This window comes from Streptomyces sp. NPDC091272 (assembly GCF_044757485.1).
In the GTDB taxonomy this organism is placed as follows: Bacteria; Actinomycetota; Actinomycetes; order Streptomycetales; family Streptomycetaceae; genus Streptomyces.
On sequence record NZ_JBIVVC010000008.1, the window covers coordinates 56,569 to 167,933 of the forward strand.

Below are 111,365 nucleotides of genomic sequence, written 5' to 3' on the forward strand. Positions count from 1 at the left end.
CCTGGTCACCGGATGCGGTGACGGGACGACGAAACCCGACCCGATGCGCGACCAGCAGTACGCGCTGACCTCGCTGAAGCTGCCCGACGCCTGGGACAGGGCCAAGGGGGACGACACCGTCATCGCGGTCGTCGACACGGGCGTGGACCGCGGGCACCCCGACCTCAAGGGCCGGCTGGTCGACGGCTACGACTTCGTCGACAACGACAACGACCCCACCGACAAGAACGGCCACGGCACGCATGTCAGCGGCATCGCCGCCGCGGCGACCGACAACGGCGTCGGCATCGCGGGGGGCGCCCCCGACGCGAAGATCATGCCGGTACGGGTGCTGGGCGCGGACGGCAGCGGCAAGGACGCCGACATCGCCAAGGGCATCACCTGGGCCGCCGACCACGGTGCCCACGTCATCAACCTCTCGCTCGGTGAGTCCGGCCTGATGGCCCGCCTGCTCAAGGGCGGTGTCCTCAACTCGGCGATCGCGGCGGCGCACTCGAAGGGTGCGGTGGTGGTCGCGGCGGCCGGGAACGACGGCACGGCCCTCCAGCCGTACAAGCCGCGGACCCCCGTCCTGGTGGTCGGCGCGAGCGGCCCTGCGAACAGGCCCGCGGACTTCTCGAACTTCGGTGCCCAGGACGCGGTGAGCGCACCCGGCGTGAAGATCCTCTCGACGCTGCCGACGTACGCGACGAAGGAGTCGGCCAAGAACCGGACCGGGTACGGGACGCTGGACGGGACGTCGATGGCGGCGCCGTACGTATCGGCGGTGGCGGCCCTCCTGCACTCCCAGGACCGCAACCCCGACCAGATCATGGCGGCGATCAGGACGACCGCCAAGAACCCGCAGAAACTGCCGAAACTGGGGCTCGGGATCGTCGACGCGGCGGCGGCGGTGGGAACGGCGAAGTAGTGACGCGGACGGGGCGCCCGAGGCGGCCCTGGCGGGCCGCGGCTCGCTTCTCCGCCGCGGTCCCTGGGCGTGCCGCTCAGCTTCCGTGCGTCCCTCACGGGGGTGCTGCTCAGCGTCCGTCCGCCCCTCCCGGGCGTACCGCCCAGCTTCCGTGCGTCCCTCCCGTACCGCTCAGCTTCCCGCCGACTCGCCGGCGTGCGGGCTCAGGACGTCCGTGCCGACCAGGACGAACAGCAGGATGCCGAGGGCGATGCGGTAGTACACGAACGGCATGAAGCTCCGGGAGGAGATGAACCGCATGAACCACGCGATCACCGCGTACCCCACCCCGAAGGCGATCAGCGTGGCGAAGGCCGTCGGTCCCCACGAGACATGGCCCTCGCCCACGTCCTTCAGCTCGTACGCCCCCGAAGCCAGCACCGCGGGAATCGCCAGCAGGAACGAGTACCGCGCCGCCGACTCACGCGTGTAGCCCATCAGCAGACCGCCGCTGATGGTCGCGCCGGAGCGGGAGACGCCCGGGATCAGCGCCAACGCCTGACAGAACCCGTAGATCAGGCCGTCCTTGACGCCGAGGTCCTTGAGGGTCTTGCGGTGGTTGCCCGCCTGGTGGCGGGCCGAGCCCGCGTTCGCCTCCGCGCGCGCCGCGAGCCGGTCGGCGACGCCGAGCACGACACCCATCACGATCAGGGTGGTGGCGATCAGCCGCAGGTCGCGGAACGGGCCCTCGATCTGGTCCTTGAGCGTGACGCCGAGCACGCCGATCGGGATCGAGCCGACGATCACCAGCCAGCCGAGCTGCGCGTCGTGGTCACCGCGCATCGACTTGTCCCGCAGCGAGCGGAACCACGCGGAGACGATGGTCGCGATGTCCTTGCGGAAGTAGATGAGGACCGCGGCCTCAGTGCCGATCTGCGTGATCGCGGTGAACGCCGCCCCCGGGTCGTGCCAGCCGGCGAAGGCTGCCGTCAGGCGCAGATGTGCGCTCGACGAGACGGGCAGGAACTCGGTCAGCCCCTGGACCAGACCAAGAACAAAGGATTCGAACCAGCTCATATGGGGTGGCGCCGTCCCGGGTGTGCGCGCAGCACTGCGCCGCGCGGAGGGTGGGGTGAGTGGTGCGCAGCGTACCCGCGGGAGGTGTCCTGGGGGTGTTCAGCGGGCGACGGGCGTGGCTCGGTGTCGTGACCGGATGTTCATCTGCCCAGGCGAGGGCGGGTGTTCACTTGTTCGGCAGGGGGAAGGCCGAGGCCTTCACCAGTGAGTGCACCTTGCCGGCCGGACATGCTGCGCCCGCGCCCGGCGCCTCTCCGGGCGCCGGATCCTGCGCGCCCGGCCGCGTCCGTGCTGCCGTCCGCGGCCCGTCCGCCGCCGCGGACCGCTGCCCCGCGGAACGGCCGATCGAGTGGCGCTTGCGCCAAGCCACCACGACTCCCGCCACGCTCGACACCACGATGAAACCCGTGGAGATCAGGAACGCGGGGGACCGCGGCGACGAGGCCTCGCTGCCGGCTATGACGTACGCGAGGGTGTTGGGGATCGAACCGAGCCCGGTCGCCGACAGGAACGAGAGGTACCGCATCCGCGAAACGGCGGCGCAGTAGTTCGCGGCAGCGAAAGGCACCCCGGGGAACAGCCGGATCGCCAGCATCGACCGGAAGCCGTGCCGGCTCAGCACACCGTCGGCCGCCAGCAGCACCCGCCCCCGCAGCATCGGCCGCAGCGCGTCCTGGCCCAGCAGCCGGCCAAGACCGAAGGAGATGCCGGCGCCCAGTACCGTGCCGCCGATCGACGTGGTGAGGCCGAGGGCGGTGCCGAACAGCGCGCCCGCCGCCAGGTTGAGAATCGGCCGCGGGACGAAGGCCACCGTGCACAGTCCGTACGCCACCCCGAACAGCACGGCGGCCGTGACGCCGCCCAACTGTGGTGGCCAGCCGTCGGCCAGCATCTTCTGCGGTTCGTACAGCAGGACCGCCGTGGCCGCCGACGCCAGCACGACCGCGAGCAGCGCGAGCCGCGACCAGGGCGACATCAGCGCCCTCGCGCAGCGCACCGTGCGCGGTGTTTCCGTGCGGGCTGCCGTGGCCCGGGTGGCTTGGTCGAACATCCCGGGAGACTAACCGACATACGTGTGTGATCGCCGTAATGTGCCTCGCACCACCCCCTTGACCCGAACGGCTGAGGAGGACGGCGCCGGGCGCCTCTCCCGCTGGTTCGCGCCCGAGGCGGCGCGCCGGGCCCCGCGGAAAACCATTCGACCGATACGGGCGCACAGGGCAGGATCAGCCGCATGTTCCGGTACGCCTTCCTCACAGCGCAGCCCGCAGTCGCGGGCGCGCCGAAGGCTGCCGTCATCGAACTCCTCCCCGCGGCACACGCCGCGTTCCCCGCGGCAGCAGCTGCCGCAGCGCCCTTCGGCGGCGCCCGAAGCTGACCCTTCCCGCAGCGCGTCCGGCGGACCCCACACGGGGAGGGTCGGCCGGCCCAGGGGGTCCCGCACGCTTCGCAGTACTCCGCAGAGGAACGAAAAAGCCATGCCCAAGACGGCATACGTCCGCACCAAGCCGCACCTCAACATCGGCACCATGGGGCACGTCGACCACGGCAAGACCACCCTGACCGCCGCCATCACCAAGGTCCTCGCCGAGCGCGGCACCGGAAGCGGCACCAGCTACGTGCCCTTCGACCGGATCGACCGGGCGCCGGAGGAGGCCGCGCGCGGCATCACCATCAACATCGCCCACGTCGAGTACGAGACCGACACCCGCCACTACGCCCACGTGGACATGCCGGGCCACGCCGACTACGTCAAGAACATGGTCACCGGAGCGGCCCAGCTGGACGGCGCGATCCTCGTCGTGTCGGCGCTCGACGGCATCATGCCGCAGACCGCCGAGCACGTCCTGCTGGCCCGTCAGGTCGGCGTCGACCACATCGTCGTCGCCCTCAACAAGGCCGACGCCGGTGACGACGAGCTGACCGACCTGGTCGAGCTGGAGGTCCGCGAACTGCTGACCGCCAACGGCTACGGCGGCGACGCGGCGCCGGTGGTGCGGGTCTCCGGCCTCAAGGCGCTGGAGGGTGACCCCCGCTGGGTCGCGGCGATCGAGGCCCTGCTCGACGCGGTCGACACCTACGTGCCGATGCCCGAGCGGTACGTCGACGCGCCGTTCCTGCTGCCGGTGGAGAACGTCCTCACCATCACCGGGCGCGGCACCGTCGTCACCGGCGCGGTCGAGCGCGGCACGGTGCGGGTCGGCGACCGGGTGGAGGTGCTCGGCGCCGGGGTGGAGAGCGTGGTCTCCGGGCTGGAGACCTTCGGCAAGCCGATGGAGTCCGCCGAGGCCGGGGACAACGTGGCTCTGCTGCTGCGTGGCGTGCCGCGGGACGCCGTGCGCCGCGGGCACGTGGTCGTGGCGCCCGGCAGCGTGACGCCGGGCCGGAAGTTCCGCGCGCAGGTGTACGTGCTGTCCGCGCGCGAAGGAGGTCGCAGTACGGCGGTGGCCACCGGTTACCGGCCGCAGTTCTACATCCGTACCGGCGACGTCGTCGGTGACGTCGACCTCGGCGAGGCGGGTGTGGCCAGGCCGGGCGACACCGTCACCATGACGGTCGAGCTCGGCCGTCCCACCCCGCTGGAGCCGGGCCTCGGCTTCGCGATCCGCGAGGGTGGGCGCACCGTGGGCGCGGGCACGGTGACCGAGGTCGTCGGCTGACCCGTCCCGCGGCCGTCCCGATGTCCGGACGACCGGACGTCGGGACGGCGCTTTCCTAGGCCTCCTGCTGCCAGAGGTCCGAGCGGCGCAGCGAGTTGGAGCAGTGCAGGAAGATCTCGTCGATGTCCACGACCAGCGCCAGCTGCGGGCGCCGGCCCTTGACGGTGAGCAGGTCGAAGAACGGGGCGTCCGTCAGGATCCGGGCCCGGCCGTTGATACGCAGGATCTCGGAGCTGCCGGGCACCAGATGGAGGAGGCCCACGTGCGGGTTGCTCAGGACGTTGCGGAGGCTGTCGCTGCGCCGGTTTCCGGGACGGTCGGGCAGGACCACGGTCCGCGCGTCGAGCACGTGGACGAACCCGGGCGCGTCGCCGCGGGGGGAGGCGTCGCAATTGCCCTCGGCGTCCGAGGTGGAGAGCATGCAGAACGGGGAGCGGGCCAGTATCCCCAGGTCGTCCTCGTCAAGTTCGCCGTGCACCTTGTCGATGACGATGGGGTGCGGCGCGCCGAGCAGCTCGGTCAGCTCCTCACCGGACCCGAGCTCCCGCCAGAGGTGGGTCCGAGGCGAGTACTCGGAAGGCGGGGGCACGGGTGCGGATATCGCGGCATCAGGCACGGAGAACCTCAAAGTCGGCAGAATCAAGTGGCCAAAAGCAGATGTTAGGCTCACCTTACCGAAGTCGAAATGGGCAGCTGAGAGGCGCTCCCGGCGGAGCAAGGAGCGGTTGAAACCATGGCTGGGACCAGCCGAGCGGGCCAGGGCCCCGAAGGGCGAGGGCATTGAAGGGCCGAGCCCTGACGAAGTCCCCGGGCGGCGCACCCTCCACCGGTTCGACTCTCTCGGGGCCCGCGCGTGGCAGCCACGGAGCCCCGGCGCTGACGGCCGGACTTCTCGTACTGGCGGCGCTGCTGTTCGTCGCACTGTGGGCCAGCCTCATGGTCGGCGCCGGTGACGTGTCCCTCACCGACCTGCTGCCGGGAATCACCGATCCCGACCTGGCCGACAAGGGACAGCTGATCCTGCGCGAGGTACGGATTCCGCGCACGGTGTCCGGCCTGCTGGCGGGCGTCGCACTGGGCCTGGCAGGCACGGTCATGCAGGGAGTCGCCCGCAACCCGCTCGCCGACCCCGGAATCCTCGGAGTCAACTCAGGCGCCTCGGCCGCCGTGGTGTTCGCGCTCAGCATCCTGGGCCTCTCCGACCCCGGCCGGTACATCTGGTTCGGCTTCGCCGGAGCTCTGGTCGCCTCCCTGGTCGTGTACGGCATCGGCTCGATGGGCCGCGAGGGCGCCACCCCCGTCAAACTGGCCCTGGCCGGGGCCGCCACCAGCGCGGCGCTGCTCTCCCTGACCACCGCGATGCTGCTCACCGACTCGAAGTCGTTCGACCAGTACCGCTTCTGGCAGGTCGGCTCGCTCACCGGGCGCGACCCCGCCGTGCTCTGGCAGGCACTGCCCTTCCTCGTGGTGGGCACCGCCTTCGCGCTGCTCCTCGGCCCCCGGCTGAACGCCCTCTCGCTCGGCGACGACCTCGCCCGCGGCCTCGGCCAGCGGGTCGGGGCGGCCCGCGCGGCGTCGGCGCTCGCGGTGGTCCTCCTCTGCGGGGCGGCGACCGTCATCGTCGGCCCCATCGCGTTCGTCGGGCTCGTCGTGCCGCACGCCGCACGCATGTTCACCGGCCCCGACTACCGGTGGATCCTGCCCTACAGCGCCCTGCTCGCCCCGGTCCTGCTGCTCGCGGCGGACATCGTGGGGCGGGTGATCGCCCGGCCCGGAGAGGTCCAGGCGGGCATCCTGACCGCCGTGATCGGGGCGGTGCCCTTCGTCCTGCTGGTACGCCGCAGAAAGCTGGCCGAGCTGTGAGCGGGACGAACACGGACATGCGCGCCGTGGCCGTGCAGCGCCTGCACGCGGTGCGCCGGCGCGGACGGGCCCGCGTGGTCCTGGTGCAACTGGTGCTGCTCGTCGCCGTCGTCGCGGTGTTCTGCGCCGCGCTGAGCTTCGGCGACATGAACGTGCCGCTCGGCGACGTCGTCAAGGCACTGTTCGGCGGCGGCGACCGCAGCGCGCACTTCATCGTGGTGGAGCTGCGGCTGCCGCGCGTGGTGCTGGGGCTCCTCGTCGGCCTGGCCTTCGGACTCGCGGGCGCGCTGTTCCAGGCCCTGCTGCGCAACCCGCTGGCCAGCCCCGACGTGATCGGCATCAGCCAGGGAGCGAGTGCGGCGGCCGTGCTGGCCTCCCTCGGTTTCGCCGTCAGCGGTATCGGCCTGTCCGCAGCCGCGCTCGCGGGCGCGCTGGTCAGTGCCGCCCTCATCTACTCCGTCTCGCGGCGTGGCGGAGTGTCGGGACAGCGGTTCGTGCTGGTCGGCATCGGCATCGGGGCCGGGCTCTCCAGCATCACCTCGTACCTGCTGACGAACGCCCAGGTCGCCGATGCGCAGAAGGCGCTCGTGTGGCTGACCGGCAGTCTCAACGGCAGCTCCCTGGAGCAGGTGTGGCCGCTGCTCGGCGCCCTGGCGCTGCTGCTCCCGCTGACGGCGCTCGCCGCCCGCGACCTCGGGGCGATGCAGCTCGGCGACGACACCGCCGCGGGCCTTGGCACCCATGTGGGACGCAGCCGTCTCGCGCTGCTCGGCTGTGCGGTCGCCCTGGCGGGGGTTGCGACGGCGGCGGCGGGCCCTGTCGCGTTCGTGGCGTTCGTCTCCGCGCCGGTGGCCAGGCGGCTGGTGCCCGGCTCGGGAGCGGCGCTGGTACCCGCGGCCCTCACCGGCGCCCTCCTGGTGACCGCCGCCGACTTCGCCGCGCAGCACCTGCTGTGGTCCAGCCAGTTCCCGGTCGGCGTGGTGACCAGCCTGATCGGCGCCCCCTACCTGCTGTGGCTGCTGGCACGGGCCAACCGCACGGGGAGGGCCGGATGACCACGCCGCACGACCGGGACCTGACGGACGAGACCCGCGCACAGGCCCGCCCGGCCATGACTCACGAGCAGAAGGACACGCGCATGGGCGCCGGATCCACCCTCGGCACACGGGACATCCGCCTCGGCTACGACGGCCGCGAAGTGGTACGGGGACTGAGTCTGGACATCCCGCCCGGCCGCATCACCATGATCGTGGGTCCGAACGCCTGCGGGAAGTCGACGCTGCTGCGTGCCATGGCCCGGCTGCTGAACCCGGTCTCCGGCCAGGCACTGCTGGACGGCAGGGACATCCACTCGATGCCGACCCGCGAGGTGGCCGCCCGGCTGGGCATCCTGCCGCAGGCCCCCGTCGCACCGGACGGCATCACCGTGAGCGACCTCGTCGGCCGGGGCCGCTATCCGCACCAGGGCTGGTTCCGCCGTTGGACCCCCGAGGACGACGCGGCCGTCGCTGACGCGCTACTCGCCACGGACGTGCTCGAACTGGCCGGACGGCCGGTGGACGAACTCTCCGGCGGCCAGCGCCAGCGGGTCTGGATCGCCATGGCGCTGGCCCAGCGCACCGACATCCTGCTGCTCGACGAGCCGACCACCTACCTGGACGTGAGCCACCAGCTGGACGTGCTGGACCTCCTCGTCGACCTCAACGAGGAGCACGGCACCACCATCGCCGTCGTCCTGCACGACCTGAACCTGGCCTGCCGCTACGCCGACCACCTCGTCGCGATGCGGGACGGCCGGGTGATCGCCGAGGGGGTGCCGAAGGACGTCGTCACCGAAGAACTGGTGAACGAGGCCTTCGGGATGCGCTCGTCCCTGGTGCCCGACCCGGTGTCGGGCACCCCAATGATCGTTCCGATCGGCCGCCACCGCGTGGGCTGACCGGCACCGGGGGGAAGCACACGGAATATCCACCTCACACCTAGGCTGGCTGCACTTCATGGCTCATTCGCGTATGTCCTCCCTCGCCCGGCGTTCGGCCCGGTCCTCGCGGCGCAACTCCGTCGCCGCCGTGGTGGCCGCGCTCGCGCTCACCGGCTCCCTGGCCGCCTGCTCCTCGTCGTCGGACGACGGCGGTCCGGCCGCCTCCTCCGGGGACAAGGGCTTCCCCGTCAAGGTCGCCACCAAGTTCGGCGAGATCGAGGTCGACAAGAAGCCGCAGCGCGTCGTGGCGCTCGGCTGGGGCGACGCGGAGACCGCGCTCGCCCTCGGTGTCCAGCCGGTCGGCGCCAGTGACTGGCTCGCTTTCGGGGGCGAGGGCGTGGGCCCGTGGGCGAAGGGCCTCTACAACAAGAGCCCGGAGAAGATCGGCACGCTGGAGCCGGAGTTCGAGAAGATCGCCTCCCTCAAGCCGGACCTGATCCTGGACACCAAGTCCAGCGGCGACCAGAAGCGCTACGACACCCTGAGCAAGATCGCGCCCACCGTCGGCGTGCCCAAGGGCGGCGACCAGTACCTCACCAACTGGGAGACCCAGACCAAGATGGTCGCGGACGCTCTCGGTCTGCACGAGAAGGGCGCGGAGCTGATCGCGAAGACCGGGAAGAAGTTCAAGGACGCCACCGCGAAGCACCCCGAGTTCAAGGGGAAGACCGTCACCGCGGGCTCGCTCACCAGCGTCGGGTACGGCGCCTACGTCAAGGGCAGCGGCCGGGTGGACTTCCTGGAGCGCCTCGGCCTCAAGAACAACCCCGCCGTCGACGCCAAGGCGGGCAAGTCCTTCTCCGTCGAGGTCTCCCGGGAGAGCCTCGACATGCTCGACGCGGACCTGATGGTCATGGCGCCCATCGGTGTCGAGGCGTCGAAGATCAAGAACGACCCGCTGTACAAGGAGATCCCCGCGGTCAAGGCGGGCCACGACATCGTCTTCGACCCGAAGTCGGACCTCAGCACGGCCTTCGCCACCGACTCGGTCCTGTCCGTCTCGTACGCGCTGGACAAGGTGGTCCCGGAGTTCGCCGCGACCCTGAAGTGACGCACCGGGGGCGGGGCCGGTCCGCCTGCGGGAGAACACACCCCGCGCCCGACCGGCCGCTCAACTGCTCCTCCGTGCAAGGCGGTTGAAGCCGTTCTCACCCCGCCGCAGCTTGCGGCGGGGTGAACCCGCGGGGTGTGCCGGCCCCGGTTCGTAGAGGTTCCCCGCAGGCACGGTGATGCTTTCGGGTAACCCTTCTCCACAGTTGACGGTTACTCACAGTCTGTAGCCCGCCGCACCGGTATCCGTCCGGTGCCCCGCAGACTGGAGAACCTCCATGCGCCGTCTTCTCGCCGCCGGGCTCGCCACCGCCGCCGCCGTACTCGCGCTCGCCACTCCGGCCTCCGCGGCTCCGGCCGACAAGCCGCAGGTGCTGAGCGGCTGGACGCAGACCAGCGCGTCCAGCTACCAGTCCTGGGTCTCGGCGCGCGCCAACCAGGGCAACTGGTCGGCGTACGGCTTCGACTGGACGACCGACTACTGTTCCACGTCGCCCGACAACCCGTTCGGCTTCCCGTTCCAGACCTCGTGCGCCCGGCACGACTTCGGCTACCGCAACTACAAGGCGGCCGGCACGTTCAGCGCCAACAAGGCACGGATCGACGACGCCTTCTACGCGGACCTCAAGCGGGTCTGCTCCCAGTACTCGGGAGCGAAGAAGACCTCGTGCGACTCCACGGCCTGGACCTACTACCAGGCCGTGAAGATCCTCGGCCTCGGCGCCACCGAGAGATCCCTGGTCGGCTGACCCCGGCCGTGGCCCGGCTCCGCCCCCGCGCCAGGGGCGGGACCGGGCCGCCCCGGGCAGCGACCACCGGACGGGGGACGGGCCTGTCCGCCCGGTGCCGGGTCGAAGGGCGGCCGGCGGCCGGGGGACAATCGGCGGATGAACGATTCCGTACCGGTCGTCCGGGACGTCGACGGCGGCACCGCCCGCCTGATGCCCGACATCGACCGCGCGCACGCCTGGGTGCTCACGGTGGACGGTGCGCCCCAGTCGTACGTGGACCTGGACGACCCCGCGTACCTGGAGTTCGAGTACGCGCGCAGGCTCGCTCACGTCGTCGACGGCGCCGCGGGGCCCGGCGAGCCCCTGGACGTCGTCCATCTCGGCGGCGGCGGGCTCTCACTGCCCCGGTACGTCGCCGCGACCCGGCCCGGCTCGCAGCAGGAAGTCGTCGAGGCCGACCGGGGGCTGCTCGCACTCGTCGCCGAGCACCTGCCGCTGCCGGACGGCGGGGCCGGGATCACGGTGCACGGCCAGGACGGGCGGGGCTGGCTGGAGAAAGCCCCTGCCGACTGCGCCGACGTCCTGATCGCGGACGTCTTCGGCGGCTCCCGGGTGCCTGCCGCCTTCACGTCGGTCGGCTACGCGCGCGAGGCGGCCCGGGTGCTGCGCGACGGCGGGATCTACGCGGCGAACCTCGCCGACGGGGCGCCCTTCGACTTCCTCCGCTCCCAACTCGCCACGTTCCGCACGGAGTTCACCGAGCTCGCGCTGATCGCGGAGCCAGGGGTGCTGCGCGGCCGCCGGTTCGGCAACGCGGTGCTCGTCGCCTCCCGCCGGCCGATCGACACCGTCTCCCTGGCCCGTCGTACGGCGGCTGACGCCTTTCCCGCGCGGGTCGAGCACGGCGCCGCGCTGGACCGGTTCGTCAGAGGAGCGGCAGCGGTCCCCGACGCGGACGCGGTCGCGTCACCCGAGCCGCCCGCCGGTGCCTTCGGCATCGGGTGAGGACAGCTGGGCGGACGGCAGGGGCGAGGGAGCGGGCGCAGGCGTGAGGTGCGGCTCCGGGGGCGGTCCCGGCGTGGCGGGTTCCGCCGCGAGCACCGGATCGGGGGAGCGGCGGCGGAGGTTGCGTACGTCGGGGATCATCAGCATCGCCACCGTCAGCACGACGATCAGGGCGGCCGAACCCCAGAGGGCGTTGGAGCGGCCGAAGGCGTTCTCGGCGGGCCCCGCGAGCGATGTCGCGATCGGCACCATGGCGAGCGAGCCCAGCCAGTCGTACGAGGAGACGCGGGAGAACTTCTCCTCGGGGATCTCCTGGTGCAGCGCGGTCATCCAGGAGACACCGAACATCTCCAGCGAGACACCGGTGACGAACATGACGGCGACGAGCGTCCACGCGGGCAGCGGGACCGCCAGGCCGGCGGAGGGCAGGGCGAGCGGGAAGACACAGAGCAGACCGGAGAACAGCAGCCGTCGGGGCTTCCAACGCATCATCACCACGGCTCCCAGGACGGTGCCCGCGCCGAACCCGGCCAGTGCGAAGCCCCACGGGGCGGCGCCGCCCAGGTGCTCCTCGGCGACCAGCGGCCCGTACACCGCCTCGGCCGCCGCGACCACCGCGTTGATCGCGGAGAACGCCCCCACGATGCCCCACAGCCACGGCCGGGAAGCGACCTCCTGCCAGCCCTCCCGGAGGTCGGAGAGCATTCCGCTGCTCCGCACCCGTTCCGGGATGTGCTTGACGTCGAGGAACGCACGCATCGCGCCCGCGACGGCGAACGCGGCCGCGTCGATGGCGAGCACCCAGCCGGGCCCGACTGCCGCGATCATCGCGCCGCCGAGCGCGGTGCCGCCGATCGCGGCGCCCTGGGTCGCCATCCGGAACACCGCGAAGGCCCGCCCGGCCTGTTCACCGGTCACGGTCGACAGCAGCATCCCCTCGGCGGCCGGGTTGAAGAACGCCTGCGCCGCGCCGCCGAGCCCGGCCAGCAGCATCATCTGCCACAGACCGGGGCTGCCGGTGAGCACCAGGAACGCGAAGAGGCCCTGCGAGACGCAGTTGAGGGCGTTGGCTGCGACCATCACCCGGTGCCGGGGCAGCCGGTCGGCCACCGCGCCGCCGATCAGGAGGAAGAGGATCAGCGGTACGGTCCTGGCCGCCGCGACCAGTCCCACGTCGCCCGCCGTGCCGCCGGCGGCCAGGACCGCGAAGGACGCCGCGATGAGCGCCCCGTTCGAGCCGAGGTTGGTGACCACGGCGGACGCCGTGAGCAGCGAGTAGTTGCGGCTCGCCCAGGACGGGCGGCGGCGTGCGGCCGCGGACGGCGGCGGGTCGGCGGGAGAGGTCACTGAGGGACTATCGCCCCCGCCGCCCCCAGTTGCCAAACCGAACGGGCGTACCACTGCTCGGACACGGGAGCGCGCCCGCTCCGTACCCCGCCCACCTGCGGGAACAAGACCGGTGCGTACCCCGCCCACCTGCGGGAGTACGCCCGGTGCGGGGGGCTCAGCCAGTCAGGCGGACGGTGTTGAGGATCTTGGTGACCAGGGCCTCGGGAACCTCGTCCTTGACGCCCTTGGCGCTGTGCAGGACCCAGGTCTTGAAGTCGCCCTGCGCGTTCTTGAAGCCGAAGGCGTACGCCTTGCCGTCGGTGACGCAGCGGGAGGTCTTCTTCACGCCGACCACGGTGGCGGTCGAGAGGCTGCCGGTGAGGCCGGAGGTCGTGGTCCAGGGCTTGGCCTTGCCCACCTTGACCTTGTCCTTGTCGTTCAGACCGTAGCCGCCGTACGCCCAGTTTCCCGCCTGGCCCTCGGCCACGTCGGCGGTGGTCTTCGAGCCCGTGATGGTGCCGGTGGTGCCTGTCTGGGAGAGAGAGGTGTCGTCCACCTCCCCGTCCTTGTCGGTCTCCGAGCACCACTTCGCCTTCAGCGTCGCGGGGGCGGACATGATGGCGATGGTCTTGCCCGCGTCGTCCTCGAAGCCGATGAGCCTGTCGGACGAGGCCGCCACCCAGTCCGGCGGGACGTCGAACATCGACCCGTGCTTGGGGTTGACGACGACCTTCCAGCCGGGAACGGTCGGCTTGGTGTCGATGCCCGCACGCGGGTTGCTCGCGCTGCCGCCGGGGGCGGGCGCCGCCGGGTCGGACGCGGGCGGGGCGGTCGGCTGCTTCGTGGCGGGCGCCTGGGAGTTCTTGTCCCCGCCCGCCTGCGGCGTGCCGCCCTTGCCGTCCTTGTCGTCCTTGAGGACGAAGACGCCGGTGCCCACGAGCGCGGCGATGACCACCACGCCCGCGACGACAGCGGTAATGACCGTCTTCTTGCGCTCGTTCCGCGGACCGTCGGGACCACCGGGACCGCCGGGCACGGGTGGTCCTGGCGGCGCGGGCGTTCCGTACTGGTGCTGGTAGCCGCTCGCCCCGGTCTGCTCCTGGTACGGGTTCGCCCCGGGCGACGTCGGTACGGGGCCGGGCGCCGGGTATCCGTAACCCGGTGCCGGAGCGGGCTGCTGGTGGCCGCCGGGCGGCGGGGTCACGGGCGGGCCACCGGCCGGCGGCATCCCGGGCGGCGGTGTGTTCGGGTACCCCGGCTGCTGGTACGGGTTCTTGTCCTGCGGATTCTGCTCGCCCCCGGGCGGCTGCTGTCCTGGCCACATGACGCGTAACCATAGAGGGGCGCCGACGGCAGGGCCACCGCCGCCCCTGGAGGGAAGGTGAAGGGTTGCGGGAAGGGATGGCCAAACAAGGCTACCCATGGGTAACATAACTGGGTATGAGCGCAGATCAGATGTCCGTCGGCGAGATGCTCGCCGCAACGGTTCCCATGGCCCGCACGCTGGGCCTGGAGTTCCTGGAGACCACCCCTGAGCGGGCCGTCGTCCGCCTGCCGGACCGCGGCGAGTACCACAACCACGTCGGCGGACCGCACGCCGGAGCGATGTTCACCCTGGCCGAGTCGGCGAGCGGTGCGATCGTGATCGCCGCCTTCGGCGACCAGCTGACCCGCGCCGTGCCGCTCGCCGTCAAGGCCGAGATCGGCTACAAGAAGCTCGCCATGGGCGTGGTCACCGCGACCGCCACCCTGGGCCGCCCGATCGCCGACGTGGTGGCGGAGCTGGACGCCGGTGAGCGCCCGGAGTTCCCCGTCGAGATCGCGATCACCCGGGAGGACGGGGCGGTGACAGGGGAGATGACCGTCGTCTGGACACTGCGCCCGAACGCTCCGAACAAGTAGGCCCGCCGGGGCTGTTGCGCAGACGTCAACGGGGCGGCGCCTCCTCCGTGTGAATGGGGCAGGGGCCGCCCTCCCGTACGTCCGGTGCCGCGGCAGGCGGCCCGGCGCACCCGCCGCCACGGTGTGACCAGCCAGGTAGGCTGCCCGGCGTGCGCCGCTCGGGCGCCGGCCGGGCGGCTCTGCCCGTGCGCATCCAGGTACGACGGAGGAACCGGCTTTGGACGTCCAGCACTGGCTCGAAACCGTGCCGGCGGTGAGCATCTACATCCTGGTGGGGGTGGTCATCGGGGTGGAGAGCCTCGGCATCCCGCTGCCCGGTGAGATCGTCCTCGTCAGTTCGGCGCTGCTCGCCTCCCAGCACGGTGAGATCAACCCGTACATCCTGGGTGCGTGCGCCACGGCGGGTGCGATCATCGGCGACTCGATCGGGTACGCGATCGGGCGCAAGGGCGGACGGCCGCTGCTCGCCTGGATGGGCAACAGGTTCCCCAAGCACTTCGGCGAGGCGCAGATCGCCATGGCGGAGCGCTCGTTCCAGAAGTGGGGCATGTGGGCGGTCTTCTTCGGCCGCTTCGTTGCCCTGCTCCGGATCTTCGCCGGACCGCTCGCGGGCGTACTGCGGATGCCGTACTGGAAGTTCCTCATCGCCAACGTGCTGGGCGGCATCGTCTGGGCGGGCGGCACGACGGCCGTCATCTACTCGGTGGGTGTGGTCGCCGAGGCGTGGCTGAAGCGCTTCTCCTGGCTGGGCCTGCTTGCCGCGGTGCTCTTCGGGGTCGCCTCGATGCTGGTGCTGAAGAACCGGGCGAAGAAGGCCGCCGCGAAGGCGGAGGCCGACTCAGCGCGGCAGCCCGAGGCCGGTGCGGACCAGGCAGGGGCGCAGTCGGTCGCGGTGGGGACGGACCGGTCGACGACGGCTTCGGGGACCGTGGCGGCCAACGCCACGGGGACCGCAGACTGATCATTCGTCCGCCACGTTCCAAGGAGAGCACCTCATGACAGAAGCAGCAGCTCAGCCGGGCGGCCCCGGCCAGTGCCTGGTGATGGGCGTCAACGGCAGTCAGCCGCGGCTCTCCCCGGCGGCCTTCGCCGCCCCGACCTCCGTCGTCGTCGGTGAGGTCACCATGGCCGAGGGCGCGAGCCTCTGGTACCACGCCGTGCTGCGTGCCGACTGCGGGCCCATCGTCATCGGCGCGGACTCCAATGTCCAGGACAACTGCACCGTTCACGTCGACCCCGGGTTCCCCGTCACCGTCGGGGAGCGCGTCTCGATAGGCCACAACGCCGTGCTGCACGGCTGCACCGTGGAGGACGACGTCCTCGTCGGCATGGGGGCCACCGTCCTCAACGGCGCGGTCATCGGCGCCGGTTCGCTGATCGCCGCCCAGGCGCTGGTTCCGCAGGGCATGACGGTGCCGCCGGGTTCGCTCGTCGCCGGTGTTCCGGCGAAGGTGCGGCGGGAGCTCACGCCGGAGGAGCGCGAGGGCATCAAGCTCAACGCCCTCATGTACCGCGACCTGGCCAAGCAGCACGGCGACGCGGTGGCGCAGGCCCGCTCGTCGGCAGGTGTGCAGTCCGACGGGGCGTGAGGCACACTTCGGCCGGTCCCGCGAGCCGGACTGCTGCGACCGGCCGCACCGCGGGTCCGAACGGAGGTAAGCGGGTCGGCCCCGTAATAGGGCGGAGGGTGCACGGTATGCCTAAGTGCGTCCCAATTCCTCCCCCTAGGAGTCCCAGATGCGCACCATAGCTGGGCGGGCGGTGGCGGCTTCGGCCCTGGCCGTCACCGCCGTCGCACCCCTCGCAGGCATCGCTACGGCGAGCACGGTCGAGCGGACGGCCGCGCCGGCGGCCGCGGCCGCCCGCTGCTGAAGGCACCAGGGGCACGTGTTCTGCGACGAAGGACCGTGGCACCACCACGGCCTCGTTCTGGTTCTGGGCCTGGGCGTTCTGCTCTGACCCGGGCGACACCAGAATCAGCGGAGCCACCAGAACGACTTGCACCATCGGCAGTACGGCACCACCGGCAGTACCAGCAGGGCCGGAAACAGCGGAGGGCCGTGCGGCGCATCGTCCCAGTGCGCCGCGCGGCCCTCTTCGTCCACGGCCCGGTGCGCCGCACCGGCCCACTTCGTTCACGACCCAATACCCGCGCGGCCCTCTTCGTCCACGCCGGCGTTGGGGCGCAGATCACAGGCGGCCTTTTCCAACAGCCGGGCCCCTGACGACTACCGTGTGCGGGTGCCGAAGAACAGAAACACGTTCTCCTTCTCCGCCCTGACGGGATCCGCGTCGCAGGCCCTCTCCGCCGCCGCGCTCTGGCGGCGCCGAGCCACGACCAGGGCCGTGCACAGTGGCTGGCGGCTGGTCCAGCAGGCGGGTGCGGTCAGTGCACAGCGTCCAGGGCGGCTGCGCTTCGGTTCCCTGGGCCACGGCAGCAAACTCGCCTTCCCGCAGGGCACCGTCTTCGGCGAGCCCTGGATCCACCTCGGCGACTACTGCATCATCGGCGAACACGTCACGCTCACCGCGGGGATGATGCCCGACCTCGACCTCGGTCCCGACCCGATACTCACCCTCGGGAACGGCGTCGTCCTCGGCCGGGGCAGCCACATCATCGCCGACACCACGGTCACCGTCGGCGACGACTGCTACTTCGGCCCGCACGTCTACGTCACCTCGACGAACCACAGTTACGACGACCCCGAGCAGCCCGTCGGCAAGCAGTGGCCCCGCACCGAACCGGTGGAGATCGGGCCCGGCTGCTGGGTCGGTACCAACGCCGTGATCCTGCCGGGCGCGAAGCTCGGCCGCAACGTCGTCGTCGCGGCGGGAGCCGTCGTGCGAGGTGAGGTCCCCGACCACGCGGTGGTGGCGGGCGCGCCCGCGCGGATCGTACGCCGCTGGGACAAGGAGGACGGGTGGCAGCCGCCGATGCGCACCCCCGCGCCCGTCCCGATACCGCACGACATCACTCCGCAACAGCTGGTCGCACTGGCCGAGTTGGAGCAGGAGGCCTCGTAGCCCGGCCGGCGCTCGTCCGCACTCCGGGCGGCAGGCCCGCAGCTCTGCCGGACATTCCAGTAAAGTGGACCGTCCGTCCAAAATAGTGGACGGCCTGGCCACCTCCTGAGACGGACGGAACGTGTCGGACCTCGACCAGCTCACGCAGTCGCTCGCCCGCAACCTCAAACGCTGGCGCGGCGAGAGGGGATTCACCCTCGACGCGCTGGCCACCCGGGCGGGCGTCAGCCGCGGCATGATCATCCAGATCGAGCAGGCGCGCACCAACCCCAGTGTGGGCATCACCGTGAAGCTCGCCGACGCGCTCGGCGTCAGCATCAGCACGCTCCTCGACCACGAACAGGACGTGCCCGTACGTCTGGTGGCGGCCGAGCAGGCCGTCCGCATGTGGTCCACCGGGGCGGGCAGCCACGCCTCGCTCCTCGTCGGGACCGAGAGCCGCGGTCCGCTCGAACTGTGGGCCTGGCACCTGACGCCGGGTGACGCACACAGCTCCGACCCGCACCCGCCCGGGAGCACCGAACTCCTGCGCGTCACCGCGGGCGAACTCACCCTGGTGGTGGGCGCCATCTCGCACGCGGTCCCGGCCGGCACCTCGGCCACCTTCCGGGCCGACGCCCCGCACGCGTACCGCAACGACGGCACGACGGCGGTGGAGATGACGATGGCGGTGTCGATTCCGCCCGTGAGGTGACCGACCGGAGGCGGATCCCTACCATGGCTGTGAACGATCCAGGCTGTCGGACGGGGGACCCGTGGACGAGAACACCTTTCCGGTGCGGATGCAGACAGGGCAGACGCAGCCGGGCCATCCGCAGCCGGGCCGGCCAGGCCCGATCCAGCCGCACCCGGGCGCCCAAGGGGGGCCGCCCTGGGGAACGATGGACGATCACCTGCTCTACACCTGCGGCGTCGTCCACGACCTGACCCAGGGCCGCCTGGCGCACCGGCCGCCGCTGCCCACCACCGCCCGGCTCGCCCCCGGCGAGCTGTCGCTCGCCGCAGGTCCCGCCGCCCGGTCCACCTGGCGGGCCGTCGGCGACGGCTCGTACACGCAGACCAGCACCATGGCGATGGGCTCGACCGGGTTCGTCGTCGGCGCCCTCGCGGTGAACGCCATGGGCAACAACGCCCGCAGACAGCAGGCGCAGGCGGCGGCCCAGCCCCGCTGGGTCCTGGAAGGACAGGGCGAGGTCACCGTCACCGACCGCCGCGCGATCTTCTCGCACCCGCAGACCTGGCTCGACCTCGGCTGGGACGGGCTGTCCACCATGGACCTGGTCGCCACCGACACCTTCGAGTGCGCCTTCCACGACATCAACGGCAAGGGCTACACCACGGTGCGCCTGCACAGCCTCTGGGCGTCGCTGATCTTTGTGCTGGCGGCTTACGCGGCGTTCCCCGCGCACCCGCGGCTGCTCTCGCACGGCTGGCTGCCGCCGGGCTTCGAGGCACGCGCGGCAGCGTACGGCCGACCTTGCCCGTCCGTACGCTGACGAAGCATGCCGACGAGGCGAGGCGAGGCGAGGCGAGGCGAGGCGCGGCGCGGGTGCCGGCCGTGAGGTGTCGTCTCTCTCAGCCCAGGCGCGGGATCTCGATGGCCGGGCAGCGGTCCATGACCATGTCCAGGCCCGCGTCCGTGGTCCTGGCGTAGGCCGCCTCGTCCACCACGCCCAGCTGGAACCACACCGCCTTCGCCCCGATCGAGACCGCCTCGTCGGCCACCTGGCCCGCCAGGTCGCTGTTGACGAACACGTCCACCACGTCGACGGGGAAGGGGATTTCGGCCAGCGACGCATACCCCTGCTCGCCGTGCACCGCCTGTGCCTTCGGGTGCACCGGCACGACGCGCTTGCCGAAGCGCCGGAGGACCGCGGCCACCCCGTACGCGGCACGCGACTCGTTCGTGGACAGGCCGACCACCGCCCAGGTGTCGCCGCTCTCGGTCAGGATCCTGCGGATGGTCGCCGGGTCGCCGTACATGCCGTGCCTCCAAGGAGAGTGGGTCTGGGGACAGAACGTACGGGCGGGCCGACGGATTCCCCGGCAGCGACGTTTCGCCAGGTCCGCATAGGGTGGGTGGATGCAGGAGCAGTACCGGACCGTCCCCCACGAGGGCGTGCACGAGACGGAGATCAACCGATCCCGGTTCCTCTGCGTGCTCGCACCCGCCGCGACCGAGCAGGAGGCACAGGACTTCGTCGCGCGCGTCCGCAAGGAGCACCCGACCGCCTCCCACAACTGCTACGCGTACGTGGTCGGCGCCGACGCGGGGATCCAGAAGGCCAGCGACGACGGAGAGCCGGGCGGCACCGCCGGTGTCCCGATGCTCCAGATGCTGATGCGCCGCGAGGTGCGCTACGCCGTCGCGGTCGTCACCCGTTACTACGGCGGTGTGAAACTCGGCGCGGGTGGCCTGATCAGGGCGTACGGAGGCGTGGTCGGCGAGGCACTGGACGAGCTCGGCACCGTCACGCGCCGCCGCTTCCGGCTCGCCACCGTCACGATTGACCACCAGCGCGCGGGAAAGCTGGAGAACGACCTGCGGACCACCGGGCGTTCCGTGCGCGAGGTGTCGTACGGGGAGGCGGTGACCATCGGCATCGGACTGCCCGACTCCGACGTGGAGTCCTTCCGCAGCTGGCTCGCGGACGCGACGGCGGGGACCGCCGGGTTCGAGCTGGGCGGCGAGGCGTACGGCGACGGCTGAGGCGGGTCGCGCGGGGGACGGCTCGAAGGCGCGGGGGACGGCTCGAAGCACACCCTCCGCGGGTCGTTCCGGGTGCCCACGGGCGGCTTGGCGGGTTCGGCCCGAAGCATTCGAGGGTCGTACCTCCGCGGGGCCCCTCCGGGCGGATCCCGGCAGGTCCGGCCGGTGACGCGTGAGGCCGGTGGTGAGGCGGATTCCACCGTTGCCGTCTTGATTGTCGGACCCTCCCTTTACTCTCGTGAACCATGAGGCTTCTGCACACGTCCGACTGGCACCTCGGGCGGTCCTTCCACCGGGTGGGACTGCTCGACGCCCAGGCCGCGTACCTCGACCACCTGGTCGAGACGGTTCGCGCGCACGAGGTGGACGTGGTGCTGGTCGCGGGGGACGTGTACGACCGCGCCGTGCCCCCGCTCGCCGCGGTGGAGATCTTCGACATGGCCCTGCACCGGCTCGCCGCCGAGGAGGTGCCGACGGTGATGATCTCCGGCAACCACGACTCGGCCCGCCGGCTCGGCGTCGGGGCGGGCCTCATCGAGCGGGCCGGCATCCACCTGCGGACCGACCCGGCGGGCTGCGCCACCCCGGTGATGCTGTCAGACGACCACGGCGACGTGGCCTTCTACGGACTGCCCTACCTGGAGCCCGCGCTCGTGAAGGACCAGCTCGGCGCGGCCAAGGCACGGCACGAACAGGTCCTGACCGCCGCCATGGACCAGGTCCGCGCCGACCTCGCCTCCCGGCCCGCCGGCACCCGCTCGGTCGTCCTGGCGCACGCCTTCGTCGCGGGCGGCGAACCGTCCGACAGCGAGCGGGACATCACCGTCGGCGGGGTGGCCGCCGTCCCCGCCGGGGTCTTCGACGGCGTCGACTACGTCGCGCTCGGTCATCTGCACGGCGCGCAGCGGGTCACCGAGCGGGTCCGCTACTCCGGATCGCCGCTCGCCTACTCCTTCTCCGAGGCCGACCACCGCAAGACGATGTGGCTGATCGACCTCGGCCCCGGCGGGGAGATCGCCGGGGCCGACCGGCTCGACTGCCCCGCGCCCCGCCCGCTCGCCCGGCTGCGCGGCCGGCTGGAGGACCTGCTCGAAGACCCCGCCCTGGACGGGCACGAGGGCTCCTGGGTCGAGGCGACGCTGACCGACCCGGTCCGCCCGGACGACCCGATGGCCAGGCTCTGCGCGCGCTTCCCGCACACCGTCAGCCTGGTCTTCGCCCCCGACCGGGGCCCCGAGGACGATCACGTCTCGTACGCCCAGCGGCTCAAGGGGCGCGACGACCAGCAGATCGCGGAGGACTTCGTGGCGCACGTACGCGGCGGCAGCGGCCCCGACGGGCGGGAACGGGCCGTGCTGCGGGGCGTCTTCGACGACGTCCGGGTCGACGAGACGGTGCGCGAGGTCGCCCGATGAGACTGCACTCCCTGCGCATCACCGCCTTCGGCCCCTTCGGCTCCACCCAGCAGGTCGACTTCGACGCGCTGTCCGGCGCGGGACTGTTCCTGCTGCACGGGCCGACGGGTGCGGGCAAGACCTCCGTCCTGGACGCCGTCTGCTTCGCGCTGTACGGATCGGTGCCCGGTGCACGCGAAGGGCGCGGGCCCACCCTGCGCAGCGACCACGCCGCCCCCGGCCTCCCCACCGAGGTCGCCCTCGAACTGACCGTCGGCGGACGCCGGCTGGCGGTCACCCGCAGGCCGGCCCAGCAACGTCCCAAGAAGGGCCGCCGCACCGGATTCGTCACCGACAAGGCACAGAGCTGGCTGAGCGAGTACGACGCGGACTCGGGGCAGTGGCAGGCCCTGAGCCGCTCCCACCAGGAGATCGGCGAGGAGATCGGCCAGCTCGTCGGGATGAACCGCGAGCAGTTCTGCCAGGTCGTGCTGCTCCCGCAGGGCGACTTCGCCCGGTTCCTGCGTGCCGACGCGGAAGCCCGCGGCAAACTCCTCGGCAAGCTCTTCGACACCCGCAGGTTCGCCGCCGTCGAGGAGCGTCTCGCCGAACTGCGGCGCACCGCCGAGCAGCAGGTCAAGGCAGGCGACGACCGGCTCCTCGCGCTCGCCGAACGGACGGCGGAGGCGGCGGGCCCGGCCGCGGCCGACCTGCCGCGGCCCGAGGAGCGCCCCGGTGACCCGGGGCTCGCCGCGTCGGTCCTTGGGTGGGCCGCGGTGATCCGCAGCGGCGCCACCGAACGCCGCGACCTCGCGGACCTCGCCGTCGCGGCCACCGGGAGCAGGCAGGCAGCGGCCCGCCGCGTCCTGGAGGAGCAGCGCGAACTGCTCCGGCTCCAGGAGCGCTTCGCCGACACCCGGCGGCGCGCCGACGCCCTGGACGCCCGCCGCGAGGAGTACGAGCGGCTGTGCGCCCGCCAGGACCTGGCCAGGGCCGCCGACCGGGTGGCACCCGCACTGGCCCTGCGGGACGCAGCCGACCGGGAGCACCGGATCGCGAGCCGCGACTGTGAGCAGGCCCGCGGCCGGCTCCCCGCGTCCCTCGCGGACGCCGGCGTCGACCAGCTCGCCGAGCGCGAACGCCGGATGCGGCAGGAACTGGGCGGCCTCGACGCCGCCCGCCGGGCCGAGCGCCGCACCGCCGAACTCGGCGCCGAACGCGCCGCGCTCGACCGGGAGGCCCGCGCGGACGACGAACTGCGCCAGGACGCCGACGAGTGGCTGGCCGGGTGGGAGGGCGTACGGCGCGCTCACCAGGAGCGCATCGAGGCCGCGCAGGAGGCGGCCACCCGCGCCGGCCACCTGGAGTCGCAGGTGGAACCGGCCCACGCCCGGCTCGACGCCGCCCGCCGCCGTGACGAACTCGGCCGGCAGGTGGGCACGGCGGAGGACGAGGTGCGGGCCGCCCGCGACAGTTCGGGCAGTGCCCGCGAGAGCTGGCTCGACCTGCGCGAGCGCAGGCTCAGCGGGATCGCCGCCGAGCTGGCCGCCGGCCTGAGCGAAGGCGAGGCCTGCAAGGTCTGTGGCGCCACCGAGCACCCGGCCCCCGCCCGCGCCGGGGCGCGGCACGTCGACCGGGCCGCCGAGCAGCAGGCCGAGGAGGCGTACGGCAGGGCAGAGGCCGCCAGGACGCAGGCCGAGAGCGCACTGTCACGGCTGCGCGAAACCCTCGCCGCCGCGCAGGCCGAGGCAGGCGGTGCGAGCGTCGCGGAACTCGCCGCGCACGCCCACCAGGTGCAGCGCGAGTACACCGCGGCGCGCACCGGTGCGGGCGACATGCACGCCGCGAGGGAGGCCCTCGACCGGGCCGAGCGCGAGTACACCCGCCGCGTCGAGGCGCGGGAGCAGGCCGCACGGCGTGGCGCCGCCCGCACCTCCCACCGCGAGGCCCTCGACCGGGAACTCACCTCCCTGGAGGAGGAGCTGGCCCGCTCACGCGGAGAAGCGGGCAGTGTGGAGGAACAGTTCGCGCTGTTGCGGCACCGGGTCGAGCTGCTCGCCGGAGCGGCGGAGACGGTCCGCGCCCACGAGGTGACGGCGGAGCGGCTCAAGGAGGCCGACGGCGCGCTGGCCGACGCCGCGTTCAAGGCCGGGTTCGCGACGCCGCAGGACGCGGGCGCGGCCTTCCTGGACGACCCTCGCCGGCGCGAGCTCCAGCACCGCATCGACGCCTGGCAGTCCGAACGGGCGGCGGTCGCCGAGCGGCTGCGGGAGGCCGACGCGGCGGACGCGGCGCAGCAGCCCGGCGCCGACCCGCGGACGGCGCAGGACGCACTCGCCGCCGCCGAACGCGCACAGCGGGACGCCACCTCGGCGTACGACGCGGCCAGGAGCCGGTGCGCGGCACTGGCCCGCCTCGCGCGGCAGGCCGAGGCCGAAGCACGCCAACTCGGCCCGCTGCGCACGGAGTACGAACGGGTGGCCCGCCTCGCCGGACTGACCGCGGGGACCTCCGCCGACAACGAACGCAAGATGCGCCTTGAGTCGTACGTGCTCGCGGCCCGGCTCGAACAGGTCGCCGCCGCCGCGACCGCACGGCTGCACCGGATGTCCGACGGCCGGTACACGCTCGTCCACTCCGACGAGCGGAGCGCCGGGACGGGCAGCCGGCGGGCCGGCCTCGGCCTGCACGTCGTCGACTCCTGGACGGGCCGCGAACGCGACACCTCGACCCTGTCGGGCGGTGAGACCTTCTTCGCCTCCCTGGCCCTCGCGCTCGGCCTCGCGGACGTGGTCACCGACGAGGCGGGCGGGGTGCGCCTGGACACCCTCTTCATCGACGAGGGCTTCGGCAGCCTCGACGAGCAGACCCTCGACGAGGTCATCGACGTCCTGGACGCGCTGCGCGAACGCAACCGCAACGTCGGCATCGTGAGCCACGTCGGCGACCTGCGCCAGCGCATCGGAACCCGGCTCGAAGTGGTCAAACAACGCAACGGCTCGGCGGTCCGCCACCACCTCTAGGCAGGGACGGACCGGCTGACCGCACGGCGTGCCAGCGGTGAGGAGTAGACGACGCTGGTCGTCACGGAGCCGAGCGCCCCGATCCGCCCCGACACCTCCTCCAGGTGCCGCATGGACCGCGCGGCGACCTTGAGCACGAAGCAGTCGTCGCCCGTGACGTGGTGCGCCTCCAGCACCTCGGGCGTCGCGTCCAGCAGGTCGTGGAACGGCTTGTAGTTGCCGTGCGGATAGCGCAGCCGTACGAACGCCAGGATCGGTATCCCGAGCCGTTCGGGCTCGACCACGGCGGAGTACCCGGAGATCACGCCCGCCTCCTCCAGCCTGCGGACCCGCTCGGTCACCGCGCTCGACGACATCGAGACGGCCCGCGCCAGCTCCGCGAACGTGGCCCGGCCGTCCCGCTGCAGGGCTTCCAGAATGCGCCAGTCGGTGGCGTCCGGTGAATATCCGGTCATGGGCCCAGACAACAGGGGAATCCCCGGCAGATCAAGAGAAGTGCAGGGGGAGGCTACTTCAAGCCAATGATCTTCACCCGTAGATTTCGAGCCATGACGAACACCACCACAGACCTCGCCCAGCCGGTCAATGCCCAGTCGGTCAACGCCTGGTCGGTCGACGCTCAGCCGGCCGACGCTCAGCCGGTCGACGCCCGGCCGCTCAGCCCCCGGCCCGTGAACTCCGTGCTGCGGGTCCCGCCCGCCGCGCCCGCGGCAGCCGCGGCGTACTTCGGTGCGGCCCTCGCGTTCCACGCGGACGTCTCCGACGTCGCCGGCGCGCTCGCCTCGGGAGAGGACCCCGGGTTCGTGGTGATCGACTCCCGGTCCACCGAGTCCTGGGACCAGGGGCACGTGCCCGGCGCCCTCCACCTGCCGACCGCCCTCATCCCCGAGCAGGCGGGCCGTCTCCTCGACCCCGGGGTCCCCGTCGTCACGTACTGCTGGGGCCCCGGCTGCAACGGTGCGACCCGCGCGGCCCTCGCCCTCGCCCAACTCGGCTACCAGGTCAAGGAGATGCTGGGCGGCATGGAGTACTGGATCAGGGAGGGCTTCGAGTACGAGACCTGGGAGGGCCGGCAGACCCGTGACGCGGATCCCCTGACGGCCCCGATCGGCGCGGCGGACTGCGGCTGCTGAAGCACCCCCCGGGGGCGGGCGGGCGCCGTGGCACCTGCCCCGCCCGGGGCAGCCGAACAGCTGCCCCGGGTGGGACCGGGCGCGGTGGCCCGGCCCCGTGCGGGCGCCGATCAGAGCTTCGACAGCTCGTCCACCAGGTCGTCGAGGCCCAGCGAGCCCTGCGAGAGCGCCGCCATGTGCCACGCCTTCAGGTCGAAGGACTCCCCGTGCGCCTTGCGCGCGTTCTCCCGGCCCAGCAGCCACGCCCGCTCGCCCAGCTTGTAGCCGATCGCCTGGGCCGGCATCGACAGGTAGCGGGTGAGCTCGCTCTCCACGAAGTCCGCGGGCCGGCCGCTGTGCAGACCGAAGAACTCCTGGGCCAGCTCGGTGGTCCAGCGCTCGCCCGGGTGGAACGGGGAGTCGGCCGGGATCTCCAGGCCCAGGTGCATCCCGATATCCACGATGATCCGGGTCGAGCGCATCATCTGGGCGTCCAGGTAGCCGAGCCGCCGTTCGGCGTCGGGCAGGAAGCCCAGTTCGTCCATCAGGCGCTCCGCGTACAGCGCCCAGCCCTCCGCGTTGGCGCTGACCATGCCCGCCGACGCCTGGTAGCGGGAGAGCTGCCCGGCGACGTGCGTCCACTGGGCGAGCTGGAGGTGATGGCCGGGCACACCCTCGTGGTACCAGGTCGACACCAGGTCGTACACCGGGAAGCGGGTCTCGCCCATCGTCGGCAGCCAGGTGATGCCGGGGCGGGAGAAGTCCTCGGAGGGGGTCGTGTAGTACGGGGCCGCCGCGCCGCCCGCGGGGGCGATGCGGGACTCCACCGCGCGGACCCGCTCGGCGAGTTCGAAGTGCGTGCCGTCCAGGGCCTCGATCGCCTCGTCCATCACGGACTGGAGCCAGACGCGGACCTCTTCGACGCCCTCGATGTGGGTGCCGTTCTCGTCCAGCCAGGCGAGCGCCTCCCAGGGGGTCGCGGCCCCCGGCAGGACCTTCTCGGCCTCCGTCCGCATCTCGGCGAGCAGCCGGTGGTACTCCGCCCAGCCGTACGCGTACGCCTCGTCGAGGTCGAGGTCCGTGCCGTTGAAGGCGCGCGACCACAGCGCGTAGCGCTCTCGCCCCACGGCGTCGGGCGCGTCCTTGACGGCGGGGGCGTACACGTCACGCATCCAGTCCCGCAGCGCCACGACCGCCTCGGTGGCCGTACGGCCCGCCGCGTCCAGCTCCGCGCGCAGCGCGACCGGGCCGCCGGACGCGAACTCCTCGAACCAGCCCCGCTTCCCGCCCGCCCACTCGGTGAGCTGCTGGACGAACGTCGCGGTCGGCCGCGGCCCGCCCAGCAGACCGTTCTCCAGGCCGAGCGCCAGCGACCGCCGGTAGCCGTCGAGGGCGGCGGAGACGCCCCGCAGCCGCTCGGCGACGTCCACCCAGTCCTCGTCGGTGTCGGTCGGCGCGAGCGTGAACACCTCGCGGATGCTGTGTGCGGGGGAGTGGATGTTGCTGACCAGCCGCAACTCCTCCTGCGCCGCGTGCACCGCGAGTTCGGCGGTCAGCCGCTCACGCAGCAGCCGTCCGCAGCGCCGTTCGGCATCGGCGTCCGCGCCCGGCTGCCGCTCCGACTCGTCCAGTACGGCGAGGGTGTGCCGGGCGAGCTCGGCCACGGCCTGACGGCCCTCGGGGGAGTAGTCGGGCAGGGCGCGGGCGCTCTCCCGTACCCCGAGGGACGTGCCGAGGATGGGGTCGAGGGCGACGAGGGCGTCGAGGTACGCGTCGGCGACCTGGCGGGGTAGGGGGGTGCTGATGTCTGCCATGCGGACCATCCTCGTACGAAGAGGGGGCCCGCGTCATCAGCGTTCCGGCTCGACGGCCTGACGGCCGCCGCCGCTCACCGCGGCGGCGGGCAGCAACGGTCCGCAGTCCCACTGCTGGAAGACCAGCCGGGTCTCCACCCGGGCCACCTCCCGCCGGGACGTGAACTCGTCGAGCACGAGCCGCTGGAGGTCGGCGGTGTCCGCCACCGCCACCTGCACCAGATAGTCGTCGGGGCCGGTCAGATGGAACAGTGCCCGCGACTCCGGCAGCGCCCGGATCCGCTCGACGAACGGTCCCATCAGCTCCCGCCGGTGCGGCCGCACCTGTACGGACAGCAGCGCCTCGATCCCGCGCCCGAGCTTCGCCGGGTCGAGCCGCAGCTGGTGGCCGAGGATCACCCCGGAGCGGCGCAGCCTGCCCACCCGGTCCAGACAGGTGGAAGGCGCGACGCCCACCTCGGCGGCCAGCTCGCGGTACGTCGTCCGGGCGTCGTTCTGCAACAGCCGCAATATGTGCAGGTCGACCGGGTCCAGTGCGATGGAATCAGCCATCTGCCGAACGTAGCACGGCAGTTCACCCAGGCGGCCCGGCGGATGTTCAGACTCCTGCCATGACCGCCGAATCCGCGCCCGCACCCCGGGCCCTCGCCACCCACGCCGTGCACGCAGGCCGCGAAGACCTCGCCGCGCTGGGCGTGCACGCCGTACCGCTCGACATGTCGACCACGTACCCCTGCTACGACAGCCGGGCCGAGGCCGCGCGCATCGACGACTTCGCGGGCACCGGTGCGCGCCCGGAGGGGCCGCCCGTCTACGCCCGCCTGGACAACCCGACCACCGCCCGGTTCGAGGACGCCCTCGCCCGGCTCGAAGGCACCGACAGCGCGGTCGCGTTCGCCAGTGGCATGGCGGCGCTGACCGCGGTCCTGCTCGTACGGTCGTCGATGGGCCTGCGGCACGTGGTGGCGGTGCGACCGCTCTACGGGTGCAGCGACCACCTGTTGGGCGCCGGGCTGCTCGGCACCGAGGTCACCTGGGTCGACAGGGGCGACCCGGCGGGCGTCGCGGCGGCGATCCGCCCCGACACCGGGCTGGTGATGGTCGAGACCCCGGCCAACCCCACTCTCGCGGAGATCGACATCGCCGCCGTCGCCGAGGCCTGCGGACGAGTGCCGCTGCTCGTCGACTCCACCTTCGCGACCCCGGTGCTCCAGCGTCCGGCCGAGCACGGGGCGCGGCTGGTGCTGCACAGCGCGACCAAGTACCTGGGCGGGCACGGCGACGTGCTGGCCGGTGTGGTGGCCTGCGACGAGGAGTTCGCCCGGGGGCTGCGCCAGGTGCGCTTCGCGACCGGCGGCGTTCTCCACCCGCTGGCCGGCTACCTGCTGCTGCGGGGGCTCGCCACGCTGCCGGTACGGATGCGGGCCGCCTCGGCCAACGCGGCGGAACTCGCCAGGCGGTTGACCGCGGACCCGCGGGTGGCCCGCGTGCACTACCCGGGGCTGGGCGGCGCGATGGTCGCCTTCGAGGTGTACGGGGACCCGCACGCGGTGATCGGCGGCGTGCGGCTCATCACCCCGGCCGTCAGTCTCGGCAGCGTCGACACCCTGATCCAGCACCCGGCGTCCATCAGCCACCGCATCGTGGCGGAGGCGGACCGCAGGGCGGCCGGGGTCAGCGACCGGCTGCTGAGGATGTCGGTCGGCCTTGAGGACGTCGAGGACCTGTGGCGCGACCTGTGCGAGGCGCTGGCGGCGGCAGGGCGGTCCGGCCTCCCGGGTGACCGGACCGCCGGACCGCTCAGTTCGGCTCGCTCTGCTGCCCGTGTGCGGTCATCCCGTACCGCGGCGCCGTCGGACGTACCGGAGCCTGCGGTGCGCCGAGCCGGGCCGTGACCACGAGCGTCCCCTCCTCGATCTGGTAGTCGAGGGGCAGTTCGAGGCCGCGCATCGCGGCCACCATGCCGGTGTTGGACGCCTGGGTGACGGCGTACACGCTGTCGCAGTCGGCCTCGCGCGCCATCGACACCAGCCGGGACAGCAGCTCGGAGCCGATGCCGCGCCGCTGCCAGGCGTCCTCCACGAGCAGCGCGACCTCGGTCTCGTCACCGTCCCACAGCAGGTGGCCGAGGGCGACGAGCCGGCCGGAGGCCGTCTGCACGGCGAGGGTGCGGCCGTAGCGCGGGCTCAGCAGGTGGCCCAGGTAACGGTCGGCGTCACCGACCGGCCCGTGGTAGCGGAGGTTGAGGGTCCGCTCGGAGCACCGCTCGTGCATGGCGAGCGCCGCCTCGATGTCGTCGGGCCCCGCCCTGCGTACGGTGATCGCATTGCCCTCGGGCAGCGTGAGCACGTCCTGGCTGCGCGGCAGCCGGGGCCCGAGCCGGGCGTCCAGCTCCACCAGCGCCCGCACCCGCGCGAACTCGGTCGGTGTGAACGGCAGATACGGCCGCTCCACGGTGAGCGTCCCGCCGGACGGGTCCCGCAGCCGCATCACCGTCTCCTCCAGCACGCCTTCGACGGGCGCGCCCTGGCCGGTCGGCCGCCCGGTCAAGGTGGTGGCGGGGATCGAGTGGATGGTGCACCGGCCGAGCAACTGGCGCAACGCGAGCGGCAGTTCGGCGGCGTCCAGGGCCGTACGGGTGGCCAGTCCCAGCACCCGGGTGGGCGCGTCCACCAGATCGTGCGCGTCGGCACGCTCCAGCCAGGTGTCCCGAGCGCCGACCGAGGCGACCTCCCGGGTGAGGTCCCGTGCCTCAAGGGCGGCGGGGCTGCGCAGCAGCAGCTCGTCCACCGTCCCGTCGCCGAGCGGGTGTGTCTGGAGGGTCAGGATGTCGACGTGCAGCCGGGCCAGTACGGTGCACAGCGCGGCCAGCGACCCCGGCTCGTCCTTGACGGTGGTCCGCATTCGCCACAGCGAGGTCTCCCGCTCCCCCTCGTCCCCTGCCACCGGGGCCGGGCCGAGCTCGGCGGCAGGGGCGGGCAGGGGTGGCGGTGGTGCGTGACTGTGCTTGCGCGCCCACCAGGTGTGGAAGCCCGCGGTGGCCGCGAGTGCCACCGCGGAGGCGATGAGCAGCACGGGGCCGTCGGGGCCGTGCACGATCATGTTCGCGATCGAGTCGGCGACCGCCACCGCCGTGAAGAGCGCGGCGAGCTCGACGAGGTCGCGCCGCCAGTGGTGGCGGTGGCGGGCAAGCTTGTGGGACGCCGTGGCGCGGGAGGTCTCGGTGCGGTTCGTGTCCGTCATGGCAGCACTCTCGCCGAACGGTGTTGCCTGATCACGAACGCTCTGTGACTGATGGGTTAAGTGTGCTTCTGGCCGTTTCGCTGCCTTTTCCCACCTCGGACGACGGGAGATGTCCGTCCGAGTGACGCCCTGCGATCCCGCGGTCGCCCGCGGCGCCCCACCTTCTCCGCTTCTCCGCCTGTTCCCCGTCCGCAGGCCGGGAGTCAGCGGCTCGTGTCCAGGATGACCCTCGCCACCGCCGCCGGGTCGTCGTTCATCGGGACGTGACCGCAGCCGGGCAGCCGGACCAGCCGGGCCCCCGGGATGACGTCCCTCGCCCGCAGCCCCTGCCGGCGCAGCAGCAGCCGGTCCTTCGTCCCCCAGGCCACCGTCACCGGCACGTCCGGCACGTCGTCGAGGAACCGGACGGTGAGTCCGGCGCTCAGGGTGGGTTCGAAGCCGGTGGCCCCGCGCAGGGCGAGGGTTTCCGCGACGACGGATTCCGGGGTGCGGCGGCCGGGCTTCGCGTAGATGGTGCTGGTGAGCACGGAGCGGCCGGCCTCGCTCCGGGAGAGCCGCTCGATCAGCGGCAGCGGCATCGCCCTCGCCGCCACCCGCATCCCGCGCAGCGTGCCGAACGCGTACCTGCGCTCGGCCTGCGTCCAGAAGCCGGCCGGGGACAGTGCGGTCACCGAGCGCACGAGCTTCTCGCGGCCCAGCTCCAGGGCGAGCAGTCCGCCGAGCGAGTTGCCCGCCACGTGCGGGTGGTCCACGCCGAGCTTCCCGCACAGCGCGGCCAGTACGGGCACCACGGAGCCCAGGTCGTACGCCATACCGTCGGGCAGGGCGGGGGACGCGCCGAAGCCGGGCAGATCGACGGCTATCACGTCGCGCTCCGCCGACAGCGCGGACAGCACCGGCTCCCAGGCCTGCCAGTGGTGCCCGATGCCGTGCAGGAGCAGCAGCGGCTCGCCCTGCCCCCTGCGCTCGTACGTGACGGTCGCGGTGCGCGGCCCGCCGGGGGACTCGACGGTGAACTCGACAGTGGCGGTCATGGTGGGCAGCTCCCTGGTCCCTGGAATCCCTGGACTCCGGACTTAGACGGTCTGTCAGTAACAACTACCCTTCGGTAGCTTGGAGTTCAAGGGGCGGGCGCGGGTGGACGGGGGCGGTGCCCGGGGCGCTCCGGGACCGTGGGGCGAATGAGGTGGACAGCGCCCGGTCCATCGGCTGGGATGGGCCGGTGACCGCCGACACCGTGAGCGACCCGATGGATCCGACCGCGCTCTTCGAGGAGCACCGCCCCGTCCTGGCCGGCGTCGCCTACCGGATGCTCGGCCGGGTGGCCGACGCCGAGGACGTCGTGCAGGAGGCCTGGCTGCGCTGGTCCGCCGAGGACCGCGAAGACGTCCGCAGCCCGCGTGCGTATCTCGTACGAGTCACCACCCGGCTGGCCATCGACCGGCTGCGGCACGTGCAGTCGCGCCGCGAGGCGTACGTCGGTCCGTGGCTGCCCGAGCCGTACGGAACGGACTTCGGCGAACGCGCCCCCGACACCGCCGAACGGGCCGTCCTCGCCGACTCGGTGTCCCTGGCCGTCCTTGTCGTACTGGAGTCGCTCTCCCCCCTGGAGCGTGCCGTGTTCGTCCTGCGCGAGGCATTCGGTTTCCCGTACGGGGAGATCGCCACGGCGCTCGACAGGTCGGAGGCGGCGGTACGCCAGCTCGCGGGCCGGGCGCGCAAGCACGTCGAGGAGCGCAAGCCTCGCTACGACGTGGACCCCGTCGAACGGCGCGACCTCACCGAACGGTTCCTCGCCGCGGCCACCGGCGGTGACCTCGGTGAACTGCTGTCGCTGCTGGCGCCCGACGCCAGGCTGGTCGGCGACAGCGGCGGGAAGTCCAAGGCGCCGCTGCGGATCGTGGAGAGCGCGGACAAGGTCGCGCGGTTCCTGCTGGCGGTGGCCGTGCAGCCGCTGCCGGACATGGAGATCCGGCTCGTCGAGCTCAACGGGGGGCCCGCGCTGCTGGTCCTGTCCGGGGGAGCCCCGGACACCGTGTTCCAGCTGGACGTCGCCGACGGTGTCATCCAATGCGTCTACATCGTGCGCAATCCCGACAAACTCACCACGCTCGTGGCGGGGTAGCTCGCCCCGGAACGGGGCCGGCCGGCCCGCTGTGTGTCGAGCCCTGCCCCGCACCGCTCTCGGTGCGGGGCAGTTTGCGGTTTCATGAACGCATCGTGACCTACGCCCCTTTCGAGCCGTACCTTCCCTAACCTCCGTAACGGAACGCGCATTGGTCTTGACCAAGTAGATGTGCCGCCCTATGGTCGACGGGTTAGTACAAGGACCTTTAATAAACAAAGGCACGGAACACGGAATGCCGCGGGGGACGCGGCGATTGCGGAGGATCAGGGTGGGGACCACGCAGCTCGAAACGGTGCCGGAGCCGAAGTACTGGCACCTCAGGACCGTGCTCAGCGAGGCACTCGACTCCGACTTCTCGGTCGGCGAGATCCTCCCCAACGAGCGTGAACTGGCAGCCCGCTTCGGCGTCGCCCGTGCCACGCTGAGGCAGGCGCTCGAACAGCTGGAGCTGGAGGGCAGGCTGCACCGCCGCCGAGGCGTGGGCACCACGGTAGCCCCACCCCGGATGGGCGTCGACGTCTCCACCTCGCAGCACACCTGGCCCGGCACGGCCGGTGACGTCTGGCAGCCGGGCGACTGCACCACCGGCACCCTCGCGCAGGCCCCGGCGGCAGTGAGCCGGATGTTCGCGACCGCGGCCCCCGACTCCGCCGCCACCCCCGCTCCCACCGCGGACGACGTGCTGCACACCGTGCGCCGCACCCGTATGACGCACGGCCAGCCGGTCGCGGCCGAGCTGCTGTACGTACCGTCGGCCTCGGTCCCCGAACTCCCCGCAATAGAGGCCCCGTCCGGCCCGGTCCGCGCCCGCAGCGTGCTGCGCGAGCTGCAGCGCCTCGGCCTGGACGGCCAGGACCGCGCCGTCGAACTGGGCTCCGCCCGCGCCGACGACGCCAAGGAACTGGACCGGCTGCCCGGCGCGCCCGTCCTGGTCGTCACCACCCGGTACCTCGCCGCGGGCCGCACCGCGGCGGTCTCCGTCGCGACGTACCGCGCGGACACCTGCCGGCTGACCTTCGGCGCCTTCGGCGACCTGGAGATCAGCCACCACGAGCCGACCGCCCAAGCCTCCTGACCTGCCGCTCGCCGGCGGGCCGCCTCCTGGCCCGCCCCCCTGGCCTCACGCCTTCTGACCTGCCGCACGACTCACGAGCGAGGGCCGTCAGCGGCGGGCCGTCACCGTCGTCTCGACCGCGAACAACTGCTCCTCCACGTGGTCCAGCGCGAGGCGCAGTGCGCCCGTCGCCACCGAGGCCTCGCCGAGCAGCGACAGCGCGACCCGCGGCGGACGCAGACAGAACCGCTCCAGCTCGCCGCGCAGCGGCTCCAGCACGCCGTCGAGGCCGGCCGCCCAGCCGCCCACCACGACCAGTTCGGGGTCGAGCGCCAGGACCAGGGCCGCCACGTCGTGCACCAGCCGCTGGAGGAATCGTTCCACCGCGGCCTGCGCCTGGGCGTCACCGCGTTTGGCCTCGGCGAACACCTCCGCCACCGCATGCTCGTCCAACGGGTGCAGCGGCTCGCCGGTGGTGGAGAGAAGCTTCTCGGGGCGGGCCTCGCGCCCCAGCAGATGCAGTGCGCCGATCTCGCCCGCGGCCCCGCCGTAACCACGGTGCAGCCGTCCGCCGATCAGTGACCCCGCGCCGGGACTCAGCCCCGCGAGGACGAACACGAGGTCGTCGGTGTCCTGCCCGACGCCCTTCCAGTGCTCCGCCACGGCCGCGGTGTTGGCGTCGTTCTCCACCAGCACCGGGCACCTGAACGACCGGCGCAGCCGCTCGCCCAGTGGCAGCCCGGTCCACCCGGGCAGCGCGGTGCCGAGCCGTACCGTGCCGTCTGCCTCGACGATGCCCGGACTGCCGACGCCGACCGCCCGCAGCGAACTGCGCGGCACCCCGGTCCTGCGGAGCACGTCGGCGACCACCTGGCGCACCCGCTCCAGACGGTCGTCCGCCCCTGCCGACTCGTCGACCTCCCTGGCCCCGGCGCCGACGATCCGGCCGTCCAGTCCCGAGAGCAGTGCGGAGACGCGGTGCGGCCCGATCTCGATGCCCAGCAGATGACCCGCCTCGGCGCGGAACCGGAACCGTCGCGCGGGCCGTCCCTGGCGCTTCGCGCCACCCTCCTCGGCCACCGACTCGACGACCAGCCCCGCCTCGATCAGCCCCTCGACCACACCCTCGACGGTGGGCCGAGAGAGGCCGGTCGTGCGGGTCAGGTCGGTGAAGGTCGGGGAGTCCGCGAAACCCGCGCCACGCAGGGCGTGCAGGACCACGGCGGAATTGATCCGCCGCAACAGAGAGGGGTCCCCGCCGGTCAGCCGCCCCAACGTGTCCTCCCAGCTCGTACGCGTGTCTGCCGGATCGTACTAGCTGGCGACACGCCGATGCGAGCCACGCCGCAGAATGCCCGAAGCGGAACCGGATCGTTGCCGACGGGTCCGCTACTTTGCCGCCGCGTGCCGCAGGCGCCCGTACTCCTCGGCCATGGCCCCCACGCTCCAGTGCGCATTCAGTCCACTGGGGTTGGGCAGCACCCAGACCCGGGCGCCGCCGATGGTCCGCTCCTGCGGGCCGATCTGTGCCTTCTTCTCCTCGAAGGCCGTGCGGTACGCGGTCACACCGACCACCGCCAGCCACCGAGGGCGCAGCCGTGCCACCTTCTCCGCCAGCAACCGGCCGCCCTCGCGGTACTCCTCGGCACTCAGCTCGTCGGCGCGGGCACTGGCCCGCTCGACCACGTTGGTGATGCCGAGACCGTACGGGAGCAGTTCGTCCTGCTCCTGCGGGCGCAGCTGGCGCGGGGTGAACCCCGACCGGTGCAGCACGGGCCAGAAGCGGTTGCCGGGGCGGGCGAAGTGGAGCCCGGTGGCCGCCGACGTCAGACCCGGGTTGATGCCGCAGAACAGGACCCGCAGGCCGTCCGCGACGACGTCGGGTACGAGACGGTCGCGGGCGGCCTGGAGTTCTTCCGGTGTCAGCAAGGCAGCGGACCGCCCGTCAGAGGATGGAGCCGGGGGTGTAACCGGCCGCCTCGGGGTGCTGCTTGGTGATCTCCTCGATACGGGCGACCAGCGCGGCCACCTGCTGGCCCGCGGCCCCCGTGAAGGAGAGCTTGTCCGCCATCAGCTCGTCGAGCCGCGCGCGGTCCAGCGGCATCCGGTCGTCCGCGGCGAGCCTGTCGAGCAGCTCGTTGCGCTCGGCGCCCTGCTCGCGCATGGCCAGGGCGGACGCCACGGCGTGCTCCTTGATGACCTCGTGCGCCGTCTCCCGGCCGACCCCGGCCCGTACCGCCGCCATCAGGACCTTCGTCGTGGCGAGGAAGGGCAGGTAGCGGTCCAGCTCACGGGCGACGACCGCAGGGAACGCCCCGAACTCGTCCAGCACCGTCAGGAAGGTTTCGAGCAGCCCGTCGAACGCGAAGAACGCGTCAGGCAGCGCCACCCGGCGGACCACGGAGCAGGACACGTCGCCCTCGTTCCACTGGTCGCCGGCCAGCTCACCGGTCATCGACGCGTAGCCGCGCAGGATGACCATCAGGCCGTTCACGCGCTCGCACGAGCGGGTGTTCATCTTGTGCGGCATCGCCGAGGAGCCGACCTGGCCGGGCTTGAAGCCCTCGGTGACCAGCTCGTGGCCCGCCATCAGCCGGATCGTCTTGGCGACCGAGGACGGGGCACCGGCCAGCTGCACCAGCGCGGTCACCACCTCGTAGTCCAGCGAGCGCGGGTAGACCTGGCCCACCGAGGTGAAGGCGTGCGCGAAGCCCAGGTGGCCCGCGATGCGCTGCTCCAGGTCGGCCAGCTTGCCGGCGTCGCCGCCGAACAGGTCCAGCATGTCCTGCGCGGTGCCGACCGGGCCCTTGATGCCGCGCAGCGGATAACGGCCGAGCAGCTCCTCCAGACGGCCGTACGCGACGAGCAGCTCGTCGGCCGCGGTCGCGAAGCGCTTGCCGAGGGTGGTGGCCTGCGCGGCCACGTTGTGCGAGCGGCCCGCCAGGACCAGCTCGGCGTACTCGCCCGACAGCCTGCCCAGCCGCGCCAGCACGGAGACCGTACGGTCGCGCATCAGCTCCAGCGAGAGCCGGATCTGCAGCTGCTCGACGTTCTCGGTGAGGTCGCGGGAGGTCATGCCCTTGTGGACCTGCTCGTGCCCGGCGAGGGCGTTGAACTCCTCGATCCGCGCCTTCACGTCGTGGCGCGTGACCTTCTCGCGCTCGGCGATCGAGGCCAGGTCGACCTGGTCGACGACCCGCTCGTAGTCGGCGAGCGCCGCGTCCGGAACCTCGATCCCGAGGTCCTTCTGCGCACGCAGCACGGCCAGCCACAGCCGGCGCTCCAGCTTGACCTTCTGCTCGGGGGACCACAGGACGGCGAGCTCCGCGGAGGCGTAGCGGCCGGCCAGGACGTTGGGGATGCGAGGCTTCGCACTAACAGCAGTCACATGACCGGATTCTACTGGTGGTTTCTGCAGGCCAGGGCCACGGGTACGTTCGTACGTTGCTACGAGAGCGGTTCGTCGTACGGCAGCAGCTCGGGCCGTTTCGCGGGCCGTCCGTCGCCCGAGGAACGGCCGGTGAGGCGGCGGCCGATCCACGGCACCAGGTGCTCGCGCGCGAACCGCAGGTCACTGGTCCTGCGGGCGCCCCAGCCCGGCGGCATCGAGGTCGGCAGCGGGGACAGCCAGTCGTCCTGCGCGTCCAGACCGAGCGCCTGCCAGACCGCCTCGGCGACACGGCGGTGCCCCTCCGCGGTCAGGTGCAGCCGGTCGACGTCCCACATCCGCTGGTCGCCCAGGACGGGGGCCCCGTACAGGTCGACCACCACCGCGTCGTGCTTCGCCGCCAGCTCCCCGACGACGTCGAAGAGCTCCTCCACCCGGGGCCGGAACCGTTGGAAGACCGGACCTTGGCGGCCGGGGCTGCGCATCAGCACCAACTGCTTGCAGGACGGGGCGAGCATCTCGACCGCCTCGGTGAGCTTGGCGCGCACCCGGCCCATGTCGACCTTGGGCCGCAGGGTGTCGTTGAGGCCGCCCACGAGCGTCACCACGTCCGCCCTCATCGCGGCGGCGAGGGGCGCCTGCTCGTCGGCGATCTGGCCGATGAGCTTGCCGCGCACGGCGAGGTTGGCGTACCGGAATCCGGGCGTACGGGCGGCCAGCCGGGCGGCGAGCAGATCGGCCCAGCCGCGGTACGAACCGTCGGGCAGGGCGTCGGACATTCCCTCGGTGAAGGAGTCGCCGACCGCGACAAAGCTGGTGTAGGTGGCATTCATCTCCATGGCGGGAGCGATCCTACTCGGTCGGGTCCGGAGCCGGACGGCCGGGAAACGCCAACTGCCGGGCCCCTCGTGGGAGAGGGGCCCGGCAGCGCGCGGCACCGAGGGTCAGACCTGCTGCGGAGGTCCCACCAGTTCGCGCAGCACGTCCTCCATGGTGACGAGACCGGCCGGGCGGCCGTCCTCGTCGGCGACGGCCGCCAGGTGCGTACGGCTGCGGCGCATCGCGGTGAGCACGTCGTCGAGCGGGGTCTCGGCCCGCACCCGGGCGATCGGCCGCATCGCGGACACCGGGAACGGCAGATCGCGCGGCGTCGCGTCCAGGGCGTCCTTCACATGCAGGTAGCCCAGGATGCGCCGGGCCGAGTCGAGGACCGGGAAGCGCGAGAAACCGGACTCGGCCGCGAGGCGCTCCAGCTCCTCCGGAGTGGTCCCGACCGCCGCGTACACCACGCGCTCGACCGGCATCACGACGTCCCGCACCGGGCGGCGGCCCAGCTCCAGGGCGTCCCGCAGCCGCTCGGCGGCCCGGTCGTCCAGCAGTCCCGCGTCCCCGGCGTCCTTCACCAGCCGGGCCAGCTCGTCGTCCGAGAAGGTCGCCGACACCTCGTCCTTGGCCTCCACCCGCAGCAGCTTCAGCAGCAGGTTGGCGAAGGAGTTGATCGCGAAGATCACCGGGCGCAGCGCACGGGCCAGCCCCACCAGCGGCGGGCCGAGCAGCAGGGCGGTCTTCGTCGGCTCGGCCAGCGCGATGTTCTTCGGCACCATCTCGCCCAGCAGCATGTGCAGGTAGGTGGCCAGTGCCAGCGCGATGACGAACGAGATCGGGTGGGTCAGCGCGTCGGGCACACCCACCGCGTGGAACACGGGCTCCAGCAGGTGCGCGATGGCGGGTTCGGCGACCACACCCAGCACCAGGGTGCAGAGCGTGATGCCCAGCTGGGCGGCGGCCAGCAGCGCCGAGACGTGCTCCAGGCCCCAGATGACGCTGCGCGCCCTGCGGTTCCCGGCCTCGGCCTCCGGCTCGATCTGCGAACGGCGCACCGAGATCAGTGCGAACTCCGCGCCGACGAAGAAGGCGTTGACGACCAGCGTGAGCAGGCCGATGAGGAGCTGTATCGCGATCATCGTCCGGCCTCCGCCTTCTCGGAGTGCGCGGCCTCGGCAGCCGGCGGTACGTGCAGCAGCACCCTCGCCGCCCGTCGTCCGCCCGCGTCCACCACGTCCAGCTTCCAGCCCGCCAGCTCCACGCAGTCACCCACCTCGGGGATCCGTCCCAGCTCGTTGGCGACCAGGCCGGCCAGTGTCTCGTACGGGCCGTCCGGCACCCGCAGCCCGATCCGCTCCAGCTGGTCGGTGCGCGCGGCGCCGTCCGCCGACCAGAGGTCCCGGCCGTCGGTGTCCTCGCCCGCGCGGGCGAGGTCGGGGGTCTCGTGCGGGTCGTGCTCGTCGCGGACCTCGCCCACGACCTCCTCGACGATGTCCTCCAGGGTGACCACGCCGGCCGTGCCGCCGTACTCGTCGATGACGACCGCCATCGTCCGCTTGCCGGACAGCCGGTCCAGGAGCTTGTCCACGGTCAGCGTCTCGGGCACCAGCAGCGGCTCGCGGACCAGCTCGGTGACCGGGTGGCGGGGCCTGCGCTCGGCGGGCACGGCGAGCACGTCCTTGATGTGGACGATGCCGACGACCGAGTCCAGGCTGCTGCGGTACACGGGGAAGCGGGACAGGCCGGTTGCCCGGGTGGCGTTCGCGACGTCCTCGGCGGTGGCCTGCACGTCCAGTGCGGTGACCTGTACCCGGGGCGTCATCACGTTCTCCGCGGTGAGTTCGGCCAGGGCGAGCGTACGGACGAACAGCTCGGCGGTGTCGGCCTCCAGCGCGCCCTCCTTGGCGGAGTGGCGCGCCAGCGCGACCAGCTCCTGCGGGCTGCGCGCGGAGGCCAGCTCCTCGGTCGGCTCCATGCCGAAGCGGCGCAGGATGCGGTTGGCCGTGTTGTTGAGGTGGCTGATCAGCGGCTTGAACGCGGCCGTGAACATTCGCTGCGGGGTGGCCACGACCTTGGCGACGGCCAGCGGTGAGGAGATCGCCCAGTTCTTGGGGACCAGCTCACCGACGACCATCAGGACGACTGTGGACAGGGCCGTACCGATGACGAGGGCCACCGACGAGGCCACCGAGGGGGACAGGCCGACCGCCTCCACCGGGCCCTGGAGCAGCTTGGAGATCGACGGCTCGGAGAGCATGCCGACGAGGAGGTTGGTGACCGTGATGCCGAGCTGTGCGCCCGAGAGCTGGAAGGTGAGGCCACGCACGGCCTTCAGGGCGCTGTCCGCGCCCCGCTCACCGCGCTCGACGGCCCGTTCGAGATCGCCGCGCTCAATGGTCGTGAGGGAGAACTCGGCCGCGACGAAGGCGCCGCAGATCAGCGCGAGCAGCACGGCCACGAGAAGCAGAAGCACTTCAATCATCGGTTCACCTCCGTCCCATGGTCGATCAGGGTCGGGAGGATCGCGCGATGTCGGCTACTGGGAGGCTCGCCCATGGGCGGACGCTCACACCTTTCGAATGGGGAGGTCGGAAAATCCTGGAAGTCCCAGAATGAAGCACCCATGGTAAAGGACGAGCAAAGAAGGTGTCGATCACTGCCCGAGAGGCTTCACCCATCGACTCCACTGCGGCTCCGGCGCGTACCCCGCCGACCGCCAGGCGGGGTGCGCGCCGGCGTTCGCGTCCAGCACCATGGCGTCCCCGCGCCGCCCTCCGAGCCGTACGAAGCGGTCCTCGGCGGCCGCGAGCAGTGCGCCGGAGATCCCCCGGCGCCGGTGGTCAGGACAGACCGCCAGCCGGTAGAGCGAGCAGCGCCAGCCGTCGAACCCGGCGATGACGGTGCCCACCAGCGTCCGGTCCCGCTCCGCGAGGATCAGCGCGTCGGGGTCGCGGGCGACGAGGCGCTCGATCCCTTCGCGGTCGTCGCTGATGCTGGTGCCCTCGGCGGCCACCTTCCAGAAGGCCAGCACGGCGTCGAGGTCGGCGGCGGACGCGCTCCTGAGGTGGATGCCCGCACTCGTGAGGTGGGTGTGCCCAAGATCAGTCATGGGCGCATCCCAGCACCGGCCCTGCGGCGGTGTCGAGAGGATTCCAGGATGCGGTCAGCTGCCCCGCAGCTCCTCGATCACCGGGCCGAACTCCTCCAGGTGCGGGTGCAGGACGGTGAGGTACGAGAAGCCGTAGCGCTCCCGGTTCGCCCGGAGCTGCTCGGCGATCTGCTGGACGGTGCCGATCGCCAGCACGGGAAGCTCCAGCACTTGATCCTCCGTCAGGTAGGGCGAGTGGCGGACGAATTCCCGGGCGGCCGCATGTCGGTCGTCGGTCACCACGACCTGGTGGATCAGCAGGTTCAGCTCGGCCTCCGCAGCCCGTTCCGCGGCGAACCGGCGGTAGGTGCGCACCCGTTCCTCCAGGGCCTCGGCAGTGATCAGCCTCGACCCGTCCTTGCCGCTGGTGGCTCCGGCGAATGCCACCACGTCCGCGTGCTGCGCCGCCAGCCTCAGCACCCGGTCGCCGTTCCCGGCGATCAACAACGGTGTCCGGGGGTCCTGCACGGGCGAGGGGCGGTGCGTCTCGTCCCGCAGGATGCGGTCCAACTCCCGTACCGTGTACGCCAGGTGGTCGACCCGGCCGCCGGGGGAGAGGAACGGGATCCCGGCGAGGTCGTGCTCCTCCTCGATGTACCCGGCGCCGAGGCCGAGCTCCAGCCGTCCGCCGGTCAGGGCGTCGGTGGTGGCGACCTCACGGGCGAGCAGCGTCGGATTCCAGAAACCCGCGTTGAGCACGAACGTGCCCAGCCGGGGGCGTTCGGTGACGGCCGCTGCGGCCACCAGGGCCGGGAAGGGCGCCACCATGCCGAGATGGTCAGGCACCTGGATCACGTCGTAGCCGAGCTCCTCGGCGCGGCGGCACTGCTGCGCCCACTCCTCGCCGCCGGTCGGTGTCAGCATGTTCACCGCAAAACGGAACGGCCTGACCATGTGCAACTCCCCCTGTCAGCACGGCATGCGCGAGTCAGGCACGGGTCGCGCGGCCCGCTCGCTGCGTGCTGTGCATGCTATGCTAAGGGTGGGCGGGGCTCCGTGCTCAGCCGGCGTCCGGCCGTCGCGCCGTCCCCAGCACGCACGGCGACGACGGCAGCCGCATCCCGGTCTCCGGCACGTTCAGCCGTCGGCAGGTCACCGGCTCGAACCCGGCGGCCGAGATGGCGGCGAGCGGGTCCCGGGAGGTGTGGCAGTTGCCGAACAGCAGCGGCCACACCGTGCGGTCCAGCGCACGCTGGGTCCGCGCCAGCCACCGCCCCTCGGCCGCCCCGTGCTCGAAGAACCGCAGCTCACCGCCGGGGCGCAGTACCCGCATCGCCTCCGAGAGGGCCCGCGGCACGCTCCGTACGCTGCACAGCACCAGGGAGAACACGACGGCGTCGTACGCCTCGCTCTTGACCGGCAGGGCCTCTGCCGCCCCCGGCACCACGTCCACCGGCACCTCGGCCCGCACCGCGGCCCGCAGGGCCAACTCCCGCAGGGAACGCTCCGGTTCGATGGCGACGACCTCGGCGACGGCGGACGGGTAGTGGGCGAAGTTCAGCCCGTTGCCCGCGCCGATCTCCAGCACCCGGCCGGACAGCCCGGCCAGCAGCTCCGCCCGGTGCGCGGCGATCCCGGCGCCGCTGTCGGCCGAGACGCTGAGCCGCGCGTACACCCGGGCGAACAGCGGATGGTGCACGGCGTCGTGCGGGCTCCTGCCGCGCTGCGACCGGCTACGGACCATCACGAGCCTCCTCCGTGGGACGGGCGGGTACCGCGAGTGTGCCCGCCGCGCGGAGGAGTCAGCCAGTCACACGCCCGAAACGAAGCAGAACTCGTTGTCCTCCGGGTCGAGAAGCACCTGGAAGGACCCGGGCTCCTGCGTCACGATGCCGCCGCTGAGCCTCGCTCCCAGCGTCACCGCCTCCGCGCTGAAGGCCGGGATGTCCTCGGCGACCAGGTCGATGTGCAACCGGTTCTTGGCCGCCTTGCCCTCCGGCACGCGCTGGAACGCCAGCCGCGTGAAGTCCGGCACGTCGATGTAGGACCAGTCGGGGCTCCGGTCCACCGGTTCGCCGCCCACCAGGCTTGCCCAGAAACGCACCAGGGCCGCCGGGTCCGCACAGTCGAAAACAATCTCGTCGATTCGCGCTCGCATGCCTGCCACCCTACGGACCCGCGCACGGACACCGCGACCACGACCTTGGCGAGACCCGCGTCGCCGGACATGGCCGACCGGACGGTCAGCCCGCGACCGCGGTCGCGGTGTCCGGCCCGGAGGGTCCGGCCACGGCATCGGGCGCGCTCTCCGCCTCGAAGCGGGCGGCGTCCCATTCCCCGCCCAGCACCGGAGCGAGCCACCGCCCCGCCAGCTCCCGGAACCGTGGGGCGGCCAGCCCGCCGGAACCCTCGGGAACCGCTCCCAGCAGCGGCGCCCCCGCCATCTCGGCCAGCTCGCCGACATTGCACCGCTCGGCGAGCCCCGGCCGGTCCGGCCAGCAGCCGATGACCACGCCCAGCGCCTCAAGACCCCTGGCCCGCAGGGCCTCCGCGGTCAGTTGAACGCTGTTGAGCGTGCCGAGGGCCGGGGCGGCGACGACCAGCACGGGAGCGGTGAGCAGCCGGGCGGCGTCGGCGAGGGTGCCGCCCGCGCCGTCCAGCCGTACGAGAAGCCCGCCCGCCCCCTCGACCAGGACGAGGTCGTACTCGGTCGCCAGCTTGCGTGCCGCGTCGGCCACGTCCCGCGGCCCCACCGGAGCCAGGCCGGCGCGGCGGGCGGCCGTCGCGGGGGCCAGCGGCTCCGGGTAGCGGGCGAGCTCGACGGCGTCGGCACCGGCCAGGGCGGCAGCCACCTGCGCGTCGCCGTCCTCCCCGGGGCCGACGCCCGTCTGCGCGGGTTTCAGCACGACGACGCGCCGGCCCTGGGCCCGGGCGAGGGCGGCGACGGCAGCCGTGACGACGGTCTTGCCGATGTCGGTGTTGGTGCCGGTGACGACGATGATGCTCATGAGTGCTGGTCCCCTTCAGGTGTGGCCACGGTGACGGCGGTGTTCGGCCTCAGGTGTGGCCGCGGTGACGGCGGTGACGGCGGTCTCGGAAGGCCTCGGAGGTGTCCCCCCCCCCGGGCGCCGCGCCCGCGGTGTTCCCCGGGGCGCCGCGCCGCTCAGCCCACTGCCGCTGCCGCCGCCACGGCCCGGCAGATCCGAGCCAGGTCCTCGTCCCCGGTGACGTACGGCGGCATCGTGTAGACGAGGTCCCTGAACGGCCGCAGCCACACCCCTTCCCGTACCGCCGCCCGGGTCGCCGCGTCCATGTCGACCTCGTGGTCGAGCTGTACGACGCCGATGCCACCGAGGACCCGCACCTCCCGGACGCCGGGCAGCCCGGCGGCCTGGGCGAGACCGTCCTGCAGCCCGGTCTCCAGCCGCTTGACCTCCTGCTGCCAGTCCTGGCCGAGCAGCAGGTCGATCGACGCGCAGGCGACGGCCGCGGCCAGCGGGTTGGCCATGAAGGTCGGGCCGTGGGCGAGCACCGGGACCTCGCCCCGTGAGATGCCGTCCGCGACCCGCGAGGTGCACAAGGTGGCCGCCATCGTCAGATAGCCGCCCGTCAGGGCCTTGCCCAGACACATCACATCGGGGGACACATGCGCCTGGTCCGCCGCGAAGAGCGTCCCCGTCCTGCCGAAGCCGGTTGCGATCTCGTCGAACACCAGCAGCACGTCGTGCGCGTCGCAGGCCTCCCGGAGCACCCGCAGATAGGCGGGGGAGTGGAAGCGCATGCCGCCCGCGCCCTGCACGACCGGCTCGACGATCACCGCTGCCAGCTCGTCCGCGTGCCGGGCCACCGCGGCCCGCAGCTCGTCCGCGTACCCCTCGTCGTACTCCACCGGCGGTTCGCGCACGAAGTGCTGGCGGGGCAGGATCCCCTGCCACAGCTCGTGCATGCCGCCCTCGGGGTCGCACACGGACATCGGCTGCCAGGTGTCCCCGTGGTAGCCACCGCGCCAGGTCAGCAGCCGCTGCTTGGCCGGGCGGCCCAGCGAGCGCCAGTACTGGAGGCACATCTTCACCGCGACCTCGACGGACACCGAACCGGAGTCGGCGAGGAACACGTGCCGAAGCGGCTCCGGAGTGATCTCCACGAGCTTGGCGGCCAGCCGCACCGCCGGCTCGTGGGTGAGACCGCCGAACATCACATGGCTCATCCGGCCCAGCTGTTCGGCCGCCGCCTCGTTCAGGGCGGGGTGGTTGTAGCCGTGCACCGCCGACCACCACGACGACATGCCGTCGATCAACTCGCTCTGCCCGTGCGCCGGTCGGGCGAGGCGCAGCCGTACCCCCGAGGCGGACTCCACGACGAGCGGCTCGGCGCGCCCCGGCATCGGACCGTACGGGTGCCACACGTGCTCCCGGTCCAGGCGCAGCAGTTCGTCGGCGGAGAGACGCTCAGGCATTGGGCGCCACGTCGGTGCCCGCGCCCCGGCGGCGCACCGACACGAGATCGGCCCTGGCCCCGGCAACCTCACGCGCGGCCGGAACCGGAGCGCTCCCGTCACCGCACACGGATCCGCAGCCGTCCTGCGCCCGGTGCGCGGGCAGGGTCGTGGTGTCGGTGCCCTCCACCTCGAAGCCCGCGTCCGCGATCATCTCCAGGTCGGCCTGGCCCGCCTGGCCCTCGCTGGTCAGGTAGTCGCCCAGGAAGATGGAGTTGACCAGGTGCAGGGCGAGCGGCTGCATGGTGCGCAGATGGACCTCGCGGCCGCCCGCGAGCCGTACCTCCACGTCGGGGCAGACGAACCGCACCATGGCCAGGACGCGCAGCGCCCGCTGCGGCGTGAGGTTCCACTCCTTGGCCAGCGGCGTCCCCTCGAACGGGATGAGGAAGTTGACCGGCACCGAGTCCGGGTCAAGCTCGCGCAGCGAGAAGACCACGTCGACCAGGTCCGCGTCGGACTCGCCCATGCCGGCGATCAGACCCGAGCACGCGGAGAGGCCCGCGGCCTGCGCCTGCTGGACGGTCTCCACGCGGTCCGCGTAGGTGTGCGTGGTGGTGATGTCGCCGTACGTCGCCTCTGAGGTGTTGAGGTTGTGGTTGTACGCGTCGGCCCCCGCGGAGCGCAGCCGCTCCGCCTGGCCGTCCGACAGCAGACCGAGGCAGGCACAGACCTCGACGCCCTCGTTGGCGTCCTTGATCGCCTCGATGGTCTTCGAGACCCGGTCCACGTCCTTGTCGGTGGGGCCGCGCCCGCTCGCCACCAGACAGACCCGCTTGGCGCCGCCCGCCACACCGGCGGCCGCCGCCTTCGATGCCTCGTCGGCCTTCAGCCAGGTGTACTTGAGGATCTCGGCCTTGGAGCCGAGCCGCTGCGAACAGTACGAGCAGTCCTCGGGGCAGAGCCCCGACTTCAGGTTGACCAGGTAGTTGAGCTTCACCCGCCGCCCGAACCACTTGCGGCGCACCTTGCCGGCCGCGGCCACCACGTCGAGCAGTTCGTCGTCGGTCGTCGCCAGGACGGCGAGCGCTTCTTCGCGGGTCGGCAGCTCGCGCCGAAGCCCCTTCTCCACCAGTGTGTTCAGCAGGTCCATGAGCTTGATCCTGACCTAAGGCACTGCCCCGGGCCAAGGAGGATTCGGACAACAGCTGTGGTTCGAGGTGTGGGTATTGCCACACCCTGACAGGGGTTCGGTCCGGCTAGTGTCTGTGGGCTGCCTACAAAGTGCCGCCCGAAAGCGTTGCCCCACCGGAGGGTTCCACCATGCCCGATCGTCCACCGCCTTCGAACCCCTTCGGCTGGATCGGGGAGGAGACGGCCCACCGTGCGCGCGCCGGCCTGCTCAGGACGCTGCGCCCGCGCCCCGCGGACAGCCCCCTCCTCGATCTCGCGAGCAACGACTACCTGGGGCTGACCCGCCACCCGGAGACGGTAGGCGCCGCGGTCGCCGCGGCCCGGCGCTGGGGAGCGGGCGCGACCGGTTCGCGGCTCGTCACCGGAAGCACCGCACTGCACGCCGAACTGGAGCGGGAAATCGCCGAGTTCACCGGCTTCGAGGCCGCCCTCGTGCTCTCCTCCGGCTACGCCGCCAACCTGGCCGCGCTGACCGCCCTGACCGCGCGGGGCTCCCTGATCGTCTCCGACGCGGGCAACCACGCCTCGATCGTCGACGGCTGCCGACTGTCCCGCGCCGACACCGCGGTGGTACCGCACGCCGATCCCGAGGCGGTACGCAAGGCCATCGACGGGCACGACGGACGGGCGCTGGTGGTCACGGACTCCGTCTTCTCGGTGGACGGCGACGCCGCCCCGCTCCTGGAACACGCGGCCGTGGCAAGGGAGTTCGGTGCGGCACTGGTCATCGACGACGCACACGGCCTCGGTGTGCTCGGCGACGGCGGACGCGGCGCCCCGCACGCGGCGGGACTGGCGGGCGCTCCGGACGTCGTCACCACCGTCACGCTGTCGAAGTCACTCGGCAGCCAGGGCGGCGCGGTGCTCGGCCCGGCACATGTCATCGACCACCTGGTGAACGCGGCCCGGACGTTCATCTTCGACACCGGCCTCGCCCCGGCGGCAGCCGGAGCGGCCCTCGCAAGCCTGCGCCTGCTGCGCCGCGAGCCAGGCCTGGCGGAGCGCGCCCGCGAGGTGTCCGCCTCGCTGTACACGCGGCTGACCTCGGCGGGGCTCGCCGCGGTACGCCCGGACGCGGCGGTGGTCTCGGTGCGCGCACCGTCCGCCGCGGCGGCCCTGCGCTGGGCGGCCGACTGCCGCGCCGAAGGTCTCGGCGTCGGCTGCTTCCGCCCGCCGTCCGTACCCGACGGTGTCTCCCGGCTGCGGCTGACCGCCAGGGCCGACCTCACTGACGAACAGATCGAGGGCGCGGTGGACGTCATTGTCCGTACCGCGCCCCCGATGTGACGGGGCATCAGGTCACAGAGTGGCGGTGCGCACCGCGCCGACGAAGCGGGACCAGGCGTCGGTCCCGAAGAGAAGTGCGGGGCGGCTCACGCGCTTCGAGTCACGGACGGCCAACAGGCCGCCGTTGACCTGCGCCGTCTCGACGCAGTTGTTCATGCCCGTACTGCGGCTGCCGCGGCGCCACGCTGCGCCGTGCAGTTGCAGGCTGGAAGATACGTTCGCTGGGTGTGGAGACATGTTTCCTCCCTGCGCGTCGTCACCGGTGGGGGTGGTGGGTGCGGAAGGTGGTGCGGGCGGAGCCGGTCGCGCCGAACCGCGGTCAGCGGATCAACGGATTTGGTGGCGCCGAACCTCGGGTCAGCGGATCGGTGTATCCGGTCGCGCCGAACCTCGGGTCAGCGGATGCCGGCGATCAGATCCAGTGAGTCCTCGTGACCAAGAGCCTGGGTCTGCAGCCGCCGGAAGGCCGCCGTGTACTGAGCGAGGTCTTCTCTCCGTTCCAGATAGAGGCTACTCGCCAAGTGGTCAATAACAACCACATCCAGATCAGCCATGTCCGGAAAGGAGAAGATTACGAAAGCGCCGGTGAGTCCCGTGTGCGCGCCCGCCGCAAAGGGCAGCACCTGCAACCGCACATGGGGAAGCTCCGCCATCTCCAGCAGATGCCGCGCCTGGTCCCTCATCACCCGCTCACCGCCCACGGCCCTGCGCAGTACCGCTTCGTCCAGTACGGCACTCAGAGTCAGCGGCGAGGCCGTCCGCAACACCTTCTGACGGGCGAGCCGCACCTCCACCAGGGAGTCGACCTTCCGGGCGGGTAGCCCGGACAGTGTCGCCCTGGTCACCGCGCGCGCGTAGTCCGCGGTCTGCAAGAGCCCCGGAACGACCGAGGTTTCGAGGCTGCGTGCCGTACAGGCCTGGGACTCAAGACTGATGAAGTCCCGGTACTGCGGCGGCAGCAGACTTCGATAGGCCTGCCACCACTGGGAGCCGGCCTCCCCGGGGGTCTCCACCAGTGCTTCGAGCAGGGAGCGCAGATGGGGTTCCGTGACGTCGTAGACCGAGAGCAGCAGGGCCACGTCCTCCGGCTTCACGCCGCTGTGCCCGGTCTCGATCCGGCTGACCTTCGACTGGTGCCAGCCGGCCAATCGCGCCGCCTGCGGGCTGGTGAGTCCTGCCCGGTCGCGCAGCCTGCGCAGCTCCTCCCCGAGCTTGCGCCGGCGCACCGCGGGGCCGTGTCGCATTCCCGACTCCTTGTCACACGCCGCAGGGCCTTCCCGCCGCCAGTCAGTGTGCCGGGCAATTCCCGTTCCGAGGAGCAGAGTTCACTACATTGAGTGGCAGATATATGCATTTCTTGGAGTAGGGGCGCCGATGACCGCACCATTGGTGACACTCTGGCACGGAACGTGTCCGGGGCCGGCCCGCACAGATCCGCGTGCGAGTCCGAGTCCGAGTCCGAGTCCGGCCCCGGTGGGAAAGGGACAACGTCGCCATGGCTGACCACCAGGAAGTATCCGTCACCCTGCCGAGCGATCCCGCTTCGGTGCCCAAGGCCCGCAGGTTCGTCACCCAAGTGCTCGCCGAATGGGGCCTGCTGACGGACTCCGAGGCCGCCGACACCATCCGGCTGATCGTCTCGGAACTGGCGACCAACGCCGTGCAGCACACCTTCGGCCAGTCGCCCACCTTCACGGTGGACGTCCAGCTGGAACGCGACGAACATCTGCGCATCGGCGTCACCGACAGTCACCCGCGCTGGCCGCAGCGGCTACCCGCCGCGGTCCAGCAGGACAACGGGCGCGGCATGGTCATCATCCGCTCCCTCGCGGCGGAGTGCGGTGGACGGCTGTCCGTCACACCCACCGCGGAGGGCGGCAAGACGGTGTGGATCGCGCTGCCCTGGACCGTACCGGTACAGAGGTAACTGGCAACAGTCGTGGAGCAGGACGCAGTTGAAGGGGGGCGGGGCGCAGTTGAAGGGTGACTACCGCACCCGGCCGTACCACACGCCCTTCGACCAGATCCGTTCCAGGCGCACCACCGTGCCCCGCCTCGGCGAGTGCCAGATCTTGTTGCCGCCCGCGTAGATCCCGACGTGGTAGACCCTGCGCCCCTGGTGGAAGAAGACCAGGTCCCCGCGCTGGCGTTGGGAGCGGGAGATGTGCCGGGTCCTGTTGTACTGCGACTGTGCCGAGCGCGGCAGGCTCTTGCCCACCCTCTTGAACGAGTACAGCGTCAGCCCCGAGCAGTCGAAACGGTACGGGCCGGCGGCCCCGTACTTGTACGGCGATCCGCGCTTCGACGCGGCGATCTGGAGTGCTTTCGTCGCCGGCGTCGCGGCCTCCGCCTCGGGGGCGGCCCCGGGGATCACGAGTGGCGCGCCAAGCACGGCGAGGGTGAGGGCCGAAGCGACACAGGCCCTGGCGATCAGCGTCGGGACAGCGGCGTGCATGTGCGCAGTCATGCGCAACCCTTCGTCGACCAGAGGTCCTGGCGGGGCCCGTGGTGCGGCGCCCGCCAGGACCGCCCCGCCACGACGGCGGGGTCTTGTCGTTGCACGGATCCTGACCCGGCCGACGGCCGGTTTCCGTGCGAGAAGGGGTGTTTGTGAGGCTCGTCACCACTCGTCCGTTCGGGTGGACAGAGCGGGTTCCGATCACCGGCGTCGGTCCGTGCGGAGGCCCGCACCTGCACCGGAGCCCGCCGAACGGTGCTGCCTGCGGCCGACCTGTGCAACTCGATCAGTACGGGCGGGGTAGACGTGACTGCGCCGAACGGGGGAGGCGTTCTGGTGCGGCTGCGCCTCCTGCGGTCCGCTCCGACCGGGTGCCCGGGCGGGTTCCGGTGATCAACTCACCTGCTCCGGGGGCACGGTGAGCCGCCCGGCCCGCCGCTCCCCGTCCAGGACGCGTAGTGCCCGGCCGAACGTCGCCGGGTGGATCCCACTCTCACCCCGCTCGTACATCAGGGTGAGGGCGTCGCGTAGAGCCGTGGCCCGGCCGACGAGCGCCTGTGCGGCGCGCAGGGCGCCGTAAGTGTCCGTGCTGCGGGACGGGTTGATCCGGCCCAGGGAGTCGACGACCGCCAGATAGCTGTCCAGGAAGTCGCACTCGGCGCGGGTCAGCGCCGGGAGCGGCGGCAGTTCCGGCAGCATGCGACCGCTCATCGGGGGCCGGTCGCGACGACGTGCTTGCGGCTCCCGGTGGTCCGGTCCACCAGCCCGTACGCGAGGGCCGCTTCTGCGTCGAGGATCCGGGTGCGGTCGAAGTCGGCCTCGACCTGTGCGGCGGACCTGCCCGTGTGCCGGGCCAGCAACCCCGCCGTCATCGAGCGCAGCCGCACCAGTTCCTTCGCCTGGATCTCCAGGTCGGTCGGCCGGCCCTGCACGGGCTCGTCCAGGGAGGGCTGGCTGAGCGCGATCCGGGCACCCGGCAGCGAGAGCCGCTTGCCGGGGCTGCCGGCCGCGAGCAGGACGGCGGCCGCGTCGAGAGCCTGGCCGAGGCAGATCGTCTCCACGTCGCAGCTGACGAACTGGAGCGTGTCGTAGATCGCCGACATCGCTGTGTACGAACCGCCGGGGGAGTTGATGTAGAGCGAGATGTCCTGGTCGGGCGCGTCGTGTTCCAGGTACATGAACTGTGCGGCGATGTCGTTCGCCGCCGCGTCGTCGACGGGGGTGCCGAGAAAGACGATCCGCTCGCCGAGCATCTTCGAGTACGGGTCGAGGGTGCGGATTCCGGTGCTGGTGCGCTCCTGGAACTGCGGAAGTACGTAACGGGCGGACGGCTGGATCATGGCGCGCTCCCTTTCGGCTGACGTTCTCCGGGCTGACGTTCCACGTGCGCCTGTCTCTGTAAAAAATGTACAGGACGTACGTTCAGTACGATGGTGAGCATGACCTACGAGATTCCGGTGACGCAAGCCCGCGCAGAGCTCGCCGACCTGATCAACCGCGTCGTGTACGGCGGCGAGAGGGTGGTTGTGACCCGGCACGGGAAGCCGCTCGTGGCCCTGGTGTCCGCCGCTGACCTGGAACGTCTTGAGGGCGAGCCGGAGGCGGTCGAGGAGCAGGTGATCAGTTCCGTCTCGTCGGTCGGGTCGCTCACGTCCGCCGAGGGCGAACGGCGCCGCTTCGGCATCGCCGCCGAGCACCGAGGCGAGCAGCGAGGTGAGGGCCGCCACTGACCGGGCGGCAAAATGTTTCGAAAAACCCCGTCGATCATGGGCTGGCAAAGCCCCAGTTAACGCATTGGAAAAAATTCGGCTCTAACGTGCAATTCCTGGCCGGGTGACAGGGATTGAAGCCTCAACAGAGTGTTGAAATCGGATATGGTCCCGCTGCGTCGAGGCGGGTGCCCCTTGCATCTTTCTGGTCACTCAGCCCCGTTCATGCGCAGGGTGCTTGACAATCCAGGAGGTGGGAAGCGTGCAGCTGTCCCCGCACGAGCAGGAGCGCCTGCTCATCCATGTGGCCGCGGACGTGGCCGAGAAGCGCAGGGCGCGCGGGGTGAGGCTCAATCACCCCGAGGCGGTCGCTCTCATCACCTCGCACATTCTCGAAGGCGCGCGGGACGGTCACACCGTCGCGCAGTTGATGTCGTCGGGGCGCAAGGTGCTGCACCGCGAAGAAGTCATGGACGGCATCCCAGAGATGATCCACGACGTCCAGGTCGAGGCGACCTTCCCGGACGGCACCAAGCTCGTCACCGTGCACGAGCCGATCCAGTGACCGGCGGACCAGTGACCGGCGGACCAGTGAGCGGCGGACCAGTGACCGGTGGGCCGGCGACCGAGAACAGCGACCGTGTGATTCCCGGCGAGATCCTCTTCGCGGAAGGCTCGGTGCTCCTCAACGAGGGCCGTCCCGTGAGCCGCCTGACCGTGCTCAACGCCGCCGACCGGCCCGTTCAGGTCGGCTCCCACTACCACTTCGCCGAGGCCAACCCCGGCCTCGACTTCGACCGCACCGCCGCCCGCGGACTGCGGCTGAACATCGCCGCCGGGACGGCCGTGCGCTTCGAGCCCGGCATACCCGTCGACGTCGAACTCGTTCCCATCGGTGGCAGGCGCGTCGTCGCCGGTCTGCGCGGGGAGATTGGCGGTCCCCTCGATGTCTGAGTCCCTGCGCACGGAAGCCTCCTCGCACCCCGGGATCTCCCGCGCGGTGTACACCGACCTGTTCGGCCCCACCACCGGCGACCGCATCCGGCTCGCCGACACCGATCTGCTCGTCGAGATCGAGGAGGACCGCTCGGGCGGGCCGGGACTCGCGGGCGACGAGGCGGTGTTCGGCGGCGGCAAGGTCATCCGTGAGTCGATGGGCCAGGCCCGTACGACCCGCGCCGAGGGCGCCCCCGACACCGTCATCACCGGGGTCGTCATCCTCGACCACTGGGGAATCGTCAAGGCCGACGTCGGCATCCGCGACGGCCGCATCACCGGCATCGGCAAGGCCGGCAACCCGGACACCATGGACGGCGTCCACCCCGACCTCGTGATCGGCCCCGAGACCGAGATCATCGCGGGCAACGGCCGCATCGTCACCGCCGGAGCCATCGACGCACACGTCCACTTCATCTCGCCGACCGTCGTCGAGGCGGCCCTGAGCTCCGGCATCACCACGCTTGTCGGTGGCGGCACCGGCCCCGCGGAGGGCTCGAAGGCGACCACCGTCACCCCTGGCGGCTGGCACCTGGGGCGGATGTTCGCCGCGCTGGAGCAGTACCCGGTCAACATCGGGCTGCTCGGCAAGGGCAACACCATGTCCCGCGAGGCCATGCACGCCCAGCTGCGCGGCGGCGCACTCGGTTTCAAGATCCACGAGGACTGGGGCGCCACCCCCGCCGTGATCGACGCCTGCCTTAGTGTGTGCGAGGAGACCGGCGCCCAACTCGCCATTCACACCGACACGTTGAACGAGGCGGGTTTCGTCGGCGACACCCTCGCCGCCATCGCCGGCCGCACCATCCACGCGTACCACACAGAAGGTGCGGGCGGCGGGCACGCACCGGACATCATCACGGTCGTCTCCGAGCCGTACGTCCTGCCCAGTTCGACCAACCCGACCCGTCCGCACACCCTCAACACGCTCGACGAACACCTCGACATGCTGATGGTCTGCCACCACCTCAACCCGGCGGTGCCGGAGGACCTGGCGTTCGCGGAGTCCCGCATCCGCCCCTCCACCATCGCGGCCGAGGACATCCTGCACGACCTCGGCGCCATCTCGATCATCTCCTCGGACTCGCAGGCGATGGGCCGGGTCGGCGAGGTCATCCTGCGGACCTGGCAGACCGCGCACGTGATGAAGAAGCGGCGCGGGGCCCTGGCGGGGGACGGGCGCGCGGACAACCACCGAGCACGTCGCTATGTCGCCAAATACACGATCAACCCGGCCGTCGCCCAGGGCCTCGCCCACGAGATCGGCTCGGTCGAGACCGGCAAGCTCGCCGACCTCGTGCTGTGGGAGCCCGCCTTCTTCGGCGTCAAGCCGCTGCTCGTCATCAAGGGCGGCCAGATCGCGTACGCGCAGATGGGCGACGCCAACGCGTCCATCCCCACCCCGCAGCCGATCCTGCCCCGGCCGATGTACGGGGCGATCGGCCGCGCCCCGGCCGCGAACTCCTTCAACTTCGTCGCGGAGGCCGCGATCGAGGACGGCCTCGCAGCCCGCCTCGGGGAGCGCCTGGGCGTGCGCAAGGCCTTCGTGCCGATCACCAGCACGCGAGGCGTCACCAAGGCGGACATGAGGGAGAACGACGCGATGCCGAGGGTTGAGGTCGACGCGGACACCTTCACGGTGACCATCGACGGCGACCCGGTGGACCCGGCGCCCGCGGCGGAACTGCCGATGGCCCAGCGCTACTTCCTCTTCTGAGCGGGACGCACGACATGGAACGCCACCCGGTGCCCCTCACCGCACCTCTCTCCGAACGGCTCTCGGCCCTCCCGTCCGAGCGGTTCTCCGTGCGTACGGGCCCGGGGGCCGCAGTGGCCTCCGGACCCGGACCGGCCCGCCCGGCCACCGGCAGGCCCCAGCCGGGCGGCCCGCCGACCGGCCGCCCGGTCGGCGGGCACGGACCGGACCCGGGGCCGCAGGACCGCGCCCCGGCCGCGCCCGGCATCCAGGAGTCCGGTACTCCAGAGTCCGGCACTCCCGCGCCCGGCACCCCGGCGCCTGGCGTTCCCGCGCCTGGCACCCCTGCCCCCATCACTCCCGCGCCCACCACTCCGGCCCCCGGCACACCCGCCCCCGGCGCCCGTGCCGCGCTTCTCGTGCTTGCCGACGGGCGCTTTCCCGCCGGAGGGCACGCACACTCCGGCGGGGCGGAGGCCGCGGTCAAGGCGGGACGGATCCGCGACCACCGGGACCTCGCGGTGTTCTGCCAAGGGCGGCTGCACACCGCCGGGCTCACCGCCGCAGCCCTGGCGGCGGCCGCCGCGCTCGGACTCGATCCGCTCGCCCTCGACGAGGCCGCGGACGCGCGCACCCCGTCACCCGCACTGCGGGCCACCGCCCGCAAGCTCGGCCGGCAGATGATGCGGGCGGCCCGCGCGACCTGGCCCTGCGCCGAACTGGACGCGCTCGCCGCGGCCCGGCCGCGCGGCGCGCACCAGCCCGTCGTACTCGGGCTCGCCGCCCGCTCGGCGGGGCTGGGCCCGGCCGACGCCGCGCACTGTGCGGCGTACGAAAGCGTCAGCGGGGCCGCGACCGCGGTCGTGCGGCTGCTGAGCCTGGACCCGTTCGAGGCAACGGGGGTGCTGGCGCGGCTCGCGCCGGAACTCGACCGGGTCGCCGAACGGGCGGTGCAGGCGGCGCACGAGGGCATCGACGCCCTGCCCGCGGCCTCGGCCCCGCTGCTCGACATCACGGCACAGGCGCACGCGGCCTGGTCCGTACGCCTCTTCGCCTCGTAGCACCACGACACAAGGAGCCGCACCATGCACCTCGACCACGACCACTCCGCCGCCTCCGCGGTCAGCGCCGACGCCCACCGCCCCGACGGCACCCGGCGGGCACTGCGCATCGGGCTCGGCGGGCCCGTGGGCTCCGGCAAGACGGCGACCGTCGCGGCGCTCTGCCGGGAACTGCGCGACAAACTGTCCCTGGCCGTCGTCACCAACGACATCTATACCCGTGAGGACGCCGAATTCCTCCTGCGCAACGCGGTGTTGCCGCCCGAGCGCATCCAGGCGGTCGAGACCGGCGCCTGCCCGCACACCGCGATCCGCGACGACATCTCCGCCAACCTCGAAGCGGTGGAGGACCTGGAGGACGCGGTCGGCCCGCTCGACCTGATCCTCGTGGAATCCGGCGGCGACAACCTCACCGCCACCTTCTCCAAGGGGCTCGTCGACGCACAGGTCTTCGTCATCGACGTGGCGGGCGGCGACGACATCCCCCGCAAGGGCGGACCCGGCGTGACCACCGCCGACCTCCTCGTCATCAACAAGACGGACCTGGCGCCCTACGTCGGCTCCGACCTGGGGCGGATGGCACGGGACGCCAAGGAGCAGCGCGGTGAACTCCCGGTCGCGTTCACCTCGTTGACCTCCGGCGAGGGCGTCACGCCGATCGCGGACTGGGTGCGGGCGCAGCTCGCCGCATGGCACGCGAAAGCCGAAGCGTGAGCATCCGCGCCACTGCCCGCATCGTCGCCGCCCCCGGCGGCCGGCTTCCGCTGCTGGAGAGCGACGGACCGCTCGCCCTGCGCCGTACGAGGGCTGCCGATGGCCCCGACAGCAGCAGGGTCACCGTCGTCGGCGCGATGAGCGCGCCGCTCGGCGGCGACCGGCTGGCCATCGAGGCCGAGGTGCTGGACGGCGCCCGGCTGACCGTGGACGCGGCGGCCGCGACGGTCGCCCTGCCGGGTCGCACCGGTGAAACCGCCCGCTACGACGTCCGGTTGAGGGTCGGGGCGGACGCCGAACTGCACTGGCTCCCCGAGCAGCTGATCTCGGCGGGCGGCAGCGACCTGCGGATGAACACCCGCGTCGAACTCGCCCCGGACGCACGGCTCGTGCTGCGGGAGGAGCAGGTGCTGGGGCGGCACGGAGAGGAACCGGGAACCCTGTTCTCCCGGCTCACCGTGCACCGCGCGGGCCGCCCGCTGCTCGATCAGGAACTGGCGTACGGTCCGGGCGCGCCCGGCGGCTGGGACGGCGGCGCGGTACTGGGCGGCCATCGCGCGGTCGGTCAACTCCTGGTCGTGGATGAAAGGTTCGCGGACACACCACCGCGGCCCCGCCTGTTCGGCGAGACCGCGGTGCTCACCCCGCTGGGGGATGGGGCCGTACTGGTGACGGCGGTGGCGACGGACGCGAGGGCGCTGCGTGGGGTGCTGGACCGTGCGCTGCACGACCTTCGCGCCGGAGCGCCGGTCGGCTGACGTGTGGGGTGCGCCGCCCCCGCCGCGCGGTTGAATTAACCGCCCACGTACCAGCTGAAGCCGCCCGACGAGGCCACGGCGAGCAGGATGCCGAAGACCACCAGGTCGACGATGCCCAGGGCGATCGCGGCCTTCGACATGCCCGAACCACCGGTCTGCTTGTAGGCGATGATTCCGAAGATGAGCGCCAGCGGGCCGAGAATGATGTTGAAGAGGAACAGCCCGATGATGCCGCAGACGAGGCCGGCGACGGCCAGCCCGTTGGTGCCCGAACGTGTGCTCCTGCTCGCGCCGATGCCGGACATCTGAACTCCCGTTGTTTTGAAGAGGTGTTGGAGACATCCGCATATCCCGTGATGACAGGTCCATGCATGTGGATGTTCGGGAGCACCGCTGAGCGGAACCCCTGCACCGGTTATTGGTTCGGCAAAGAAACACCAGTACGGTCTGGTCGCGGCATCCGTTCGAACGAAAGGATGCCGCCCAGACCCGTTTCCGGGGACTGAACAGAACTCACAGGGGGAGGTCCACTTGCGACGCACCGCAGCGCTCGGCTCGGCCGGCACACTGCTCGCGGGCACGCTCATAGCGGGCGCGATGGCCGCACCGGCCGCGACCGCCGATGCCGCACAGGGAAGGCAGGACTCCAGCAGCCGTCAGCACGGCGGGAGTTCCGAGGCGTACGGCGTGCAGGTGGCCGCGGACCGGGCCGCCAGGCACGGCATCGCCTGGAAGGACTGCCCGGCCGACTGGGGCCTGGAGAAGCCCATCAAGTGCGGCTACGTCTCGGTCCCGCTGGACTACCGCAAGCCGTACGGCAGGCAGATCCAGATCGCCGTCGACAAGATCGCCAACACCGGCACCCCGCAGGACCGGCAGGGTTCCCTGGTCTACAACCCGGGCGGCCCCGGCGGCTCGGGGCTCAAGTTCCCGCGCCGGGTCGTCACCAAGAGCGAGATCTGGGCGGGCGCGGCCAAGGCGTACGACCTGGTCGGCTTCGACCCGCGCGGAGTCGGCAAGTCGACTCCGATCTCCTGCGTCGACCCGCAGGAGTACGTCAAGGCGCCGAAGGCCGACCCGGTGCCCGACAGCGAGGCCGACAAGCGCGCCCAGCGCAAGCTCGCCGCCGAGTACGCGGCGGGTTGCAAGGAGCGCAGCGGCTGGATGCTGCCGCACATGACCACCCCGAACACGGCACGTGACCTGGACGTCGTCCGGGCCGCGCTCGGTGACAAGAAGCTCAACTACCTGGGCGTCTCGTACGGCACCTACCTGGGCGCCGTCTACGGCACCCTCTTCCCGTCGCACGTGCGCCGCATGGTTCTCGACAGCGTCGTCAACCCGTCCACGGACAAGATCTGGTACGAGGTCAACCTCGACCAGGACGTCGCCTTCGAGACCCGCTGGAACGACTGGATGCAGTGGGTCGCCAAGAACGACGCGACCTACCACATCGGCAACACCGTCGCGAAGGTCCGCCAGCAGTGGGACAAGCTGCGCGCCACCGCCAAGAAGGACCCCATCGGCGGCCTCGTCGGCCCGCAGGAACTGACCAACTTCTTCCAGAGCGCGCCGTACTACGACTCCAGCTGGGCGCCGGTCGCCGACGTCTGGAGCAAGTACCTCAAGGGTGACTCCGCGACCCTCGTCGACGCGGCGGGCCCGCACCCGGAGGACACCGCCGGCAACATCGCATCGGAGAACGGCAACGCCGTCTACACGGCGGTCGAGTGCGCGGACGCCAAGTGGCCGACCAGCTGGAACAAGTGGAACCGGGACAACACCCGGCTGCACGAGAAGTACCCGTTCCTCACCTGGTCCAACGCCTGGATGAACCTGCCCTGTGCCACCTGGGGCGCTCCGCAGCAGCACGCCACGGAGGTACGGACCGGCAAGGGTCTGCCGCCGGTGCTGATCGCCCAGTCCACCCGGGACGCGGCCACGCCGTACGCGGGTGCGGTCGAGCTGCACAAGCGCTTCAAGGGCTCGCGCCTGATCACCGAGCGCGACGCGGGTTCGCACGGCATCACCAACCTGGTGAACCCGTGCCTCAACGGCAAGGTCGAGTCGTACCTGCTCACGGGCAAGCTCGACGCCCGCGACGTGACGTGCGCCCCGCACGCCACGCCGCAGCCGTAACGCCCCGAGGGGCGACCGACCCCGGGCCGCCGTCCGCCGGGCCGTGACGCCCGGCGGCGGCGCCGCCAGGACCAGGGGGCGGCCGGTGCTCTCCCACCGGCCGCCCCCTTTCGGCTGCCCCGCCCGCTTCGCTGCGCCCGCCCACTCCGCTGCGCGCATTTTCTTGCTGCGCCCGCCTTTTCGCTGCGCCCCGCGCGTCCTCAGCGTCGCAGTCGCGGGAACTTCCGTCCCTGCTCGGCCTGTTCGGCCTTGACGTCGGCGGCGTACCGGTCGACGTACTCCTGCCCGGACAGGGCCAGGATCGCGTACATGATCTCGTCGGTGACGGCCCGCAGCGCGGCCTTCTCGTTCTCCATGCCCGCGAACCGCGAGAAGTCCAGCGGCTCCCCGAACCGGATCGTCACCCGCTTGACCTTGGGGATCTTCCGTCCAGGCGGCTGGATCTCGAACGTCCCCACCATCGCGCACGGCACCACCGGCACCCCGGCCCTGATCGCCATCACCGCGACCCCGACCTTCCCCTTGTACAGCCGGCCGTCGTGCGAGCGGGTGCCTTCGGGGTAGATCCCGAGCAACTCGTCCTTCGCGAGCACCCCGAGCCCCTCCCGCACGGCCGCCTTCCCGGCCTCCTTGCCCGAGCGGTCCACCGGAATCTGGCCCGCGCTGCGGAAGAAGGCCGCGGTCAGCTTCCCCTTCACCCCGGGGCCGGTGAAGTACTCCGCCTTGGCCAGGAAGGTGATCCGCCGCTTCAGCACGGCAGGCATCAGGAAGTGGTCGGAGAACGACAGGTGATTGCCCGCGACGATCGCCGCCCCGGCGCCGGGCACATGCCCCAGCCCCTCGATCCGGGGCCGGAACAGAAGTCTCAACACCGGCCCGATGACGACGTACTTGAGCACGTAATAGAACACCCGGCTGCTCCCTACTGTGACTGACCGCCTTGTGGGCCGCTGTTTACCTGCCCGTTGCCGCACCCGGGACACCCGGGTACCGCCACCACGTCGACCGCCCCGGCGGCGACCGGTGCGGAAAAGTGGGGCCGGGAAGCTCAGAGCACACCCGTGAGTGCGCCCGCGAGGGCCAGCAGGGCGCACATGCCGAAGTTGATCAGCTTGTGGTCCATGAAGACCGCGACGAACTCCCTGATGACCGCGCTCGGCCAGAAGTAGCGGGCGGTGGGGGAGCCGATCACCTGGCCGTTGATGCCGGTCCTGCGGGCCGTGACGGCGGCCCGGAACGCGTGGTAGTTGTTGGTGACGACCACACACCGGTAGCCGGGATCCACCTCCCGCATCAAGGCACCGCTGAAGGCCAGGTTCTCCTCGGTGGTACCGGACTTGCTCTCCTGGAGGATCCGGTCCTGAGGCACGCCCGCCTCGATCAGGAACTCCGCCATGGCCTGTGCCTCCGGGCGGTCCTCGTCCGGGCCCTGCCCGCCAGAGGTGACCATCGTCGGGTCCCCGCCGGCCGCGACCTGGGCCTCGTACACCGCACGGCCCTTCGACAGGCGGCTCGCGAGCAGCGGCGGCACCTTGTCGCGGACCAGGCCCGAGCCCAGCACGACGACGAAGTCCAGGCGGCCCCGGGGTCTGAACCAGCCGTACAGCAGCGAGTACAGCAGGAAACAGCTGAAGAGGAAGGAGACGTACCCGACGACCAGCACCGCGACCACGGTCACCGTGCCCAGGGCGCGCGAACCGGTCACGAGCGTCGTGACCAGCATCGCGGAGAGCCCCATGATCCCCAGACCTGCCAGCAGGGAGAGCAGGTTGGCGGGGCTCCGACCCTCCTTGCGGACCATGGTCAGCCCGTTCCTGATCAGGAACACGGCCAGGGTCAGCGCGGACAGGACGGCGAGCACCAGGAGCGCCACGGCGAGGGCGCCCGCGAGGCGGGGGTGCGTCTGCCCCGCCCACAGCAGCAGACCGAGGCTTGCGGCGAAGAGGGCGAGGACCAGGTACACGCCGTTGCGCAGCCGCCGCCGGTCACGCAACATGCTGACGCCCAGGGCCAGGAGGAAGATTCCGGCGGGCGCGAATACGATCATGTGGGTACGTTACGTCACTCCCGTGCGCCCCCAGGACGCCCGGTGGGCGGCGGAGCAGCGGCCGGGCGGGGCAACTCCGCTGCTCCGGACGGGCGGTGCCGGGCCGGGCGGCGGCGTGGCCGGTTGCCGGGACGGGCCACGGGGGGTGCGCTCTACCCGACAGCCCCCCTGCCGCCCTGGAGGACCCCCGTGCGCTCCCGTCCCGCCGCTGTCGCGGCAGCCGCCCTGCTCTGCCTCGTCCCCGCCGCCACCGCTGCCGCCGAGAGCCATCCGGCCGAACAGCGAGGGCTGCTGCTCTCGGTCAGCGGTGCGCAGAACACCTGGATCCGCGGGGTGCACCTCCGGTGCTCGCCCGCGGGCGGCAGCCACCCGGACCCGCTTGCCGCCTGCAACGCCCTGGCCTGGGCGCGCGGCGACTTCGACGCACTGCCCGGCGAGCCGAGGGCGTGCACCAAGCAGCACGACCCGGTGACCGCGACGGCGCGCGGCAGCCGGCACGGGCAGACCGTCCGGTGGACGAGGACCTTCGCCAACGCGTGCATGCTCGACGCGCAGACCGGAGCCGTATTCCGCTTCTGAGCCGGAAGCCGGGTCCCTCCCTCCCGAGACGGCTGGGAAGGGCCCGGAACCCGCGGCAGCGCTCTCCGGGGTCCCAGCGGCGCTCTGCCGGGGCCTCCGGCGCCCCCTGCGCGGCCTCTCAGTGCCCCCGCGACGTCGCTGCCGTCCCTACGGTCGCCATCAGCAGCACCACCCAGCCGAACCACAGCCAGCCGTTGCTGCCCAGTGCCGCCGAGTACGCGGTGACGACCACCAGCGTCCCGACGGTGAGCACTCCCATGGACTTCGGTGAACTGGACACGCGCGCCCCCTCACTCCGAGTGGAGGAACATCGTCACCCGAGGGGGTGTGCCACCGCTACCGCTGCGCGCCCGTCACTTCGCCAGGTCAGGACCGTCGGGGCGGTCAGGACTGTCCGCCGCGCGCCTGCAACGACGCCAGATACGCGTTGTAGTCCGCCAGCTCCTGGTCGCCGTCCCGGTCCGCCGCCCGGTCGGAGCGCCGCGCCACGCGCTGTTCGGACCGGTACCACTGGAAGACCAGTGCGATCAGCACCAGCACGGACGGGATCTCGCTGAACGCCCAGGCGATGCCGCCCGCCGCGTTCTGATCGGCGAGGGCGTCGATGCCCAGCGAGGCGGGCGGGTTCTCGTACGCCTTCACCATCGGCTGCGTCGCCATCATCAGCGCGATGCCGAAGAACGCGTGGAAGGGCATTCCCGCGAAGAGCTCCAGCATCCGCATCACGTAACCCGGCCGGTGCGGGCCCGGGTCGACGCCCATGATCGGCCAGAAGAAGACCAGACCGACGGCGAGGAAGTGCACCATCATCGCGACATGCCCGACCGGGTGGCCCATGAGAAGGTCGAAGAGCGGGGTGAAGTAGAAGCCGTACAGACTCGCGATGAACAGCGGAATGGTGAACGCCGGATGCGTGATGATCTTCATGTACCGGCTGTGCAGCAGTGCCAGGAGCAGTTCCCGAGGCCCCTTCCGGCCCTTGCGCCCCCGCCCGGACACCGGCAGCGCCCGCAGCGCCAGGGTCACCGGGGCGCCGAGCAGCAGCAGGATCGGCGACAGCATGCTGACGATCATGTGCTGCACCATGTGCACGCTGAACATGACCATGCCGTAGTCGTTGAGCTTGGTGCACATCACCAGCAGCACGGTCAGCACACCGATCACGAAGAAGACCGTCCGGCCCGCCGGCCAGTCGTCGCCGCGCCGACGCAGCCGCACCACACCCCACCCGTACAGGGCGAGAGCCGCCAGGCAGGCGATCAGGAAGAAGGGATCGGGGGAGAGCTCAAGGCCCCGTCCCAGCGTGAACGGCGGCAGATCCATGTTCATGCCGTGCCCGCTGTGGTCCATCCGCTGACTCCTGATTAGTGCCGGTTGTCCGGTCCAGAGTAGAACTGCCCCCGGCCGCGTCAGCGACCGGGGGCAGTTCGTCAGGCACGCGGCAAGATCGTCAGAGTACGCATTCCACTTCCGCGTAGCGCTCCGGCGGGACCGTCTTGAGCTGGGCGACCGCGCTGGCGAGGGGCACCATCTCGATGTCCGTGCCGTGCAGCGCCGTCATCATGCCGAACTCGCCGCGGTGCGCAGCCTCCACCGCGTGCCACCCGAAGCGGGTCGCCAGCACCCGGTCGTACGCCGTCGGCGTGCCGCCGCGCTGGACGTGGCCGAGGATCACCGGGCGGGCCTCCTTGGAGAGGCGCTCCTCCAGCTCGATCGCGAGCTGGTTGGCGACGCCCGCGAAGCGCTCGTGCCCGTACTGGTCCTTCTTGCCGATGTCGAACTCCATCGACCCCTCGCGCGGCTTGGCGCCCTCGGCGACGACCACGATGGCGAACTTCTTGCCCGCCGAGAACCGCTTGCCGACCAGCTCGGTCAGTTCCCCGATGTCGAAGGGCCGCTCGGGGACGACGATCGCGTGCGCGCCCGCCGCCATCCCGGAGTGCAGTGCGATCCAGCCGGTGTGCCGGCCCATCACCTCGACGATCAGTACACGCTGGTGGGACTCGGCGGTCGTCTTCAGCCGGTCAAGCGCCTCGGTGGCGACGCCCACCGCGGTGTCGAAACCGAAGGTGACGTCCGTCGAGGCGATGTCGTTGTCGATGGTCTTCGGCACGCCGACGATGGGCAGCCCCGCCTCGGAGAGGAGGTGCGCCGCCTTCAGGGTGCCCTCACCGCCGATCGGGATGATCGCGTCGAGGCCGAGGTCGGCGACGTGTCCGCGCGCCGTCTCGACGCCTCCGCGCAGGTGCGCGGGCTGGACCCGGGAGGAACCGAGGATGGTGCCGCCGCGGGCCAGGATGCCGTTGACGGCCTCCAGGTCCAGCGGGCGGTAGTCGCATTCGAGGAGGCCGCGCCAGCCGTCGTGGAAGCCGATGACCTCGTCACCGTGGTCGACGACGGCACGGTGGACGACGGAGCGGATGACGGCGTTGAGGCCGGGGCAGTCGCCGCCGGAGGTGAGGACACCAATGCGCATGGCGCGAAAACCTTTGCAACGTGGGCCGAGTGACCGGACCACGTCGTCCGGGCGGGTCCCGTCACCCTACAAGCGTGGGATGACGGGACCGAACCCGGCGTCCAACGGGTGGACTTCCCGGGTGAACGGGCGTCAGGCGGGCTGGGTGGCGCTCGCGATGCGCTCGGCGCGCAGCGCCTCGTACCAGCGGTCGTCGGTCGGCGGCAGCGCGTTGACGTCCAGCGCCAGTTTGAGCAGCAGGTCCGCGATCTGCGGGTTGCGGGCCAGCACCGGGCCGTGCATGTAGGTGCCGAACACGGTGTCGTTGTACGCGCCCTCGGTGCCGTCCCCCGTGCCGTTGCCCTTGCCGAGGCGGACCCGGGCGAAGGGGCGGGCGGTGGGGCCGAGGTGGGTGATGCCCTGGTGGTTCTCGAAGCCGGTGAGCTGCGGGAGGTTCAGCGGGGCGTCGATGTCGCCGAGGACGTCGCCGACACAGCGCTCGCCCTCGCCGCGGGTGGAGATCACGTCGAGCAGACCGAGGCCCTGCTCGCGCTGGCCGAGGTCGTTGATGAACTCGTGACCCAGGATCTGGTACCCGGCGCAGACGGAGAAGACGATGGCGCCGTTGGACACGGCGCGGCTGAGCCCGCCGTCCCTGCGCAGCCGCTCGGCCGCCAGGCGCTGCGGGCGGTCCTCACCGCCGCCGATCAGGTAGATGTCGCCGGAGGTGGGAATGGGCTGGTCGCTGCGTACGTCGACCCGCTGCACGTCGAGGCCGCGCTGGCGGGCCCGTCGTTCGACGACGAGGGCGTTGCCCTGGTCGCCGTACGTGCTGAGGAGGTCCGGGTAGATCCAGACCAGCCGCAGACTGCTGTCGTTCATTCGAGTCATGTCCTCTGCGGTTTCTGTCAGTTGCCGACGCGGCGGCGGAGGTCCTGGAACGCGGTGTAGTTGGCGACCGTCTCGATCAGGCCGGGCGGCGCGAGCTGCACGGCCTCGTCCAGGGTCTCGCACACCCGGAAGTCCAGGTTCGCGACTTCGAGGCGTACCGCCAGGTCCAGCTTGCGGTCACCGAGCACGAAGATCGGGTGACCTGCCAGCCGCGAGTAGTCGACGTCCCACAGCCAGGAGGTGTCCGTGCCGTCGGCGCCACGGGCGTTGACGGACAGGATCACCGGCGTCGGCGGCGGGTTGATCAGCGAGAAGGTCTCCAGCCAGCCGGCCGGGTTCTTCGCCAGCAGCAGCCGCAGTTCCCGGTTCTGGAACTGGACGATGTCGTAACGGCCGGCCACCGCCTGCACCTGGTACATCCGCTCCAGGGCCACCTGCGGCGGTACGCCGAAGGTCGCGGCGACGGCCGCCGAGGTGGCCGCGTTCGCCTTGTTGGCGCGGCCGGGCAGCTGGAGGTGGATCGGCCACGCGGAGCCGTGCGGGTCCAGGACGTGGTCGCCGGAGAGCACCCAGCTCGGCGTCGGACGGCGGAAGCCGCACTCGCCGCAGAACCAGTCGTCGCCGGGACGCTGCATCACACCGCCGCAGGAGGGGCACGACCAGGCGTCGTCCTTCCATTCCTGACCGGCCGCCACCCACACCACGTTCGGCGAGGAGGAGGCGGCCCACACGATGAGCGGGTCGTCCGCGTTCGCGATGACGACGGCCTTGGAACCGGCGAGACCCTCACGCCACTTCTCGGCCAGCATCCGTGTCTCGGCGGCCCGGTCGAGCTGGTCGCGGGAGAGGTTCAGCAGTGCGATCGCCTTGGGCGTCACATCGCGGGCCACCCCGGCGAGGTACTTCTCGTCGACCTCGATCACGCCGTACTTCGCGTCCGAACCGCCCGCCAGCGCGGACGTGATGCCCGCCGGCATGTTGGCGCCGAGCGCGTTGGAGACGACCGGACCGCTGGCCCGCAGGGCCTCCGCGATCAGCCGGGTCGTCGTCGTCTTTCCGTTGGTCGCCGAGACAAGCACCACGTCCAGGTGGTTCGCGAGCCGTCCCAGCAGGTCCGGGTCGAGCCTGAGCGCGACCTTTCCACCGATCACCGAGCCGCTTCCGCGCCCCGCGGCGCGGGACACCGCCGCCGCGGCCTTGCCTGCCGTCACGGCCAGCTTGGCCCGCGGCGACAACGGCTCCGTGTTGCCTGCCATCGTCACTGATCCTCCTTGCATCCGGCGCCGCACTTGCCCCAGGTCCACCGGTCAACAGTCGGGCCTCAGCCTATCGAGATCCCGCCGTGTGCCCGAACCGCGGCACCCGTGGGGAAGGGCGCGGACCAGCCTCGACGGTACGTGACATGTCGCGGAACGTACGCTTGCGGCCATGCGACACCGCCTCATTCCCGGCAGTTCCGGCACCGTACGCCCGATGACGCTGCTCGGCGACCCCGTCCTGCACGCCCCCTGCGAGCCCGTCACCGCCTTCGGTTCCGGGCTGGCCCGTCTCGTCGAGGACATGTTCGCGACGATGTACGCGGCGGAGGGAGTCGGGCTCGCCGCCAACCAGGTCGGGGAGTCCCTGCGGGTGTTCGTCTACGACTGCCCCGACGACGAGGACGTCCGCCACCTCGGCCATGTCGTCAACCCCCGCCTGGTGGAGGCCGACGGGCCCGCCGTCCGCGGCCCAGAGGGGTGTCTGTCGCTGCCCGGTCTGGAGGCGGGCACCTCGCGCTTCGACCACGCGGTGGTCGAGGGCCGCACGATGGCGGGCGAGCCGGTGACCGTGGCCGGCACCGGGTTCTTCGCCCGTTGCCTCCAGCACGAGTGCGACCACCTCGAAGGTCTCGTCTACACCGACCGCCTCACCGGCCGACGGAAGGCGAAGGCCCTGCGCGAGGCCCGCCGCGCGCCGTGGGGACGTGGCGCATAGGGGTTCGTACGGGGTACGGAGGGCTCTGAGCCGCGGGCCGCCGTGGGTGCGACGGTACGGGCCCGGGTCAGAACCCCGGGCCGCCGGGGGTGCGACGGTACGGGCCCGGGGTCAGAACCCCGGGCCGCCGGGGCGGTCGCCCGCAGCCGCGAGCCGCCCCCACAGCAGGTCGGCCAGGCTGCTCACCAACGCGGCGCGGGAGCAGGGGCGTTCACCGAGCCACCAGTCTCCGGCCGCGTGCATCATGCCGACGATTCCGTGCCCCCACACCCGCGCGAGCTGCTCGCCGTTCGGGCCGAGGTCGACGCGTTCGGCGATCACGTCCGCGAGTTCCTCGCCCATCCGTCGCAGCAGCGGCGCCGAATGGCGGCCCACGTCGAAGCCCTGTTCCGGCTGCGGCGCGGTGGTGTCCTCCGCCGGATGCATCAGGAACCGGTAGACCTGGGGGCGGGCCTCGATCGCCGCGAGGTAGGTGTCGAGAGTGCGCTCCACCCGCTCGCGCCGCTCGGCCGGGGCGTCCAGGGCGGCGCGCAGCGCGGCGAGCAGGGCGTCGGTGTGGCGGGTGGCGAGGGCGCGGTAGAGCCCGCCCTTGTCGCCGAAGTGCCGGTAGAGGATCGGCTTGGTGATGCCCGCCTCGGCGGCTATGGCGTTCATGGAGGCCTGGGGGCCGTCCCGCAGGACCACCCGGTCCGCGGCTTCGAGCAGCTCGCGCCGCCGGGCCTCGGCACTCGACCGCTGTGTGCCGGTCTGCCGTGTGGTCTCCATCGTGATGCTCTCCCCGCCCAGGTGATTGCGTGTGCGCGACGCCCGCGCAACGTAACACTGCCCGTGCGCCGCCGACTGTTGACAGGGGCTACTGGTGGGTAACACACTCGGGGTTACCGCAAGTAACGTGCACGCTGGAGGGGACATGGCCGAGTTCACGCTCGATCTCAATGACGACCAGAAGCAGGTCCGGGACTGGATCCACGGCTTCGCCGCCGATGTGATGCGCCCGGCCGCAGCGGAGTGGGACGAGCGTGAGGAGACCCCCTGGCCGGTGATCCAGGAGGCGGCCAAGCTCGGTATCTACTCGCTCGACTTCTACGCCCAGCAGTACTTCGACCCTACGGGTCTCGGTATCCCCATGGCTATGGAGGAATTGTTCTGGGGTGATGCAGGTATCGGTCTGTCGATCGTCGGCACCGGCCTCGCCGCGGTCGGCGTGCTCGCCAACGGCACCGAGGAGCAGATCGGCACCTGGATACCCCAGATGTACGGCGACGCGAACGACGTGAAGGTGGCCGCCTTCTGCTCCTCCGAGCCGGACGCCGGTTCCGACGTCGCCTCGATGCGCACCCGCGCCGTGTACGACGAGGCGAAGGACGAGTGGGTGCTCAACGGCACCAAGACGTGGGCGACGAACGGCGGCATTGCCAACGTCCATGTGGTCGTCGCGTGCGTGGACCCCGCGCTGGGCTCGAAGGGGCACGCCTCGTTCATCGTGCCGCCCGCGACCGCCGGTCTCTCCCAGGGGCAGAAGTTCAAGAAGCACGGCATCCGCGCCTCGCACACGGCTGAGGTCGTCCTTGAGGACGTACGGATTCCCGGCAGCTGCCTGCTCGGCGGAAAGGAGAAGCTCGACGAGCGCCTGGCCAGGGCCCACGAGCGGGCCGCCAAGGGCGGCGGGGAGCGCGTGAAGAACGCCGCGATGGCCACTTTCGAGGCGTCCCGCCCCGCGGTCGGCGCCATGGCGGTCGGCACGGCGCGCGCCGCCTACGAGGTCGCTCTCGACTACGCGAAGACACGGGAGCAGTTCGGCCGCCCGATCATCGACAACCAGGGCATCGCCTTCCAGCTCGCCGACATGCGCACCCAGATCGACGCCGCCCGCCTCCTTGTGTGGCGCGCCTCCTGGATGGCGGTCTCCGGCAAGCCGTTCACGGCGGCCGAGGGCTCGATGTCCAAGCTGTACGCGAGCGAGGTCGCGAAGAAGGTGACCGCGCAGGCGGTCCAGATCCTGGGCGGCAACGGCTTCACCCGGGAGTACCCGGTGGAGCGGATGCACAGGGACGCGGCCATTTACACCATCTTCGAAGGCACCAGCGAGATCCAGCGCCTGGTGATCGCCCGCACGCTCTCGGGCATGCCGATCCGCTAGGGCGCGGGGCCGGTCGGGGGCTGTGGCCTGACCCGGACGGGGCGGGCGCCGTGCGGGTGGGCGGTGGTTGGTCGCGCGGTTCCCCGCGCCCCTGTAGGGGCGCCCCCGTGCGGGGCGCCCCCGGGGTCCTACTGCGGGAGCTGGGCCTCGACGGCCGTGACGAGGCGGGCGTCGGCCGGTTCCGTGCGCGGCCGGAAGCGGCCCACGACCTCGCCGGCGGGGGAGAGCAGGAACTTCTCGAAGTTCCACTGCACGTCACCCGCCTCGCCCTCCGCGTCCGGGAAAGCCGTCAGCTCCTGGTAGAGCGGATGCCGGTGCTCCCCGTTGACCTCGATCTTCTCCAGGAGCGGGAAGGTCACCCCGTAGCTCGCGGAGCAGAACGTCGCGATCTCCTGCGCGCTGCCCGGCTCCTGCCCGGCGAACTGGTTGCACGGCACGCCGAGCACCGTGAAGCCGCGGTCCGCGTAGGTCTTCTGGAGCTCCTCCAGTCCCGCGTACTGCGGTGTCAGACCGCACTTCGACGCCACGTTGACGACCAGTACCGCCTTGCCCTTGTGCGCGGCCAGGCTCGTCGGCTCGCCGTCCAGGGTGTGCAGCGGGATGTCGTACAGGCTCATGAGCTGTCTCCTCCACGGGGGCTCTGCGGATTTCCGTCCGAAAGCCGCAGGCTAACCCCTGGCGAGGACAGTCACGGCGCGAGGGCACGTTGTCAGTGCCGCCTCCTACGCTCGGTGACCATGAGCAGATGGATGAGCGATCCGGGGCTGCTGGAGGAGCAGGCGGCCGGCTACCGGGAACTCGCCGCACGGGGTGACCTGGCCGGGCTCGCCCGCGCGGTGATGCGGGCAGCCTGCCACAACGGCGCCATGACAGGCCCGGGGGCGGAAAACCTGGAACTGCTCCGCTCCCTGCCGGACAGCGACCGGATGGCTCTCGGCCGGATCTGGGCGGACTGGCTGGGGAAGGTCGAGGACGAGGGCCACCGGGTCTTCGACGACTTCGGCCGAGCCCCCGGCTATCTGCGCGGCGAACTGCTGACCGTGGCCAGCGGTGTGGTCCGTGGCATCGACGGGGAGCTGCTCGCCGCCGAGCGGCGGTCCCGGCTCGCCGAGCTGGCCGCACGGCACACGACAGGCTCCGGGAACCGCGACTGGGAACTGGTATCCGCGGAACTGGCCGCCGGACGGGTCCCCGGCCCGTCCGTCCTCGCGGTCCTGCGCCGCATCGCCCTCGTGCAGTACGCGGAGCCGGCCCTGCTGGAGTTGCTCGCCACCTTTCCCGGGCCGGTGCTCAATCCGGGGGAGCCCTGGGCGGACCGGGCGATCGAGGATCAGGAGCGGGAGGACGGGGTACGCAACGGGGCGGAATCGCGCGCGCAGGCGGGCATAGGGCCGGCTGGGGCCCCGGGTGCGGCCGGGGGCGCGACAGCGATCGCAGGTACGGGTGCGGCCGAGGGCGGTGGGCCCTGGCTGCGGCTCCTGTCGCACACCGCACCACCCACCGCCCGTGCCCCGTCCGCGAGGTGGGCCAGGGTGGCCCGCGGACTGCTGGAAGAGGCCGGGGCTGAGCAGGTGCGCCACCGTCTGCACGCCTGGTTCGGCCTCGTCGGCATGGACCGGGACACCCCGCTCCGCGGCAGTCGCGACGACGACATCGACGCCGCCCGGCGCCCCGACCCGTACAACTGCCGGGCGCTGCGCGGTCTCGCCTGGCTCCTGGGCCTGCTGCCGCCAGGCCCCGGCACGGCCGCCGTGCTGGCCCGGCTCGCCGGGACCGCGCTGCGCCCGTTGCCGAGCGGGCGGCCCGCCGCCCCCGAGGTGGCCGAGGCGGCCGTCGTCGCCCTGTCGCTGCTGGACGACGCCGCGGCGCGCGACGAACTGGAGGATCTGGCCGGGCGCGTCACCGACCGGGTCATTGCCCGCCGGATCGCGGCCGCCCGCGCTCACCGCTGACCAACCACTCTGGTCGCACGGGCAGTTCGCGCAACCCTCACCGCGCGGGCAGTTCGCGCGGCGGGGTGCCGCTTCCGCCGACGGGCCCGGTGCGTACCCGCTACCGGGGAACCGGCACCGGGTCCTCGCCGAAGACCCACGGAGCGAGCACCACGAGCCATCCGTCCGGGTCAGCGAAGAGCAGCGAACCCCGGTCGGGCCAGTACGCGTTGGCCGCCTCCACCGGCCGGTGCCCGCGCCCGCGCAACCTGTCCGCGGCCGCCTCGACGGCCGCGGGTCCGCGCAGGTACAGCACCAGCTGGTTCTCCGGGTGCGCCCGCGGTATGCGCGGCGGCTGCCGTGCTGGGTGATCTCCATGTGCACGGGCGTGCCGGGCAGCCCGAACACGACACCGTCGTAGCCGCCGTGACCCCGCCAGTCGGCCAGCACCGGCAGCTGGAGGTCGTCCCGGTAGAAGGTCAGGACGTCGTCGTAACGGGCGGTGGGGCGGGCGAAGCGGACGGCGCCGACATCGAGGTGTTTCGGCCAGTTGGCAGTCATGCACGGCATTCTCGCCGAGGCCCGGGGGACACGTGATCAGCCCAGGGTCCGGACGTTCTCCGTCTTCGGACCGGGGTCGAAAGTCGGCCGAGTTGCGCCCGCGGGCCGTTCTTTGTTTCCGCCTGGTTGACGGGCGCCCTCCGGCTGACTCACCCTCGAAACATAGGTGTCCGATACAACTGGTTGGCCCGGGGCCGGGCCTGCCCGGATGCAGGAGGAACCCTCATGTGCGGAATCAGCGGATGGATCTCGTACGAACGCGATCTGCGTGCCGAGCAGTCGGTCGTCGACGCGATGACCGAGACCATGGACTGCCGGGGGCCCGACGACCGCGGTACCTGGATCTCGGGCCCCGCCGCGCTCGGTCACCGCAGGCTCGCCGTCATCGACCTGCCGGGCGGCCGGCAGCCCATGACCGTCGACACCCCGCGCGGCACGGTCACCGTCGTCTACTCGGGTGAGACGTACAACTTCACCGAACTGCGCGCCGAACTCGTGGCGCGCGGACACGAGTTCAGCACCGCGTCCGACACCGAGGTGGTCCTGCGCGGCTACGTCGAGTGGGGCGAGGACATCGCCCCCCGGCTGAGCGGCATGTACGCCTTCGCGATCTGGGACGAGTACCGGCAGAAGCTCGTCATGGTCCGTGACCGGATGGGAATCAAGCCCTTCTACTACTACGAGACCCCCGACGGCGTCCTCTTCGGCTCCGAGCCCAAGGCGATCCTCGCCAACCCGCTCGCCCGCCGCGAGGTCGGCCTCGACGGGATGCGCGAACTGCTCGCCTTCGTGAAGACCCCCGGCCACGCAGTCTGGGAGGGCATGCACGAGGTCGAGCCCGGCACCGTCGTGACCGTCTCGCGCACCGGACTGCGCCGGCACGTCTACTGGGAGTTGGCGTCCACCGAGCACACCGACGACCGCGACAGCACGATCGCCCACGTCAGGACGCTGATGGACGACATCGTCCGCCGCCAACTGGTCGCCGACGTCCCCGTGTGCACCCTGCTCTCCGGCGGTCTCGACTCCTCCGCGATGACCGCGCTCGCCGCACAGCAACTCGCGCCCACGGGGGAGCGTGTGCGCAGCTTCGCTGTCGACTTCCTCGGCCAGAGCGAGAACTTCGTCCCCGACGAGTTGCGCGGCACCCCCGACACCCCGTTCGTCCACGACGTGGCGCGTGCCTCCGGCACCGACCATCAGGACATCGTGCTGGACTCGCACGCCCTGGCCGACCCCGAGGTGCGCGCCAAGGTGATCAGGGCCCGCGACCTGCCGATGGGCTTCGGCGACATGGACGCCTCGCTCTACCTCCTCTTCAAGGCGATACGCGAGCACTCGACGGTCGCCCTGTCCGGGGAGTCCGCGGACGAGGTGTTCGGCGGCTACCGGCAGTTCTTCGACGAGGAGGCCCGAGCCGGCGCCACCTTCCCCTGGCTGGGACAGACCGGCCGGCACTTCGGCACCGACGACGACTCCGTGCTCCGCCGCTCCTTCGTCGACGCCCTGGACCTCGGAACGTACATCCAGGACAGCTACGCGAGCGCCGTCCGCGGCATCCAACGCCTCGACTCCGACAGCGACTTCGAGTACCGGATGCGCCGGATGAGCCACCTCCACCTGACCCGGTTCGTCCGCGTCCTGCTCGACCGCAAGGACCGCGCCAGCATGGCCACCGGACTTGAGGTGCGCGTTCCGTTCTGCGACCACCGCCTGGTCGAGTACGTGTACAACGCCCCGTGGGCCCTGAAGTCCTTCGACGGCCGCGAGAAGAGCCTGCTGCGCGAGGCCACCGCCGACGTCCTGCCGCGCTCGGTGTACGACAGGGTGAAGAGTCCCTACCCCTCCACCCAGGACCCCAAGTACGCGCTGGCCCTCCAGGACCACGCCAAGGACCTCCTCGCCGACCCCGGCCACCAGGTCTTCGACCTCGTGGACCGGGACGGGTTGCGCAAGGCCGCAGGGACGGAGTCGCCGCAGAGCACCATGGCCTCCCGCCGGGGCCTCGAAATCACCCTCGACCTGGCGCTCTGGCTGGACATGTACAAGCCGACCCTGGCACTCTCTTGACCTGATCCTGGCGCGGGGGTGGTGGACTTGGGCGCACCGGGCCCACCGGGCGCAGAGGTGCCGGACACGGCGCGGCCCGACGTGCGGGACCCGGGCCCCGGGGACCTGGACGTGCGCGAGCTGGTCGTCTCCCTGCACCGTCTGCTGCGCAGCCTGCGCCGCGCCGCCCCCGTAGGCCGGCTCAGACCCACCGAGCTCATCGTGCTCTCCCTGCTGTACGAGAGGAGCCCGGCCAGGATCGGTGAACTCGCCGCCAAGGTGCCCTGCTCGCAGCCCACCGCCACCGCCGCGATCGCCGCCCTGGAGGGCCGGGGCCTGGTGCGCAGGGAACCCGACCCCAGCGACGGCCGGGCCTGCGCGGTGCTGCTCACCGCGCGCGGCGCCGAGACCCTCAGCGACGTGGCACGCGACGAGGCCGAGGAACTGGCGGCCCGGCTCGCCACCCTGGGCGCGGACGAGGCGCGCGCCGTGCTGGCCACGGCCCCGCTGCTGCGCAGGCTCGCGGAGGCGGGGGAGGCCTGAGGCGGGTGCGGGCCGATTACCACCGGCCCCTCGGACCCACCGCTCAGTCAGCTTCCCGGGCTCGCCCGCTCAGGAGCGCGGGCCCCACAACGGCCCTCGCTCAGGAGCGCGGGCCCCACAACGGCCCTCGCTCAGGAGCGCGGGCCCCACAGCGGCCGATCAGGGCGTGCGACCGACAGCCGCGACCTGTCGGCGCGCCCGCACCACCGGTGCACACCCCACGCCGCAACCGCCCCGACGGCGTACCAGAACAGGTCGGGCGCGTTGAAGGTCGACCCGAACACCAGCCGTAGCAGCCCGCTGCGCGCGCTCAAGTCGGCCGGGACGGAGGTCAGTTGGGCGAACTCAACCGCCCAGCTCACCCCGAGCGCCACGCCCGCCGCACACACCGGCCGCACCCTCGGCAGCGCCACGACCACCAGCGCGTACCACAGCACCGTGTAGAGCGCGTCCCCCGCGTACTTCGCGAAGTCCCCCTCGCCGGCCGCCCGGACACCGAGCGCGGTGGCGATCGTGGCCGCCGCCGCACCGAGCGCGTAACAGCGGCACCGGATCACTCCGTGGCTTCCCGCTCGTCGATGAGGTACGACGACTCGTCGAACAGCTCCAGGAGCACGACGACGAACGCCTCGCGCACCACCACGTACTCCAGCACGATCCCCGGCGCGACATACGCCTTGCGGTACGTCTCGTTGGGCCCGATCTGCGCCGTGGCGAGCTTGTGGAACGGGTCCCGGGACAGCACGCGCACCGCGTGGTCCACCGTGGCCTGCCGCTCGGCGGAGAGGCTGTCGTGGACCGCCTTCGCCTCGACCGTGTACTGGACCTGGGACCGCCGTCCGGTCATCCCTCGTCGCCCAGCTTCCGGAACAGCCCCTCCTGTACCACCGACACCAGCAGCTGTCCGTCCCGGTCGTAGATCCGGCCGCGCGCCAGGCCCCGCCCGCCGGTCGCGATCGGCGACTCCTGGTCGTACAGGAACCACTCGTCCGCCCGGAACGGCCGGTGGAACCACATGGCGTGGTCCAGGGACGCGATGTCGAAGTTCCGCGAGCCCCACAGCGGCTCCACCGGCAGCCGCACCGCGTCGAGCAGTGTCGTGTCGCTCGCGTACGCCAGCGCGCACGTGTGCACCAGCTGGTTGTCGCCGAGCGGCCCCACGGCGCGCATCCACACCGCGCTGCGCGGCTCGGCGCCCTCGATCTCCTCGCGGGTCCAGCGCAGCCCGTCCACGTACCGGATGTCGAAGGGCTGGCGGCGCGCCATGCGCTCCAGGGCCTCCGGCAGATCGCCGAGGTGCTCGCGGATCTCGTCGGCGACCGTGGGCAGTGACTCCGGGTCGGGGACCTCGCGGCGCGGCGGCAGCTGGTGCTCGATGCCGCCCTCCTCCGGCTTGTGGAAGGACGCCGTCAGGTTGAAGATCGTGCGGCCCTGCTGGACGCCCGTGACCCGCCGGGTGGTGAAGGAACGCCCGTCGCGCACCCGCTCCACCTGGTAGACGATCGGCACCCCAGGACGCCCCGGGCGCAGGAAGTAGGCGTGCAGCGAGTGCACCGGGCGTTCGCCGTCCGTGGTGCGGCCCGCGGCGACCAGTGCCTGGCCCGCCACCTGCCCGCCGAAGACCCGCTGGAGGTGCTCCTGGGGGCTGCGGCCGCGGAAGATGTTGACCTCGATCTGCTCCAGGTCGAGCAGATCGACGAGTCTCTCGGCGGGGTTCGTCATTGCTTTCTTTCCTCTTCCGTGTCTCTGGTTCCGTGAGGCTAGAGCTGGCCGACCGAGGTGACCCGGACGACCGCCCTGGCCTCCTCGTCCGACGCCGCCAGGTCGACCTCGGCGCTGATGCCCCAGTCGTGGTCGTCGCTCGGGTCGTCGAAGATCTGCCGGACCCGCCACAGCCCGTGCGCCGGGTCCTCCTCGATGAGCAGCAGCTTGGGGCCGCGCGCGTCCGGCCCGGTGCCGAGGTCGTCGTGCTCGTCCCAGTACGCGTCCATGGCCTCGCCCCACCTGTCCTCGTCCCAGCCGGACTCGGCGTCCAGCTCGCCGAGCGCGTGGACGTTGTCCAGGGCGGCCAGCTCCACGCGGCGGAACATGGCGTTGCGTACGAGGACCCGGAAGGCGCGCGCGTTCGCCGTGACCGGCTTGACCTGGTCGGCCTTCTCCTGTGCCTGCTCCGCCGTCTCGACCTCGGGGTTCGCCAGCTGCTCCCACTCGTCGAGCAGCGAGGAGTCGACCTGGCGCACCAGCTCGCCCAGCCAGGCGATCAGGTCCTGGAGGTCCTCCGACTTGAGGTCGTCCGGGATGGTGTGCTCGAACGCCTTGTACGCGCCGGCGAGATAGCGCAGCACGATCCCCTCGGTGCGCGCCAGCTCGTAGTGCGAGGTGAACTCGGCGAAGGTCATGGCCCGTTCGTACATGTCGCGCACCACCGACTTGGGCGACACCGGGTGGTCGCCGACCCACGGGTGGCTCTTGCGGTACACGTCGTAGGCGTGCCACAGCAGCTCGTCGAGGGGCTTGGGATACGACACGTCCTGCAGGAGCTCCATCCGCTCCTCGTACTCGACGCCGTCCGCCTTCATCTGGCCGACCGCCTCGCCGCGCGCCTTGTTCTGCTGGGCGCCCAGGATCTGCCGGGGGTCGTCCAGCGTCGACTCGACGACGGACACCATGTCCAGCGCGTACGAGGGCGACTCGGGGTCCAGCAGGTCGAAGGCGGCCAGTGCGAACGTCGACAGCGGCTGGTTCAGGGCGAAGTCCTGCTGGAGGTCGACGGTGAGCCGCACGATCCGGCCCTCGGCGTCGGGCGTGTCCAGCTGCTCGACCACTCCTCCGTCCAGCAGCGAGCGGTAGATCGCGATCGCGCGGCGGATGTGCCGCAGCTGCGCCTTGCGCGGCTCGTGGTTGTCCTCCAGCAGGTGGCGCATCGCGTCGAAGGCGTTGCCAGGACGGGCGATGACCGACAGCAGCATGGTGTGCGTGACCCGGAACCTGCTGGTCAGCGGCTCGGGATCGGAGCCGATCAGCTTGTCGAAGGTGGACTCCGACCAGGCGATGAAGCCGTCGGGGGCCTTCTTGCGGACCACCTTGCGGCGCTTCTTGGGGTCATCGCCCGCCTTGGCGAGCGCCTTCTCGTTCTCCACGACGTGCTCGGGCGCCTGCGCCACGACGAAGCCGGCCGTGTCGAAGCCCGCGCGCCCCGCCCGGCCCGCGATCTGGTGGAACTCGCGGGCGCGCAGGGTGCGCACGCGGGTCCCGTCGTACTTCGTCAAGGCGGTGAACAGCACTGTCCGGATCGGCACGTTGACGCCGACGCCCAGCGTGTCCGTACCGCAGATGACCTTCAGCAGGCCGGCCTGTGCCAGCTTCTCCACCAGGCGGCGGTACTTCGGCAGCATGCCCGCGTGGTGCACGCCGATGCCGTGCCGTACGTACCGGGAGAGGTTCTGGCCGAACTTGGTGGTGAAGCGGAAGCTGCCGATCAGATCGGCGATCTTCTCCTTCTCCTCCTTGGTGCACATGTTGATGCTCATCAGCGACTGCGCCCGCTCGACGGCCGCCGCCTGCGTGAAGTGCACGATGTAGACCGGTGACTGCCGGGTGTCGAGCAGCTCGGTGAGCGTCTCGGTGATCGGCGTCATCCGGTACTCGTACGAGAGCGGCACCGGACGCGTGGCGGAGCGCACGACGGCGGTGGGCCGCCCGGTGCGCCGGGTCAGGTCCTTCTCGAACATCGAGACGTCGCCGAGCGTGGCGGACATCAGGATGAACTGCGCCTGCGGCAGCTCCAGGATCGGGATCTGCCAGGCCCAGCCGCGGTCCGCCTCCGCGTAGAAGTGGAACTCGTCCATCACGACCTGGCCGATGTCGGCGTCCTTGCCGTCGCGCAGCGCGATCGAGGCGAGGATCTCCGCGGTGCAGGCGATGACGGGCGCGTCCGCGTTCACGGACGCGTCGCCCGTCAGCATGCCGACGTTCTCCGTGCCGAACAGCTTGCACAGGTCGAAGAACTTCTCCGACACCAGCGCCTTGATCGGCGCCGTGTAGAAGGTGACCTTGTCCTGGGCCAGCGCGGTGAAGTGCGCGCCCGCGGCGACCAGGCTCTTCCCGGACCCCGTCGGCGTGGAAAGGATCACGTTCGCACCGGTGACCACCTCCATCAGCGCCTCCTCCTGCGCCGGATAGAGGGCGATGCCCTGGCCCTCGGCCCAGGTCGAGAAGGCCTCGAAGAGGGTGTCGGGGTCGGCGGTCGTCGGCAGCTGATCGATAAGGGTCACGCCCCCCATCTTGCCTGGCTCGGGTACGGATCGGGGAACCGGAGGGTACGTGCAAGATCATCACGGATAGGGTGACGGGTCAGCCCATCGGCGGCCGGGGCGCAACTCGGCCGCGCCAGGGAAGAGATGGGACACAGGAGCACATGGGGCGGGTACGAGCATGATGGGACCGGCGCACTCTCTGTCGGGAGCAGCGGCGTGGCTGGGGGTCGGCGCGGCGACCGCCGCCTGGGGGTACCCGATGCCCTGGCCGGTGCTCGTCGTCGGCGCACTGATCTGCGCGGGCGCGGCGCTCGCCCCCGACCTGGACCACAAGGCGGCGACCATCTCGCGGGCCTTCGGTCCGGTCTCGCGGCTGCTGTGCGAGATCGTCGACAAGCTCTCCGCCGCCGTGTACAAGGCCACCCGCGGCAAGGGCGACCCGCGCAGGAACGGCGGACACCGCACCCTCACCCACACCTGGGTGTGGGCGGTGGCGATAGGTGCCGGCTGCTCGGCCGCCGCGGTCTGGGGCGGGCGCTGGGCGGTGCTCGGCGTCCTCTTCGTACACCTCGTGCTCGCGGTGGAAGGCCTGCTGTGGCGGGCCGCCCGGGTTTCCAGCGACGTACTGGTGTGGCTGCTCGGCGCGACCAGCGCATGGATCCTGGCCGGGGTGCTCGACAAGCCGGGCAACGGCTCGGACTGGCTGTTCACCGCCCCGGGGCAGGAGTACCTGTGGCTCGGTCTGCCGGTGGTGCTCGGGGCGCTGGTGCACGACATCGGGGACGCGCTGACCGTCTCCGGCTGCCCGATCCTGTGGCCCATCCCGATCGGCAAGAAGCGCTGGTACCCGATCGGCCCGCCGAAGGTGCTGCGGTTCAGGGCGGGGAGCTGGGTGGAGCTGAAGGTGCTGATGCCGCTGTTCATGCTGCTCGGGGGAGCGGGCGGGGCGGCGGCACTGGGCTTCATCTGAGCACGGGGGCGACGGGGTCCGGCCGCGGACCCCGTGCGCCGTGTCCCGCGTGCCCGGGGCGGCCTTCTCGCGCGTCGAGGGCGGGTGTACGTTCGGGCCAGTGCACCTTTCTGGAAAGGTAGTGACACGTGTCAACAGTGGATTCGGCCGCACCGGACGAGCTCGTCGTCAAGACCGGCGCGGGGGCCCTGCGCGGGACCGTCCGCCACGAGAGCCACGCCTGGCTGGGCGTGCCGTTCGCGCAGCCGCCGGTGGGGGACCTCAAGTGGCGGGCGCCGCGGCCCGTGCCCGCCTGGGAGGGCGTGCGTGAGGCGGTGGAGTTCGGCCCGGCAGCGGTGCAGCTGCCGCGGTTCGACCCGACGGAGCCGCCGTACGAGGGTGACAGCGAGGACTGCCTCTACCTGAACGTCTTCGTGCCCGCGGCCCCGGCTGCCGCCGCCCGCCCCGTCCTGGTCTGGATCCACGGCGGCGGATTCATCTTCGGCACCGGCAAGGACTACGACGGCTCCGTCCTCGCGGAGCGCGGCGACGTGGTCGTGGTCACCCTGAACTACCGGCTCAGCTCCTGGGGCTTCCTGCACCTTGCGGGGGTCGACCCCGAGGTGGCCGACTCCAACGTGGGTGTACGGGACCAGGTCGCGGCCCTGGAATGGGTGCGCGACAACATCGCGGCCTTCGGCGGCGACCCGGCGCGCGTCACGGTCGCCGGCGAGTCGGCGGGCGGCATGAGCGTCGGCACCCTGCTGGGCGTCCCGGCCGCCCGGGGCCTCTTCCGCGGCGCGGTGCTGCTCAGCGGCAGCGCGGCCCAACTCCAGGACGCCGCCACCGGCACGGCCGCCGCGAAGGCGTTCCTGGCGCGACTCGGCATCCCCGACTCGGACCCGGGCCGCCTGCGCGAGACACCTGTGGCGGCGATCCGGGCCGCCGCGGCCGAGTTCTCGATGTCCGGCGGACACGACGGCAAGCAGGGCATCCCGTTCCTCCCGGTCGTCGACGGCGACCTCATACCGGACGTCCCTCTGTCCGCCGTCGCGGACGGCGCGGTCGCGGACGTCCCGCTGCTGGTGGCGTACTGCCGCGACGAGATGGCCATCTTCACGTTCATGGGTGACGACAACGCGGTCACCCGGTCCCTTGAGGCGTCGGTCGGCCCGGAGGCCTGGGCCCAACTCCTGCGGCATTACGCGGCGTTCGAGCCGGAGGGGGCGGCCGTCGGCGGCAACGCGCGCAAGACGCTGCTCGGTGACGCGATGTTCACGATGCCGTCGGTACGGATCGCCGAGGCACAGACCAGGGCCGGCGGCCGGGCTTGGCTGCACCGGTTCGACCACCAGCCGCCCATGGCGCCGTACGACGTCCTCGGGCCCACCCACGCGGCGGACATCCCGTGCCTGTGGAGCCGCGCCCCCTCCTTCGACCTGGCCTCGCTCAGCGGCAGGCCGGCGGACGGCTTCCTGGCCATGGGCGAGGCGGACCGGGCGGCCTCGGCGGCGTTGCAGGACGCCGTACTCTCGCTGGTGCGCGAGGGCCGCCCGAGCCTTCCGGACGGCCCGCACTGGCCCGCGTACGACGAGGCCTCGCGCGCCCAGATGCTGATCAAGGCCACGCCGGAGCTGGCACTCGACCCGACGGGGGAGCGGCGCAAGGCCTGGGAGGGGGTACGGGGGTGAGCCTCGGGTGATGCTGGGGGCCTCCCCTCCGGACGGCCTCCTCTCCGGGCGGCCTCCCCCCCCGGGCGGGAGCCCCCGCTCCTACCCGTGCCACGACCGCCACAGCGCCGAGTACGCCCCGCCCGCCGCCACCAGCTCGTCGTGGCTGCCCAGCTCCGCGATGCGGCCCTCCTCGACGACCGCGATCACGTCCGCGTCGTGCGCGGTGTGCAGGCGGTGGGCGATGGCGATCACCGTCCGGCCGTCGAGGACCCGGGCCAGGGACCGCTCCAGCTGGCGGGCGGCCCGCGGGTCCAGGAGCGAGGTCGCCTCGTCGAGGACCAGCGTGTGCGGGTCCGCCAGGACGAGTCGCGCCAGCGCGATCTGCTGGGCCTGCGCCGGGGTCAGCGCGAAACCGCCCGAGCCGACCTCGGTGTCGAGGCCCGACTCCAGGCCCCGTGCCCAGCCGTCCGCGTCCACCGCGCCCAGCGCCGCCCACAGTTCGGCGTCACCGGCGGCGGTGCGGGCCAGGCGCAGGTTGTCCCGGAGGGTACCCACGAAGACGTGGTGCTCCTGGTTGACCAGGGCCACGTGCGAGCGGACCTTCTCCGCCTGCATGCGGGCCAGTTCGGCGCCGCCCAGGGTCAGTGCGCCCGTGCGGGGCGCGTAGATGCCCGCCATCAGACGGCCCAGCGTCGACTTGCCCGCGCCCGAGGGGCCCACCAGGGCCACCCGGGTCCCCGGCGCCACGTCGAGCGACACCTGGTGCAGTACGTCGACTCCCTCGCGGTACCCGAAGTGCACGTCGTCCGAGCGCAGTTGGCGGCCGTCGGGGGACACCGACGCGTCACCCGCGTCCGGCTCGATGTCCCGCACGCCCACCAGCCGCGCCAACGACACCTGCGCCACCTGGAGTTCGTCGTACCAGCGCAGGATGAGGTTGACCGGGTCGACCAGCATCTGGGCGAGCAGCGCCCCCGTGGTCAGCTGTCCGACCGTGAGCAGACCCTCCAGGACGAGGACTCCGCCGATGACGACCGACGCGCACAGGATGGTGATGTGGGTGGCGTTGATGACGGGGAACAGGACGGTGCGCAGCCACAGCGTGTAGCGCTCCCAGGCGGTCCACTCCTTGATCCGCAGCTCGGAGAGCGCGACCCGTCGTGCGCCCAGCCGGTGGGCCTCGACGGTGCGGCCCGCGTCGACCGTCTCCGCGAGGGCGGCGGCCACGGCCGCGTACCCCGCGGCCTCCGACCGGTAGGCGGACGGTGCCCGCCTGAAGTACCAACGGCAGCCCACGACCAGCACCGGCAGGGCCACCAGCACGGCCAGCGCCAGCGGCGGCGCCGTCACCGTCAGGCCCGCGATCAGCAGGAAGGCCCACACCACACCGATCGCGAGCTGCGGCACCGCCTCGCGCATCGCGTTGGCCAGCCGGTCGATGTCGGTGGTGATGCGCGACAGCAGGTCCCCGGTGCCCGCCCGCTCCAGGACGCCGGGCGGCAGTCCCACCGCGCGTACCAGGAAGTCCTCGCGCAGGTCGGCGAGCATCTCCTCGCCCAGCATCGCACCGCGCAGCCTGGTCAGCCCCACGAAGAGTGCCTGGACGAGCAGCGCGGCGCCGAACATACCCGCCACCAGCCCCGGCCGGAGGTCCTCCGTACCCGCAGTCAGCTCCTCGATCACGTCACCGAGCAGGTAGGGCCCCACCATCGACGCGACCACCGCGAGGGTGTTGAAGGCGATCAGGGAGACGAACGCCGTACGGTGCCGGCGCAGCAGCATGCTCACGTACGACCGGACAGTCGTCGGGCTGCCGACCGGCAGCGTGGTCGCCGACTCCGGGGCCGCCGGATCGTAGGGCGGGGGCGCCACCCCGATCCGGGGTGCCTTGGCGGCGGGGGCCTCGGGCGCACCCTTGCCGAGCGTGGTGCTCATGCCGACTCCTCGATCTCTTCTCGTACGTCCAGCCGGTGCGGCTGCGCGCCCCCGGCGCTCTCTTCGTCCGTCTCGCGGGTGACGACCGCCCGGTAGCGCGGTTCGGTGTGCAGCAGCTCGCGGTGTCGGCCGACCGCGACGACCTCGCCCTCATGGACGAACACGACGCGTTCCGCCTGGTCGAGCAGCAGCGGGGAGGAGGCCAGGACCACGGTCGTACGACCGGACCTCAGCCGTTGGACACCCGCTGCCACCCGCGCCTCGGTGTGCGAGTCGACGGCCGACGTCGGCTCGTCCAGGACCAGCACCTCGGGGTCTGTCACCAACGACCGCGCCAGAGCGAGGCGTTGGCGCTGACCGCCGGAGAGCGACCGGCCGCGCTCGGTGATCCGGGTGTGCATCGGATCGCCGTCGGACCCGGCCGACGCCTGGGCGAGCGCCGCCAGCACATCCGTGCACTGCGCGGCCTCCAGCGCGTCCGCAGCGGAGACCTCTCCCGACGCGGGTACGTCGAGGAGTTCTCGCAGGGTCCCCGAGAGCAGTACCGGATCCTTGTCCTGCACGAGCACCGAGGCGCGGGCGGCGGCCAGCGGCAGTCCGTCCAGGGCGACCCCACCGAGCAGTACGGACGCGGCCCTGACCGCCCCCTCCTCGGGCGCGGGTCCGTCCGCGGGATGCCCGCCGAGGCGGTCGGCGAGCCGGCCCGCGACGTCCGGGTCGCCGCACACCACGGCCGTGAACCGGCCGGCCGGCGCGAGCAGCCCGGTCACCGGGTCGTACAGGTCCCCGGTGGGCGACTGCGCGGCGTCGAGGCCGTCCCCGGGGGCGGTGCGGCGCAGCGCCAGCACCCTGGCCGCGCGCTTGGCCGACGGCTTGGAGAAGGAGTACGCCATGGCGATCTCCTCGAAGTGCCGCAGCGGGTACATCAGGAGCGTCACCGCGCTGTACACCGTGACCAGCTCACCGATCGTCACCGTGCCCTGGCGGGCGAGGTTCGCCCCGTACCAGACCACGCTCACCAGGAGCAGCCCCGGCAGCAGCACCTGCACCGCCGCGATCAGCGCCCACATCCGGGCACTGCGCACCGCGGCCCGCCTGACCTGCTGGGAGGACTCGCGGTAGCGGTCCAGGAACAGTTCCTCGCCGCCGATGCCGCGCAGCACACGCAGGCCTGCGACGGTGTCGGAGGCGAGCTCCGTGGCCCGGCCCGCCTTCTCCCGCTGCTCGTCGGCGCGCCTGGTCGCCTTCGGCAGCAGCGGCAGTACGGCGAGGGCCAGCGCGGGCACGCCGACCGCGACGACCACACCCAGCGCGGGCTGGTAGACCACCAGGCCGACGCAGACGATCACCAGCGCGAGCAGGGCTGCCGCGAACCGCGACAGCGCCTCGACGAACCAGCCGATCTTCTCGACGTCACCCGTGGAGACGGCCACCACCTCGCCCGCCGCGACCCGGCGGGTGAGCGCCGCGCCCAGTTCGGCCGTCCTGCGGGCCAGCAACTGCTGGACACGGGCGGCCGCGGTGATCCAGTTCGTGACGGCGACGCGGTGCAGCATGGTGTCGCCCAGTGCGAGGGCCACACCCATCAGCACCAGCAGCCCTGCGGCCAGTGCGAGCCGGCCGCCTGAGCGGTCGACCACGGCCTGCACGGCGAGGCCGACGCCCAGCGGCAGCCCGGCCACGCCCAGTTGGTGCAGCAGCCCCCAGGCCATGGCCTTGAGCTGCCCGCCCCGCTGGCCGAGGCCGAGCCACCACAGGAAACGGCCCCCGGAGCGGACGTCGGGCTCGCCGGGGTCTGAGTACGGAAGATCGCGAATTTGCATGGGGCCCTACGGCTCGGTGTGACGGCTCTGGAACAGGAACGGACAGGCGGCGCAAACCGTGCAAGGTTGACCCCGCGGAGCCGTCCGAAGCAATCGATTTATGTCCGTCACCGCCCGGAACGCGCCAATGTCCACGAGCGGCTGCGGGCGCCGCGCCGGGCCGGCGGAGCCGGTGCGCCGGCGCCCAGGGGGCGGTGGCAGCATGGGCGGTATGCCGATGTCCAACGGTGCGAATCTCTCGAAGGCTCGCCGCTCCCTGAGGATTCCCGCCGTCGCGGGTGCGACGGCCGGGCTGCTGCTCCTGACGGCCTGCGGTGCGGGTGACGGCGGTACGCAGCACAGACCGGCCGCCGTCGCGTCCGCGCCGGCCGCCTCCCCGACCCGTGACCTGAAACGGATCCCCGACGTGGGCGACCGGCTCCAGGCCCGGATTCCGGCGGACTCACGTCAGGTGGTCGCGGTCTACGGCGAGTCCAGGAACTCGCCGGACGCCACGGTCGTCCTCTACGACAAGCAGGGCGCGACCTGGGACGAGGCAGGGCGCTGGCCCGCGCACAACGGCGTACGGGGCTGGGCCCCCGACCACCGCGAGGACGACAAGCGCACCCCGGCCGGGGTGTTCACGCTGTCCGACGCGGGCGGCGTGCTTCCCGACCCGGGCGCCAAGCTGCCGTACACCAGGTCGTCGTCCTTCGCCGCCCCGCGCAGCTGGGCGAAGACGCACTGGCACGACTTCGACTACGTCATTGCGATCGACTACAACCGCGTCAAGGGCGCCCCGCCGAACGACCCGGTCCGCCCGCAGGGGCAGAAGAAGGGCGGCGGGATCTGGCTGCACATGGACCACGGCAGCGGCACCTCCGCCTGCGTGAGCGTCTCCAGGACGGCGATGGAAACCCTGTTGCGGAGCATCGACCCGGCGCGCGGACCGGTCGTGGTGATGGGCGACAAGCAGTATCTGAAGGGCTGAACGGCGGAGCGGCCGTGGGCCCTCGCGGCCGGAGGGGGTACGGCTCCGCCGAGCCGTACCCCCCTTGCCTTGCCGTACCCGCTACGGGCGGATGGCGTGCGCCCTCAGCCGGTCGGCTTCTTCGAGTCGACGCCCGGCCTGGCCTTGCGCCACTCGCCCCGGGTGAAGTCCGGGATCTGCTGCGGCGCGCCCTTCGCCCGGATCGACAGGTGGCTCAGCGGTACCGGCGCCGTCCACGTCGCCGCGTCGTACACGTCGAAGTCCGGGACCAGACCCAGTTGCATGCACTGCATCAGCCGGAAGAGCATCAGATAGTCCATGCCGCCGTGGCCACCGGGAGGGTTGGAGTGCTCCTTCCACAGCCAGTGGTCCCACTCCGCGTACTTCCCGAAGTCGTCCCACTCGTCGTTGGTGTTGGTGGGCTCCAGGTAGATGCGCTCCGGGTAGTCCTCGAAGAGTCCCAGGGTGCCGCCGAGGCTGTTGATCCTGCTGTACGGATGCGGGGTCGACACGTCGTGCTCAAGACGGATGACGCGGCCCTTGGCGGTCTGGACGAGGCTGATCGTACGGTCGCTCTCGATGTACGACTCCTTCCAGCTCGGGTCGCCGGCCGGCATGTGCTGCTTGCGGTACGCGGCCAGACCGAGTGAGGGGGAGCCGACACTGACGACGCTCACCGCGCGGTCACCGCGGTTGACGTCCATGTAGTTGCCGACGGGACCGAATCCGTGGTTGGGGTAGAGATCGCCGCGCAGCCGGGTGTGCCACAGTCGGCGCCACGGACCCTCGTAGTAGGTGGGGTCGAACATCAGACCGCGCAGGTCGTGGTTGTACGCGCCCGCGCCGTGCAGCAGATCGCCGAACAGCCCCGCGTGGGCCATCCGCAGTACCCGCATCTCGTTCCTGCCATAACAGCAGTTCTCCAGCTGCATGCAGTGGCGTCTGGTGCGCTCCGAGGTGTTGACCAGGTCCCAGAGTTCTTCGAGGCGCATGGCGAGCGGACACTCGACGCCGACGTGCTTGCCGTTCAGCATGGCGGTCTTGGACATCTCGTAGTGGAAGTCCCACGGCGTGGCGATGTACACGAAGTCGATGTCACCGCGCTTGCAGAGGTTGCGGTAGTCGTCCTCGTTCTTGGTGTAGAGCGCCGGGGCGGGCTGCCCCGCCTTGACCACCTTCGCGGCCGCCTTCTCGGCCTTGGCACGGACCGGGTCGCAGACGGCCACGATCTTGACGTTCGGCAGGGCGAGGAAGAGGTCGATCATGCCGTCGCCGCGGTTGCCGAGGCCGATCATGCCGACCCGGACGGTGGAACGCCGCTCGAAGGGCACCCCCGCCATGGTCTTGCCCTGACGTGCGGGCTCCGCCGCGGCCACGCCGCCCGTCTCGGCGGCGGTCGCGCTGTTGGCCGCGCCGATTGCGCCACCGAGACCCAGCCCCAGCCCGGCACCGACCGCGCCGGCGCCACGCAGGGCGGAACGGCGTGAGACGCCGTCGGGGGAGTCGGTCGAGGCGTCGGGAGCCGGTGCGGTCCTGTCGTCGTACATCGAACCTCCATGAAGGGTGATCGGGTACCGCCGATCACCTTCCACGGAGGGTCAGGGGTGGCGCAAGAGGACCGCGAGAAAGAGAAGTTGGACTTGCTGACGCCGACTCATGGATTCTTGGAACCGAACCCTCCGGCAGGACGACCGGCCGCGTCCGGAGGTTTCAACGGGCCTTCGGCGGCTCAGGGACGAGTCGCCCGCCATCGCCGCCCTGGCGGCTCAGGGACGAGTGACCCGCCGCGGCTCCGGTGGCTCAAGGACGCGTCGCCCACTCCAGGTCCAGCAGTACGGAGTGGTAGGGGCGGCCCGTCGCGTGGTCCATGCCGATCTCGCACATCCGGTTCGCCGAGAGGTACGTGTCGTACTCGCGCCGCCCGACCTCGGCGGCCTCCCGGGCGGTCGCCGACTCCGTGAGCTCCTGGTGCAGCATCCCCCGGTCCCCGGCGAACGCGCAGCACCGCAGGTCGTCGGGGACCACCACCTCCTCCGCGCACGCCTCGGCGACCGTGCGCAGCTGCGCCTCGTCGCCCAGGTGCTGCATCGAGCAGGTGGGGTGCAGGACGGCGGATCCGGTGCGGCGGTGCACGGTCAGCTCGGGCAGCAGCTCCTCCGCGGCCCAGACGGTCGAGTCGACGACGGTCAGCGCGGCGTGCCGCTCGCGGTTGTCGTCGGTGAGGTAGGGCACCACCTCGTCGGCGATGCCCAGCGTGCAGGACGAGGCGTCGACGACGAGGGGCAGCCGGCCGCCCGCCGTCCAACGCCAGGCGGCCTCGACGATGCGGTTCGCCATCACCGTGTTGCCTGTGACGTACCCCTTGGAGTGCCAGATGGTGGCGCAGCAGGTGCCGGTGACGTCGTCCGGGATCCACACCGGCCTGCCCGCACGCGCGCAGAGCGCGACGACGGCTTCGGGCAGCGAGGGGCCGCGGTGTCCCTCGGGCTCGCCGAAGATCCGGTTGACGCACGCCGGGTAGTACACGGCGACGGCGCCGGTACGAGAGGTGTGCGGGAGGTTGCGGGCCGCGGCGCCGGGGATCTCGGGCAGCCACTGCGGTACGAGGTCGGGGCGGACCGCCTTGCGTGCGAGCCCGGTCACGGCGGCGAGCAGCCGGTCGGAGATCTTGTCGGCGGCGGCCACGGCGAGCCGGGCCGAGACCTCCACGGCCTTGAAGTTCTTGGCGGTGCGGGCCGCGACACGCTCCTCGCGCGGCGAGTGACGGCGGTGTCGGAAGTCCTTCATCAGGGCGCCGGTGTCGATGCCGACCGGGCAGGCGATCTTGCAGGTGGAGTCGCCCGCGCAGGTGTCCACCGCGTCGTACCCGTACGCGTCGAGGAGGTTCTCACCGACCAGGGACCCGGCGGGCTGGCGCATCATCTCCCGGCGCAGCACGATGCGCTGACGGGGCGTGGTGGTCAGGTCGCCGCTGGGGCAGGTGGGTTCGCAGAAGCCGCACTCGATGCACGGGTCGGCCTCGGCCTCCACACGGGGGATGGTCTTGAGGCCGTGCAGGTGGGCCTCGGGGTCGTGGTTGAGGACGATGCGCGGCGCGAGCACGCCGTCAGGGTCGATGAGCTGCTTGGTGCGCCACATCAGCTCGGTGGCCCGCGGGCCCCATTCCAGTTCCAGGAACGGGGTGATGTTGCGGCCGGTGGCGTGCTCCGCCTTCAGCGAGCCGTCGAACCGCTCCACCGTCATCCGGCAGAAGTCCTCCATGAAGGCCGCGTACCGGCGTACGTCGGTGGGCTCGCCCGCGTCGAAGGCGAGCAGGAAGTGCAGGTTGCCGTGCGCGGCGTGACCGGCGACCGCGGCGTCGAAGCCGTGCTTCTCCTGGAGTTCCAGCAGGGCCTCGCACGCCTCGGCCAGCCGGGACGGGGGCACCGCGAAGTCCTCGGTGATCAGCGTCGTGCCCGGTGGGCGGGCCCCGCCGACGGCCGTGACGAACGCCTTGCGGGCCTTCCAGTGACCGCCGATCGTCCGCGCGTCCCGGGTGAAGGTGTTGGTCACGGACGGCACCGGTGCCACGAGCTCAAGCCGGGTCAGCACCTCGGCCGCCGCCCGCTCGAACGCCTCCTGCCCGGCCTCGTCCGGCGCCCGGAACTCCACCAGCAGGGCTGTCGTCTCCTTCGGCAGGTCCGTCCAGTCCTGCGGCACGCCCGCCACGCTCACCGAGGCGCGCAGCGTGTTGCCGTCCATCAGCTCCACGGCGAGCGCTCCCGCCTCGTTGAAGTGCGGGACGGCCGCCGCGGCCGCGGAGAGCGAGGGGAAGAACAGCAGCCCGGAGGAGATCCTGCGGTCCAGCGGCAGGGTGTCGAAGACGACTTCAGAGATGAAGCCGAAGGTGCCCTCGGAGCCGACCATCAGACCGCGCAGGATCTGCACGGGCGTCGATCCGTCGAGGAACGCGTCGAGGCGGTAGCCGTTGGTGTTCTTGATCTCGTACTTGGCGCGGATGCGGCGGGTGAGCTCCGGGTCCGCCTCGATCTCCTCCTTGAGGGCCAGCAGACCCGCACAGAGGGCGGGCTCGGCGTGCGCGAGGTACTCGTCCGCGCGCGGGTCGCCGGTGTCGACGACCGTGCCGGTCGGCAGGACGAAGGTGAGCGAGGCGACCGTGCGGTAGCTGTTGCGGGTGGTGCCCGCGGCCATCCCCGAGGCGTTGTTGGCGACCACCCCGCCGACGGTGCAGGCGATGGCGCTCGCCGGGTCGGGGCCGAGCACCCTGCCGTACCTGGCGAGCGAGGCATTGGCGCGCTGCACCGTGGTACCCGGCTGGATGCGGGCCCGCAGGCCGTCGTCGAGCACCTCGACGCCCGACCAGTGGCGGCGCACGTCCACCAGGATGTCCTCGCCCTGGGCCTGGCCGTTGAGCGAGGTGCCGGCGGCGCGGAAGACCACCTCGCGGCCCTTGCCGTGCGCGTACGAGAGGACCGCGGAGATGTCGTCGATGTCCTCGGCCACCACCACGACCTGTGGCACGAACCGGTACGGGCTGGCGTCCGCCGCGTACCGCACCAGGTCGGACACCTTCCACAGCACCTTCTCCGCGCCGAGCACCGCCGTCAGCTCTCGGCGCAGCGCGGTGGGAGTGCCTCCGGCCAGCGCCGCGGGCACCCGGTCGGGGGCGGGGTCCTGCGGCACGGGCGGGCGCAGGGCCTCCGGCTTCGGCTCCAGGAGCGGCATGGGCGGCGTCCTCTCAGGGGCTGTGGTGTGCTCGGCTCAACAGGGGTGCGTGCCCCCGTCGATCAGGGTGGAGATCAGGCCGCCGAGCTGTTTGCGCTGCGCGGCGGTCAGTGGAGCCAGGATGTCCTCCACGGCGTCGCGGCGCGCGTTGCGCAGGTCGCCCAGGGTGGTGCGGCCGGTGTCCGTGAGTTCGATGCGTATCACCCGGCGGCTGGCCGGATCGGGCACCCGGCGCACCCGGCCCTGCTCCTCCAGTGCGTCCACCAGAGTGGTGACGGCGCGCGGCACGACCTCCAGACTGTGGGCGAGGTCGGTCATTCTGGGAGCGGCGCCGTCGGCGCCCTCGGGCAGTGAGAGACGTGCGACGACCCGCAGCAGCCGCGCCTGGCCGGGCGTGATGCCGATCGGCTCCAGCTGGCGCTTCTGCGCGCGGTGCAGTCGCCGGGTCAGCCGGAGCAGCTGCTCGGCCAGCATGCCGTCGTCGGCACGGGTGTCCGGACTCAGCTGCTCCTCCGGTCGCGCCGGACGGGTTTCCGCGATGTCGCTCATACCGGGAACAATAACAGGACCTCGTGCATTGTGAGTATAGGTAACAATGAACTAAGCTCTGGAAGCCCCCGCTTCCCGCCGTTCTTTCCTCCGCACCCTCCGAAGGAGCCCATGAACCCCGAACGACACGCGAACCCCTGGACGCCCCCCGATCCCGAACCGGGCAAGCAGCAGCCGCCCGCCGAGATCCGCCGCATCCTGCGCCTGTTCCGTCCCTACCGCGCCCGGCTCGCCCTGGTCGGCCTGCTCGTCGGCGCCTCGTCGCTGGTCGGCGTCGCCTCACCGTTCCTGCTGCGCGAGATCCTCGACGTCGCGATCCCGCAGGGCCGCACGGGCCTGCTCACGCTGCTCGCCGCCGGCATGATCGTCACGGCCGTCGTCACGAGCGTCTTCGGTGTCCTGCAGACCCTCATCTCCACCACGGTCGGCCAGCGCGTCATGCACGACCTGCGCACCGCCGTGTACACCCAGCTCCAGCGGATGCCGCTGGCCTTCTTCACCAGGACCCGCACGGGCGAGGTCCAGTCCCGGATAGCCAACGACATCGGCGGGATGCAGGCGACCGTCACCTCCACCGCGACCTCGCTGGTCTCCAACCTGACCGCCGTGGTGGCCACCGTCGTCGCGATGCTCGCCCTCGACTGGCGGCTCACCGTCGTCTCGCTGCTCCTGCTGCCGCTCTTCGTGTGGATCAGCCGCAAGGTCGGCCACGAGCGCAAGAAGATCACCACGCAGCGGCAGAAGCAGATGGCCTCGATGTCCGCCACGGTCACCGAGTCGCTGTCGGTCAGCGGCATCCTCCTCGGCCGCACCATGGGCCGTTCCGACTCCCTCACCAAGAACTTCAGCGAGGAGTCCGAGCGCCTCGTCGACCTGGAGATCCGGTCCAACATGGCCGGCCGGTGGCGGATGTCGACCATCGGCATCGTCATGGCCGCCATGCCCGCCGTCATCTACTGGGCCGCCGGCCTCACCATGAACGCGGGGGCGCCGGTCGTCTCCCTCGGCACGCTCGTCGCCTTCGTCTCGCTCCAGCAGGGCCTGCTTCGCCCCGCCGTGAGCCTGCTGTCGACCGGCGTCCAGATGCAGACCTCACTCGCCCTCTTCCAGCGGATCTTCGAGTACCTCGACCTCCCCGTCGACATCACCGAGCCCGACGAACCGGTCCGCCTCCCCGCCCCCAAGGGCGAGGTCCGCCTTGAGAACGTCGACTTCGCGTACGACGAGAAGTCGGGCCCCACCCTCTCCGGCATCGACCTCACGGTCCCCGCGGGGGGCAGCCTCGCCGTCGTCGGTCCGACCGGCTCCGGCAAAAGCACCCTCAGCTACCTGGTGCCCCGGCTGTACGACGCCACGGGCGGCCGGGTTACCCTGGACGGCACCGACGTCCGCGACCTGGACTTCGACTCCCTGGCCCGTGCGGTCGGCGTCGTCTCCCAGGAGACGTACCTCTTCCACGCCTCCGTCGCCGACAACCTGCGCTTCGCCAAGCCCGACGCCACCGACGAGGAACTGCGCGCCGCCGCCGAGGCCGCCCAGATCCACGACCACATCGCTTCGCTGCCCGACGGCTACGACACCCTCGTCGGCGAACGCGGCTACCGGTTCTCCGGCGGCGAGAAGCAGCGGCTGGCCATCGCGCGCACGATCCTGCGCGACCCGCCGGTCCTCATCCTGGACGAAGCCACCAGCGCCCTCGACACCCGCACCGAGCACGCCGTGCAACAGGCCATCGACTCCCTCTCCGCGGGCCGTACCACCATCACGATCGCGCACCGTCTGTCCACCGTCCGCGACGCCGACCAGATCGCGGTCCTGGACGCGGGCCGCGTCATGGAAATCGGCACGCACGAGGAACTGCTCGCCCAGGACGGCCGTTACGCCGCCCTGGTGCGCAGGGACGCCCGGCTGACGCCTGCCGGTACGGAGGAGCCTGCGCCGACGGCATCGGCGGCCCCGGCCGAGCTTCAGGCCGCGCAGAGCGAGACCGTCGCCGTCACCGCGTCCTGATCGCCATGTCCTCGGGTCACCCGGCGGGGCTCCGCACACACGGCGACGCCGCCCCTGCCCCTGGGACGGGGGAGAGACGGCGCCGTGGTGATACCTCGGTCAGACCAGCCAGCCCAGGAAGTGGAAGGCGCCGGCGAGAAGGTCGGTGATGAGGTTCATGATCTCGGGTTCTCCTTGAGCTGCGTACTCGCGTACTCGTGCATGTGTGGGACTGCGCAAATCACGGTCTGCAGCCCGTTGCTTGCGCCCCGTAAGCATCGTGCGCACACGGGAGTTGAGCAAGGAGATCCAGTACGATCACGCGTTCCAGCGAACACCCGAGCCCATGTTCGTACGTTCCCCCGCGGTCCGCCGGTCGGGTGGTGACCGGGGAGCCTTCGCCCCGGGCGGTTAGCGTTCCGGGTATGGAGCTCAGGTCCCAGGAAGTCTCGCCCCCGCCGCCGCGACGCAGGTCCCGGCGCCGTCGGCTGGTTCTGTTGGTGTCCGTCCTGGCCGTTCTCGGCGCGGGAGCGGCGCTCCTCCTGCTGTGGAAGAAGGAGGGCGGGGAGCACGCCACGTCCCTGACGGTCCCGGAGGGCCGGCGTTCCTCCCAGGTGTACGAGGCGGTGGACCGGGCGCTCGGCGCCGCGCCCGGCACGGCGAAGAAGGCCGCCGCTTCCGCGAACCTGCCCCTGCCGGTCGCGGCGGGCGGCAATCCGGAGGGCTATCTGTTCCCGGCCACGTACCCGGTGAAGGACTCGACGACGGCGGCGAGCCTGCTCAGCTACATGGTCAGGACGGCGAACGAGCGCTTCGGCACCGGCCCGGACGTCCACCGGGACGTCGTGGTCGCCAGCATCGTCCAGGCGGAGGCGGACACGACGGCCGACATGGGCAAGGTCGCCCGGGTCATCCGCAACCGGCTGGACCGTGACATGCCGCTCCAGATGGACTCGACCCTCAACTACGCGATGAACCGCAGCACGCTCGACACCACGCACGAGGACACCCGGCTCGACAGCCCGTACAACACGTACGAGCGCAAGGGCCTGCCCCCGGCCCCGATCGGCAATCCGGGCCTGGAGGCGCTCCGGGCGACCCGCAATCCGCCGCCGGGAAACTGGCTGTACTTCGTCACGGTGAAGCCCGGCGACACCCGCTTCACGGACGACTACGAGGTCCAGAAGCGCAACGTCGCGGAGTTCAACGAGATCCGCAAGAACGGGTGAGCAGCGAGGGTGCCGGGCTCACACCGGCACTTCCGCCAGGTCCTGTGACTCCGGCACGTCCTGTGCTCGCGCCAGGTCCGGTGCCCCCGCCAGGTCCTGTGACTCCGCCAGGTCCTGTGGTTCGGCCCCGTCCGGTGCCCCCGCCCCGTCCGGTGCCCCCGCCCCGTCCGGCGCCCCCGCCAGGTTGTGTGCTCGCACCAGGTTCTGTGCTCCCGCGCCGTCCCGTACTCCCGTCCCGTCCCGTGCCCCCGCTCCGTCCCGTGCTCCCGTCGCCCTGACCGCCTTCGCCCGTTCGACCACCCGCAGGGTCTCCCGCACCGCCGACCTCCCCGCCCGGTTCGCCCCGATGGTGCTGGCCGACGGGCCGTAGCCGACCAGGTGGATGCGCTCGTCACGGGCGACCCTCGATCCCTCCAGCCGTATCCCGCCGCCGGCCTCCCTCAGCCGCAGCGGCTTCAGATGGTCGATCGCCGCCCGGAACCCGGTCGCCCAGAGGATCACGTCCGCCGGCACCTCCGGGCGTCCGTCGTCCCACGCCACGCCCGTCTCCGTGATCCGGTCGAACATCGGCAGCCGGTCCAGGACCCCGTTCGTGCGTGCCGCCCGGATCGCCTCGGTCACGGGCAGCGCCGTCACCGACACCACGCTCTCCGGCGGCAGCCCCTCGCGCACCCGCTCCTCGACCCGTGCGACGGCCGCCCGCCCCCACTCCTCGGTGAACTCGCCCTCCCGGAACACCGGGGGCCTCCTGGTCACCCAGGTCGTCGCCGCCGCGAGCGGTGCGATCTCCATCAGGTGCTGCGTCCCGGACGCGCCCCCGCCCACCACCACGACCCGCAGGCCGGCGAACTCCTCGGGTCCCGGGTAGTTCGCGGTGTGCAGCTGGCGTCCGCGGAAGGCGTCCTGGCCGGGGTAGCGGGGCCAGAACGGCCGGTCCCAGGTACCGGTCGCGCTGATCAGCGCCCGCGTGGCCCAGACACCCTCGGAGGTCTCGACCCGCAGCCGTCCGCCGTCGCCCTCCCGCACGGCCCGCACGTCCACCGGCCGGTGGACGTGCAGGGCGAAGGCCTCCTCGTACTCCGCGAAGTACTCCTGGACGACCTGCGACGACGGACGCCGGGGGTCGGCGCCGGTGAGCTCCATCCCGGGCAGCGCATGCATGCCGTGCACCTTCCCGTACGTCAGCGAAGGCCAGCGGAACTGCCATGCGCCGCCCGGCGCCGGGGCGTGGTCGAGTACGACGAAGTCCCGCTCCGGCACCAGACCCGACCTGCGCAAGTGGTAAGCGGCCGACAGGCCGGCCTGCCCCGCGCCGACGACCACGACGTCCGCGTCCCGCACCCCGGTGTTGTTCATGCTTCTACCAACAGGGCGCGGGCCGTAGATCTTCCGTGGTTTCCGCTACAGCTACAGCTACAGCTGCAGCTGCGGCGCCACCAGCCCCCGCCGCACCAGCTCGGGACGCACTCCCTCCCCGAACCAGTAGGCCTCCTCCAGGTGCGGGTAACCGGACAGGACGAAGTGCTCCACACCGAGCGCGTGGTACTCCTCGATCCGGTCCGCCACGTCCGCGTGGCTGCCCACCAGGGCGGTCCCGGCCCCACCTCGTACCAGCCCCACACCCGCCCACAGGTTGGGCGAGATCTCCAGGCCCTCCCGCGACCCGCCGTGCAGCGCCAGCATCCGCTGCTGCCCCACGGACTCGCTCTTGCCCAGCGCCTCCTGCGCCGCGGCGATCGCGTCCGGGCTCAGGTCGTCGAGCAGCCGGTCCGCCGTCGCCCACGCCTCGCGCGCCGAGTCGCGCGAGACGGTGTGCAGCCGGATGCCGAACCGCACCTCGCGTCCACGCTCCTGGGCAAGGCCGCGAATCCAGTCGATCTTCTGTTTGACCTGGGCAGGCGGCTCGCCCCAGGTCAGATACACATCGGCGTGGTCAGCGGCGACGGGCCCGGCGGCCGGTGACGACCCGCCGAAGAAGATCTGCGGCAGCGGGTCGGGCGGCAGCGCGGTCAGTCCGCCCTCGATCCGGTAGTGCTCACCCTCGAAGTCGTACGGCTTGCCGCCCCACGCCCCGCGCACCACCTCCAGGAACTCCGAGGTCCTGGCGTACCGCCGGTCGTGGTCCAGATGGTCCCCGAACCGCCGCTGCTCGACGGAGTCCCCGCCCGTGACCACGTTCAGCAGCAGCCGCCCCTTGGTGATCCGCTGGTACGTGGCCGCCATGTGCGCCGCCAGGGTCGGCGAGATCACCCCCGGGCGGAACGCCACCAGGAACTTCAGCCGTTCGGTGTGCTGGGCCAGCGCCACCGTCGTCAGCCAGGCGTCCTCGCACCACGTCCCGGTCGGCGTCAGCACCGCCTCGAAGCCGAGCTGCTCGGCGGCCTTGGCTATCTGGGCCAGGTACTCGATGTCGGGCGGACGCACCCCCTGCGCCGGGGTGATCCGCGACCGGCTGATGCCTCCGTCCGTGTAGGCGTGCCGGTCGACGAGCGTGCGTCCGTCGCCGCCGGTCGGCAGGAACCAGTGCAGGTGAACGTTCATCAGGAGGAGGCCTTTCCGTACGAGAGGGGGGCGGTGCCGGAGGAGGGCCGCGACTTGTTGAACCGGGTGTCGACGAAGTCCTCGAAGACGACCTTTCCCGGGATCAACTTGAGTTCGGCGAAGGTGTCGGCGATGGCCTGTTCGGAGGCGATCGCCGCCTTGTCGATCGCGACCGGGACCCTGGTGCCGTTGGTCCGCCGCACCGCGTCGAGCGCCACCTCGTAGGGCAGCCCGGTCTCCTTCGCCCAGACCTTCGCCCACGCCTCGGGATGCTTGAACACCCAGGCCTGGGCCCGCTCAAGGCGATCGATGTAGTCACCGATGGCCTGCGACTTCGCGGAGTCCTTGAGCGCGCCGGGCGAAGCCACCTGGAACGCGAGCCCGTTGGTGATGCCCCGGCCCGTCGTCAGTACACGCGCGTTCGAGGTACGCAGGATCTGCGAGGTGTACGGGTCCCACACCGCCCACGCGTCCACCTTGCCCCGGCTGAACGCCGCCAGTGCGTCGGCCGGCTGGAGGTACTTCAGCTTCACGTCACCGATGCCGAGCCCGGCCTTCTTCAGTGCGGCGACCACCAGGTAGTGCGCGGAGCTTCCCTGGGCGACCGCGATCGACCTGCCCTTCAGATCCGCCGGCTTCTTCAGCGGTGAGTCCTTCGGCACGACGAGGGCCTCACCCTCGGTCGAGCCGTGCGAGGCACCCACGACCGTGATCTTCGAGCCCGAGCCGGCCGCGAAGACGGGTGGCGTGTTGCCGACCCCGCCCACGTCCACGGCCTTCGCGTTGATCGCTTCGAGGAGCGGCGGGCCGGAGGTGAAGGTCGACCACTTGATCCGGTACTTGAGGTTGTCGAGCTCGCCGGCCGCCCGCAGGATGGCCTCCGAACCGCCTTTCTGGTCACCGACGTTGAGAACGACGGAGCCGGTACCGTCGGTGTCGCCGGAGGCTTTGGCCGCCGGGGACCCACCGCAGCCGGTGAGCAACAGGGAGGCGAGGGGAAGCAGCAGGCCTACGGTCAGGAACGGCCGTTTCATGGCAGATCAGGTCTCTCTCTTGGGTGACGAGATGTCGGGGGTGTGCGTGGGTCACACGATGTCTGCGGTCAGACGGTGTTCGTGGGTCACACTGCGTGTGCGGGTCAGAGGGCGTGCGTGGGTCACACGACGTGTGCGGGTCAGGCGGTGTGCACGGGTCAGACCGCGGGTGCGTGGCTCTCGTCGCTGCTCGGACTCGCGACGCGCGAGCCCTCAGGTGTCTCGTCCACGCCGAGCTCCGTCAGCAGTCGTGAGCGCAGTGCGCCGAACTCGGGCGTGCCGACGCTCCGGGGCCGGTCGAGTCCGATTGCGGTCTCGTACGCGATGACCCCGTCCCGCATGACCAACGCGCGGTCCGCGAGCAGCAGTGCCTCGTCCACGTCGTGCGTGACCAGCAGCACCGCGCAGCCGCGCCGCTGCCACAGCTCGGCCACCAGCCGCTGTGCCTTGATCCGGGTCAACGCGTCCAGTGCGCCGAACGGCTCGTCGAGCAGCAGCAGATCGGGTTCCCGGACCAACGCCCGTGCCAGCGAAGCACGTTGGGCCTCCCCGCCGGACAGTGTCTTGGGCCAGGCCGTGGACCGGTGTTCCAGCCCGACCTCCTTGAGAGCCGCCTCCGCGACCTCACGCCCCGGCTTGCCCGGCAGCCCCAGCAGCACGTTGCGCCACACCCGCTTCCACGGCATCAGTCGGGGAGCCTGGAAGGCCACCGCCCGCCGCTTGGGTACGAGTACGGTCCCTTCGATTTCCCGGTCGAGCCCGGCCAGTACCCGCAGCAGGGTGGACTTCCCGCACCCGCTCCGTCCGAGCAGTGCGGTGAACTCGCCCGGCCGCAGGGTGAGGTCGAGGTTGTCGATGACGGGCCGTCCCCCGAACGAACGGGTCAGCCCCTCCACCCGTACCGCCGGGCCGGACTCGTGCGGGCGGGCCCGGGGCGGGGTGCTCACTGGCCGGTGAAGGTCGGTCGCCATTGCAGCAGCAGCCTTTCGAGGAGACGGACGACGGCGTCGGCGATCAGGCCGAGGAACGCGTACACGACCAGGCAGACCACGATCACGTCGGTACGGAAGAACTCGCGTGCCTGGTTCATCAGGAAGCCGATGCCGGCGTCGGCGTTGATCGACTCGCCGAACACCAGCGCGAGCCACGCCGTGGCGAGCGAGTACCGCAGTCCGGTCATCGCACCCGGCAGAGCTCCCGGCAGCACCACGTGGCGTACCAGGCCCCACCGGCCGAGCCCCAACGCCTCGCCCGCCTCGACGAGTTGGGCGTCGACGCCGCGGATCCCGGCATACACGTTCAGATAGAGGTGGAAGGCCACACCGAGTGCGATGAGCGCGACCTTCGGCGCTTCGCCGATCCCCAGCCAGATGATGAACAGCGGGATCAGTCCGACCCACGGCACGGTGCGCAGCATCTGCACGCTCGCGTCGACGAGGTCCTCGCCCAGCCGGGAGAGCCCCGAGAGGAGGGCGAGCACCACTCCCACGACCACGCCGAGCACGAGCCCCACCGCCACCCGCTGGAGCGAGGTGGCCATGGCGTCGGGCAGTGTCCCGTCCGCGATCAGGGTGGCGCCGGCGCGGGCGATGGTGCCGGGCGAGGCGAGCACGTCCGGGTGCAGGATCCCGGTGGCACTGAACACCTGCCACAGCGCGAGCAGCAGCAGCGGCCCGACGGTGCGCCGTGCCCACCGGGGCACGGCCCGCAGTCCGCCCCTCTTGGCACTCCTGGGCTCAACGGCCTCCAGCGTGGGCCCCGGGCCAACCGGGGGAGCGGTTTCCTCCGCAACCGGCAGGGCCGAGAGATCCGGTGGTGCATGGCTGACAGTCATGGAGCGACTCCACAGAGGCAGGGCCCATGGCGCGCCTCAACACCCGTGTGGCCACCGGGTGTTGCCCGGTGAGGTACGACACGGCGGAGTACGCGCCCGAGTGGGCGGGGGAGGAGAGCAGGCGAGGGCGGTCCCGCGACAGGAACAGCCGAAGGCGCGGGAGTCAGGGAGTGACCTGGGCCGGGAGCCGGAAGGACTCACGGGCCGACGGGGTCAGGACCCCGGAAGAAGCAGGAAGGCGTGTGTCAGCAGCCGCGACGACAGGCGGCGGAAGCCACCCGCAGCAGGTCGATGTGACCGCGCGTGGTGAGGTGAGCTGAACGCAACATGGCGCAGAACGTAGCCACCGCGCCTCGGCGCGGTCAACCGTCGTCCCACGATCCGGATGCCGAATCCCGCCTGACGGCCACTTTCGGCCCGGGTGCGCGAACATGGAAACATGGCCGACACATTCACCACCCGCGTCCTGCAGATCACCACGGGCTCCACGGAGACCGTCACCGACCTCACGACCGACTGCGAACGCTTCCTTACCGAGGCCGCCGCCGGCCGTGACGGCCTCCTCAACCTCTTCGTCCCGCACGCCACCGCCGGCATCGCCGTGCTGGAGACCGGCGCGGGCAGTGACGACGACCTCCTCGCCGCCCTCCGCACGCTCCTGCCCGCCGACGACCGCTGGCAGCACCGCCACGGCAGCCCCGGCCACGGCCGCGACCATGTCCTCCCCGCCCTGGTCCCGCCGCACGCCACCCTGCCGGTCGTCGCAGGCCGCCTGGAACTGGGCACCTGGCAGTCGGTCTGCCTCGTCGACACCAACGTCGACAACCCGGACCGGAAAGTGCGGCTGAGCTTTCTCGGCTGACCCGGGGCTGCCGCGGGCGCAGGAACCTCTCGGTCCTAGAGTTGGGGTCATGAGCCGTTGGACCGAGTTGACCGGAAGGGCGTCCGGAGACGATTACGCCGCGCGCTTCGAGGCCCTGGCCCGTGGCGGCAAGGACGTGCACGGTGAGGCCCGGTTCTGTGCGGCTCTCGTGCCCGCCGGGGCGAGGGTGCTGGACGCCGGATGCGGTACCGGACGTGTCGCGATCCGGCTCGCGGAACTCGGGTACGACTGTGTCGGGGTGGATCTCGACGCGTCGATGCTGGCGGTGGCGCGGAAGCAGGCGCCCGGACTGCCCTGGTTCCAGCTCGACCTGGCCGAGTTCGAGCCGGACAGGCCCGGTCTCGCGGACTTCGACCTCGTTGTCGCCGCGGGGAACATCTTCCCGCTGCTCGCCCCAGGCACCGAGGCCACGGTGGTGGAACGTCTGTCCGCGACCCTGCGGCCGGGTGGTCTGCTGGTCGCCGGGTTCGGTCTGGACGAGGCCCACCTGCCGGTGCCGCCGGGTCTGGCGCTGTCGGACTACGACGAGTGCTGCGCCGCGGCCGGCCTCACCCTCGTCGACCGGTTCGCCACCTGGGACGCCGACCCCTACGAGGGCGGCGGCTACGCCGTCAGCGTCCACAGCCGGTAAGCACGGCCGAGCTCGTCCGGCCGGGGTGGAGGCCGGTGCCCGGGACGAGATCGCTGCTCGGGCCGAGGGCCCAGGACGAGATCGTTGCTCGGGCCGAGGTCGGTGCTCAGGTCGAGGTGGGTGCCAGGCCGGGGTTGCAGCCTTGGGTCTTACGGGTCTCAGGTGGTCAGGCTGTCCGCAGCAGCGTGGCGGCTCCCGGACCCGCCAGTTCGCCCGGGTAGCTCCGGCGGCCGGAGACCGCCAGGAGGAGGGCGGCTTTCCGGACCGCTTCCGAACGTCAGTCCGGCGTCCGTCGCCCTCAGCCGGATGTCCGCCACCAGATCCCTGCCCCGCCCATCGACGCGGAGGTGCAGGGGACGACCCGGTGCGTCAGGGGTCTCGCGCGTGCTTTGAGATCCCATAAGGCAGCCTTATGAGGCCATAGAGCGGACCCGCCTACTGACTTAGGTTGCCCTTAGTTTAGGCTTCGCGATGATTCGCTTGCCGCCCCTCGAAGGGAACCTGAACATGCCTCGCCCCCTGCGGGTAGCAATTGTCGGAGCCGGCCCCGCCGGGATCTACGCTGCCGACGCACTGCTGAAATCCGCCGTGGCGGCCGAGCCCGGAGTCTCCATCGACCTCTTCGAGCGGATGCCGGCCCCGTTCGGCCTGATCCGTTACGGCGTGGCCCCCGACCACCCGCGGATCAAGGGCATCATCACGGCCCTCCACCAGGTGCTCGACAAGCCGCAGATCCGCCTCTTCGGCAACGTCGACTACCCGGGCGACATCAGCCTGGACGATCTGCGTTCGTTCTACGACGCGGTGGTGTTCTCCACCGGTGCGACGGCCGACCGGGCGCTCGACATTCCCGGCGTCGACCTCGACGGGTCCTACGGCGCCGCGGACTTCGTCTCCTGGTACGACGGCCACCCCGACGTGCCGCGCACCTGGCCGCTGGAGGCCGAGAAGGTCGCGGTGCTCGGCGTCGGCAACGTCGCCCTCGACGTCGCCCGCATACTCGCCAAGACGGCCGAGGAACTGCTGCCGACCGAGATCCCGCCGAACGTCCACGAGGGACTGCGGGCCAACAAGGCCCTGGAGGTCCACGTCTTCGGCCGCCGCGGCCCCGCGCAGGCGAAGTTCAGCCCGATGGAGCTGCGCGAGCTCGACCACTCGCCGAACATCGAGGTGATCGTCGACCCCGAGGACATCGACTACGACGAGGGCTCGATCGCCACCCGGCGCGGCAACAAGCAGGCCGACATGGTCGCCAAGACCCTGGAGAACTGGGCGATCCGCGACGTCGGGCAGCGTCCGCACAAGCTGTTCCTGCACTTCTTCGAGAACCCCGTCGAGATCCTCGGCGAGGACGGGAAGGTCGTCGCGCTGCGCACCGAGCGCACCGCCCTCGACGGCACCGGCAACGTCAAGGGCACCGGCGAGTTCAAGGACTGGGAGCTCGGCGCCGTCTACCGCGCCGTCGGCTACCTCTCCGACGAACTGCCCAAGCTGCCCTGGGACGTCGCGTCCGGCACCGTTCCCGACGTCGGCGGCCGGGTCGTCGAGGAGTCCGGCGAGCACCTGCAGTCGACGTATGTGACCGGCTGGATCCGACGGGGGCCCGTCGGCCTCATCGGGCACACCAAGGGCGACGCCAACGAGACCGTCGCCAATCTGCTGGCGGACTTCGCGAGCGGCGCGCTGCCCGAGCCCGCGTCGCCGGAGCCGGAAGCCGTCGAGGCGTTCCTCGGCGCGCGCAACGTCCGCTTCACCACCTGGGACGGCTGGTACAAGCTGGACGCGGCCGAGAAGGCCCTCGGTGAGCCCCAGGGCCGCGCCCGCGTCAAGCTCGTCGAGCGCGAGGACATGCTGAGGGCCAGCGGCGCCTGACACCCCCGAAGCGGTAGCGACGCGTGTGCCACTGGGCCCGACACGATCTCGTGTCGGGCCCAGTGGCACACGGGCCGTACGGGAGCCGGGGCCCCGGCCGGAAAGCGGGGAGGCCGGGGCCGTGGCCCCGGCTCCCGTACAGCGGGTTCGGTACGGCGGGCCCGTCGGTCCCGTACCGGTTCGGTACGGCGGGCCCGTCGAACCCCGTGCGGCGGGTTCGACGGGCCGGTGCGAGCGAGGCCGTCGTTGAGTCAGCGGCCGATGCTGATGCGGTGTGCCTGGTCCTGGCGCTCCGCGCCGACGGCGGACTTGTCGACCACGTACGCGGTGCCGCGCGAGACGGTGACGTGGTTCGGGTTGGCGCCGGTGGCCAGGGTCTCCACCACCGCGCCCTTGCGCGGGTCGACGAGCGTGACGTTGCCGGCCGTGCGGTTGGCGACCAGGACCTTGCCGCTGCGCGGGTCGACGGCGACGGACAGTGCGCCCGCGCCCGTCGGGACCGTCTTGGTGACCGCGCCCTTGCGGACGTCGATGACGGAGAGGGTGCCCGCGGTCTGGTCGGCCGTGTAAGCGGTGCGGCCGTCGGCGGACAGCGCAACCGAGATGGGACCGTCGCCCGCGGGGATCAGGCGCGGCTCCTTGGCGTAGGGCGAGACCTCCACGACGCGGTCGCCGCCGAGGTCGGCGGCGTAGACCGTGCCGGTGCGCTCGTTCAGGGCGAGACCGGTGGGCTGGCTGCCGGTGACCGTCACCCGCTTCTTCTCCTTGAACGTGCGCGAGTCGAACGCGACCAGCGTGCCGTCACCGAAGCCGCTCGCCCACACCGTGTTGTGCCGCTCGTCGACCACGATCTCGCGGGCGTGCGCCACGTTCGGCAGGCTCGCCAGGTGCTTGCCGTCGCGCTGGCTGTAGACGGAGACCGAGTTGTTGCGGGTGTTGGTCGTCCACACGGTGTTGTGCTCGTCGTCGACCGCGACTCCGTAGACCGCTTCGACGGCGCCGGTGGCGGCGTCCGTGACCGGCGGCGTGTACGTGGCCTTCACCTTCAGCGTGCCCGGGTCGACCTTCAGCAGCGAGGAGTTGGTGACCGGCGGGCGGCCCACGGCGGCGGTGGCCCACAGGACGTGGTTCCGCTCCGAGTACGAGGACTGGTAGAGGCCTGCCGTGAGCTGCGCGGAGGTGACGGTCGAACCTGCGGCGGGCTTGCCGTGCGCGGAAGCGGTACCGGTCAGCCCGAGGGAGCAGCCGGCGGCGAGGGCGACGGCGGTGGCTGCGGTGCGACGGAAGCGGCGGGTGATGGTGGTCATGCCGAGTCAATCTCCTGAATGTCAGGTGCCTCCGGGTGGGAGGCGGACAGGAATTAACTTAGCTTAGGCTTGCCTAAGTGAAGGACGGAGAGCTGTGTGGCTCCGGTCACACCTGCTGACAACTCGCAGGTGGGCGACGTGGATTGGCTGGTTTTCGGTGCACGGAAAAGGGTTCCCCTCCCGACTTCGCAGCCGGGAGGGGAACCGTGCGGGTGCCGGTCAGGTCTGTCTCAGCTCACCTGCACCGTCACGTCGTCCACCACGAAGGACGTCTGGAGGGACTGGTCCTCCGTGCCGTTGAACTTCAGCGTGACGCTCTGCCCCGCGAACTGGGCCAGGTCGTAGGTCTTCTGCGCGTAGCCTGAGTTGGCGTCCACGTTGGAGAAGCTCTGGAGCGTCTGACCGCCGACCTGCACGGTGAAGCGGTCGTACGCGACGTTCTCGTACTCGTCCGTGTCGATGTGCAGGAAGAAGGACAGCTGGTACGAGGCGCAGCCCGCCGGGACCGTCAGCGTCTGGGCGGCACTGTCGGTGTGCGCCGAACCCCAGCCGTTCAGCCACGCCTTGTAGCTGCCGCCGTGCGGCGGCTGGCCCGCCTGGGTGGTGATGACACCCTCGGACGCCGTCCAGCCCGAACTCCCGCTCTCGAAACCGCTGTTGGTGACGATCTGGCGCGGGGTGCAGCCGGTGCCGCCACCGACGGTCAGGGTGTACGTGGTGCTGCGGGTGCTCGTCCCCGAACCGGTGACCGTCAGGGTGTACGTACCGGCGGCCGTGGTAGCGCCGACCTGTACGGACAGCGTCGAGGAGCTGCCGGACTGGACCGAGGCCGGGCTCAGTGTGGCGCTCACCCCGGCGGGCGCGCCGGAGACGCTCAGCGCGACCTGCTGGGGGCTGCCGCTCACCGTCCGGGTGCTGACCGTCGCGGTGGCGGAGCCGCCCGGGTTCGCGCTGCCGGCGGCCGGGCTGACCGCGACCGAGAAGTCCTGCGCCGGGGTGCCGGTGCCCACCGAGGTCTTCCAGATGCCGTGGGCGACGCCGTCCGCGCTGCGGTCCAGGACCGTGGCGTTGATGTTGCTGGTCGTGTCGCAGGCGCTGTGGTAGCAGGAGTCGTACGCCGCGTTCGCCGTGCCGCCCCACTTCTGGGCCTGCGCGGCGCTCTTGCGGGCGCTCGCCCCCGCCGCGTAACCGGACGTCGGGATGCCCACCGCCTGGAACGAGGCGTCGTCACTGCGGCCCTGGCCCTCGACGTTCTCCTCGGGGGCGAGGTTCAGTGAGGTCCAGTACGCCTTCAGCGGTGCCGCGGTGGTCGAGTTGACGTTGTTGATGAAGTAGCCGGCGTTCGTCGAGCCGACCATGTCGAAGTTGTAGTAGCCCTTGATCGCGGAACGCTGCGCCGCGGTGAGGCGGTTGACGTAGAACTCGGAGCCGTTGAGCCCCTGTTCCTCGTCCGTCCACCAGGCGAACCGCACGTGCTTGGTCATGGTCGGGTTCTTCTGCGCGAGGACCAGCGCGTTCTCCAGGAGGGTCGCCGACCCGGAGGCGTTGTCGTTGATGCCGGGCCCCGCGGAGACGCCGTCCAGGTGGGCGCCGAACATGACCGTCTGGTCGGCGGGCCCGCCGGGCCAGTCGGCGATCAGGTTGTTCGAGGGGTAGGTGCAGGTGGTGCAGGCCTGCTCGGTCACCGTGTAGCCGGCGGCCTGCAGCTTGCCCGTCACGTACGCCAGGGACTGGGTGTAACCGGCGCTGCCCGCCCTGCGGTTGCCGCCGTTCTGGGCGGCGATGGTGGCGAACTGGGCGAGGTGCGCACGGACGTTGTCGACGCCGATGTCCGGCGGATCGTTCGGCTCCTGGGTGCCGCCCACGTTCAGCGCGTAGTCGACCGTGTGCGAGAGCGTGCTGCCCTGGCCCTTGACGGTGATCGTGGACGCGCCGGGCGCCGCGTTCGCGGTGGCGGTCAGCGTCAGCACCGAGGACTGGCCGGACTGCACGGTGGCCGGGCTGAAGGAGGCGGTGACCCCGGCGGGCAGACCGCTCGCGGTCAGTGCCACGGACTGTGCGGAGCCGGTGGTGGTGTTGGTGACCACCGAGGTGGTGACCGAGGCGCTCTGCTGGACGGTCCCGGCGGCCGGGTTGAGGGCCATCGAGAAGTCGTTGTTCTGACCGCTCGGGGTGCAGGTCGGGTCACCGGCCTGGGCGGGCACGCTGATCGCGTCCCACGCGGCCTTGGTCCTGTTGAACAGGTTGCAGGTGGCCAGGTCCAGGGACTTGGCGGAACTCAGCGTCGCCGTGCGGTACTTCCGGTACGACATGCTGCTGGTCTTGAGCAGCATCCCGCCGTAGAAGATCTTGCCCGCGTTCTGGATGCCGACGCCGGTCAGCGTGGACTGGTTGCAGGTGCTGGAGTTCGGCTTCCCGCCGCCCGGGTTGGTGCCTTCGGCGAGCAGGTAGAACCAGTGGTTCAGCGGCCCCGCCGCGGCGTGCGTCTCGGTGCCGGGGATCGAGGAGCTGTAGCAGGCCGGGTCGTTGTTGACGGCCGGCGGGTTGTACATGTTGCGGATCGGGCCGCGGCCCTGGAGGTTGATCATTTCGCCGACGGTGTAGTCGGGGGTGTCGTACGGGGACGGCTCGTTGATGTACGCCTCGGTCAGCGCGCCGAAGATGTCGCCGGTCGCCTCACCGAGCCCCGACTCCTGGCCGCCGGTGCCGCCGGGGGTGTGGGTGTCGATGGCGTGCCCGTACTCGTGGGCGACGACGTCGACGCCCGCTATCCACTCGTTGGCGCTGTTGTGTCCGATGGTGACGGAGCTGCCGTCCCAGTACGCGTTGAGATCGTTCAGGCCCACCTTGCCGGGGAAGGTCCGGCCGTTGCCGTCGACGCCGCCCCGGCCGAGCCACTGGCCGAGCATGTCCCATTGCTTCTGCGCGCCGAACATCAGGTCCACGCAGCCGGTCTCCCTGGAGGTGGGGTTGCCCGTCCCCCAGGAGTCCGTCGACTTCGAGTAGACCGTTCCGGTGCTGTAATCGGCGCAGCTGAGGCCCGCGCGGTTCGGGTCACGCAGGGAGTAGGTGGAGCCGGACGCGGTGGTGCTGATGCTGAGCGGGCCCGGTCCGTTCCACTTGCTGTTGCCGGTGCCCGCGGCCACCTCGTCGTAGCTGTCGACGATCTTACCCGTCCGCGCGTCGACGAAGACGTGCAGCTTGCTCGGCGCCTTCTTCTGGCGCCCGGCCAGTACGGTCTCCCAGGCCAGGGTCTGCCTGTCGTCCTTGACCTTCACCACGAGCCGGCTGCTCGTCACCTTCTCGGTCCTGGTCTGCCTGGCGCGCGACAGCGCCTCGGCCCGCTGCGCGCTCACTTCGGGCCGCGTGGCGACGTCGAGGCGCGTCTGCGACGCCGACTGCAGGGCGCGTACGTTGCCCGCGCCGTCCGCGAGTACGACCGCGTCGCCGCCGACGACCGGAAGGCCCCGGTAACTCCGCTCGTAGGCCACCGAGTAGAGGTCCTTCACCCAGGGCGTGACCTGGCGTCTCTCGTAGGTCTGGGACGCGCTGTTGACCGCGGCGTCGAGACCGCTCCGTACGGCCTGGTCGGCCGCGGCGATCGCCCGCGCCGCCGACGGGGCCTGCGGTTGCTGCGGGGGTTGCGCTGCGGCGGAAGCGGGACTCGTCAGCGTGCTCGCGAGGCCCGCGGTCAGCGCCAGCGCCGCCACGGACGCCGTCCATCTGGTGGGTTGCAACGTCCACTCCGATCGTGGGTGGGGGGTGGGGAGAGCCGTGCGTTGCGGTACGCGCGGATGTGCGCGACACCTCACCTCGGCGTCACACCTGCTTCACGCGTACGTCGCGAGTATGGGCGTGGACATGACGACAGGGGCCATCCCGGAAGGGCATACGGCGCGCGTTATGGGCCCGTGCCCACGAGCGGGGCCCAGGGGGTGCGGGCGCGAGGCAGGCCGGTGACCGGTGCGCGGGTACGGGGTGGGGGCGGGCGGCCGACGGGTTGGTCAGGCGCGTACGACCTGGGGTCCCAACAGGGCATAGCGATGAGCCTCGTTGGCGGGCAGCGAGGTGTCGGTGACGATCGCTTCGAAGTCCCGTACCTCGGCGAACCGGCAGAAGCTCACCGCGCCGAACTTCGTGTGGATCCCCGCGAAGATCCGCCGCCGCGCCGAGCGCATCGCCCGCGCCTTCACATGGCCGACCGCCGGGTCGGGCGTCGTCAGGCCGCGCTCGCGGGAGATCCCGTTCGCCCCCACGTACGCCAGGTCGATCACGAAACCGGCCAGCATGTCCGTCGCCCAGTGGTCGACCGTGGCCAGGGTGCCGCCGCGCACCCGCCCGCCGAGCAGCAGTACCTGGGTGTTGTCGCGCCCCGCGAGGACGGAGGCCGCCGCGAGCGAGGCGGTGAGGACGGTCAGCGGGCGGTCCCTGGGCAGTGCCTCCGCGATCAGCTGCGGGGTGTAGCCCTCGTCGATGAAGACCGTCTCGGCCTCCCCGATCAGCTCGGCGCAGGCGGCGGCGATCCGCGCCTTCTGCGGCACGTGCCGCACGGTGCGGGAGGCGAGTGTCGTCTCGTAGCCCGCGCTCTCCACCGGGTACGCGCCGCCGTGCGTGCGCCGGACCAGGCCCAGCTCCTCCAGGGCGCGCAGATCGCGCCGCACCGTCTCCGGTGACACCGCCAACTCCGCCGCCAAGGCGGTGACTTCGACCTCGCCGTCGTGCCGTGCCCGCCAGACGATCGTGCGCCGCCTGGAGTCCGCATCCGTGACCCGCACCCTGTGCCTCCACTCTCCCGCAGGTCATCCTGCCCGCACGGAGCGGGCATCGAACGGTCGTGGCGGAACCCGATTCGGGCACCCGGCCCCTGACGGAGGGTCACCACACGGTGAATGACCTGCGCCGATGCCCGGACCGAAGCGGGCACAACCGGGCGGTATCCGTTCGGCGCTCAGTCTGGCCGAGGCTCGGACGGGCCCGTACAACGGAACCACACACCGCCCCGCCGTACCCCAACGCCCTTTGTGAGGGCGCCGGTTGATCCGTCCAGGCAGCAGGAGGCGCCATGCCCTTCCCCCCCGGCCACGAGAGGTACCGCGCCCGCCGCGCGAGGACCGGAGCCCGCGCGGGAGCCGCCGTCGCGGTGGCGGCACTGCTCGCCGGATGCAGTGGCGCGGGCGGCAGCTCGTCCGGCGGTGACACCCTGCGCGTCCTGATGGTCAACAACCCGCAGATGGTGGAACTGCAGAAGCTGACCGCCGCGCACTTCACCAAGGAGACCGGCATCAAGGTCGACTTCACCGTGCTGCCCGAGAACGACGTCCGCGACAAGATCAGCCAGGACTTCTCCAACCAGGCCGGGCAGTACGACGTCGCCACCATCAGCAACTACGAGGTGCCGTTCTACGCCAAGAACGAATGGCTGCACCCCCTCGACGAGTACGTCGCCAAGGACCCCGCCTTCGACCAGCAGGACATCCTCGAACCGCTGCGCAAGTCCCTCACGGCCGAGGACGGCAAGCTCTACGCCGAGCCCTTCTACGGCGAGTCGTCGTTCCTGATGTACCGCAAGGACGTCTTCGCCGAGAAGAAGCTGACGATGCCCGAACGTCCCACCTGGCAGCAGGTCGCCGACCTGGCGGCCAAGACGGACGGTGCCAAGCCCGGCATGAAGGGCATCTGTCTGCGCGGACTGCCCGGCTGGGGCGAGCTCATCGCCCCGCTGACCACCGTGGTCAACACCATGGGCGGCACCTGGTTCACCGAGGACTGGCAGGCGCGGCTGACCTCGCCCGAGTTCAAGAAGGCCACGAAGTTCTACGTCGACCTCGTCCGCGAACACGGCGAGTCCGGCGCACCCCAGTCCGGGTACGCCGAGTGCCTCAACAACCTCACCCAGTCCAAGACCGCCATGTGGTACGACGCCACGGCCGCCGCCGGCTCGCTGGAGGCCGGCAACTCCCCGGTGAAGGGGAAGATCGGTTACGTCCAGGCCCCGGTGGAGCAGACCAAGAACTCGGGCTGGCTCTACACCTGGGCCTGGGGGATGCAGAAGGCCTCCAAGAACACCGAAAAGGCCTGGAAGTTCATCTCCTGGGCGTCGGGCAAGGAGTACGAGGCCCTGGTCGGAAAGACCATCGGCTGGAGCAACGTACCTGCGGGCAAACGCACTTCGACCTACAGCAACCCCGACTACCTCAAGGAGGCGGCGGCCTTCGCCGACGTCACCCGGGACGCGATCAGGGGAGCGCAACCGGACGA

At 71.7% G+C, this 111,365-nt stretch carries 105 protein-coding genes and 2 pseudogenes (2 of these 107 only partly in view); 48 read left to right on the forward strand and 59 right to left on the reverse strand.

What is annotated here, in order from left to right; genetic code table 11:
• Positions 1–910, forward strand: the 3' portion of a protein-coding gene (locus tag ACIQM4_RS22450) for a S8 family peptidase (RefSeq protein WP_401594344.1). It extends 56 nt beyond the left edge of the window; 910 of the gene's 966 nt are visible here — the last part of the coding sequence; its start codon lies beyond the left edge, outside the window; the stop codon is at positions 908–910.
• A gap of 171 nt (positions 911–1,081) precedes the next feature.
• Here the strand turns inward: ACIQM4_RS22450 and ACIQM4_RS22455 are convergent, their stop codons facing one another.
• Both ACIQM4_RS22455 and ACIQM4_RS22460 read right to left on the reverse strand, forming a co-directional pair.
• Complete coding sequence (locus tag ACIQM4_RS22455) at positions 1,082–1,966, reverse strand: undecaprenyl-diphosphate phosphatase (RefSeq protein ID WP_401594347.1); 885 nt, start codon at positions 1,964–1,966, stop codon at positions 1,082–1,084.
• Between the two features lie 166 nt (positions 1,967–2,132).
• Positions 2,133–3,017 carry a TVP38/TMEM64 family protein gene (locus ACIQM4_RS22460; RefSeq protein WP_401594350.1) on the reverse strand — a complete coding sequence of 295 codons (885 nt, stop codon included), beginning with the start codon at positions 3,015–3,017 and terminating at the stop codon, positions 2,133–2,135.
• Between the two features lie 183 nt (positions 3,018–3,200).
• On the opposite strand from ACIQM4_RS22460, the gene ACIQM4_RS22465 reads away from it, so the two are divergent.
• The gene (locus tag ACIQM4_RS22465; protein WP_401594353.1) at positions 3,201–3,344 is read left to right on the forward strand and encodes a hypothetical protein; all 144 of its coding nucleotides are present in this window, start codon (positions 3,201–3,203) and stop codon (positions 3,342–3,344) included.
• Between the two features lie 100 nt (positions 3,345–3,444).
• A complete protein-coding gene (gene tuf, locus ACIQM4_RS22470; RefSeq protein WP_401594355.1) occupies positions 3,445–4,626 on the forward strand; it encodes an elongation factor Tu in 1,182 nt (393 codons plus the stop codon).
• A 55-nt stretch (positions 4,627–4,681) separates the two neighbouring features.
• On the opposite strand, the gene ACIQM4_RS22475 is transcribed toward tuf, so the two are convergent.
• Positions 4,682–5,215: an MSMEG_1061 family FMN-dependent PPOX-type flavoprotein gene (locus ACIQM4_RS22475; RefSeq protein WP_401594357.1), complete on the reverse strand. Its 534-nt coding sequence runs from the start codon at positions 5,213–5,215 to the stop codon at positions 4,682–4,684.
• Positions 5,216–5,502: 287 nt separating this feature from the next.
• Here ACIQM4_RS22475 and ACIQM4_RS22480 point away from each other — a divergent pair, with 287 nt between their 5' ends.
• The 6 genes from ACIQM4_RS22480 (at position 5,503) to ACIQM4_RS22505 (ending at position 11,256) form a co-directional block, all read left to right on the forward strand.
• On the forward strand, positions 5,503–6,489 hold the full coding sequence (locus ACIQM4_RS22480; RefSeq protein WP_401595019.1) for a FecCD family ABC transporter permease: 987 nt from the start codon (positions 5,503–5,505) through the stop codon (positions 6,487–6,489).
• 17 nt (positions 6,490–6,506) lie between these two features.
• Positions 6,507–7,544 carry a FecCD family ABC transporter permease gene (locus tag ACIQM4_RS22485; RefSeq protein WP_401595022.1) on the forward strand — a complete coding sequence of 346 codons (1,038 nt, stop codon included), beginning with the start codon at positions 6,507–6,509 and terminating at the stop codon, positions 7,542–7,544.
• 83 nt (positions 7,545–7,627) lie between these two features.
• Positions 7,628–8,428: an ABC transporter ATP-binding protein gene (locus ACIQM4_RS22490; RefSeq protein WP_401595025.1), complete on the forward strand. Its 801-nt coding sequence runs from the start codon at positions 7,628–7,630 to the stop codon at positions 8,426–8,428.
• Between the two features lie 58 nt (positions 8,429–8,486).
• A complete protein-coding gene (locus ACIQM4_RS22495; protein ID WP_401594359.1) occupies positions 8,487–9,521 on the forward strand; it encodes an iron-siderophore ABC transporter substrate-binding protein in 1,035 nt (344 codons plus the stop codon).
• A gap of 277 nt (positions 9,522–9,798) precedes the next feature.
• The gene (locus tag ACIQM4_RS22500) at positions 9,799–10,269 is read left to right on the forward strand and encodes a phospholipase (RefSeq protein WP_401594362.1); all 471 of its coding nucleotides are present in this window, start codon (positions 9,799–9,801) and stop codon (positions 10,267–10,269) included.
• A 138-nt stretch (positions 10,270–10,407) separates the two neighbouring features.
• Positions 10,408–11,256 carry a spermidine synthase gene (locus ACIQM4_RS22505; protein ID WP_401594363.1) on the forward strand — a complete coding sequence of 283 codons (849 nt, stop codon included), beginning with the start codon at positions 10,408–10,410 and terminating at the stop codon, positions 11,254–11,256.
• On the opposite strand, the gene ACIQM4_RS22510 is transcribed toward ACIQM4_RS22505, so the two are convergent.
• Positions 11,218–12,603, reverse strand: a complete 1,386-nt coding sequence (locus ACIQM4_RS22510) for an MFS transporter (RefSeq protein WP_401594365.1) — start codon at positions 12,601–12,603, stop codon at positions 11,218–11,220. The two genes, ACIQM4_RS22505 and ACIQM4_RS22510, sit on opposite strands and share 39 nt — an antisense overlap.
• A gap of 157 nt (positions 12,604–12,760) precedes the next feature.
• Complete coding sequence (locus tag ACIQM4_RS22515) at positions 12,761–13,909, reverse strand: hypothetical protein (RefSeq protein ID WP_401594368.1); 1,149 nt, start codon at positions 13,907–13,909, stop codon at positions 12,761–12,763.
• Between the two features lie 131 nt (positions 13,910–14,040).
• Here ACIQM4_RS22515 and ACIQM4_RS22520 point away from each other — a divergent pair, with 131 nt between their 5' ends.
• The 7 genes from ACIQM4_RS22520 to ACIQM4_RS22550 all read left to right on the forward strand — a co-directional run bounded on the left by ACIQM4_RS22520 (position 14,041) and on the right by ACIQM4_RS22550 (position 19,007).
• Complete coding sequence (locus tag ACIQM4_RS22520; RefSeq protein WP_401595027.1) at positions 14,041–14,487, forward strand: DUF4442 domain-containing protein; 447 nt, start codon at positions 14,041–14,043, stop codon at positions 14,485–14,487.
• Between the two features lie 217 nt (positions 14,488–14,704).
• Entirely contained in the window at positions 14,705–15,448 is a 744-nt protein-coding gene (locus tag ACIQM4_RS22525) for a DedA family protein (protein WP_401594371.1), read from the forward strand.
• A gap of 34 nt (positions 15,449–15,482) precedes the next feature.
• On the forward strand, positions 15,483–16,076 hold the full coding sequence (locus ACIQM4_RS22530; protein ID WP_401594374.1) for a gamma carbonic anhydrase family protein: 594 nt from the start codon (positions 15,483–15,485) through the stop codon (positions 16,074–16,076).
• Positions 16,077–16,224: 148 nt separating this feature from the next.
• Complete coding sequence (locus ACIQM4_RS22535) at positions 16,225–16,359, forward strand: hypothetical protein (protein WP_401594377.1); 135 nt, start codon at positions 16,225–16,227, stop codon at positions 16,357–16,359.
• A gap of 369 nt (positions 16,360–16,728) precedes the next feature.
• Complete coding sequence (locus ACIQM4_RS22540; protein WP_401594378.1) at positions 16,729–17,511, forward strand: acyltransferase; 783 nt, start codon at positions 16,729–16,731, stop codon at positions 17,509–17,511.
• A 121-nt stretch (positions 17,512–17,632) separates the two neighbouring features.
• Entirely contained in the window at positions 17,633–18,205 is a 573-nt protein-coding gene (locus tag ACIQM4_RS22545) for a helix-turn-helix domain-containing protein (RefSeq protein ID WP_401594381.1), read from the forward strand.
• A gap of 187 nt (positions 18,206–18,392) precedes the next feature.
• Entirely contained in the window at positions 18,393–19,007 is a 615-nt protein-coding gene (locus tag ACIQM4_RS22550) for a hypothetical protein (RefSeq protein ID WP_401594383.1), read from the forward strand.
• Between the two features lie 79 nt (positions 19,008–19,086).
• On the opposite strand, the gene ACIQM4_RS22555 is transcribed toward ACIQM4_RS22550, so the two are convergent.
• On the reverse strand, positions 19,087–19,494 hold the full coding sequence (locus tag ACIQM4_RS22555; RefSeq protein ID WP_401594385.1) for a CoA-binding protein: 408 nt from the start codon (positions 19,492–19,494) through the stop codon (positions 19,087–19,089).
• A 100-nt stretch (positions 19,495–19,594) separates the two neighbouring features.
• Between ACIQM4_RS22555 and ACIQM4_RS22560 the strand changes: the two genes are divergently transcribed.
• From ACIQM4_RS22560 to ACIQM4_RS22570, 3 genes are all read left to right on the forward strand, one after another.
• Positions 19,595–20,221, forward strand: a complete 627-nt coding sequence (locus ACIQM4_RS22560) for a YigZ family protein (RefSeq protein WP_401594387.1) — start codon at positions 19,595–19,597, stop codon at positions 20,219–20,221.
• 245 nt (positions 20,222–20,466) lie between these two features.
• The gene (locus tag ACIQM4_RS22565) at positions 20,467–21,636 is read left to right on the forward strand and encodes an exonuclease SbcCD subunit D (protein WP_401594390.1); all 1,170 of its coding nucleotides are present in this window, start codon (positions 20,467–20,469) and stop codon (positions 21,634–21,636) included.
• Positions 21,633–24,638 (forward strand): AAA family ATPase, encoded by a 3,006-nt coding sequence (locus ACIQM4_RS22570; RefSeq protein WP_401594392.1) that lies wholly within the window; start codon positions 21,633–21,635, stop codon positions 24,636–24,638. The genes ACIQM4_RS22565 and ACIQM4_RS22570 overlap by 4 nt, the downstream gene beginning before the upstream one ends.
• Here the strand turns inward: ACIQM4_RS22570 and ACIQM4_RS22575 are convergent.
• Complete coding sequence (locus ACIQM4_RS22575; protein WP_401594395.1) at positions 24,635–25,093, reverse strand: Lrp/AsnC family transcriptional regulator; 459 nt, start codon at positions 25,091–25,093, stop codon at positions 24,635–24,637. The two genes, ACIQM4_RS22570 and ACIQM4_RS22575, sit on opposite strands and share 4 nt — an antisense overlap.
• Before the next feature lie 93 nt (positions 25,094–25,186).
• Between ACIQM4_RS22575 and ACIQM4_RS22580 the strand changes: the two genes are divergently transcribed.
• Positions 25,187–25,771: a rhodanese-like domain-containing protein gene (locus ACIQM4_RS22580; protein ID WP_401594397.1), complete on the forward strand. Its 585-nt coding sequence runs from the start codon at positions 25,187–25,189 to the stop codon at positions 25,769–25,771.
• A 110-nt stretch (positions 25,772–25,881) separates the two neighbouring features.
• On the opposite strand, the gene ACIQM4_RS22585 is transcribed toward ACIQM4_RS22580, so the two are convergent.
• Positions 25,882–27,564, reverse strand: a complete 1,683-nt coding sequence (locus tag ACIQM4_RS22585; protein WP_401594399.1) for a DUF885 domain-containing protein — start codon at positions 27,562–27,564, stop codon at positions 25,882–25,884.
• A 36-nt stretch (positions 27,565–27,600) separates the two neighbouring features.
• Complete coding sequence (locus tag ACIQM4_RS22590) at positions 27,601–28,116, reverse strand: Lrp/AsnC family transcriptional regulator (RefSeq protein WP_401594401.1); 516 nt, start codon at positions 28,114–28,116, stop codon at positions 27,601–27,603.
• Between the two features lie 59 nt (positions 28,117–28,175).
• Here ACIQM4_RS22590 and ACIQM4_RS22595 point away from each other — a divergent pair, with 59 nt between their 5' ends.
• A complete protein-coding gene (locus ACIQM4_RS22595) occupies positions 28,176–29,459 on the forward strand; it encodes a trans-sulfuration enzyme family protein (RefSeq protein WP_401594403.1) in 1,284 nt (427 codons plus the stop codon).
• On the opposite strand, the gene ACIQM4_RS22600 is transcribed toward ACIQM4_RS22595, so the two are convergent.
• Entirely contained in the window at positions 29,365–30,807 is a 1,443-nt protein-coding gene (locus tag ACIQM4_RS22600; protein WP_401594405.1) for a GNAT family N-acetyltransferase, read from the reverse strand. The two genes, ACIQM4_RS22595 and ACIQM4_RS22600, sit on opposite strands and share 95 nt — an antisense overlap.
• 203 nt (positions 30,808–31,010) lie before the next feature.
• The gene (locus tag ACIQM4_RS22605) at positions 31,011–31,841 is read right to left on the reverse strand and encodes an alpha/beta fold hydrolase (RefSeq protein ID WP_401594408.1); all 831 of its coding nucleotides are present in this window, start codon (positions 31,839–31,841) and stop codon (positions 31,011–31,013) included.
• Positions 31,842–32,056: 215 nt separating this feature from the next.
• On the opposite strand from ACIQM4_RS22605, the gene ACIQM4_RS22610 reads away from it, so the two are divergent.
• Entirely contained in the window at positions 32,057–32,932 is an 876-nt protein-coding gene (locus tag ACIQM4_RS22610) for an RNA polymerase sigma-70 factor (RefSeq protein WP_401595029.1), read from the forward strand.
• Between the two features lie 271 nt (positions 32,933–33,203).
• The gene (locus ACIQM4_RS22615; protein WP_401594410.1) at positions 33,204–34,010 is read left to right on the forward strand and encodes a GntR family transcriptional regulator; all 807 of its coding nucleotides are present in this window, start codon (positions 33,204–33,206) and stop codon (positions 34,008–34,010) included.
• Positions 34,011–34,097: 87 nt separating this feature from the next.
• On the opposite strand, the gene ACIQM4_RS22620 is transcribed toward ACIQM4_RS22615, so the two are convergent.
• The 13 genes from ACIQM4_RS22620 to bioB all read right to left on the reverse strand — a co-directional run bounded on the left by ACIQM4_RS22620 (position 34,098) and on the right by bioB (position 46,878).
• Complete coding sequence (locus ACIQM4_RS22620; protein WP_401594412.1) at positions 34,098–35,264, reverse strand: ROK family protein; 1,167 nt, start codon at positions 35,262–35,264, stop codon at positions 34,098–34,100.
• Positions 35,265–35,378: 114 nt separating this feature from the next.
• A complete protein-coding gene (gene mug, locus ACIQM4_RS22625) occupies positions 35,379–35,915 on the reverse strand; it encodes a G/U mismatch-specific DNA glycosylase (protein WP_401595032.1) in 537 nt (178 codons plus the stop codon).
• A 19-nt stretch (positions 35,916–35,934) separates the two neighbouring features.
• Positions 35,935–37,377, reverse strand: coding sequence for an adenylosuccinate lyase (gene purB, locus ACIQM4_RS22630; protein ID WP_401594415.1), 1,443 nt, complete (start codon positions 37,375–37,377; stop codon positions 35,935–35,937).
• Positions 37,378–37,436: 59 nt separating this feature from the next.
• Entirely contained in the window at positions 37,437–38,216 is a 780-nt protein-coding gene (locus ACIQM4_RS22635) for an SGNH/GDSL hydrolase family protein (protein WP_401594418.1), read from the reverse strand.
• 105 nt (positions 38,217–38,321) lie between these two features.
• Positions 38,322–39,341, reverse strand: coding sequence for a hemolysin family protein (locus ACIQM4_RS22640; RefSeq protein WP_401594420.1), 1,020 nt, complete (start codon positions 39,339–39,341; stop codon positions 38,322–38,324).
• Positions 39,338–40,684, reverse strand: coding sequence for a hemolysin family protein (locus ACIQM4_RS22645; RefSeq protein ID WP_401594422.1), 1,347 nt, complete (start codon positions 40,682–40,684; stop codon positions 39,338–39,340). Before ACIQM4_RS22645 ends, ACIQM4_RS22640 begins: the two co-directional genes overlap by 4 nt.
• A 171-nt stretch (positions 40,685–40,855) precedes the next feature.
• Positions 40,856–41,311 (reverse strand): GNAT family N-acetyltransferase, encoded by a 456-nt coding sequence (locus ACIQM4_RS22650; RefSeq protein ID WP_401594425.1) that lies wholly within the window; start codon positions 41,309–41,311, stop codon positions 40,856–40,858.
• 54 nt (positions 41,312–41,365) lie between these two features.
• The gene (locus ACIQM4_RS22655) at positions 41,366–42,244 is read right to left on the reverse strand and encodes an LLM class F420-dependent oxidoreductase (RefSeq protein WP_401594428.1); all 879 of its coding nucleotides are present in this window, start codon (positions 42,242–42,244) and stop codon (positions 41,366–41,368) included.
• 106 nt (positions 42,245–42,350) lie between these two features.
• Entirely contained in the window at positions 42,351–43,034 is a 684-nt protein-coding gene (locus ACIQM4_RS22660; protein ID WP_401594431.1) for a class I SAM-dependent methyltransferase, read from the reverse strand.
• 66 nt (positions 43,035–43,100) lie between these two features.
• Positions 43,101–43,448, reverse strand: coding sequence for a VOC family protein (locus ACIQM4_RS22665; protein ID WP_401594434.1), 348 nt, complete (start codon positions 43,446–43,448; stop codon positions 43,101–43,103).
• An 85-nt stretch (positions 43,449–43,533) separates the two neighbouring features.
• Positions 43,534–44,298, reverse strand: a complete 765-nt coding sequence (gene bioD / locus ACIQM4_RS22670; RefSeq protein WP_401594437.1) for a dethiobiotin synthase — start codon at positions 44,296–44,298, stop codon at positions 43,534–43,536.
• A gap of 155 nt (positions 44,299–44,453) precedes the next feature.
• Positions 44,454–45,746, reverse strand: coding sequence for an adenosylmethionine--8-amino-7-oxononanoate transaminase (locus tag ACIQM4_RS22675; protein WP_401594439.1), 1,293 nt, complete (start codon positions 45,744–45,746; stop codon positions 44,454–44,456).
• Entirely contained in the window at positions 45,739–46,878 is a 1,140-nt protein-coding gene (gene bioB, locus ACIQM4_RS22680; RefSeq protein ID WP_401594442.1) for a biotin synthase BioB, read from the reverse strand. The genes ACIQM4_RS22675 and bioB overlap by 8 nt, the downstream gene beginning before the upstream one ends.
• 170 nt (positions 46,879–47,048) lie before the next feature.
• On the opposite strand from bioB, the gene ACIQM4_RS22685 reads away from it, so the two are divergent.
• A complete protein-coding gene (locus ACIQM4_RS22685) occupies positions 47,049–48,206 on the forward strand; it encodes an 8-amino-7-oxononanoate synthase (RefSeq protein ID WP_401594444.1) in 1,158 nt (385 codons plus the stop codon).
• Positions 48,207–48,218: 12 nt separating this feature from the next.
• On the opposite strand, the gene ACIQM4_RS22690 is transcribed toward ACIQM4_RS22685, so the two are convergent.
• Positions 48,219–48,443, reverse strand: coding sequence for a DUF397 domain-containing protein (locus ACIQM4_RS22690; protein WP_401594447.1), 225 nt, complete (start codon positions 48,441–48,443; stop codon positions 48,219–48,221).
• 158 nt (positions 48,444–48,601) lie between these two features.
• The gene (locus ACIQM4_RS22695) at positions 48,602–49,450 is read right to left on the reverse strand and encodes a helix-turn-helix domain-containing protein (protein WP_401594449.1); all 849 of its coding nucleotides are present in this window, start codon (positions 49,448–49,450) and stop codon (positions 48,602–48,604) included.
• A 251-nt stretch (positions 49,451–49,701) separates the two neighbouring features.
• Here ACIQM4_RS22695 and ACIQM4_RS22700 point away from each other — a divergent pair, with 251 nt between their 5' ends.
• Complete coding sequence (locus tag ACIQM4_RS22700) at positions 49,702–50,133, forward strand: ATP-binding protein (protein ID WP_401594451.1); 432 nt, start codon at positions 49,702–49,704, stop codon at positions 50,131–50,133.
• Between the two features lie 60 nt (positions 50,134–50,193).
• On the opposite strand, the gene ACIQM4_RS22705 is transcribed toward ACIQM4_RS22700, so the two are convergent.
• From ACIQM4_RS22705 to ACIQM4_RS22715, 3 genes are all read right to left on the reverse strand, one after another.
• Positions 50,194–50,673, reverse strand: coding sequence for a C40 family peptidase (locus ACIQM4_RS22705; protein ID WP_401594454.1), 480 nt, complete (start codon positions 50,671–50,673; stop codon positions 50,194–50,196).
• A 384-nt stretch (positions 50,674–51,057) separates the two neighbouring features.
• Positions 51,058–51,363, reverse strand: a complete 306-nt coding sequence (locus ACIQM4_RS22710) for a hypothetical protein (protein WP_401595035.1) — start codon at positions 51,361–51,363, stop codon at positions 51,058–51,060.
• A gap of 8 nt (positions 51,364–51,371) precedes the next feature.
• Positions 51,372–52,004, reverse strand: a complete 633-nt coding sequence (locus tag ACIQM4_RS22715) for an ATP-dependent Clp protease proteolytic subunit (protein WP_401594456.1) — start codon at positions 52,002–52,004, stop codon at positions 51,372–51,374.
• Between the two features lie 99 nt (positions 52,005–52,103).
• On the opposite strand from ACIQM4_RS22715, the gene ACIQM4_RS22720 reads away from it, so the two are divergent.
• The 7 genes from ACIQM4_RS22720 to ACIQM4_RS22750 all read left to right on the forward strand — a co-directional run bounded on the left by ACIQM4_RS22720 (position 52,104) and on the right by ACIQM4_RS22750 (position 57,598).
• Positions 52,104–52,394, forward strand: coding sequence for a type II toxin-antitoxin system Phd/YefM family antitoxin (locus tag ACIQM4_RS22720; RefSeq protein ID WP_401594459.1), 291 nt, complete (start codon positions 52,104–52,106; stop codon positions 52,392–52,394).
• Positions 52,395–52,635: 241 nt separating this feature from the next.
• Positions 52,636–52,938, forward strand: coding sequence for an urease subunit gamma (locus tag ACIQM4_RS22725; RefSeq protein WP_401595038.1), 303 nt, complete (start codon positions 52,636–52,638; stop codon positions 52,936–52,938).
• A 77-nt stretch (positions 52,939–53,015) separates the two neighbouring features.
• Complete coding sequence (locus ACIQM4_RS22730; RefSeq protein ID WP_401595041.1) at positions 53,016–53,327, forward strand: urease subunit beta; 312 nt, start codon at positions 53,016–53,018, stop codon at positions 53,325–53,327.
• A complete protein-coding gene (locus tag ACIQM4_RS22735) occupies positions 53,320–55,086 on the forward strand; it encodes an urease subunit alpha (RefSeq protein ID WP_401594461.1) in 1,767 nt (588 codons plus the stop codon). The genes ACIQM4_RS22730 and ACIQM4_RS22735 overlap by 8 nt, the downstream gene beginning before the upstream one ends.
• 332 nt (positions 55,087–55,418) lie before the next feature.
• Positions 55,419–56,126, forward strand: a complete 708-nt coding sequence (locus ACIQM4_RS22740) for an urease accessory protein UreF (protein ID WP_401595043.1) — start codon at positions 55,419–55,421, stop codon at positions 56,124–56,126.
• A gap of 24 nt (positions 56,127–56,150) precedes the next feature.
• On the forward strand, positions 56,151–56,840 hold the full coding sequence (gene ureG, locus ACIQM4_RS22745) for an urease accessory protein UreG (RefSeq protein WP_401594463.1): 690 nt from the start codon (positions 56,151–56,153) through the stop codon (positions 56,838–56,840).
• Entirely contained in the window at positions 56,837–57,598 is a 762-nt protein-coding gene (locus ACIQM4_RS22750; RefSeq protein WP_401594466.1) for an urease accessory protein UreD, read from the forward strand. Before ureG ends, ACIQM4_RS22750 begins: the two co-directional genes overlap by 4 nt.
• 35 nt (positions 57,599–57,633) lie before the next feature.
• Here ACIQM4_RS22750 and ACIQM4_RS22755 read toward each other — a convergent pair whose 3' ends face one another.
• Complete coding sequence (locus ACIQM4_RS22755; protein WP_401594469.1) at positions 57,634–57,903, reverse strand: DUF4190 domain-containing protein; 270 nt, start codon at positions 57,901–57,903, stop codon at positions 57,634–57,636.
• 226 nt (positions 57,904–58,129) lie between these two features.
• On the opposite strand from ACIQM4_RS22755, the gene ACIQM4_RS22760 reads away from it, so the two are divergent.
• Positions 58,130–59,737: an alpha/beta hydrolase gene (locus tag ACIQM4_RS22760; protein ID WP_401594472.1), complete on the forward strand. Its 1,608-nt coding sequence runs from the start codon at positions 58,130–58,132 to the stop codon at positions 59,735–59,737.
• 200 nt (positions 59,738–59,937) lie between these two features.
• On the opposite strand, the gene ACIQM4_RS22765 is transcribed toward ACIQM4_RS22760, so the two are convergent.
• On the reverse strand, positions 59,938–60,648 hold the full coding sequence (locus ACIQM4_RS22765) for a lysophospholipid acyltransferase family protein (protein WP_401594474.1): 711 nt from the start codon (positions 60,646–60,648) through the stop codon (positions 59,938–59,940).
• Between the two features lie 137 nt (positions 60,649–60,785).
• On the reverse strand, positions 60,786–61,784 hold the full coding sequence (locus ACIQM4_RS22770; RefSeq protein ID WP_401594477.1) for a YdcF family protein: 999 nt from the start codon (positions 61,782–61,784) through the stop codon (positions 60,786–60,788).
• Between the two features lie 189 nt (positions 61,785–61,973).
• On the opposite strand from ACIQM4_RS22770, the gene ACIQM4_RS22775 reads away from it, so the two are divergent.
• Positions 61,974–62,363 carry an SSI family serine proteinase inhibitor gene (locus tag ACIQM4_RS22775; RefSeq protein ID WP_401594480.1) on the forward strand — a complete coding sequence of 130 codons (390 nt, stop codon included), beginning with the start codon at positions 61,974–61,976 and terminating at the stop codon, positions 62,361–62,363.
• A gap of 118 nt (positions 62,364–62,481) precedes the next feature.
• On the opposite strand, the gene ACIQM4_RS22780 is transcribed toward ACIQM4_RS22775, so the two are convergent.
• The 5 genes from ACIQM4_RS22780 to ACIQM4_RS22800 form a co-directional block, all read right to left on the reverse strand.
• Complete coding sequence (locus tag ACIQM4_RS22780) at positions 62,482–62,643, reverse strand: hypothetical protein (protein WP_401594482.1); 162 nt, start codon at positions 62,641–62,643, stop codon at positions 62,482–62,484.
• A 104-nt stretch (positions 62,644–62,747) separates the two neighbouring features.
• A complete protein-coding gene (locus ACIQM4_RS22785; protein WP_401594484.1) occupies positions 62,748–63,713 on the reverse strand; it encodes a cytochrome c oxidase assembly protein in 966 nt (321 codons plus the stop codon).
• A gap of 100 nt (positions 63,714–63,813) precedes the next feature.
• The gene (locus ACIQM4_RS22790) at positions 63,814–64,839 is read right to left on the reverse strand and encodes a 6-phosphofructokinase (RefSeq protein WP_401594486.1); all 1,026 of its coding nucleotides are present in this window, start codon (positions 64,837–64,839) and stop codon (positions 63,814–63,816) included.
• A gap of 132 nt (positions 64,840–64,971) precedes the next feature.
• On the reverse strand, positions 64,972–65,700 hold the full coding sequence (locus ACIQM4_RS22795) for a type 1 glutamine amidotransferase (RefSeq protein ID WP_401594489.1): 729 nt from the start codon (positions 65,698–65,700) through the stop codon (positions 64,972–64,974).
• 26 nt (positions 65,701–65,726) lie between these two features.
• On the reverse strand, positions 65,727–66,965 hold the full coding sequence (locus tag ACIQM4_RS22800) for a MurT ligase domain-containing protein (protein WP_401594492.1): 1,239 nt from the start codon (positions 66,963–66,965) through the stop codon (positions 65,727–65,729).
• 172 nt (positions 66,966–67,137) lie between these two features.
• On the opposite strand from ACIQM4_RS22800, the gene def reads away from it, so the two are divergent.
• Positions 67,138–67,683 carry a peptide deformylase gene (gene def / locus ACIQM4_RS22805; RefSeq protein WP_401594494.1) on the forward strand — a complete coding sequence of 182 codons (546 nt, stop codon included), beginning with the start codon at positions 67,138–67,140 and terminating at the stop codon, positions 67,681–67,683.
• 111 nt (positions 67,684–67,794) lie between these two features.
• Here the strand turns inward: def and ACIQM4_RS22810 are convergent, their stop codons facing one another.
• Positions 67,795–68,448 (reverse strand): TetR family transcriptional regulator, encoded by a 654-nt coding sequence (locus ACIQM4_RS22810; RefSeq protein ID WP_401594497.1) that lies wholly within the window; start codon positions 68,446–68,448, stop codon positions 67,795–67,797.
• A 145-nt stretch (positions 68,449–68,593) separates the two neighbouring features.
• On the opposite strand from ACIQM4_RS22810, the gene ACIQM4_RS22815 reads away from it, so the two are divergent.
• Positions 68,594–69,823, forward strand: a complete 1,230-nt coding sequence (locus tag ACIQM4_RS22815) for an acyl-CoA dehydrogenase family protein (RefSeq protein WP_401594500.1) — start codon at positions 68,594–68,596, stop codon at positions 69,821–69,823.
• A 128-nt stretch (positions 69,824–69,951) separates the two neighbouring features.
• Here the strand turns inward: ACIQM4_RS22815 and ACIQM4_RS22820 are convergent, their stop codons facing one another.
• Positions 69,952–70,440: a glutathione peroxidase gene (locus tag ACIQM4_RS22820; RefSeq protein ID WP_401594502.1), complete on the reverse strand. Its 489-nt coding sequence runs from the start codon at positions 70,438–70,440 to the stop codon at positions 69,952–69,954.
• Between the two features lie 120 nt (positions 70,441–70,560).
• On the opposite strand from ACIQM4_RS22820, the gene ACIQM4_RS22825 reads away from it, so the two are divergent.
• A complete protein-coding gene (locus ACIQM4_RS22825) occupies positions 70,561–71,775 on the forward strand; it encodes a hypothetical protein (RefSeq protein ID WP_401594505.1) in 1,215 nt (404 codons plus the stop codon).
• Between the two features lie 100 nt (positions 71,776–71,875).
• On the opposite strand, the gene ACIQM4_RS22830 is transcribed toward ACIQM4_RS22825, so the two are convergent.
• A complete protein-coding gene (locus ACIQM4_RS22830; RefSeq protein ID WP_401594506.1) occupies positions 71,876–72,070 on the reverse strand; it encodes a hypothetical protein in 195 nt (64 codons plus the stop codon).
• A 110-nt stretch (positions 72,071–72,180) separates the two neighbouring features.
• Positions 72,181–72,324, reverse strand: a pseudogene (locus ACIQM4_RS22835) (VOC family protein); the annotation flags it as partial.
• 216 nt (positions 72,325–72,540) lie between these two features.
• Between ACIQM4_RS22835 and asnB the strand changes: the two are divergent.
• Positions 72,541–74,385, forward strand: coding sequence for an asparagine synthase (glutamine-hydrolyzing) (gene asnB, locus ACIQM4_RS22840; RefSeq protein WP_401594508.1), 1,845 nt, complete (start codon positions 72,541–72,543; stop codon positions 74,383–74,385).
• Between the two features lie 27 nt (positions 74,386–74,412).
• Positions 74,413–74,907, forward strand: coding sequence for a MarR family winged helix-turn-helix transcriptional regulator (locus ACIQM4_RS22845; RefSeq protein ID WP_401594511.1), 495 nt, complete (start codon positions 74,413–74,415; stop codon positions 74,905–74,907).
• Between the two features lie 131 nt (positions 74,908–75,038).
• Here ACIQM4_RS22845 and ACIQM4_RS22850 read toward each other — a convergent pair whose 3' ends face one another.
• The 4 genes from ACIQM4_RS22850 to ACIQM4_RS22865 are packed head-to-tail and all read right to left on the reverse strand — an operon-like array spanning position 75,039 to position 79,181.
• Positions 75,039–75,464, reverse strand: coding sequence for a DUF2809 domain-containing protein (locus ACIQM4_RS22850; protein WP_401594514.1), 426 nt, complete (start codon positions 75,462–75,464; stop codon positions 75,039–75,041).
• Complete coding sequence (locus ACIQM4_RS22855) at positions 75,461–75,754, reverse strand: hypothetical protein (protein ID WP_401594516.1); 294 nt, start codon at positions 75,752–75,754, stop codon at positions 75,461–75,463. The genes ACIQM4_RS22850 and ACIQM4_RS22855 overlap by 4 nt, the downstream gene beginning before the upstream one ends.
• Positions 75,751–76,629 (reverse strand): acyl-CoA thioesterase, encoded by an 879-nt coding sequence (locus ACIQM4_RS22860; RefSeq protein ID WP_401594518.1) that lies wholly within the window; start codon positions 76,627–76,629, stop codon positions 75,751–75,753. The genes ACIQM4_RS22855 and ACIQM4_RS22860 overlap by 4 nt, the downstream gene beginning before the upstream one ends.
• A 38-nt stretch (positions 76,630–76,667) precedes the next feature.
• Positions 76,668–79,181 (reverse strand): DEAD/DEAH box helicase, encoded by a 2,514-nt coding sequence (locus ACIQM4_RS22865; RefSeq protein ID WP_401594520.1) that lies wholly within the window; start codon positions 79,179–79,181, stop codon positions 76,668–76,670.
• A 160-nt stretch (positions 79,182–79,341) separates the two neighbouring features.
• Between ACIQM4_RS22865 and ACIQM4_RS22870 the strand changes: the two genes are divergently transcribed.
• A complete protein-coding gene (locus tag ACIQM4_RS22870; RefSeq protein ID WP_401594523.1) occupies positions 79,342–80,133 on the forward strand; it encodes a metal-dependent hydrolase in 792 nt (263 codons plus the stop codon).
• 128 nt (positions 80,134–80,261) lie between these two features.
• Positions 80,262–81,803 (forward strand): carboxylesterase/lipase family protein, encoded by a 1,542-nt coding sequence (locus tag ACIQM4_RS22875; RefSeq protein WP_401594526.1) that lies wholly within the window; start codon positions 80,262–80,264, stop codon positions 81,801–81,803.
• An 81-nt stretch (positions 81,804–81,884) separates the two neighbouring features.
• Here ACIQM4_RS22875 and ACIQM4_RS22880 read toward each other — a convergent pair whose 3' ends face one another.
• Positions 81,885–83,720 carry an ABC transporter ATP-binding protein gene (locus ACIQM4_RS22880; protein ID WP_401594529.1) on the reverse strand — a complete coding sequence of 612 codons (1,836 nt, stop codon included), beginning with the start codon at positions 83,718–83,720 and terminating at the stop codon, positions 81,885–81,887.
• Positions 83,717–85,543 (reverse strand): ABC transporter transmembrane domain-containing protein, encoded by a 1,827-nt coding sequence (locus ACIQM4_RS22885; RefSeq protein ID WP_401594532.1) that lies wholly within the window; start codon positions 85,541–85,543, stop codon positions 83,717–83,719. The genes ACIQM4_RS22880 and ACIQM4_RS22885 overlap by 4 nt, the downstream gene beginning before the upstream one ends.
• A gap of 211 nt (positions 85,544–85,754) precedes the next feature.
• Here ACIQM4_RS22885 and ACIQM4_RS22890 point away from each other — a divergent pair, with 211 nt between their 5' ends.
• Positions 85,755–86,513: a L,D-transpeptidase family protein gene (locus ACIQM4_RS22890; protein WP_401594535.1), complete on the forward strand. Its 759-nt coding sequence runs from the start codon at positions 85,755–85,757 to the stop codon at positions 86,511–86,513.
• A gap of 104 nt (positions 86,514–86,617) precedes the next feature.
• Here the strand turns inward: ACIQM4_RS22890 and ACIQM4_RS22895 are convergent, their stop codons facing one another.
• The 3 genes from ACIQM4_RS22895 to ACIQM4_RS22905 all read right to left on the reverse strand — a co-directional run bounded on the left by ACIQM4_RS22895 (position 86,618) and on the right by ACIQM4_RS22905 (position 91,787).
• A complete protein-coding gene (locus ACIQM4_RS22895) occupies positions 86,618–88,060 on the reverse strand; it encodes a Gfo/Idh/MocA family protein (RefSeq protein ID WP_401594538.1) in 1,443 nt (480 codons plus the stop codon).
• A 253-nt stretch (positions 88,061–88,313) separates the two neighbouring features.
• Positions 88,314–91,238: an FAD-binding and (Fe-S)-binding domain-containing protein gene (locus tag ACIQM4_RS22900; protein ID WP_401594541.1), complete on the reverse strand. Its 2,925-nt coding sequence runs from the start codon at positions 91,236–91,238 to the stop codon at positions 88,314–88,316.
• Positions 91,239–91,274: 36 nt separating this feature from the next.
• Positions 91,275–91,787 carry a MarR family winged helix-turn-helix transcriptional regulator gene (locus ACIQM4_RS22905; RefSeq protein WP_401594543.1) on the reverse strand — a complete coding sequence of 171 codons (513 nt, stop codon included), beginning with the start codon at positions 91,785–91,787 and terminating at the stop codon, positions 91,275–91,277.
• A gap of 111 nt (positions 91,788–91,898) precedes the next feature.
• On the opposite strand from ACIQM4_RS22905, the gene ACIQM4_RS22910 reads away from it, so the two are divergent.
• Complete coding sequence (locus ACIQM4_RS22910) at positions 91,899–93,797, forward strand: ABC transporter ATP-binding protein (protein ID WP_401594546.1); 1,899 nt, start codon at positions 91,899–91,901, stop codon at positions 93,795–93,797.
• Positions 93,798–94,201: 404 nt separating this feature from the next.
• Positions 94,202–95,005, forward strand: a complete 804-nt coding sequence (gene mltG, locus ACIQM4_RS22915) for an endolytic transglycosylase MltG (protein ID WP_401594548.1) — start codon at positions 94,202–94,204, stop codon at positions 95,003–95,005.
• Between the two features lie 270 nt (positions 95,006–95,275).
• Here mltG and ACIQM4_RS22920 read toward each other — a convergent pair.
• The 6 genes and pseudogenes from ACIQM4_RS22920 to ACIQM4_RS22945 all read right to left on the reverse strand — a co-directional run.
• A pseudogene (locus tag ACIQM4_RS22920) lies at positions 95,276–96,361 on the reverse strand (NAD(P)-binding domain-containing protein); the annotation flags it as partial.
• 57 nt (positions 96,362–96,418) lie between these two features.
• Positions 96,419–97,546, reverse strand: coding sequence for an LLM class flavin-dependent oxidoreductase (locus tag ACIQM4_RS22925; protein WP_401594550.1), 1,128 nt, complete (start codon positions 97,544–97,546; stop codon positions 96,419–96,421).
• Positions 97,546–98,580, reverse strand: coding sequence for an ABC transporter substrate-binding protein (locus ACIQM4_RS22930; protein WP_401594553.1), 1,035 nt, complete (start codon positions 98,578–98,580; stop codon positions 97,546–97,548). Before ACIQM4_RS22930 ends, ACIQM4_RS22925 begins: the two co-directional genes overlap by 1 nt.
• 158 nt (positions 98,581–98,738) lie before the next feature.
• Positions 98,739–99,551 carry an ABC transporter ATP-binding protein gene (locus ACIQM4_RS22935; RefSeq protein WP_401594555.1) on the reverse strand — a complete coding sequence of 271 codons (813 nt, stop codon included), beginning with the start codon at positions 99,549–99,551 and terminating at the stop codon, positions 98,739–98,741.
• Positions 99,524–100,414: an ABC transporter permease gene (locus ACIQM4_RS22940; protein WP_401594558.1), complete on the reverse strand. Its 891-nt coding sequence runs from the start codon at positions 100,412–100,414 to the stop codon at positions 99,524–99,526. Before ACIQM4_RS22940 ends, ACIQM4_RS22935 begins: the two co-directional genes overlap by 28 nt.
• Positions 100,415–100,659: 245 nt before the next feature.
• Complete coding sequence (locus ACIQM4_RS22945) at positions 100,660–100,743, reverse strand: putative leader peptide (RefSeq protein WP_362415960.1); 84 nt, start codon at positions 100,741–100,743, stop codon at positions 100,660–100,662.
• 110 nt (positions 100,744–100,853) lie between these two features.
• Between ACIQM4_RS22945 and ACIQM4_RS22950 the strand changes: the two genes are divergently transcribed.
• From ACIQM4_RS22950 to ACIQM4_RS22960, 3 genes are all read left to right on the forward strand, one after another.
• The gene (locus ACIQM4_RS22950) at positions 100,854–101,276 is read left to right on the forward strand and encodes a YjbQ family protein (protein ID WP_401594560.1); all 423 of its coding nucleotides are present in this window, start codon (positions 100,854–100,856) and stop codon (positions 101,274–101,276) included.
• Positions 101,277–101,325: 49 nt separating this feature from the next.
• Positions 101,326–101,928, forward strand: coding sequence for a class I SAM-dependent methyltransferase (locus tag ACIQM4_RS22955; RefSeq protein ID WP_401594563.1), 603 nt, complete (start codon positions 101,326–101,328; stop codon positions 101,926–101,928).
• A 507-nt stretch (positions 101,929–102,435) separates the two neighbouring features.
• Entirely contained in the window at positions 102,436–103,800 is a 1,365-nt protein-coding gene (locus ACIQM4_RS22960; RefSeq protein WP_401594565.1) for an FAD-dependent oxidoreductase, read from the forward strand.
• A 251-nt stretch (positions 103,801–104,051) separates the two neighbouring features.
• Here the strand turns inward: ACIQM4_RS22960 and ACIQM4_RS22965 are convergent, their stop codons facing one another.
• From ACIQM4_RS22965 to ACIQM4_RS22975, 3 genes are all read right to left on the reverse strand, one after another.
• Complete coding sequence (locus ACIQM4_RS22965; protein ID WP_401594568.1) at positions 104,052–105,107, reverse strand: YncE family protein; 1,056 nt, start codon at positions 105,105–105,107, stop codon at positions 104,052–104,054.
• 230 nt (positions 105,108–105,337) lie between these two features.
• Positions 105,338–108,844: a M28 family peptidase gene (locus ACIQM4_RS22970; RefSeq protein ID WP_401594571.1), complete on the reverse strand. Its 3,507-nt coding sequence runs from the start codon at positions 108,842–108,844 to the stop codon at positions 105,338–105,340.
• Between the two features lie 267 nt (positions 108,845–109,111).
• Entirely contained in the window at positions 109,112–109,882 is a 771-nt protein-coding gene (locus ACIQM4_RS22975) for a DeoR/GlpR family DNA-binding transcription regulator (RefSeq protein WP_401594573.1), read from the reverse strand.
• A 287-nt stretch (positions 109,883–110,169) separates the two neighbouring features.
• On the opposite strand from ACIQM4_RS22975, the gene ACIQM4_RS22980 reads away from it, so the two are divergent.
• Positions 110,170–111,365 carry the 5' portion of an ABC transporter substrate-binding protein gene (locus ACIQM4_RS22980; RefSeq protein WP_401594576.1) on the forward strand. It continues 184 nt past the right edge of the window, so 1,196 of the gene's 1,380 nt are visible here — the first part of the coding sequence; it begins with the start codon at positions 110,170–110,172; the stop codon falls past the right edge of the window.

Coding starts and splice junctions, on each gene's coding strand:
- ACIQM4_RS22455 (WP_401594347.1), bottom strand. CDS start 1,966: ATGAGCTGGTTCGAATCCTTTGTTCTTGGTCTGGTCCAGGGGCTGACC.
- ACIQM4_RS22460 (WP_401594350.1), bottom strand. CDS start 3,017: ATGTTCGACCAAGCCACCCGGGCCACGGCAGCCCGCACGGAAACACCG.
- ACIQM4_RS22465 (WP_401594353.1), top strand. CDS start 3,201: ATGTTCCGGTACGCCTTCCTCACAGCGCAGCCCGCAGTCGCGGGCGCG.
- tuf (WP_401594355.1), top strand. CDS start 3,445: ATGCCCAAGACGGCATACGTCCGCACCAAGCCGCACCTCAACATCGGC.
- ACIQM4_RS22485 (WP_401595022.1), top strand. CDS start 6,507: ATGCGCGCCGTGGCCGTGCAGCGCCTGCACGCGGTGCGCCGGCGCGGA.
- ACIQM4_RS22490 (WP_401595025.1), top strand. CDS start 7,628: ATGGGCGCCGGATCCACCCTCGGCACACGGGACATCCGCCTCGGCTAC.
- ACIQM4_RS22495 (WP_401594359.1), top strand. CDS start 8,487: ATGGCTCATTCGCGTATGTCCTCCCTCGCCCGGCGTTCGGCCCGGTCC.
- ACIQM4_RS22500 (WP_401594362.1), top strand. CDS start 9,799: ATGCGCCGTCTTCTCGCCGCCGGGCTCGCCACCGCCGCCGCCGTACTC.
- ACIQM4_RS22505 (WP_401594363.1), top strand. CDS start 10,408: ATGAACGATTCCGTACCGGTCGTCCGGGACGTCGACGGCGGCACCGCC.
- ACIQM4_RS22515 (WP_401594368.1), bottom strand. CDS start 13,909: ATGTGGCCAGGACAGCAGCCGCCCGGGGGCGAGCAGAATCCGCAGGAC.
- ACIQM4_RS22520 (WP_401595027.1), top strand. CDS start 14,041: ATGTCCGTCGGCGAGATGCTCGCCGCAACGGTTCCCATGGCCCGCACG.
- ACIQM4_RS22530 (WP_401594374.1), top strand. CDS start 15,483: ATGACAGAAGCAGCAGCTCAGCCGGGCGGCCCCGGCCAGTGCCTGGTG.
- ACIQM4_RS22535 (WP_401594377.1), top strand. CDS start 16,225: ATGCGCACCATAGCTGGGCGGGCGGTGGCGGCTTCGGCCCTGGCCGTC.
- ACIQM4_RS22550 (WP_401594383.1), top strand. CDS start 18,393: ATGGACGATCACCTGCTCTACACCTGCGGCGTCGTCCACGACCTGACC.
- ACIQM4_RS22555 (WP_401594385.1), bottom strand. CDS start 19,494: ATGTACGGCGACCCGGCGACCATCCGCAGGATCCTGACCGAGAGCGGC.
- ACIQM4_RS22560 (WP_401594387.1), top strand. CDS start 19,595: ATGCAGGAGCAGTACCGGACCGTCCCCCACGAGGGCGTGCACGAGACG.
- ACIQM4_RS22565 (WP_401594390.1), top strand. CDS start 20,467: ATGAGGCTTCTGCACACGTCCGACTGGCACCTCGGGCGGTCCTTCCAC.
- ACIQM4_RS22570 (WP_401594392.1), top strand. CDS start 21,633: ATGAGACTGCACTCCCTGCGCATCACCGCCTTCGGCCCCTTCGGCTCC.
- ACIQM4_RS22575 (WP_401594395.1), bottom strand. CDS start 25,093: ATGACCGGATATTCACCGGACGCCACCGACTGGCGCATTCTGGAAGCC.
- ACIQM4_RS22580 (WP_401594397.1), top strand. CDS start 25,187: ATGACGAACACCACCACAGACCTCGCCCAGCCGGTCAATGCCCAGTCG.
- ACIQM4_RS22585 (WP_401594399.1), bottom strand. CDS start 27,564: ATGGCAGACATCAGCACCCCCCTACCCCGCCAGGTCGCCGACGCGTAC.
- ACIQM4_RS22590 (WP_401594401.1), bottom strand. CDS start 28,116: ATGGCTGATTCCATCGCACTGGACCCGGTCGACCTGCACATATTGCGG.
- ACIQM4_RS22595 (WP_401594403.1), top strand. CDS start 28,176: ATGACCGCCGAATCCGCGCCCGCACCCCGGGCCCTCGCCACCCACGCC.
- ACIQM4_RS22600 (WP_401594405.1), bottom strand. CDS start 30,807: ATGACGGACACGAACCGCACCGAGACCTCCCGCGCCACGGCGTCCCAC.
- ACIQM4_RS22605 (WP_401594408.1), bottom strand. CDS start 31,841: ATGACCGCCACTGTCGAGTTCACCGTCGAGTCCCCCGGCGGGCCGCGC.
- ACIQM4_RS22610 (WP_401595029.1), top strand. CDS start 32,057: ATGGATCCGACCGCGCTCTTCGAGGAGCACCGCCCCGTCCTGGCCGGC.
- ACIQM4_RS22635 (WP_401594418.1), bottom strand. CDS start 38,216: ATGGAGATGAATGCCACCTACACCAGCTTTGTCGCGGTCGGCGACTCC.
- ACIQM4_RS22640 (WP_401594420.1), bottom strand. CDS start 39,341: ATGATCGCGATACAGCTCCTCATCGGCCTGCTCACGCTGGTCGTCAAC.
- ACIQM4_RS22645 (WP_401594422.1), bottom strand. CDS start 40,684: ATGATTGAAGTGCTTCTGCTTCTCGTGGCCGTGCTGCTCGCGCTGATC.
- ACIQM4_RS22650 (WP_401594425.1), bottom strand. CDS start 41,311: ATGACTGATCTTGGGCACACCCACCTCACGAGTGCGGGCATCCACCTC.
- ACIQM4_RS22655 (WP_401594428.1), bottom strand. CDS start 42,244: ATGGTCAGGCCGTTCCGTTTTGCGGTGAACATGCTGACACCGACCGGC.
- ACIQM4_RS22660 (WP_401594431.1), bottom strand. CDS start 43,034: ATGGTCCGTAGCCGGTCGCAGCGCGGCAGGAGCCCGCACGACGCCGTG.
- ACIQM4_RS22665 (WP_401594434.1), bottom strand. CDS start 43,448: ATGCGAGCGCGAATCGACGAGATTGTTTTCGACTGTGCGGACCCGGCG.
- bioD (WP_401594437.1), bottom strand. CDS start 44,298: ATGAGCATCATCGTCGTCACCGGCACCAACACCGACATCGGCAAGACC.
- ACIQM4_RS22675 (WP_401594439.1), bottom strand. CDS start 45,746: ATGCCTGAGCGTCTCTCCGCCGACGAACTGCTGCGCCTGGACCGGGAG.
- bioB (WP_401594442.1), bottom strand. CDS start 46,878: ATGGACCTGCTGAACACACTGGTGGAGAAGGGGCTTCGGCGCGAGCTG.
- ACIQM4_RS22685 (WP_401594444.1), top strand. CDS start 47,049: ATGCCCGATCGTCCACCGCCTTCGAACCCCTTCGGCTGGATCGGGGAG.
- ACIQM4_RS22690 (WP_401594447.1), bottom strand. CDS start 48,443: ATGTCTCCACACCCAGCGAACGTATCTTCCAGCCTGCAACTGCACGGC.
- ACIQM4_RS22695 (WP_401594449.1), bottom strand. CDS start 49,450: ATGCGACACGGCCCCGCGGTGCGCCGGCGCAAGCTCGGGGAGGAGCTG.
- ACIQM4_RS22700 (WP_401594451.1), top strand. CDS start 49,702: ATGGCTGACCACCAGGAAGTATCCGTCACCCTGCCGAGCGATCCCGCT.
- ACIQM4_RS22705 (WP_401594454.1), bottom strand. CDS start 50,673: ATGACTGCGCACATGCACGCCGCTGTCCCGACGCTGATCGCCAGGGCC.
- ACIQM4_RS22710 (WP_401595035.1), bottom strand. CDS start 51,363: ATGCTGCCGGAACTGCCGCCGCTCCCGGCGCTGACCCGCGCCGAGTGC.
- ACIQM4_RS22715 (WP_401594456.1), bottom strand. CDS start 52,004: ATGATCCAGCCGTCCGCCCGTTACGTACTTCCGCAGTTCCAGGAGCGC.
- ACIQM4_RS22720 (WP_401594459.1), top strand. CDS start 52,104: ATGACCTACGAGATTCCGGTGACGCAAGCCCGCGCAGAGCTCGCCGAC.
- ACIQM4_RS22735 (WP_401594461.1), top strand. CDS start 53,320: ATGTCTGAGTCCCTGCGCACGGAAGCCTCCTCGCACCCCGGGATCTCC.
- ureG (WP_401594463.1), top strand. CDS start 56,151: ATGCACCTCGACCACGACCACTCCGCCGCCTCCGCGGTCAGCGCCGAC.
- ACIQM4_RS22755 (WP_401594469.1), bottom strand. CDS start 57,903: ATGTCCGGCATCGGCGCGAGCAGGAGCACACGTTCGGGCACCAACGGG.
- ACIQM4_RS22770 (WP_401594477.1), bottom strand. CDS start 61,784: ATGATCGTATTCGCGCCCGCCGGAATCTTCCTCCTGGCCCTGGGCGTC.
- ACIQM4_RS22785 (WP_401594484.1), bottom strand. CDS start 63,713: ATGGACCACAGCGGGCACGGCATGAACATGGATCTGCCGCCGTTCACG.
- ACIQM4_RS22790 (WP_401594486.1), bottom strand. CDS start 64,839: ATGCGCATTGGTGTCCTCACCTCCGGCGGCGACTGCCCCGGCCTCAAC.
- ACIQM4_RS22795 (WP_401594489.1), bottom strand. CDS start 65,700: ATGAACGACAGCAGTCTGCGGCTGGTCTGGATCTACCCGGACCTCCTC.
- ACIQM4_RS22800 (WP_401594492.1), bottom strand. CDS start 66,965: ATGGCAGGCAACACGGAGCCGTTGTCGCCGCGGGCCAAGCTGGCCGTG.
- def (WP_401594494.1), top strand. CDS start 67,138: ATGCGACACCGCCTCATTCCCGGCAGTTCCGGCACCGTACGCCCGATG.
- ACIQM4_RS22810 (WP_401594497.1), bottom strand. CDS start 68,448: ATGGAGACCACACGGCAGACCGGCACACAGCGGTCGAGTGCCGAGGCC.
- ACIQM4_RS22815 (WP_401594500.1), top strand. CDS start 68,594: ATGGCCGAGTTCACGCTCGATCTCAATGACGACCAGAAGCAGGTCCGG.
- ACIQM4_RS22820 (WP_401594502.1), bottom strand. CDS start 70,440: ATGAGCCTGTACGACATCCCGCTGCACACCCTGGACGGCGAGCCGACG.
- ACIQM4_RS22825 (WP_401594505.1), top strand. CDS start 70,561: ATGAGCAGATGGATGAGCGATCCGGGGCTGCTGGAGGAGCAGGCGGCC.
- asnB (WP_401594508.1), top strand. CDS start 72,541: ATGTGCGGAATCAGCGGATGGATCTCGTACGAACGCGATCTGCGTGCC.
- ACIQM4_RS22855 (WP_401594516.1), bottom strand. CDS start 75,754: ATGACCGGACGGCGGTCCCAGGTCCAGTACACGGTCGAGGCGAAGGCG.
- ACIQM4_RS22860 (WP_401594518.1), bottom strand. CDS start 76,629: ATGACGAACCCCGCCGAGAGACTCGTCGATCTGCTCGACCTGGAGCAG.
- ACIQM4_RS22870 (WP_401594523.1), top strand. CDS start 79,342: ATGATGGGACCGGCGCACTCTCTGTCGGGAGCAGCGGCGTGGCTGGGG.
- ACIQM4_RS22880 (WP_401594529.1), bottom strand. CDS start 83,720: ATGAGCACCACGCTCGGCAAGGGTGCGCCCGAGGCCCCCGCCGCCAAG.
- ACIQM4_RS22885 (WP_401594532.1), bottom strand. CDS start 85,543: ATGCAAATTCGCGATCTTCCGTACTCAGACCCCGGCGAGCCCGACGTC.
- ACIQM4_RS22890 (WP_401594535.1), top strand. CDS start 85,755: ATGCCGATGTCCAACGGTGCGAATCTCTCGAAGGCTCGCCGCTCCCTG.
- ACIQM4_RS22895 (WP_401594538.1), bottom strand. CDS start 88,060: ATGTACGACGACAGGACCGCACCGGCTCCCGACGCCTCGACCGACTCC.
- ACIQM4_RS22900 (WP_401594541.1), bottom strand. CDS start 91,238: ATGCCGCTCCTGGAGCCGAAGCCGGAGGCCCTGCGCCCGCCCGTGCCG.
- ACIQM4_RS22905 (WP_401594543.1), bottom strand. CDS start 91,787: ATGAGCGACATCGCGGAAACCCGTCCGGCGCGACCGGAGGAGCAGCTG.
- ACIQM4_RS22910 (WP_401594546.1), top strand. CDS start 91,899: ATGAACCCCGAACGACACGCGAACCCCTGGACGCCCCCCGATCCCGAA.
- mltG (WP_401594548.1), top strand. CDS start 94,202: ATGGAGCTCAGGTCCCAGGAAGTCTCGCCCCCGCCGCCGCGACGCAGG.
- ACIQM4_RS22925 (WP_401594550.1), bottom strand. CDS start 97,546: ATGAACGTTCACCTGCACTGGTTCCTGCCGACCGGCGGCGACGGACGC.
- ACIQM4_RS22930 (WP_401594553.1), bottom strand. CDS start 98,580: ATGAAACGGCCGTTCCTGACCGTAGGCCTGCTGCTTCCCCTCGCCTCC.
- ACIQM4_RS22935 (WP_401594555.1), bottom strand. CDS start 99,551: ATGGCGACCGACCTTCACCGGCCAGTGAGCACCCCGCCCCGGGCCCGC.
- ACIQM4_RS22940 (WP_401594558.1), bottom strand. CDS start 100,414: ATGACTGTCAGCCATGCACCACCGGATCTCTCGGCCCTGCCGGTTGCG.
- ACIQM4_RS22945 (WP_362415960.1), bottom strand. CDS start 100,743: ATGTTGCGTTCAGCTCACCTCACCACGCGCGGTCACATCGACCTGCTG.
- ACIQM4_RS22950 (WP_401594560.1), top strand. CDS start 100,854: ATGGCCGACACATTCACCACCCGCGTCCTGCAGATCACCACGGGCTCC.
- ACIQM4_RS22955 (WP_401594563.1), top strand. CDS start 101,326: ATGAGCCGTTGGACCGAGTTGACCGGAAGGGCGTCCGGAGACGATTAC.
- ACIQM4_RS22960 (WP_401594565.1), top strand. CDS start 102,436: ATGCCTCGCCCCCTGCGGGTAGCAATTGTCGGAGCCGGCCCCGCCGGG.
- ACIQM4_RS22965 (WP_401594568.1), bottom strand. CDS start 105,107: ATGACCACCATCACCCGCCGCTTCCGTCGCACCGCAGCCACCGCCGTC.